General features: G+C 63.7%; 105 protein-coding genes, 1 tRNA gene and 1 riboswitch. Of the genes, 56 read left to right on the top strand and 50 right to left on the bottom strand.

Annotated features, from left to right (window positions below):
* From BLS48_RS28855 to BLS48_RS28865, 3 genes are all read left to right on the top strand, one after another.
* A partial coding sequence (locus BLS48_RS28855) for an ISAs1 family transposase (protein WP_143019536.1) occupies positions 1-333 on the top strand: 333 nt, incomplete at its 5' end.
* A 193-nt stretch (positions 334-526) separates the two neighbouring features.
* A complete protein-coding gene (locus BLS48_RS28860; protein ID WP_091585241.1) occupies positions 527-895 on the top strand; it encodes an ArsR/SmtB family transcription factor in 369 nt (122 codons plus the stop codon).
* Positions 892-1,377 carry an SRPBCC family protein gene (locus tag BLS48_RS28865; protein ID WP_091585243.1) on the top strand — a complete coding sequence of 162 codons (486 nt, stop codon included), beginning with the start codon at positions 892-894 and terminating at the stop codon, positions 1,375-1,377. Before BLS48_RS28860 ends, BLS48_RS28865 begins: the two co-directional genes overlap by 4 nt.
* Before the next feature lie 41 nt (positions 1,378-1,418).
* On the opposite strand, the gene BLS48_RS28870 is transcribed toward BLS48_RS28865, so the two are convergent.
* The 3 genes from BLS48_RS28870 to rpmB form a co-directional block, all read right to left on the bottom strand.
* Complete coding sequence (locus tag BLS48_RS28870; protein WP_091585245.1) at positions 1,419-2,099, bottom strand: polyamine aminopropyltransferase; 681 nt, start codon at positions 2,097-2,099, stop codon at positions 1,419-1,421.
* A gap of 28 nt (positions 2,100-2,127) precedes the next feature.
* Entirely contained in the window at positions 2,128-2,808 is a 681-nt protein-coding gene (locus BLS48_RS28875) for a queuosine precursor transporter (RefSeq protein ID WP_091585247.1), read from the bottom strand.
* A gap of 160 nt (positions 2,809-2,968) precedes the next feature.
* On the bottom strand, positions 2,969-3,265 hold the full coding sequence (gene rpmB / locus BLS48_RS28880; RefSeq protein ID WP_091585249.1) for a 50S ribosomal protein L28: 297 nt from the start codon (positions 3,263-3,265) through the stop codon (positions 2,969-2,971).
* A gap of 257 nt (positions 3,266-3,522) precedes the next feature.
* On the opposite strand from rpmB, the gene BLS48_RS28885 reads away from it, so the two are divergent.
* The 3 genes from BLS48_RS28885 to BLS48_RS28895 are packed head-to-tail and all read left to right on the top strand — an operon-like array spanning position 3,523 to position 5,964.
* Complete coding sequence (locus BLS48_RS28885; RefSeq protein ID WP_091585251.1) at positions 3,523-4,311, top strand: DUF3108 domain-containing protein; 789 nt, start codon at positions 3,523-3,525, stop codon at positions 4,309-4,311.
* 46 nt (positions 4,312-4,357) lie between these two features.
* Positions 4,358-5,293, top strand: a complete 936-nt coding sequence (yddG, locus tag BLS48_RS28890) for an aromatic amino acid exporter YddG (RefSeq protein ID WP_091585254.1) — start codon at positions 4,358-4,360, stop codon at positions 5,291-5,293.
* On the top strand, positions 5,290-5,964 hold the full coding sequence (locus tag BLS48_RS28895; protein WP_091585256.1) for a lysoplasmalogenase family protein: 675 nt from the start codon (positions 5,290-5,292) through the stop codon (positions 5,962-5,964). Before yddG ends, BLS48_RS28895 begins: the two co-directional genes overlap by 4 nt.
* Here the strand turns inward: BLS48_RS28895 and BLS48_RS28900 are convergent.
* Positions 5,939-6,379 (bottom strand): cupin domain-containing protein, encoded by a 441-nt coding sequence (locus tag BLS48_RS28900; protein ID WP_091585258.1) that lies wholly within the window; start codon positions 6,377-6,379, stop codon positions 5,939-5,941. The genes BLS48_RS28895 and BLS48_RS28900 overlap by 26 nt on opposite strands.
* Positions 6,380-6,401: 22 nt before the next feature.
* Positions 6,402-7,169 carry a hydroxyacylglutathione hydrolase gene (gene gloB / locus BLS48_RS28905; protein ID WP_091585260.1) on the bottom strand — a complete coding sequence of 256 codons (768 nt, stop codon included), beginning with the start codon at positions 7,167-7,169 and terminating at the stop codon, positions 6,402-6,404.
* Positions 7,170-7,349: 180 nt separating this feature from the next.
* Here gloB and BLS48_RS28910 point away from each other — a divergent pair, with 180 nt between their 5' ends.
* The 3 genes from BLS48_RS28910 to BLS48_RS28920 all read left to right on the top strand — a co-directional run bounded on the left by BLS48_RS28910 (position 7,350) and on the right by BLS48_RS28920 (position 10,979).
* Positions 7,350-8,147, top strand: a complete 798-nt coding sequence (locus BLS48_RS28910; protein WP_091585262.1) for a class I SAM-dependent methyltransferase — start codon at positions 7,350-7,352, stop codon at positions 8,145-8,147.
* 119 nt (positions 8,148-8,266) lie between these two features.
* Positions 8,267-10,090: an ABC transporter ATP-binding protein/permease gene (locus tag BLS48_RS28915; RefSeq protein ID WP_091585264.1), complete on the top strand. Its 1,824-nt coding sequence runs from the start codon at positions 8,267-8,269 to the stop codon at positions 10,088-10,090.
* Between the two features lie 85 nt (positions 10,091-10,175).
* The gene (locus BLS48_RS28920; RefSeq protein ID WP_091585266.1) at positions 10,176-10,979 is read left to right on the top strand and encodes a DUF1194 domain-containing protein; all 804 of its coding nucleotides are present in this window, start codon (positions 10,176-10,178) and stop codon (positions 10,977-10,979) included.
* Between the two features lie 89 nt (positions 10,980-11,068).
* On the opposite strand, the gene BLS48_RS28925 is transcribed toward BLS48_RS28920, so the two are convergent.
* Positions 11,069-11,983, bottom strand: a complete 915-nt coding sequence (locus BLS48_RS28925) for a glycosyltransferase family 2 protein (RefSeq protein ID WP_091585268.1) — start codon at positions 11,981-11,983, stop codon at positions 11,069-11,071.
* 375 nt (positions 11,984-12,358) lie between these two features.
* On the opposite strand from BLS48_RS28925, the gene BLS48_RS28930 reads away from it, so the two are divergent.
* A complete protein-coding gene (locus tag BLS48_RS28930; RefSeq protein ID WP_091585270.1) occupies positions 12,359-12,679 on the top strand; it encodes a DUF1330 domain-containing protein in 321 nt (106 codons plus the stop codon).
* A gap of 29 nt (positions 12,680-12,708) precedes the next feature.
* Here the strand turns inward: BLS48_RS28930 and BLS48_RS28935 are convergent, their stop codons facing one another.
* The 3 genes from BLS48_RS28935 to metX all read right to left on the bottom strand — a co-directional run bounded on the left by BLS48_RS28935 (position 12,709) and on the right by metX (position 15,560).
* Positions 12,709-13,698 carry a glycosyltransferase family 2 protein gene (locus BLS48_RS28935; protein ID WP_091585272.1) on the bottom strand — a complete coding sequence of 330 codons (990 nt, stop codon included), beginning with the start codon at positions 13,696-13,698 and terminating at the stop codon, positions 12,709-12,711.
* An 81-nt stretch (positions 13,699-13,779) separates the two neighbouring features.
* Positions 13,780-14,394, bottom strand: a complete 615-nt coding sequence (gene metW, locus BLS48_RS28940) for a methionine biosynthesis protein MetW (RefSeq protein ID WP_091585274.1) — start codon at positions 14,392-14,394, stop codon at positions 13,780-13,782.
* Positions 14,391-15,560 (bottom strand): homoserine O-acetyltransferase MetX, encoded by a 1,170-nt coding sequence (gene metX / locus BLS48_RS28945; protein ID WP_091585276.1) that lies wholly within the window; start codon positions 15,558-15,560, stop codon positions 14,391-14,393. The genes metW and metX overlap by 4 nt, the downstream gene beginning before the upstream one ends.
* 120 nt (positions 15,561-15,680) lie before the next feature.
* A riboswitch (SAM riboswitch) is annotated at positions 15,681-15,758 on the bottom strand.
* 135 nt (positions 15,759-15,893) lie between these two features.
* On the opposite strand from metX, the gene hisC reads away from it, so the two are divergent.
* The gene (gene hisC / locus BLS48_RS28950) at positions 15,894-17,003 is read left to right on the top strand and encodes a histidinol-phosphate transaminase (RefSeq protein ID WP_091585278.1); all 1,110 of its coding nucleotides are present in this window, start codon (positions 15,894-15,896) and stop codon (positions 17,001-17,003) included.
* A gap of 6 nt (positions 17,004-17,009) precedes the next feature.
* Positions 17,010-17,945, top strand: coding sequence for a prephenate/arogenate dehydrogenase family protein (locus BLS48_RS28955; RefSeq protein WP_208604688.1), 936 nt, complete (start codon positions 17,010-17,012; stop codon positions 17,943-17,945).
* 175 nt (positions 17,946-18,120) lie between these two features.
* On the opposite strand, the gene BLS48_RS28960 is transcribed toward BLS48_RS28955, so the two are convergent.
* Entirely contained in the window at positions 18,121-19,050 is a 930-nt protein-coding gene (locus tag BLS48_RS28960) for a sugar kinase (protein WP_091585282.1), read from the bottom strand.
* 7 nt (positions 19,051-19,057) lie between these two features.
* Positions 19,058-20,056, bottom strand: a complete 999-nt coding sequence (locus tag BLS48_RS28965) for a DUF2125 domain-containing protein (RefSeq protein ID WP_091585284.1) — start codon at positions 20,054-20,056, stop codon at positions 19,058-19,060.
* 152 nt (positions 20,057-20,208) lie between these two features.
* Between BLS48_RS28965 and BLS48_RS28970 the strand changes: the two genes are divergently transcribed.
* The 3 genes from BLS48_RS28970 to BLS48_RS28980 all read left to right on the top strand — a co-directional run bounded on the left by BLS48_RS28970 (position 20,209) and on the right by BLS48_RS28980 (position 22,510).
* Complete coding sequence (locus tag BLS48_RS28970) at positions 20,209-20,730, top strand: gamma-glutamylcyclotransferase (RefSeq protein WP_091585286.1); 522 nt, start codon at positions 20,209-20,211, stop codon at positions 20,728-20,730.
* 115 nt (positions 20,731-20,845) lie between these two features.
* Complete coding sequence (locus tag BLS48_RS28975) at positions 20,846-21,793, top strand: aldo/keto reductase (RefSeq protein WP_091585288.1); 948 nt, start codon at positions 20,846-20,848, stop codon at positions 21,791-21,793.
* Between the two features lie 90 nt (positions 21,794-21,883).
* A complete protein-coding gene (locus tag BLS48_RS28980; RefSeq protein ID WP_091585290.1) occupies positions 21,884-22,510 on the top strand; it encodes a LysE family translocator in 627 nt (208 codons plus the stop codon).
* 9 nt (positions 22,511-22,519) lie between these two features.
* Here the strand turns inward: BLS48_RS28980 and BLS48_RS28985 are convergent, their stop codons facing one another.
* A complete protein-coding gene (locus tag BLS48_RS28985) occupies positions 22,520-23,308 on the bottom strand; it encodes a lysophospholipid acyltransferase family protein (protein WP_091585292.1) in 789 nt (262 codons plus the stop codon).
* A 560-nt stretch (positions 23,309-23,868) separates the two neighbouring features.
* Here BLS48_RS28985 and BLS48_RS28990 point away from each other — a divergent pair.
* Both BLS48_RS28990 and BLS48_RS28995 read left to right on the top strand, forming a co-directional pair.
* The gene (locus tag BLS48_RS28990) at positions 23,869-24,339 is read left to right on the top strand and encodes a nuclear transport factor 2 family protein (RefSeq protein WP_091585300.1); all 471 of its coding nucleotides are present in this window, start codon (positions 23,869-23,871) and stop codon (positions 24,337-24,339) included.
* A 24-nt stretch (positions 24,340-24,363) separates the two neighbouring features.
* Positions 24,364-24,996, top strand: coding sequence for a pyridoxamine 5'-phosphate oxidase family protein (locus tag BLS48_RS28995; protein WP_091585302.1), 633 nt, complete (start codon positions 24,364-24,366; stop codon positions 24,994-24,996).
* A gap of 7 nt (positions 24,997-25,003) precedes the next feature.
* On the opposite strand, the gene BLS48_RS29000 is transcribed toward BLS48_RS28995, so the two are convergent.
* From BLS48_RS29000 to ftsE, 3 genes are all read right to left on the bottom strand, one after another.
* A complete protein-coding gene (locus BLS48_RS29000; protein WP_091585304.1) occupies positions 25,004-25,729 on the bottom strand; it encodes a YdcF family protein in 726 nt (241 codons plus the stop codon).
* 87 nt (positions 25,730-25,816) lie between these two features.
* Complete coding sequence (locus tag BLS48_RS29005; protein WP_091585306.1) at positions 25,817-26,806, bottom strand: cell division protein FtsX; 990 nt, start codon at positions 26,804-26,806, stop codon at positions 25,817-25,819.
* Positions 26,799-27,458, bottom strand: a complete 660-nt coding sequence (gene ftsE, locus BLS48_RS29010; RefSeq protein WP_023757234.1) for a cell division ATP-binding protein FtsE — start codon at positions 27,456-27,458, stop codon at positions 26,799-26,801. The genes BLS48_RS29005 and ftsE overlap by 8 nt, the downstream gene beginning before the upstream one ends.
* Positions 27,459-27,766: 308 nt before the next feature.
* Between ftsE and BLS48_RS29015 the strand changes: the two genes are divergently transcribed.
* The 3 genes from BLS48_RS29015 (at position 27,767) to BLS48_RS29025 (ending at position 29,424) form a co-directional block, all read left to right on the top strand.
* On the top strand, positions 27,767-28,411 hold the full coding sequence (locus tag BLS48_RS29015; protein ID WP_091585308.1) for a hypothetical protein: 645 nt from the start codon (positions 27,767-27,769) through the stop codon (positions 28,409-28,411).
* A gap of 24 nt (positions 28,412-28,435) precedes the next feature.
* Positions 28,436-28,978: a hypoxanthine phosphoribosyltransferase gene (gene hpt / locus BLS48_RS29020; RefSeq protein WP_091585310.1), complete on the top strand. Its 543-nt coding sequence runs from the start codon at positions 28,436-28,438 to the stop codon at positions 28,976-28,978.
* Between the two features lie 74 nt (positions 28,979-29,052).
* Positions 29,053-29,424 carry a response regulator gene (locus BLS48_RS29025; protein WP_164548794.1) on the top strand — a complete coding sequence of 124 codons (372 nt, stop codon included), beginning with the start codon at positions 29,053-29,055 and terminating at the stop codon, positions 29,422-29,424.
* On the opposite strand, the gene BLS48_RS29030 is transcribed toward BLS48_RS29025, so the two are convergent.
* Positions 29,425-30,372, bottom strand: coding sequence for a DMT family transporter (locus tag BLS48_RS29030; protein WP_167365281.1), 948 nt, complete (start codon positions 30,370-30,372; stop codon positions 29,425-29,427).
* 224 nt (positions 30,373-30,596) lie between these two features.
* Here BLS48_RS29030 and BLS48_RS29035 point away from each other — a divergent pair, with 224 nt between their 5' ends.
* A complete protein-coding gene (locus BLS48_RS29035) occupies positions 30,597-31,460 on the top strand; it encodes a LysR family transcriptional regulator (protein WP_091585315.1) in 864 nt (287 codons plus the stop codon).
* Here the strand turns inward: BLS48_RS29035 and BLS48_RS29040 are convergent.
* From BLS48_RS29040 to BLS48_RS29050, 3 genes are all read right to left on the bottom strand, one after another.
* Complete coding sequence (locus tag BLS48_RS29040; protein ID WP_091585317.1) at positions 31,457-31,828, bottom strand: glyoxalase superfamily protein; 372 nt, start codon at positions 31,826-31,828, stop codon at positions 31,457-31,459. The genes BLS48_RS29035 and BLS48_RS29040 overlap by 4 nt on opposite strands.
* Before the next feature lie 55 nt (positions 31,829-31,883).
* The gene (locus BLS48_RS29045) at positions 31,884-34,475 is read right to left on the bottom strand and encodes a TIGR02302 family protein (protein ID WP_091585412.1); all 2,592 of its coding nucleotides are present in this window, start codon (positions 34,473-34,475) and stop codon (positions 31,884-31,886) included.
* Positions 34,476-34,591: 116 nt separating this feature from the next.
* On the bottom strand, positions 34,592-35,533 hold the full coding sequence (locus BLS48_RS29050; protein WP_091585318.1) for a threonine/serine dehydratase: 942 nt from the start codon (positions 35,531-35,533) through the stop codon (positions 34,592-34,594).
* A 50-nt stretch (positions 35,534-35,583) separates the two neighbouring features.
* Between BLS48_RS29050 and BLS48_RS29055 the strand changes: the two genes are divergently transcribed.
* Complete coding sequence (locus BLS48_RS29055; protein ID WP_091585319.1) at positions 35,584-35,886, top strand: ArsR/SmtB family transcription factor; 303 nt, start codon at positions 35,584-35,586, stop codon at positions 35,884-35,886.
* 21 nt (positions 35,887-35,907) lie between these two features.
* On the opposite strand, the gene lysA is transcribed toward BLS48_RS29055, so the two are convergent.
* The 3 genes from lysA to argH form a co-directional block, all read right to left on the bottom strand.
* The gene (gene lysA / locus BLS48_RS29060) at positions 35,908-37,176 is read right to left on the bottom strand and encodes a diaminopimelate decarboxylase (RefSeq protein ID WP_091585320.1); all 1,269 of its coding nucleotides are present in this window, start codon (positions 37,174-37,176) and stop codon (positions 35,908-35,910) included.
* A 66-nt stretch (positions 37,177-37,242) separates the two neighbouring features.
* Positions 37,243-37,449: a lipoprotein gene (locus tag BLS48_RS29065; RefSeq protein WP_091585321.1), complete on the bottom strand. Its 207-nt coding sequence runs from the start codon at positions 37,447-37,449 to the stop codon at positions 37,243-37,245.
* Positions 37,450-37,518: 69 nt separating this feature from the next.
* The gene (gene argH, locus BLS48_RS29070; protein WP_091585322.1) at positions 37,519-38,919 is read right to left on the bottom strand and encodes an argininosuccinate lyase; all 1,401 of its coding nucleotides are present in this window, start codon (positions 38,917-38,919) and stop codon (positions 37,519-37,521) included.
* Between the two features lie 35 nt (positions 38,920-38,954).
* Here argH and tlpA point away from each other — a divergent pair, with 35 nt between their 5' ends.
* Positions 38,955-39,635 carry a thiol:disulfide interchange protein TlpA gene (gene tlpA / locus BLS48_RS29075; RefSeq protein WP_091585323.1) on the top strand — a complete coding sequence of 227 codons (681 nt, stop codon included), beginning with the start codon at positions 38,955-38,957 and terminating at the stop codon, positions 39,633-39,635.
* Between the two features lie 34 nt (positions 39,636-39,669).
* On the opposite strand, the gene BLS48_RS29080 is transcribed toward tlpA, so the two are convergent.
* The 3 genes from BLS48_RS29080 to BLS48_RS29090 all read right to left on the bottom strand — a co-directional run bounded on the left by BLS48_RS29080 (position 39,670) and on the right by BLS48_RS29090 (position 42,044).
* Positions 39,670-40,257, bottom strand: a complete 588-nt coding sequence (locus tag BLS48_RS29080) for a hypothetical protein (RefSeq protein WP_143019537.1) — start codon at positions 40,255-40,257, stop codon at positions 39,670-39,672.
* On the bottom strand, positions 40,221-40,877 hold the full coding sequence (locus BLS48_RS29085) for a hypothetical protein (RefSeq protein WP_091585327.1): 657 nt from the start codon (positions 40,875-40,877) through the stop codon (positions 40,221-40,223). Before BLS48_RS29085 ends, BLS48_RS29080 begins: the two co-directional genes overlap by 37 nt.
* A gap of 120 nt (positions 40,878-40,997) precedes the next feature.
* Positions 40,998-42,044 carry an endonuclease/exonuclease/phosphatase family protein gene (locus tag BLS48_RS29090; protein WP_244529952.1) on the bottom strand — a complete coding sequence of 349 codons (1,047 nt, stop codon included), beginning with the start codon at positions 42,042-42,044 and terminating at the stop codon, positions 40,998-41,000.
* Positions 42,045-42,283: 239 nt separating this feature from the next.
* On the opposite strand from BLS48_RS29090, the gene BLS48_RS29095 reads away from it, so the two are divergent.
* The 5 genes from BLS48_RS29095 to BLS48_RS29115 all read left to right on the top strand — a co-directional run bounded on the left by BLS48_RS29095 (position 42,284) and on the right by BLS48_RS29115 (position 47,594).
* Positions 42,284-43,636 (top strand): extracellular solute-binding protein, encoded by a 1,353-nt coding sequence (locus tag BLS48_RS29095; protein ID WP_091585329.1) that lies wholly within the window; start codon positions 42,284-42,286, stop codon positions 43,634-43,636.
* A 142-nt stretch (positions 43,637-43,778) separates the two neighbouring features.
* The gene (locus BLS48_RS29100; protein WP_091585331.1) at positions 43,779-44,663 is read left to right on the top strand and encodes a carbohydrate ABC transporter permease; all 885 of its coding nucleotides are present in this window, start codon (positions 43,779-43,781) and stop codon (positions 44,661-44,663) included.
* 7 nt (positions 44,664-44,670) lie between these two features.
* Entirely contained in the window at positions 44,671-45,585 is a 915-nt protein-coding gene (locus tag BLS48_RS29105) for an ABC transporter permease subunit (protein WP_091585333.1), read from the top strand.
* Between the two features lie 14 nt (positions 45,586-45,599).
* Entirely contained in the window at positions 45,600-46,700 is a 1,101-nt protein-coding gene (locus BLS48_RS29110; protein WP_091585334.1) for a sn-glycerol-3-phosphate import ATP-binding protein UgpC, read from the top strand.
* Positions 46,701-46,763: 63 nt separating this feature from the next.
* Positions 46,764-47,594 carry a phosphodiesterase gene (locus tag BLS48_RS29115; protein ID WP_091585335.1) on the top strand — a complete coding sequence of 277 codons (831 nt, stop codon included), beginning with the start codon at positions 46,764-46,766 and terminating at the stop codon, positions 47,592-47,594.
* A gap of 29 nt (positions 47,595-47,623) precedes the next feature.
* Here the strand turns inward: BLS48_RS29115 and BLS48_RS29120 are convergent, their stop codons facing one another.
* From BLS48_RS29120 to BLS48_RS29130, 3 genes are all read right to left on the bottom strand, one after another.
* On the bottom strand, positions 47,624-48,706 hold the full coding sequence (locus tag BLS48_RS29120; protein WP_091585336.1) for an ABC transporter ATP-binding protein: 1,083 nt from the start codon (positions 48,704-48,706) through the stop codon (positions 47,624-47,626).
* On the bottom strand, positions 48,703-50,322 hold the full coding sequence (locus BLS48_RS29125; RefSeq protein WP_425284751.1) for an ABC transporter permease: 1,620 nt from the start codon (positions 50,320-50,322) through the stop codon (positions 48,703-48,705). Before BLS48_RS29125 ends, BLS48_RS29120 begins: the two co-directional genes overlap by 4 nt.
* Positions 50,323-50,457: 135 nt before the next feature.
* Entirely contained in the window at positions 50,458-51,465 is a 1,008-nt protein-coding gene (locus tag BLS48_RS29130; protein WP_091585418.1) for an iron ABC transporter substrate-binding protein, read from the bottom strand.
* A 327-nt stretch (positions 51,466-51,792) separates the two neighbouring features.
* Here BLS48_RS29130 and BLS48_RS29135 point away from each other — a divergent pair, with 327 nt between their 5' ends.
* The 3 genes from BLS48_RS29135 to BLS48_RS29145 all read left to right on the top strand — a co-directional run bounded on the left by BLS48_RS29135 (position 51,793) and on the right by BLS48_RS29145 (position 55,128).
* The gene (locus BLS48_RS29135) at positions 51,793-52,344 is read left to right on the top strand and encodes a sigma-70 family RNA polymerase sigma factor (protein ID WP_057143847.1); all 552 of its coding nucleotides are present in this window, start codon (positions 51,793-51,795) and stop codon (positions 52,342-52,344) included.
* 1 nt (position 52,345) lies between these two features.
* Complete coding sequence (locus BLS48_RS29140; RefSeq protein ID WP_091585338.1) at positions 52,346-52,984, top strand: NrsF family protein; 639 nt, start codon at positions 52,346-52,348, stop codon at positions 52,982-52,984.
* A 221-nt stretch (positions 52,985-53,205) separates the two neighbouring features.
* Complete coding sequence (locus BLS48_RS29145; RefSeq protein ID WP_244529954.1) at positions 53,206-55,128, top strand: PAS domain S-box protein; 1,923 nt, start codon at positions 53,206-53,208, stop codon at positions 55,126-55,128.
* 49 nt (positions 55,129-55,177) lie between these two features.
* Here the strand turns inward: BLS48_RS29145 and BLS48_RS29150 are convergent, their stop codons facing one another.
* The 7 genes from BLS48_RS29150 to BLS48_RS29180 form a co-directional block, all read right to left on the bottom strand.
* Complete coding sequence (locus tag BLS48_RS29150; protein WP_091585341.1) at positions 55,178-56,056, bottom strand: 3-hydroxybutyryl-CoA dehydrogenase; 879 nt, start codon at positions 56,054-56,056, stop codon at positions 55,178-55,180.
* A 117-nt stretch (positions 56,057-56,173) separates the two neighbouring features.
* Positions 56,174-57,103, bottom strand: a complete 930-nt coding sequence (locus BLS48_RS29155) for an electron transfer flavoprotein subunit alpha/FixB family protein (RefSeq protein ID WP_091585343.1) — start codon at positions 57,101-57,103, stop codon at positions 56,174-56,176.
* Positions 57,104-57,126: 23 nt separating this feature from the next.
* On the bottom strand, positions 57,127-57,876 hold the full coding sequence (locus tag BLS48_RS29160) for an electron transfer flavoprotein subunit beta/FixA family protein (protein ID WP_091585345.1): 750 nt from the start codon (positions 57,874-57,876) through the stop codon (positions 57,127-57,129).
* 181 nt (positions 57,877-58,057) lie between these two features.
* The gene (locus BLS48_RS29165; RefSeq protein WP_091585347.1) at positions 58,058-58,855 is read right to left on the bottom strand and encodes a rhomboid family intramembrane serine protease; all 798 of its coding nucleotides are present in this window, start codon (positions 58,853-58,855) and stop codon (positions 58,058-58,060) included.
* Positions 58,856-58,887: 32 nt separating this feature from the next.
* Complete coding sequence (locus BLS48_RS29170) at positions 58,888-59,469, bottom strand: cob(I)yrinic acid a,c-diamide adenosyltransferase (RefSeq protein WP_091585348.1); 582 nt, start codon at positions 59,467-59,469, stop codon at positions 58,888-58,890.
* 25 nt (positions 59,470-59,494) lie between these two features.
* Positions 59,495-59,686, bottom strand: a complete 192-nt coding sequence (locus BLS48_RS29175; protein ID WP_091585350.1) for a twin transmembrane helix small protein — start codon at positions 59,684-59,686, stop codon at positions 59,495-59,497.
* 24 nt (positions 59,687-59,710) lie between these two features.
* The gene (locus BLS48_RS29180; protein ID WP_091585352.1) at positions 59,711-60,577 is read right to left on the bottom strand and encodes an SDR family oxidoreductase; all 867 of its coding nucleotides are present in this window, start codon (positions 60,575-60,577) and stop codon (positions 59,711-59,713) included.
* 59 nt (positions 60,578-60,636) lie between these two features.
* Here BLS48_RS29180 and BLS48_RS29185 point away from each other — a divergent pair, with 59 nt between their 5' ends.
* Positions 60,637-61,485 (top strand): YihY/virulence factor BrkB family protein, encoded by an 849-nt coding sequence (locus tag BLS48_RS29185; RefSeq protein ID WP_091585354.1) that lies wholly within the window; start codon positions 60,637-60,639, stop codon positions 61,483-61,485.
* Here the strand turns inward: BLS48_RS29185 and BLS48_RS29190 are convergent.
* Positions 61,455-62,363, bottom strand: coding sequence for a DMT family transporter (locus tag BLS48_RS29190; protein WP_091585356.1), 909 nt, complete (start codon positions 62,361-62,363; stop codon positions 61,455-61,457). The two genes, BLS48_RS29185 and BLS48_RS29190, sit on opposite strands and share 31 nt — an antisense overlap.
* Positions 62,364-62,514: 151 nt before the next feature.
* A complete protein-coding gene (gene gluQRS, locus BLS48_RS29195; protein ID WP_091585420.1) occupies positions 62,515-63,390 on the bottom strand; it encodes a tRNA glutamyl-Q(34) synthetase GluQRS in 876 nt (291 codons plus the stop codon).
* Positions 63,391-63,463: 73 nt separating this feature from the next.
* Here gluQRS and BLS48_RS29200 point away from each other — a divergent pair, with 73 nt between their 5' ends.
* On the top strand, positions 63,464-64,105 hold the full coding sequence (locus BLS48_RS29200; protein WP_091585357.1) for a DNA-3-methyladenine glycosylase family protein: 642 nt from the start codon (positions 63,464-63,466) through the stop codon (positions 64,103-64,105).
* Between the two features lie 128 nt (positions 64,106-64,233).
* Positions 64,234-64,791 (top strand): HNH endonuclease, encoded by a 558-nt coding sequence (locus BLS48_RS29205; RefSeq protein ID WP_008874122.1) that lies wholly within the window; start codon positions 64,234-64,236, stop codon positions 64,789-64,791.
* A 165-nt stretch (positions 64,792-64,956) separates the two neighbouring features.
* Here the strand turns inward: BLS48_RS29205 and BLS48_RS29210 are convergent, their stop codons facing one another.
* Both BLS48_RS29210 and BLS48_RS29215 read right to left on the bottom strand, forming a co-directional pair.
* Positions 64,957-65,475: a disulfide bond formation protein B gene (locus tag BLS48_RS29210; protein ID WP_091585358.1), complete on the bottom strand. Its 519-nt coding sequence runs from the start codon at positions 65,473-65,475 to the stop codon at positions 64,957-64,959.
* A gap of 88 nt (positions 65,476-65,563) precedes the next feature.
* The gene (locus BLS48_RS29215; protein ID WP_091585360.1) at positions 65,564-66,151 is read right to left on the bottom strand and encodes a YqaA family protein; all 588 of its coding nucleotides are present in this window, start codon (positions 66,149-66,151) and stop codon (positions 65,564-65,566) included.
* A gap of 263 nt (positions 66,152-66,414) precedes the next feature.
* On the opposite strand from BLS48_RS29215, the gene BLS48_RS29220 reads away from it, so the two are divergent.
* Positions 66,415-66,499 (top strand) — tRNA-Leu (locus BLS48_RS29220).
* A 287-nt stretch (positions 66,500-66,786) separates the two neighbouring features.
* On the opposite strand, the gene BLS48_RS29230 is transcribed toward BLS48_RS29220, so the two are convergent.
* Positions 66,787-68,067: a GNAT family N-acetyltransferase gene (locus tag BLS48_RS29230; RefSeq protein WP_091585362.1), complete on the bottom strand. Its 1,281-nt coding sequence runs from the start codon at positions 68,065-68,067 to the stop codon at positions 66,787-66,789.
* On the bottom strand, positions 68,067-69,467 hold the full coding sequence (locus BLS48_RS29235; protein WP_091585365.1) for a lipopolysaccharide biosynthesis protein: 1,401 nt from the start codon (positions 69,465-69,467) through the stop codon (positions 68,067-68,069). The genes BLS48_RS29230 and BLS48_RS29235 overlap by 1 nt, the downstream gene beginning before the upstream one ends.
* A gap of 196 nt (positions 69,468-69,663) precedes the next feature.
* On the opposite strand from BLS48_RS29235, the gene BLS48_RS29240 reads away from it, so the two are divergent.
* On the top strand, positions 69,664-69,810 hold the full coding sequence (locus tag BLS48_RS29240; RefSeq protein ID WP_244529956.1) for a restriction endonuclease: 147 nt from the start codon (positions 69,664-69,666) through the stop codon (positions 69,808-69,810).
* Positions 69,811-70,005: 195 nt separating this feature from the next.
* On the opposite strand, the gene secA is transcribed toward BLS48_RS29240, so the two are convergent.
* Complete coding sequence (gene secA / locus BLS48_RS29245; protein WP_091585366.1) at positions 70,006-72,738, bottom strand: preprotein translocase subunit SecA; 2,733 nt, start codon at positions 72,736-72,738, stop codon at positions 70,006-70,008.
* 265 nt (positions 72,739-73,003) lie between these two features.
* Between secA and BLS48_RS29250 the strand changes: the two genes are divergently transcribed.
* The gene (locus tag BLS48_RS29250) at positions 73,004-73,939 is read left to right on the top strand and encodes a peptidylprolyl isomerase (protein ID WP_091585367.1); all 936 of its coding nucleotides are present in this window, start codon (positions 73,004-73,006) and stop codon (positions 73,937-73,939) included.
* Positions 73,940-74,019: 80 nt separating this feature from the next.
* Here BLS48_RS29250 and BLS48_RS29255 read toward each other — a convergent pair whose 3' ends face one another.
* Both BLS48_RS29255 and BLS48_RS29260 read right to left on the bottom strand, forming a co-directional pair.
* Positions 74,020-74,619, bottom strand: a complete 600-nt coding sequence (locus BLS48_RS29255) for a TetR/AcrR family transcriptional regulator (protein WP_091585369.1) — start codon at positions 74,617-74,619, stop codon at positions 74,020-74,022.
* A 170-nt stretch (positions 74,620-74,789) separates the two neighbouring features.
* Positions 74,790-76,019 carry a caspase family protein gene (locus tag BLS48_RS29260; protein ID WP_091585371.1) on the bottom strand — a complete coding sequence of 410 codons (1,230 nt, stop codon included), beginning with the start codon at positions 76,017-76,019 and terminating at the stop codon, positions 74,790-74,792.
* Positions 76,020-76,185: 166 nt separating this feature from the next.
* Here BLS48_RS29260 and argJ point away from each other — a divergent pair, with 166 nt between their 5' ends.
* The 5 genes from argJ (at position 76,186) to BLS48_RS29285 (ending at position 79,350) form a co-directional block, all read left to right on the top strand.
* Positions 76,186-77,427, top strand: a complete 1,242-nt coding sequence (gene argJ / locus BLS48_RS29265; protein WP_091585373.1) for a bifunctional glutamate N-acetyltransferase/amino-acid acetyltransferase ArgJ — start codon at positions 76,186-76,188, stop codon at positions 77,425-77,427.
* Positions 77,428-77,456: 29 nt separating this feature from the next.
* Positions 77,457-78,206, top strand: a complete 750-nt coding sequence (locus tag BLS48_RS29270) for a GNAT family N-acetyltransferase (protein ID WP_091585422.1) — start codon at positions 77,457-77,459, stop codon at positions 78,204-78,206.
* Positions 78,203-78,625, top strand: coding sequence for a (deoxy)nucleoside triphosphate pyrophosphohydrolase (locus tag BLS48_RS29275; protein ID WP_091585374.1), 423 nt, complete (start codon positions 78,203-78,205; stop codon positions 78,623-78,625). Before BLS48_RS29270 ends, BLS48_RS29275 begins: the two co-directional genes overlap by 4 nt.
* A 117-nt stretch (positions 78,626-78,742) precedes the next feature.
* Complete coding sequence (locus BLS48_RS29280; protein ID WP_091585375.1) at positions 78,743-79,060, top strand: hypothetical protein; 318 nt, start codon at positions 78,743-78,745, stop codon at positions 79,058-79,060.
* A 110-nt stretch (positions 79,061-79,170) separates the two neighbouring features.
* Positions 79,171-79,350 (top strand): Flp family type IVb pilin, encoded by a 180-nt coding sequence (locus BLS48_RS29285; RefSeq protein ID WP_091585376.1) that lies wholly within the window; start codon positions 79,171-79,173, stop codon positions 79,348-79,350.
* Positions 79,351-79,387: 37 nt separating this feature from the next.
* Here BLS48_RS29285 and BLS48_RS29290 read toward each other — a convergent pair whose 3' ends face one another.
* On the bottom strand, positions 79,388-80,251 hold the full coding sequence (locus tag BLS48_RS29290; protein WP_091585381.1) for a methyltransferase domain-containing protein: 864 nt from the start codon (positions 80,249-80,251) through the stop codon (positions 79,388-79,390).
* A gap of 64 nt (positions 80,252-80,315) precedes the next feature.
* Here BLS48_RS29290 and BLS48_RS29295 point away from each other — a divergent pair, with 64 nt between their 5' ends.
* The 4 genes from BLS48_RS29295 to BLS48_RS29310 are packed head-to-tail and all read left to right on the top strand — an operon-like array spanning position 80,316 to position 82,713.
* Positions 80,316-81,116 (top strand): ComF family protein, encoded by an 801-nt coding sequence (locus BLS48_RS29295; RefSeq protein ID WP_091585424.1) that lies wholly within the window; start codon positions 80,316-80,318, stop codon positions 81,114-81,116.
* A gap of 27 nt (positions 81,117-81,143) precedes the next feature.
* On the top strand, positions 81,144-81,413 hold the full coding sequence (gene grxC, locus BLS48_RS29300; RefSeq protein ID WP_091585383.1) for a glutaredoxin 3: 270 nt from the start codon (positions 81,144-81,146) through the stop codon (positions 81,411-81,413).
* A gap of 11 nt (positions 81,414-81,424) precedes the next feature.
* Positions 81,425-82,291, top strand: coding sequence for a carbon-nitrogen hydrolase family protein (locus BLS48_RS29305; RefSeq protein ID WP_091585385.1), 867 nt, complete (start codon positions 81,425-81,427; stop codon positions 82,289-82,291).
* Entirely contained in the window at positions 82,288-82,713 is a 426-nt protein-coding gene (locus tag BLS48_RS29310; RefSeq protein ID WP_091585387.1) for a DUF1178 family protein, read from the top strand. The genes BLS48_RS29305 and BLS48_RS29310 overlap by 4 nt, the downstream gene beginning before the upstream one ends.
* 4 nt (positions 82,714-82,717) lie before the next feature.
* On the opposite strand, the gene BLS48_RS29315 is transcribed toward BLS48_RS29310, so the two are convergent.
* A complete protein-coding gene (locus BLS48_RS29315; protein WP_091585389.1) occupies positions 82,718-83,203 on the bottom strand; it encodes a MarR family winged helix-turn-helix transcriptional regulator in 486 nt (161 codons plus the stop codon).
* 97 nt (positions 83,204-83,300) lie between these two features.
* Here BLS48_RS29315 and BLS48_RS29320 point away from each other — a divergent pair, with 97 nt between their 5' ends.
* Positions 83,301-84,215, top strand: a complete 915-nt coding sequence (locus BLS48_RS29320; RefSeq protein ID WP_091585432.1) for a DMT family transporter — start codon at positions 83,301-83,303, stop codon at positions 84,213-84,215.
* Positions 84,216-84,227: 12 nt separating this feature from the next.
* Here BLS48_RS29320 and ubiG read toward each other — a convergent pair whose 3' ends face one another.
* The gene (gene ubiG, locus BLS48_RS29325; RefSeq protein WP_091585391.1) at positions 84,228-84,977 is read right to left on the bottom strand and encodes a bifunctional 2-polyprenyl-6-hydroxyphenol methylase/3-demethylubiquinol 3-O-methyltransferase UbiG; all 750 of its coding nucleotides are present in this window, start codon (positions 84,975-84,977) and stop codon (positions 84,228-84,230) included.
* 86 nt (positions 84,978-85,063) lie between these two features.
* Positions 85,064-86,905 (bottom strand): CHASE3 domain-containing protein, encoded by a 1,842-nt coding sequence (locus BLS48_RS29330; protein WP_091585434.1) that lies wholly within the window; start codon positions 86,903-86,905, stop codon positions 85,064-85,066.
* Between the two features lie 247 nt (positions 86,906-87,152).
* Between BLS48_RS29330 and BLS48_RS29335 the strand changes: the two genes are divergently transcribed.
* The 8 genes from BLS48_RS29335 to BLS48_RS29370 all read left to right on the top strand — a co-directional run bounded on the left by BLS48_RS29335 (position 87,153) and on the right by BLS48_RS29370 (position 98,864).
* A complete protein-coding gene (locus BLS48_RS29335) occupies positions 87,153-88,406 on the top strand; it encodes an aspartate kinase (RefSeq protein WP_091585392.1) in 1,254 nt (417 codons plus the stop codon).
* Positions 88,407-88,489: 83 nt separating this feature from the next.
* Entirely contained in the window at positions 88,490-90,760 is a 2,271-nt protein-coding gene (gene ptsP / locus BLS48_RS29340) for a phosphoenolpyruvate--protein phosphotransferase (protein WP_091585393.1), read from the top strand.
* A gap of 10 nt (positions 90,761-90,770) precedes the next feature.
* Positions 90,771-91,850, top strand: a complete 1,080-nt coding sequence (gene prfA / locus BLS48_RS29345) for a peptide chain release factor 1 (protein ID WP_091585395.1) — start codon at positions 90,771-90,773, stop codon at positions 91,848-91,850.
* Entirely contained in the window at positions 91,843-92,721 is an 879-nt protein-coding gene (gene prmC, locus BLS48_RS29350; RefSeq protein WP_091585397.1) for a peptide chain release factor N(5)-glutamine methyltransferase, read from the top strand. Before prfA ends, prmC begins: the two co-directional genes overlap by 8 nt.
* A 303-nt stretch (positions 92,722-93,024) precedes the next feature.
* Positions 93,025-93,963: a DUF4167 domain-containing protein gene (locus BLS48_RS29355; protein ID WP_091585399.1), complete on the top strand. Its 939-nt coding sequence runs from the start codon at positions 93,025-93,027 to the stop codon at positions 93,961-93,963.
* A gap of 221 nt (positions 93,964-94,184) precedes the next feature.
* Complete coding sequence (gene clpB / locus BLS48_RS29360) at positions 94,185-96,791, top strand: ATP-dependent chaperone ClpB (RefSeq protein ID WP_091585400.1); 2,607 nt, start codon at positions 94,185-94,187, stop codon at positions 96,789-96,791.
* A gap of 60 nt (positions 96,792-96,851) precedes the next feature.
* On the top strand, positions 96,852-97,217 hold the full coding sequence (locus BLS48_RS29365) for an MmcQ/YjbR family DNA-binding protein (protein ID WP_091585403.1): 366 nt from the start codon (positions 96,852-96,854) through the stop codon (positions 97,215-97,217).
* A gap of 150 nt (positions 97,218-97,367) precedes the next feature.
* Positions 97,368-98,864 carry a L,D-transpeptidase family protein gene (locus tag BLS48_RS29370; protein ID WP_091585405.1) on the top strand — a complete coding sequence of 499 codons (1,497 nt, stop codon included), beginning with the start codon at positions 97,368-97,370 and terminating at the stop codon, positions 98,862-98,864.
* Positions 98,865-98,888: 24 nt separating this feature from the next.
* Here the strand turns inward: BLS48_RS29370 and BLS48_RS29375 are convergent, their stop codons facing one another.
* Positions 98,889-99,521 carry a TMEM175 family protein gene (locus tag BLS48_RS29375; RefSeq protein WP_091585407.1) on the bottom strand — a complete coding sequence of 211 codons (633 nt, stop codon included), beginning with the start codon at positions 99,519-99,521 and terminating at the stop codon, positions 98,889-98,891.
* A gap of 168 nt (positions 99,522-99,689) precedes the next feature.
* Here BLS48_RS29375 and BLS48_RS29380 point away from each other — a divergent pair, with 168 nt between their 5' ends.
* The gene (locus tag BLS48_RS29380) at positions 99,690-101,249 is read left to right on the top strand and encodes an MFS transporter (RefSeq protein ID WP_091585409.1); all 1,560 of its coding nucleotides are present in this window, start codon (positions 99,690-99,692) and stop codon (positions 101,247-101,249) included.
* 11 nt (positions 101,250-101,260) lie between these two features.
* On the opposite strand, the gene BLS48_RS29385 is transcribed toward BLS48_RS29380, so the two are convergent.
* Positions 101,261-103,231 (bottom strand): M23 family metallopeptidase, encoded by a 1,971-nt coding sequence (locus BLS48_RS29385; RefSeq protein ID WP_167365283.1) that lies wholly within the window; start codon positions 103,229-103,231, stop codon positions 101,261-101,263.
* Positions 103,232-103,715: the final 484 nt, after the last annotated feature.

Here is a 103,715-nt window from a genome sequence, read left to right on the forward strand (position 1 = left end):
TTCATTCGCATCACCAGCCAGCGCGATCAGGCCAAGCCGCTGACGCGCCTGTTCATGGCCTCAACGCTGCTGTCGCCGCAGCAGGCGATCGACTTCACCAGGGCCCATTGGCAGATCGAGAACGGACTGCACTGGATGCTCGACGTTCATCTGCGCGAGGACCTCAGCCGTGCCCGCAAGGACAACGCCCCCGCAAACACCGCGCTCCTAAACCGCCTCGCCAGAAATATCCTTCAGGCCGCCGACACCGACAAAGTCCCCATTAGCCACCGCATCAAGAAATGCGCTTGGAATGATGACTATCTCATCCAGGCTATCGCTCATATGCGATAGCCCTGCCCTCCGGAGGGAGAGGAAGGGTGCCTCCCGGCATAAGCTCGCGCCCTTCCTCTACCCCGTCGATCGGGGGAGAGGTGTCGAGCGCAGCTCGACGGAGTGGGGGTCGACCGTTCATCACTCGGTTACGCAGCCAAAACACTTTAGTCTGGACTTGACAATTGCCGCTGCCGACGCAATACTCAAGTCTATGCTTAACTATTCCGAGATCGACAGTATCCTTCGCGCTCTTGTCGAGCCGACACGCCGGCAGATCCTGGAAAGGTTGAGTCGCGGACCGGCCACCGTCAGCCAGCTGGCGGAGCCGTTCGGCATGACGTTCGCCGCCGTGCTGCAGCATTTGCAGACGCTGGAGGCCTGCGGGCTAATCCGCAGCGAAAAGACCGGGCGGGTGCGCACCTGCCGGATCGAGCCAGGCGGGCTCGCTCCGCTCGCCGACTGGATCACGGAACGCCGCATACCGGCGGAGCGGCACCTCGACCGCCTCGGCCAGATTCTGGCCGAGGCAGATCAATCGCCCCCGAAAGTTCAAGATCAGGAAAAGGACGAACAGACATGAACCAGATCGCCCCCGTGAAAGACGAGCCTTCCGTCATCCACTCCACATTCACCATCGAGCGGACCTATCCGCAATCCCCCGAACGCGTCTTCCATGCCTTCGCCGACAAGACGACGGTGCGGCGCTGGCGGGTCGAAGGCGATGGCTTTGCCATCGCCGAATTCAGCTTCGATTTCCGTGTCGGTGGTGGCGAGGTGTCGCGCTTCAGCTATGCCGGCGGCCCGGAGATCAGGCTCGACGCGCAGTTCCAGGACATCGTTCCCGACCGGCGCATCGTGTTTTCCTACCGGATGGCAGTTGGGCCGCAGCCGATGTCGGCATCGCTCACCACCGTCGAGCTGACGCCTTCGGGCAATGGCACGCGGCTGACCTACACCGAACAGGGTGCCTTTTTCGATGGTGCCGATTCGGCGAAGGGGCGGGAAGAGGGGACGCGCGGGCTGTTGGAAGCCCTCGCCGCCGAACTTCAGAAGTCGAAGTAAACACAAACACCGCCCGCGGCCGGTTCGCGCCCGGCTTCCGGTCAGGGTCGTGAGCCGTTGGTGGCTATCCAGATGACATGACGCGCGCCGCGCTTGCCGTTGGCGCGCGTGTTGACTTCCTCGACCGTGAAGCCCGCCTGCTTCAGCCGCCGGGTGAAGCCACTGTCCGACCCTTGAGACCACACGGCCAGCACGCCGCCTGGCTTGAGGGCGGAGCGTGCGGCTGCTAGGCCCTGCAGGCTGTAAAGCGCATCGTTGGATTTGTGGACGATGCCTTCCGGGCCGTTGTCGACATCGAGCAGGATGGCGTCATAGCCTGATGCCTGCGACCGTATCAGCTGCCCAACATCGGCTTCCTCGATGGTGACGCGCGGATCGTCGAGGCAACCGCCAAACACCTCGGCCATCGGGCCGCGTGCCCAGGCGACGACGGCTGGCACCAACGCGGCGACTACAATCTGGGCATCGCCGCCCAACTCGGCGAGTGCGGCGCGCAGCGTGAACCCCATGCCAAGCCCGCCGATGAGGATTCTCGGTTGCCGATGGCTGGCAATCTTCTGGCAGGAGAGTTTTGCCAGCGCTTCCTCGGAGCCGCTGAGGCGGCTGTTCATCAGTTCGTTGGTGCCCAGCATGATCGAGAATTCGGAACCGCGCCGCTTGAGGCGAAGTTCCTGCGCGCCGTCGGGCGTCTTCGCAGAGTCCAGCTGGACCCAGGGGATCACTGCCTGATTCCCCTTTTCGGAATCATGACTATGCGGCCAACGCCGGCTGGCTCCAACGGGTGGCCAGCAGCCGGTAGGGGATAAGCGCCACCACGGCGATGATCAGCTTCACACTGAGGTCGCCAAGCGCCCACGAAACCCAACGCATGGCGTCGACATGGAAGACGCCCATCAGCGGTGCGGTTTCGAGCGCGAAACTGTCGTTCGGGCCAGCGAAGGCGAAAGCGGCCGAGAACGCGACGGTGAAGAACACGGCGGTGTCGAACACCGAACCGACCAGCGTGCCGACGATCGGCGCCCGCCACCAGCTCTGCCGGCGCAGCCGGTTGAACACGGTCACGTCGAGCAATTGCGCGCTGAGGAACGCCGCGCCGGACGCCGCCGCGATGCGCACCAGCCGGTCGGCGGCGGTTTCGAATTCGATCAGGCCGTGGCGGAACAGGAAGGGCGGGACAAGGATCGAGCAGACCACCGCCGTCATGAAACCAACAAACACGATGCGGCGCGCCACGGCAGGCCCATAGCGGCGGTTGGCTAGGTCGGTGACCAGGAAGGAGAAGGGATAGGTGAAGGCGCCCCAGGTCAACAGGTCGGCCAGCGAAAGGCCGCCGATCTGTCCCTGCATCGGGAACTGCACGAGAATGTTCGACGCCACGACGACAAGCGCCATGGCGGCCACGAATGGCAGGTATCGCGAGAAGGAATTCATTTTTTTATCCTGGGTAATGGAACCAGCGGAGCATCATGCCCATCCGGGCGATGCTCGCTTCGTATTTGAGCACCGGATTGCCGAAACCCTTGGGCTTCGATCCGATGCCTAAGGCCAACAAGAGGTTGGCCAGGGCGGTCGTCCCCCGCCTTAAACGATATTAGGCAGCTGGCTGATCAGCCAGCTTCTTGGCGATCTGCTTCTTCAGCAGGCGCGCGCGCTGCGACAATTCCTTGACATCGGCCTTGGCCAGGAAAGCATCGAGACCGCCGCGATGTTCGACCGAACGCAGCGCGTTGGCCGAAATGCGCAGGCGCACATTCTGGTTCAGCGCTTCCGAAATCAGCGTCACATTGACGAGGTTCGGCAGGAAGCGACGCTTGGTCTTGTTGTTGGCGTGGCTCACATTGTTGCCGGACATGACTGCCTTGGCAGTGAGTTCGCAGGTGCGGGACATTGTTCTAACCTTCAGTTCTCGGGGCTTGCCAAACCTTTGTGCCCACGCCGGGTGGCGCGCGGTTCTGGTCAGGCGGCCTTATGGAAAAAGTTGGCGTTCCATAGTTGCATTTCGCCGGTGCGTCAAGCTCCGGCTTGGCCACGGAAGCGCCCGGCATTTCATATTAAGGCCGGATTTCACCCTATAAGCGGTCTCATAGGGACATGCCAGACCGGAGTTGCCCGCCTCCGGTCGAAAAATCGAGGATCGATCCCGCCATGCTTCGTTCGTCACACGCCCTCGCCATCGCGATCGCTGTCGCGCTGCCTTCGCCAGTCTTCGCCGCCTCACCCCAGTCCTTCAAGGGCGAGTACACGGTGTCGTTCCTTGGTCTCTCGATCGCGAGATCGACGTTCTCAAGCCACTATGAGAACGGCGCCTACGCTATCGAAGGCAGCGTCAGCGCCGCGGGTCTGGCCAAGCTGTTCGACGATACGCGTGGCACGGTCTCGTCAAAAGGCACGATTTCGGGCAAGAAGATGGTGCCGCAGGCGTTCCGCGCCGACTACACCTCCGGGAAGAAGGCATCGGTGGTCGATATCCGCTTTGCCAATGGCGCGGTCGCCTCGACGCAGGTCATCCCGGCGCCGGGCAAGCGCGATCCCAAGAACTGGGTGCCGCTCGGCGCCAGCGACCTGGCGTCGGTGCTCGATCCGATGGCGGCTACCGTCATCCATGCCGACAGTCTCGACCAGGTCTGCGGCCGCAAGGTGAAGTTCTATGATGGCGAGATGCGCGCCGATCTGACGCTGACCTACGATTCAAAGGGGGCGATCTCGGTGCCGGGTTACAAGGGCGACACCGTCACCTGCCGGATGGGCTTCGAGCCGGTGGCGGGCTATCGCAAGGGCCGCAAGGCGCTGAACTATCTGAAGAACCGCAGCCGCATGATGGTGACGTTTGCGCCGCTCGGCCAAACCGGAGTATATGCGCCGATCCACGCCACGGTCGGAACGCAGATCGGTACCTTGACCATCAGCGCCGGGCGTTTCGAAGCAATACAATAGCCACGCGCGCCACTGGACCAGAATGGGGCGCGCCACTGGAGACAGAATGGGGCGCGCAACACTGATCGGCTTTTCGGCGGTCGCCATGTGGGCGCTGCTGGCGCTGCTTACGGACGCATCCGGCAGGGTGCCGCCGTTCCTGCTGTCGGCGATCACCTTCTCGATCGGCACCGGGGTCGGGCTTGTCGCGCGGCTGTTCATGCCGGCCTCCGACAAGAGCCAGAAGATACCGCCGCAAGTCTGGCTGATCGGCATTGCCGGCCTGTTCGGCTATCACTTCTTCTACTTCACCGCGCTGCGCAATGCGCCGGCGGTGGAGGCGAGCCTGATTGCCTATCTGTGGCCGCTGCTGATCGTGCTTGGTTCGGCGCTGATGCCGGGCGAACGGCTGGCCTGGAACCATGTCGTCGGCGCGCTTCTCGGCCTTGGCGGCACCGTGCTGATCGTCACCAAGGGCGGCGGTCTCGCATTCGACGCCCGCTATGCCTTCGGCTATGCAATGGCCGCCATCTGCGCATTGCTGTGGTCGTCCTATTCGCTTTTGTCGCGGCGCTTCCCATCTGTGCCGACCAGCATCGTCACCTGGTTCTGCGCGGCCACCGCGGTGCTCTCGCTCGTCTGCCACCTAGTGCTGGAACAAACCGTGCTGCCTGACGGTGTCGGCCAGTGGCTGGCCGTGCTCGGGCTTGGCCTGATGCCAGTGGGAGCGGCTTTCTATGCCTGGGACATCGGCGTCAAGCGCGGCAACATCCAGGTGCTCGGGGCGGCAAGCTACGCGGCGCCGCTACTGTCCACGCTGGTGCTGATCGCGGCCGGCGTCGCCGAGCCGTCGCTGCGCATCCTGGCCGCCTGCGTGCTCATCACCGGTGGGGCGGCCCTTGCGGCAAAATCACTGTTCCTGCGCAAGCCGGCAGCAGCCGAAAGCGGAGCCGAGGCATCCGAAAGCGGAGCCGAGGCATCCGAAAGCGGAGCCGAGGCATGACGCTGCCATTTGCCGGCGGCATCGACGCCAACGCCAATGCGACGCTGATCTTCTCGCTGGTGGCGGCGGTGATCTACGCCTTCACGCTTGGCATGGCGCCGACGCTTGCCCGCTCGGCGGCAAAGACGCTCGCCGTGGCGATGCTTGCCGTGCTGGCGGCGTTGCAGGGCGGCCCGCTTCTGCTGGTCGCCGCTCTTGCGCTCAGCGCCGTTGGCGACGCCTTCCTGTCGCGCGATGGCGAAAAGGCCTTTCTCGGCGGGCTGGCCAGTTTTCTCGTTGCGCACATCGTCTATGTTGCGCTGTTCCTTCGCAGCGACGGTGGGTTGGGATTGCTTGGCGCCGAATCGTGGCGCGGGGCGATCGCGCTGGCGATGGCCGTGTTTGCGATCGTCATGCTGGCGGCGCTCTGGCGCCGCGTCGGTCCTAGCCTGCGTGTCCCGATCGCCGTCTATGTCGCGGCGATCCTGGCGATGGGCATTTCTGCCCTGACGACAAGCAATGTGTGGCTGATCGGCGGCGCCGTGCTGTTCATGGCATCCGATGGGCTGCTCGCCACCGAGAAATTCCTGGTGGCCGCCATCTCGCCGCATCGCGTCTGGATGCGCTTTGCCGTCTGGGCGCTATACTACGCCGCTCAGTTGGGGATCACCCTGGGTTTTCTGCTGAGGTAGGACTCCAGCCTGGCTCGGCCAGTTCGAAGGCGGCAAAATCAAAGCCCGGCGCGACGGTGCAGCCGACCAGCGTCCACTCGCCGAGGCTGCGCGCCGATTGCCACCAGCCCGCCGGCACGACGATCTGCGGCCGCTCGCCCGCTGCCAGCCCGACGCCAAGCACCTGCTCGATCATGGCGCTGCCTGCCTCCCACATCGACAGCGCCAGCGGGGCACCGGCATGGAAATGCCAGACTTCGGCGGCATCCTTGACCCGGTGCCAGGCTGACAACTGGTCTTGTTCCAGCAGGAAGTAGATCGCCGTCGAATGGCCGCGCGCGCCGCCGGCGTGATCGCGAAAGGTCTCCGCGTACCAGCCACCTTCCGGATGTGGCTTCAAACCGAGGATGGCGATGATTTCCGCGGAGCTCGTCATGGTTTCGACGATACCATCGGTCTCAGAAATTGTCCTTGCGCTTGCGGATCTCGGCGAACACCTCGGCATCGCTCGCCTTTTCCATGCCCAGATGCTTGCGGATCGCAGGGTCATGCCAGCGCAGGAAGGGATTGGTCGACAGCTCCTCGCCGATCGTCGTCGGCAGGGTCGGCTTGCCGTCGGCGCGCAGCGCCTCGATCCTGGCAACCCGCTCCTTCAGCGCCGAATTGGTCGGGTCGACGGTCACTGCGAAACGGGCGTTGGCGAGCGTATACTCATGACCGCAATAGATGACGGTCGCGGCGGGAAGCGCGGCAAGCTTCTTCAACGATTCATACATCACCGGCGGCTTGCCTTCGAACAGCCGCCCGCAACCCAGCGCAAACAAGGTGTCGGCGGTGAACGCGACATTCGATGCCGGCAAGTAATAAGAGACATGGCCGGCGGTGTGGCCGGGCGTGGCGATCACCTCGATCCGCTCATCGCCGAGATGAACGACGGAACCCTCTTCAACGGTTTCGTCGATGCCGGGAATCTTGGCCTTTTCCGCTTCCGGTCCGACGATGCGCAGCTTGAAGCGTTCTTTCAGCGCCAGATTGGCCTCGACGTGATCGACATGGTGATGCGTGGTCAGGATCATCGTCGGCGTCCAGCCGGTGCGCTTGATCGCGGCCAGGATCGGCGCCTCCTCGGGCGCGTCGATGATCGCGGTCTGGCCGCTTTTGGGGTCATGCACCAGCACGCCGAAATTGTCGCTGCGGCACATGAATTGTTCGATTTCGACCGGCATTTCTCGTCTCTCCGTTGTCGCCGCACACATAGGGCCCCGGCACGCACATGTCATCCCAGGGTGACGAACGTCATCCCAGGGTGACGAACGTCATCCCGGCATGTCGAATGACATCCCGGAAAGTCGGGCTCATCAAGGCCTTTTGTTGAAACCCGGTGATATCACGGCTACATCCCTCGCATGCATTCCGACATCGTCGATCTCCGCTCCTTCTATTCGACAACGCTCGGCCGCTTCGCCGAGCGCTCGATCACCATGGCGCTGTCATCGATATGGGCTGTCGTGCCCAATGAGCGGCTGGTTGGCCTCGGCTACACCTTGCCCTGGCTGGAGCGCTTCGGCACTGACGCCGAGCGGGTCTTTGCCTTCATGCCGGCGACGCAGGGCGCCGTGGTCTGGCCGGCGACGGGGCCGACCGCGACGGCCCTGGTCTTCGACGAGGAACTGCCGCTGGTCGATTCGAGCATCGATCGCATGCTGCTCGTCCACTCACTCGAGCATGTCGAAAACCCGCGCGAAACGCTGAACGAGATCTGGCGCGTGCTGTCACCGGCGGGGCGCGTCGTCATCGTCGTGCCCAACCGGCGCGGTGTCTGGGCGCGCTTCGAGCACACGCCGTTCGGCAATGGCCGGCCTTTTTCGCGCGGACAGCTCACCGAATTGCTGCGCGAGGCGAATTTCACGCCCGCGGCCTGGTCCGATGCCTTGTTCTTCCCGCCATCGCGGCGGCGCTTCATGATGCGCTTTCACAATGTGCTGGAACGCGCCGGCCGGCGGCTGTGGCCGATCTTTTCCGGCGTCATCGTCGTCGAGGCGCAGAAACGGCTCTATCAGGGCGTGCCGGTCGCTCAGCGGACGTCTCGACGCGTCTTCGTGCCGGTGCTGTCGCCGCACGGCGCCACGCGGCTCGGCCGCCGGGCCGAGGCCGGCGGGGCAATCTCGTCGGTTCGCCAGGTGACACCTTCGCGATCATGGTGAAAACTTGCGACGCGCGGCTTTTCCCGACCTATCTGTCATGCGCGGCCCGTTAAAAGACCAATGCCGTTAAGTCGCTCCATCCGGTTTCAGCACCGCTTCTGAACGCAAGGACCTTGGCTATGGCTGATCAACCGGACTACGACGCTTTCGCCCGGCCGGTTGCGACGGTCGAAGCCAGCAGCCTGCGTGATCAGGTGTCGACGATCAAGCAGGCGCTGATAGGATCGCCGGTTCGCAAGTGGTTGCTCTGGACGTCGGTTGGCATCGTGGCCGTCATCATCGCGACGTCGATCGGCCAGGTTCTGCTCAACCGCTGGAACCAGCCTTTCTACGATGCGCTTGCACGCCGCGACATGGCGGCCTTCCTGCACCAGCTTCTCGTCTTCGCGGCCATAGCCGGTGGACTTCTGGTGCTCAATATCGGCCAGACCTGGCTCAACCAGATGATCAGGCTGAAGCTACGCGAGGCGCTGACGCTCGACCTGATCGACCAGTGGACGCGGCCGGCGCGCGCCTTCCGGCTGGCCAATGCCGGCGCCATCGGCGTCAATCCCGACCAGCGCATGCAGCAGGATGCCGCGCATCTGTCCGACCTGTCGACGGATCTCGGCGTCGGTCTGCTGCAGTCCTTCATCCTGCTGGTTTCCTTCGTCGGCGTGTTGTGGGAACTGTCTTCGGGCTTCGTGTTCCACATTGGCGGGACCTCCCTGGCGATCCCCGGCTACATGGTCTGGGCCGCCATCCTCTATGCCGGCACCGCCTCGTGGCTGAGCTGGCTGGTCGGCCGGACACTGATCCGCCTCAACAGCGACCGCTACACCTGGGAAGCGGAGCTGCGCTCCTCGATGGTGCGCGTCAACGAGAATGTCGATGCCATTGCGCTTTACCATGGCGAGGCCGACGCCAGGCGACGGCTCGAACTCGACCTGGGCACGGTGCTCGGCGCCATGCGGCGCATCTACACCGCCCAGATCAACCTGTCCTGGGTCACCGATACCTATGGCTGGATCACCGTCGTGGCACCGATCCTGGTCGCCTCGCCGGTCTATTTTTCAGGTGACATCAGTTTTGGCGGGTTGATGATGGCGGTCGGCGCCTTCAATCAGGTCCACTCCTCGTTGCGCTGGTTCATCAACAATATCGGCAGCATCGCCGATTGGCGCGCCACACTGATGCGCGTTGCCGATTTCCGCATCGCGCTCGGTGAAACCGATGTGCTGCACGACACGGAAAAACGTATCGAGTTCGTTGAGAACCCTGGCGGCAGTCTGACCTTCGAGAGACTCCAAGTGGCCTCGCCGGAGGGGTGCACCAGGCTCGCCGACCAGCATGTCGAAATCCGCGCCGGCGAGCGCGTCATGATCACCGGCGACCCGGGCGCCGGCAAGACGCTGTTCTTCCGCGCCATCGCCGGACTGTGGCCATGGGGACGCGGACAGATCGGCCTGCCGGCGGGAGAAACCCTCATATTCGTGCCGCGCGTCCCATATTTCCCGGCCGGTACGCTGCGCGAGATCCTCGATCACTCGACCGGACCCGCGCCCGCGAGTGACGCCCTGATTTCGGAGGTGCTTGCCGAGGTCGGGCTCGAGCGCCTGGCATCCTCGCTCGACCGCTCCGCGCGCTGGGAGCATGAACTGGGCGATGACGAACAGCGCTCGCTGGCCTTCGCCAGGCTCGCCTTGCTACAGCCGAAATGGGTGATCATCGACGAAGCCATGGACGCGTTCGACGGACCCTCGCTGCGGCGGGTGCTGTCGATGCTGGAGAAGCGCTTGCCCGGAGCCGCGATCCTCAACATAGGACGCGGCCAGCACAACATTCGGTTCTTTCCACGCGCATTGACCATCATGAAGGATTCCGCTGCGCCGGCCCTGAAACCTGCCCGTATCAGGGCGGGCGCGATCGAACCGCCGCCGGTCGTAGCGCGTCGCAAGAAGTAGGCCAACGTCCGGGCCACGGGGCAGAGCTTTATTTCGCCGTGATCGCGAGGGAAGCTTCCCCGCAGAAACAACCTCGGCGCTGGCCATGCTTGATGCTCTCCGCCTGCTTGCCTGTCTTGCCTGCGCCCAGGTCGCCCCTGTTGCCTCGCCGCCCGATGCGCTGGCCGTGGACGTCGAGCTGGTGCTGGCTGTTGATATCTCGCTGTCGATGGACGAAAGGGAATTCGCCCTGCAGCGGGCCGGCTATGTCGAGGCGCTGCGGCATCCCGATTTCATCAAGGCGGTCCGCGCCGGCAACACGGGCCGTATCGCTCTCGCCTATTTCGAATGGGCCGGCACGGTGCGCGATGACGCGGTCATCGGCTGGCAAATCATCGACAGCGCCGAAAGCGCCAACAGCTTTGCCGACAAGGTCGCGGCTCGCCCGTTCCGCAGCTTTCGCGGCACCTCGATTTCCGGTGCGCTTGCCTTCGGCGCCGAGCTTTTCGATCGCACCGCCTTCCAGGGCGAACGCAGCGTCATCGATATTTCCGGCGATGGCCCGAACAATATCGGGCCGCCGGTCACCACGACACGCGATGCCGCCATCGCCAAAGGCATCGTCGTCAACGGCCTGCCGATCCTGATCAGCCCGTCGCCCACCTTCAGCCATCTCGATCAATATTATGCCCAGTGCGTGACCGGAGGGCCAGGTTCCTTTGTGCTGCCGATCCATGCGGCCGCCGAGTTTTCGACGGCCATCCGGCGCAAATTGATCCTCGAGGTCAGCGGCGTTCAGGAGAGGGGCAGTGTCGTTCCCGTCGATGCCGCCGGTCCCATCGACTGCCTGCAAGGCGAACGGGACAGACGGTTCTATTCCGATCCGTTTTTCCCCGAACTCGACCGATGAGTTTGCACACGACCTGCTTGGGCATGCTGCTGTCCCAAAGCCGCTGCCCACCCCGGATCAGGCCCGAGGCATGCTCTCGGGGACATCTGTCAGGCCGGACGGGCACCAAGCTTTTTAAGATCACGGCGCCAGCGCCGGCCACGGACATAGCCGTGCATCAGTTCCGGCAGCGAGTAGCCGAGTGCTGTCGACGAGCGGTTGGCCATGTAACCAGCAAGTGCCTCCGGTATCCGGCCTCTGAGGATATCGGCAATGATCTGCCGCGAGATCATGTAGGGTGGAATGTGCGGGTAGGAGCGGGCAATGTGCGGGTGTTTGCCCATCAGGTTCGCATAGGCTTCGACATAGCCGTCGCGGCGGCCAGAAATCGAATTCTCCGAATTGTATTTCGTCCAGTCCATGTCCTCGGACAATTGCGCGCCGAAGCGCCGGGCAAGACGCAGCAGCAATTCCCGGTCCTGCATCCGGGTGATGTCGCTGTCGTAACCGCCAATGCCCAGCAAGGCCTCGCGGCGGGCCGTTATCGCTGAACCGGCAATGAAGATCGTCTGCGCGACCAGCGCCCGTTCCAGCATCGTCGGGCTCAGGAACACATCGCGGTTGACGCAGTTGGTGGCGCGATTGCTCTTCAGGGAGACAAACGAGCTGATCAGCACCTGAAGCACCGGATTGTCGTCAAACCAGGTCAGGGTTCGTTCGAGCCGGTGCGGCAGGTAGACATCGTCGGAATCGAGGAATGTCACTACAGGCGCCCGCGCCCGCTCGATGCCGGCATTCCTGGCAGCGTTGGCGCCTCGCCATTTCGCGCCAACATAGATCAGCCGCGGGTCGCGAATGCGGGCGAGCGCGGCCTCGGTTCCATCGGTCGAGCCATCGTCGACGACAATATGCTCAAGTCTCGGCATGCTCTGGGAAAGCACGCTTTCCATCGCGCGCAGCACTGTTTCGCGCCGGTTGTGCGTTGGCGTTATGACCGTGATGAGGGGTTCGGTGATCCCGACCATGTCGCGTCAGCTGTTTCCCGCGCAAGGATGCGCGTCAATCCAGGGCTTTTCGATTTTCACAATGGTCGAATGGATCGGACTTCCCCCTCCGCCACACCTGAATCGTTCGACGCGACGCTATATAAAACGGCCGCCCGTGTCACTCGCCGCGCCGGTGCCCAACCCCGCGTGAAATGACGAATTCCTGCCCCTAGCGTTCCAATTGCAACAGCCCTCCGGAAAAAAGGGGCGAATCACCGGCGGGGAGGTCGGTCCACCACTGCCAGACCGTATGCATTCCATTACCTCGGGCGTAATCGCCTTGGGGTCGGTGTTTCGGCACATTGCCCCTTGCGAGGTTGGGCTGATCGGCCTCGATGCAGAGGGAGTACAGTCATGACCGCCTACGCCGTTGCCCATATGCGCCACGTCACGCCAGGACCGTGGATCGTCGAATATCTCGAGAAGATCGATGCCACGCTGGAGCCCTTCGGCGGTCGCTTCGTCGTCCATGGCGGCGAGTTCGAGGTCGTCGAAAACAGTTGGCCGGGACATCTGATCGTCATCGAATTCCCGGACAGACACCATGTGCGCGCATGGTACAAGTCGCCCGCCTACCAGGCGATCCTGGGGCTGCGAACCGAGAATTCGGAATCCGACGTGATCTTCGTTACCGGCGTTGCACATCCGCACAAGGCCACGGATGTCCTGGAGTAGAGAGAGCGACAACTGGTTGCTGTGTGCGCTCATCCGCCCGCAAAGTCGGGCAGGACTTCAACTTCGTCGCCGATGAACCCCAAGGCCAAGCCGAACTGGCCCCAAAATGCCAGACTGTAGAATGCCAGGCCGACAAGCAGAGACAATGGGATTTGCCAGACCGGCATCCCTGTCTGGCGGGCATGCCCTATCACACGTCGTGTTGTACGCCATGTCATGGTGAGCCAATGGGAGAGCGACTTTGCGATCCGCCGGCCGCGATGGGAGGATTTCAACACTCTAAATTTCCGGTCGGCGTCGCGGCCAGTTACCAATGCGCGCCAGCGGAAGAATTGCCAGCCGCGCGGCGGGTAGTGATAGACGCGTGCATTGGCGCTGACGAGTTTGTGGCCGTCGCGATCAAGCTCACGCATAAGCAAGGTGCAGGAAACCTTGAAACCATTGTTTTCGGGAAAGGGATGATTGGTGATCCAGCTGCGGCGAAAGGCTACGTTGTTGGCGTTTATCGCCCGTTTTGAAGCAAAACGAGTATCCATTTGCGCCATTGGGAAAAACCAGATCAGCGCGAATGTTCTCGACATGAAATCGTCGTAATAAAGGTAGGTGTACCCATTTACGGCCACCGTAGCCGGATCTTGAAATGGATCGAGCATGGCTGAGAGCCAACCAGGTTCCACGACGGTATCCGAGTCTGTGAAAATGACGATATCGCCGTCGGTTGCTGGGATGCCGTTGTTCTTGAGGTCGTAATACCGTCCACCTGGGGAAGCGGAGAAGATCAGGTCGGTGACTTGTTCCAACTGCGATGCTTCGGCTGCGATATTGCTTCTCAGCAAGAGAGTATCCGCATCGTCTCCGCCGTGAGAAATAACGACCCGTGGCTTGGCAAAACCGAGCGAAGACACAGCGCTGATTTCGCGCAACAAGGCAGTCAGCCCAATGCTGACTTCGTCCAGGTCGACCGACCTAGCGTTCTCCATTTCCAGAACAAGTGAATAGCTCGGCAAACTTTTAGCCATGTTCAATTGAATCCGTTTGTCGCGCCCGGAATTGTACGGCCCTTCAAACGCAAGAGAGCAAAGAAGTCCATACGATGAACACTACCGTCTCAGCAAAAACACCGCCTGCTGGCCGAAGAAATTCCAGAACCACCACGGCATCGACAGCCCGATCTTCTGGCCGTTGGCGTCGAGCGCGGTTGCCTTTTCCACCGTCGCGCCAAGCTCGTCGCACAGATTGACGAAGTCGCGGATGGTGCAGAAATGGATGTTCGGCGTATCGTACCAGGAGTAGGGCAGGTCCTTGGTCACCGGCATGCGGCCGTTGAGGAGCAGCGACAGACGCACCCGCCAGTGGCCGAAATTGGGGAAGGACACGATCGCCCGGTTGCCGATCCTGAGCAGTTCGTCGAGCACCAGCTTTGGGTTGCGGGTGGCCTGCAGCGTCTGCGACAGGACGACGAAGTCAAAGCCCTTGTCGGGATAGAATTCGAGATCCTTGTCCGCATCGCCCTGGATGACCGAGAGGCCGCGCGCCACGCATTCGTTGACGCCACGCTGCGACAGTTCGAGCCCACGGCCATCGACCTGCTTGGTGTCCTGCAACAGTTCGAGCAGCGAGCCGTCGCCCGAACCGACGTCGAGCACGCGAGACTGTGGCGGGATGAGGTTGGCGACAACCTCGAGGTCGACACGCTGGTCGCGGTTGACGCTCATGATGCGAGCCCTCTCGCCCGTGCCGCAGACCCGATGAAGCCGTTGATGGCGGCAAACAACTCCGGCTCGTCGAGCAGGAAGGCGTCGTGGCCACGGTCGGTCTCGATCTCGACGAAGGACACCGATGCGCCGGCGGCGTTGAGCGCGTGCACGATCGAGCGGCTCTCCTCCGTCGGAAACAGCCAGTCCGAGGTGAAGGACACCAGGCAGAAGCGGGTTTTCGTGCCGGCAAAAGCATCGGCCAATCGGCCGCCATGGTCGGCGGCGAGGTCGAAATAGTCCATCGATCGCGTCATGTAGAGATAGGAATTGGCGTCGAAGCGGTCGACGAAAGTCATGCCCTGGTGGCGCAGATAGCTTTCGATCTGGAAGTCGGCATCGAAGCCGAAGGTGAGCGCTTCGCGATCCTGCAGATTGCGGCCGAATTTCCGGTGCAGGGCGGCTTCCGACAGATAGGTGATATGGGCGGCCATGCGCGCCACCGCCAGCCCCTTTTCCGGGCGCTTGTCGTAGTCGAAATATTTGCCGCCATGCCAGTCCGGGTCGGCCATCACGGCTTGCCGGCCAACCTCATGGAAGGCGATGTTCTGCGAGGAATGGCGGGCGCCGGTGGCGATCGGCAGTGCCGAGAAGACGCGCTCCGGATAGCTCGACGCCCATTGCAGCACCTGCATGCCGCCCATTGAGCCGCCGAGCACGCAAAACAGCTTTTCGATGCCGAAATGGTCAATCAGCATCTGCTGCGCGCGCACCATGTCGCGGATGGTGATGATCGGCAGGTCGAGCCCATAGGGCTTGCCGGTGGCGGGATTGGTCGAGGCCGGGCCGGTGGAGCCCAGGCAACCGCCGATAACGTTCGAGCAGATGACGAAGAAGCGGTTGGTGTCGATGATCTTGCCCGGGCCGACCAGCACTTCCCACCAGCCCGGCTTGCCGGTTACCGGATTGGTGTTGGCGACGTGCTGGTCGCCGGTCAGCGCGTGGCAGACGAGGATGGCATTGGAACGGGCGTCATTGAGCGTGCCATAGGTCTGGTAGGCGATCTGGAACGGCGACAGCAGCGTGCCGGCGTCGAGCTTGAGCGGCTTGTCAGGTCCAAAACGCAACACCGGGCTCGACGGTTGGTCGGCCTCGTTGTTGGTCTTTCCAGCGCGCAGAGCGGCCATCACATCTCTCTACCATTCCGCACCGTGCTTTTCGAAAAATCGCTGCCGATTTTCGGGCCGATGCGCTCATCCGCCCGGTCGCGGACAATAAAAAACCGGCAATGCCTTCGCAAAGCCGGTTACGTCACGCAAACGGCCCTTTAGCGAATTGTTTAACGTGGCTGCAAGCCGACCGGCCAAATCACCACGGAACTGTCGCTGCCCTTCTAGAACTCGCCCGCCTTGCCGTCAATGCCGGCCACTGGCACCACCGCCACCTCTCGACATTGCCGGCCATGGCTTGTATTTCCGCTGCGGCTCCCGCCGGGAGCTTTTCTCGATGGATATCTCGAAATGAAGCAGACACCGGATCAGGCACGTCCAACCCCGCGCGCGGGCATCATGGACATCGACGCCTATGTGCCGGGCAAGAGCACGGCGCCGGCCGGCGTCGCCAAGGTCTACAAGCTGTCGTCGAACGAGAATCCGCTTGGGCCCTCGCCGAAGGCGATCGAAGCCGCGCGGGAGATTGCGGGAAAGCTCGACATCTATCCCGACGGCACCGCCAGGCGGCTGCGCGAAACGATCGCCGAGGTGCATGGCCTCAACCCACAGAACATCATCTGTTCCAACGGTTCCGACGAGATCCTGGGCCTGCTGGCGCAGACCTATCTGGCGCCCGGTGACGAGGCGATCTTCACCGAACACGCCTTCATGGTCTACAAGATCTATATCCAGTCGGCAGGTGCCGTCCCGGTAGCGGTCAAGGAGACCAACGAGCGCGCCGACATCGATGCGATCCTGGCCGCCGTCACGCCGCGCACGAAAATCGTGTTCCTCGCCAATCCCAACAATCCGACCGGCACCTATGTGCCGTTCCAGGAGGTGCGCCGCCTGCATGCCGGCCTGCCCAGGCATGTGCTGCTGGTGCTCGACGCGGCTTACGCCGAATATGTCCGCCGCAACGATTACGAGGCCGGCATCGAACTGGTCGGCAGCGCCGAGAACGTCGTGATGACCCGCACCTTCTCCAAGATAGGTCTTGGCGGGGCGCGGATCGGCTGGATGTACGCGCCGATGCACATCGTCGACGCCATCAACCGTGTGCGTGGTCCCTTCAACGTCAATGCAACGGCGATCGAGGCCGGCATCGCGGCGATCCGCGACCGAGCCCATGTCGAGCGCAGCGTCGCGCACAACGAGACTTGGCTGGCCTGGGTCAGCGAACAGATGACGGGGCTTGGGTTGCGGGTGACGCCCAGCGTCGGCAATTTCGTCCTCATCCATTTTCCCGATGACCAGAAACACTCCGCCGCGGCGGCGGACGACTATCTGACCGCGCGCGGCTATATCTTGCGGCGCGTTTCCGGCTATGGCTTTCCCAACGCGCTGCGCATGACCATCGGCACCGAAGAGGCCAATCGCGGCGTTGTCGCCGCACTCACGACATTCCTGAAAAGCTAGAGCATCATGGCATCACCGATGTTTGAGAAGATCGCGCTGGTCGGCATCGGCCTGATCGGCTCGTCGCTGGCCCGCGTCATCCGCCGCGAGGGGCTGGCCGGTCACGTCGCCATCTCGACCCGCAGTGCCGCTACGCTGGCGCGGGCGCAAGAGCTTGGGCTAGGCGATTCCTACACCACCGACGCGAAAGTAGCGGTCCGCGACGCCGATCTGATCATCGTCTCGGTGCCGGTCGGCTCATCCGGCGCGGTGGCCGAGGAAATCGCGCCGGCGCTGAAGCCGGGTGCGATCCTCACCGATGTCGGCTCGACCAAGGCATCGGTCATCGCGCAGATGCAGCCGCATGTGCCGGCCGGCGTGCATTTCATTCCCGGCCATCCGCTGGCGGGCACCGAGAAGTCCGGGCCGGATGCCGGTTTCGCCGACCTGTTCGACAATCGCTGGTGCATCTTCACGCCGCTGCCGGACACCGATCCGGATGCGCTGGAGAGGCTTTCAGAATTCTGGCGCCACTGCGGCGCCAACATCGACACGATGGACCCCCAGCATCACGACATGACGTTGGCCATCGTCTCGCACCTGCCGCACATCATCGCCTACAACATCGTCGGCACCGCCGATGATTTGCAGTCGGTGACCAAGTCCGAGGTCATCAAATATTCGGCTTCCGGTTTCCGCGACTTCACCCGTCTCGCTGCCTCCGACCCGACCATGTGGCGCGACGTCTGCCTGCACAACAAGGACGCCATCCTCGAAATGCTGGCGCGGTTCTCGGAGGATCTGGCGTCGCTGCAGCGGGCGATCCGCTGGGGCGACGGCGAAAAACTCTTCGATCTGTTCACCCGCACCCGGGCCGTGCGCCGCTCGATCATCGAGGCCGGCCAGGACATCGACGTACCCGACTTCGGGCGCCAAGCGATCGAGCACCCGGCCAAGAGCTAGGGTCTATTGAGATTCAGGTGAGGCCGGCCTGCAAACGGCGCCTTCCTGCGCTTCCGGTGCTCACATACGGAAAGTACGCTCCGCTCCGGTTCTCGGAAACCACCTTGTTTGGTCGCTTCGCGCCCGTCTTCGACTCCGACTCGGCCTGACCTGAATCTCAACAGACCTTATGACGCTATGGTAGCGCAGGCCAAGTCGCTGCAACCATGGCCAGCGTCTCGGCCCTGTCCGGGGCGCCGAGCCTGCCGCCGAAGCGCAGGCATTTGAGCGCGGCAGCGGCACTGGCAAAACGCAAGGCCTGCTCGACCGGCATGGCTTCCGCCAGCCCGACGGCAAAGGCACCGTGGAAGACATCGCCGGCGGCCAGCGTGTCGACCGCCTTGACTTTCGGCGCCGCTACATGACGGGATGATCCCGCCGCGCGATCGAACCACCAGGTTCCCGCCGCGCCGCCGGTGACCGCGACAAAGGCGTCGGTGCGCCGGGCAAGTGCCTCGCAGGCCTGGCACGGGTCGAGATCCTGATGGCACAGGATGCGTGCCGCCGGCTCCGAAGCCACGATGTGGGACGCCAGCGGCAAGAGCTGCTCCAGCACCTCCAGCGGCGCGGTATCGGCATCGAGGATCGCCGGCCGGCCGATAGCGCGCGCCGCCTTCAGCGCAAGCGCTGCCGCACCCCGCCAGCGCACGTCGACCAGCACGGCATCGAATGCGGAGAGGTCGGCCGCCGGCAAGGCCTCGGGATCGGCCTGGGCCTGGCTGTCATAGAACGGCACGATGATGCGCTCGCCCTGCGCGTCGACAAGGATCGAGGCCAGCGCGGAGCGGGCGCCGCCGACACGGCGGACAAAACCGCAATCGACGCCCTCGGCCTCGATCGCTGCAATCAGATGGTTGCCGACCGGATCATCGCCGGCGCTCGCCCACAGCGACACGTCGGCGCCAAGGCGATGCGCGGCGCAGGCAGCGCTCGTCGCCATGCCCGAGGCGATCTGGACGCCGTCGGAGGCGATGAACTTTCCCTGATGCGCCGGCAGTGTCTCGACACGCAGGATGGTGTCCAGCGTCAGCGCGCCAACACTCAGCAGCTTCACTTTTCTTGCCATGGAAGGGTTATTCAACCGGCTTGATCTTGCCCAGCGGGATGAAGCCGAGCGAGGCCTTGCCCTTGACCACCTTCAGCGGCATGGACGGTTCGTTGCCGAGCAGCGCCAAGGCGCCAAAGCCCTGTTCGATCTGGCTTTTCTGCTCGGGGATGGCGGTGCCGAGGATTGCCGCCACGGCCTTCGGATCCTTCAGCCTGATCATCAGATCGGCATCGATCAGGCCGTCGGCATCGACCGACAGTGGCCCGGAAACCGTGACGCGCGCCGTCCCCGATGACAGGTCGAGGTTGCGGACCTCGATCTTCTGGCCGCGCAGGCTCCGCACGTGCGTGCCGATCAGCGCAACGCCATTCTTCAGCGTGGCGTCGCCGCTGGCATCGAGGGGCGGCAAGACGCGCCCGCCGATTGCGTCGGGGTTGATCTCGAGATCGCCAAAGCTGCCGAGATAGTCGATATCCCCGCCGTTCGGCTGCAACTGGCCGGCCGCCTTGCCGGCGCTGAACAATTGCACCGGGTCGGTGTCGTCGGCAGGGTCGGTCTGGCCTGACAGGCCCTCGGCCTGCAGCGAGACCCGTCGCGGCAGCGGCCATGACAGTTTGACGTTGGCTTGCAGATTGTCCCAATCGATCCACAGCGGCACCATGCCCGGGACCGAGGTTCTGAGCGGACCACGCAGATCGGCAACCGGCGACAAGGGTTGGGTGATCTGGGCGACGGCATTGAAACTGCCGGCCGAGGCGGCGATGTTCCTGGCATCGTCCTCATAAGCGAGGTTGTCGCAGGAGATGGCAAAGCTCAGGGGATAGCCGCTGACCTGGAGATTGGCGCAGCCGGCCGCTACGCCACTCTTGTTGAGCGTGGCAACTGCCTTGTCGGCCTCGCTTCTGACCCGGTCCGCCAGATAGAACCAGCCGCCGCTGTAGATGGCGAACAGTATGACGATGAACGCCGCAAGCCACCACAGGCGGCGACGGTTACTCGGCTGGCGCTCGTCACTTGACGTCATGCTTTGGCTCTCGTTATCGCATGGGTGTTGTGGACGGACTGTCGATTCCGACAACAATGGGTGGACGGAGACGAATAGGTAGACAGAGACGGGCGGAAAAAACACCGGTCTCGGTGCGGTGTTGCCATTCTTTTGCAATCAGGCGCGGCGATATGGGCGATTTTTGGGTGTTTGGCTACGGTTCGCTGATCTGGCGGCCGGGTTTTGCGCATGTCGAGACACAGCGCGCCCGCCTGCACGGCTACCGGCGCTCGCTTTGCGTCTACTCCTTCGTGCATCGCGGCACGCCTGAACGGCCGGGGCTGGTGCTCGGTCTCGATCATGGCGGCTCCTGCGTCGGCCTGGCGTTCCGTGTTCCCGGCGAATTGCGCGACGAGGTGATCGCCTATTTGCGCGAGCGCGAGCTGGTCACCAACGTCTATCTCGAACGCATGCTCAAGATTCGCCTCAACGGTGGCGGCATGGTCGAGGCGGTGGCCTACATCGTCGACCGCGGGCACGAGCAGTATGCCGGTGCGCTGGATGCGGCGCATGCGGCGGCCGTGGTGCGCGGCGCGGTCGGCCAATCCGGCAACAACGAGGACTATGTGCTCAGCACGCTCGAGCACCTCGAGGCACTGGGCATTCGCGACCACTGGCTCGAGGATGTCGCCAGGCGGGTCGCGCCTTTGTGAAGCGCTGGCTCTGCGGAAAAGGCGGCTAGGCCTTTGACCTCGATCAGGCAAGACCTAGGTTAGGTCCCGAACCCGGGGGCGCATCCGCCCAATCCAATCATCACGGAGATCCGTCTTGCAGAAACGCCGTCTCGGTCGTACCGACCTTTCCATCGCGCCGCTGGTTCTGGGCGGCAACGTCTTCGGCTGGACCGCCGACGAGAAAACGTCTTTCGACCTGCTCGACCGCTTTGTCGGCGCCGGCCTCAACGCCGTCGATACGGCCGACGCCTATTCGCGCTGGGTTCCCGGCAACAAGGGCGGCGAATCGGAAACGATCATCGGCAAGTGGATGAAGGATCGCGGCAACCGCGACAAGGTCGTCGTGGTCACCAAGGTCGGTTCGGACATGGGGCAAGGCCACAAGGACCTGTCCGCCGCCTATATCGAAAAGGCGGTCGACGCGTCGCTGAAGCGGCTGCAGACCGACGTCATCGACCTCTATTTGTCGCACTGGCCGGATCCGGCTACCCCCTATGAGGAAACCCTTGGCGCCTACGAGAAGCTGCTCGCCAAGGGCAAGATCCGCTATGCCGGCTGTTCGAACCTCGATGCCGGGCAGTTGCGCGCGGCGCTCGACGTGGCGAGCCTGCGCGGCCTGCCGCGCTACGAGGTGCTGCAGCCGGAATACAATCTCTACGATCGCTCTTCCTTCGATGGGCCGTTGCGTGATCTGTGCGTGGCCGAGGATATCGGCGTCATCACCTATTTCAGCCTGGCCAAGGGTTTCCTCAGCGGCAAATACCGCAGCGAGGCCGACCTCGGCCAAAGCGAGCGGGGCGACGACGTCGGCAGCTATCTGAATGCACGCGGCATGCGCATCCTCGCCGCACTGGACGCGGTATCGGCCAGGCATTCGGCCAAGCCGGCGGAAGTGGCGCTTGCCTGGGTGATCGCGCGGCCAGGCGTCACCGCGCCGATCGCCAGCGCCACGAAGCCGAGCCAGATGGACAGCCTGATCAAGGCGGTGTCGCTGAAGTTGACCGCCAACGACATGGCCGAGCTCGACAAAGCCAGCGGCTGAGGCTTTCGGCGAGCGACACGCACGAACGTCCAAGACGACCCTCCTGTCTTTGCCATACCGTCCTTCGCACGGGGCAAGGCAGAGGGTGAGATGGCCGAACCGCTTCTTTCGCAACCCGATCTTTGGCGCCAGCTGTTCGCGCTGGTGCTTGCCGCCACCGTCGTCATGGGCAGCCCCGGGCCGGCAACGATAAGCGTCACCGCCGTCGGTGCCGCCTTTGGCCTGCGCCGCTCGCTGCGCTATGCCTGCGGGATCATCCTGGGCACGATCGCCGTGCTGTTGGTGGTGGCGACCGGGGTGGCGGCGATGCTTGCCTCGATGCCGCTGCTCGCGCCGCTGCTGGCTGTCGCGTCTGCCGCCTACATCCTCTACCTGGCGTTCAGGATCGCCACCGCTCCGCCCTTGACGACGCATGCCGGCCAGGCCGTGCGCCCGACGTTCCCGGGCGGCTTCCTGCTGGCGGTCGCCAACCCGAAGGCCTATGTGGCGATCGCCGCCGTGTTCGCCGGCGCTTCTTCGAAACAGGGTGCCGTTGAGCTTGGTCCATGGCTGAAGCTGGCCGTTCTGGCGCTGATGATCGTCGCTATCCATGTCTTGTGGCTTGTCGCGGGAGCAGTGTTCGCGCGCTTCCTGCGCCAGCCTGTGGCCGCGCGGATCATCAATTTGATCTTTGCGGCAACGCTGGTGTTGACCACCGCGCTGGCCATGTTCGGCTGAGCGTTGTCTTCAGGCCTTGGCGCCGAGCTCCTGCAGCCGTTTCACCGCCGTCGGCGGCAGGGCAGGCGGGTTTGGGGCGCGGGATGCCTCGATGAGGAACTGGTCGCAGGCAGCCTCGGTCTCACCGATCAGCCGCGCCATGAATTCATCCTTGCTCAGGCCAGGCGGGATCGCCGGCAGGAAACGCGCCTTGATGGTGCCGGGATAGCGCAGGAATTTGCGGCGCGGCCAGTAGAGGCCGGCGACATGGGCGACCGGCACCACCGGAACGCCAAGCTGCGCATAGATTTCGACGATGCCGTATTTGTAGGCCGGCTCGTCGCCTGGCGCGCGGCGCGTTCCCTCGGGATAGATGATCAGCTGGCGCGGATTGCGCGCCATCTCTTCCTTGGTCGCGGCAACGACCGCCTTCAGCGCCTTGGAGCGGCTGCCGCGGTCGACCGGGATCATGCGCATTTTCATGATGTACCAGCCGAAGAACGGGATCCAGGTCAGTTCCCGCTTGAGGATGTAGAGCGGATCCTGGAGGAAGGGGAAGAAGGCAATCGCGTCCCAGAATGACTGGTGCTTGGGCGCCAGGATGAAGGAGCCTTCAGGCAGGTTTTCCTGGCCGGTGATGTCGTTCTTCGTTCCGGCGATCTTCTCATAAAGCCACATCGAGGTGCGCGACCAGAATTTCGGCACGAACCAGGCGCGGTGACGGGGCGACAGGAAATAGTAGGGGGTCCAGAGGATCATCTGGACGATCAGATTGACGTAGAAGACGAAATTGAACGCCAGCGATCTGACATAGAGCATGGGGGAGGTCCGGTGAGGAGGTGTGCGTTGGTTACACCAAGCGCGGGCAAAAAGGAAACAGGGCGATACGGCTCATTCTACAGGCTTGCTTGCGCCAGACGTTCCCTGAGGCGTGGCGCCGCGAAATCGAGGAAGCGCGCAGTTTCACCGGCAGCCGCCCCTGGCCGGCGTGCACCCTGACTGTAGAACGGCGACGATCCATTCGCCGCAAGCCGTTCGGCATTCCGCTTGCGTGCGTCAGCCGATCGATACTGGGGTTGCCAACGTGGGTATGACGCGAGTGCTTTCCGGAAAGGCTGCCAGCCTCCACCGTCGAGGCGGTCAATCACTTCTTCCGGAAAATGGAAGGGTTGATTGCAAATATGCCGTCTACATCCGTCGAATGGAAAGGTACATATTGAGGTAGCAAGTCGCTCTGAACACCTGGACCAACTCTATGAACGGGGTTGCCCGCACCGAAATCGATTTTCCGGTTGTTTCTGTCCGCGATGCTGCCTGAATCCGGAGCGGGTCAGCGGTGTCCGCCAGACCTCACCCATTCATATCGCAGAGGAGTTGCCATGCCTGAAAACCGCCCCCCGCTTCCGCCGTTTACGACAGAGACCGCCGCGCAAAAGGCACGCATGGCCGAGGATGCCTGGAATTCTCGTGACCCCGCACGGGTCGCGCTCGCCTATACGACAGACAGCCGCTGGCGCAATCGGGCCGAATTCCTGCAAGGGCGCGATGCCATCCAGGCCTTCCTGACACGGAAATGGAGCCGCGAGCTCGATTACCGGCTGATCAAGGAGGTCTGGGCGTTCCATGGCAACCGCATCGCCGTGCGCTTCGCCTATGAATGGCGCGACGACAGCGGTTCATGGTTCCGCAGCTATGGCAACGAGAACTGGGAATTCGACGAACACGGCCTGATGCGCCTGCGCATCGCCAGCATCAACGACCTGCCGATCGGCGCGGCCGACCGCAAATATCACTGGCCGCTCGGCCGGCGGCCGGATGACCACCCGTCGCTGTCGGACCTCGGGCTTTAGCACCTTCCCGCAAGGAGGCTTTCGATGGACACACATGCCTTCACCAGCGACGTCGCCTTCACGCCGACCGTCAAGGCGATCCAGACCCGCAAGGGCTCACGTCAGTCCTATGCCCGCGTCGAGGAGCGTGGCGGCTGGCAAGCTGATATCACGCCAGACCTTGCCGCCTTCATCGAGATGCAGACCAGCATCTTCCTGTCGACTGCCAATGGCGATGGCCAGCCCTACATCCAGCATCGTGGCGGCCCCGCCGGCTTCCTCAAGGTGCTGGATGAACGGACGATCGGCTTCGCCGATTTTTCCGGCAACAGGCAGTTCATCACCCAGGGCAATCTGGCCGACAATCCGCGGGCCTTCCTGTTCCTGATCGACTACGCCCACCGCCAGCGCATCAAGATCTGGGGCTCCGCGCGGGTCGTGGAAGGCGACGCTGAAATGATGGCGAGGCTGATGCCGCGGGATTACAAGGCGCGCCCTGAGCAGGTCATTCTGTTCACGGTTTCGGCTTGGGACGCCAATTGCCCGCAGCACATTCCGCAACGGTTCGAGGCCGCCGATGTGGCGGCGGCACTTGCTGAGCGGGATCGGCGCATCGAGTGGCTAGAGCAGGAAATCGTGCGCCTGCGAGAGGCCTCTATAGTCGGTGCCGGGGAATGAAGCGGGTTTAGCCGCCGGCCGCTGTTTCAGCCAGCGCGATGCCGTCGGGTGTTGGCTTGACGGGCACGATACCCCGCGCCAGCGCCAGCAGATACTTGTTGTACTCGGTGAACAGCACGCGCAGCGCCCGCGGCTTGGTCAGCCAGCCGCCATTGTCGAGATTGGAATTGACCACCGGATAGGGCTCGAGCTTGGCGCCATGCAGCAGCCGGCGCATTTCCAGCAGGCTGCGCGGCATATGATAATTGTTGGTGACGAGGATCACCGTGCCATAGGCATGGCTTTCGATCCATTTGGCGCTTTCCTCGGCATTGCCGATCGTGTCGAGCGCGGCGCGGTCGATATCGACGCAACAGGAAAACAGCCTCTTGTCGCCGCCGGTCGCGGCCTGAAGCTGGCGGCGGCTGGCCGAAGGATGCACGCCGCTGATCAGGAGCCGCTCGCCTTTTCCGGACGCCAGCAGATCCATCGCCGCATCGAGGCGTGACTGGCCGCCGGTCAACACGATGATCGCATCGGCCTTGGCCGGGTTGGCAGGCGTCGTCAGATGGCTGACCTTGTTGGCGAACCAGCCGAATCCGCCGGCAAACAATGTCGCGAGCACAAGCAGGGACAGGGCGGAATTGCGTAGGACAGTCTTCAAACGGCGGGCCTTGCCGTGGTCGTGCAAACGAGCAACCACCACTGGCATCTGTCCAGCCGTCCCGGTCGTATCCCGCGCGTCCATCGCCATATGGTTAACCCTGAAATGCGGCCTTTGGTAGGTACTTTGCGTTACGCCAATTCTCCAACCGTGATCACCCGACCTTTTTCCATGTCGTCAGCCTGCATCCGGTTGGCGGACATCGATGTCGCTGAGATAGGCGACGACGGTGGCGTGCGAGGTTGCCGCCGTCAGCGCGCCGATCACCAGCACCATCAGCACGACACCGAGATAACCTGCCGACCCTATGGCGAAATTGCCGAACAGGGCGGTTGCCTGGTCGGCCTGCGGTGTCGCGATGTTGCGCGACGACCACCAGGAAAAGACGATGAAGACAAGCACGGCCGCCGCCCCGCCGGCGGCGGCGCCCTTCATGCCGGTGACCAGGAAATGGCGGCGGAACTCGCGCGCGATGAAGCGGGCCTCGGCGCCGACGAAATGCAGCACCTCGATGATGTGGCCATTGCCGGCCATGGCGCCGCGCGTCGCGAACACCACGGTCAGCACCGTCGCCGACAGCATCAGCGCCAGCACGGCGATGCCTATGGTCACCGTGGTGCGGGCCATGGCCACCAGCCGGTCGACCCAGGTGCGGTGATCGTCGAGAGACGCGCTCGGCAGTTTCGGCGTGATCGCGGCGCGCATGGCGGCGAAATCGGGCGGGCTGTTCTCGTCGATGGTGACGATGATCAGGCGCGGCACCGGCAGCTCGTCGATGTTGAGGCCGGAACCCAGCCAGGGCTCCAGCAGCCTTGCTGTTGCCTCGCGATCGATGATCCGGGTCGCCTTCACGCCGGGAAACTCGCCAGCGATCTGCGAGGCCTGGGCAAGGGCCGCCTCCATGTCGAGGCCATCGGCCGGCTTGATCTGGATCGTCGCCTCGCGCGAGATCTGGTTCTCCCAGACCGAGGCGGTGTCGCGCACCAGCGTCACCGCGCCGAAAGTCAGGCAGGACAGGAAGGTCATGATGGCGATGACCAGCACCAGCGCCCGCCCGGCGATGTTCTGCGCCGGCACGATAGGCGCCATCTTGCGCTGGGCACGCGGTCTTGCCACGGTCGCTTCGGCGTCGTGGTCGTCAAGATGTTCGGCGGACAGCTCAGTCATAGATGTCCAGCCTTCCGCCAGCCAGGATCATGCGGCGTGCGTCGACCTGTTCCATCAGGCCGAGGTCGTGCGTCGCGATAACCACCGCTGTGCCCAGACGGTTCAGCTCGATGAACAGCCGCAGCAGGCGTCGCGCCAGCGGCGGATCGACATTGCCGGTCGGCTCGTCGGCCAGCAGGATCTCCGGCTGTTCGATCAGCGCACGGGCGATCGCGGCGCGCTGTTTCTCACCGCCGGACAGGACCGGCGGCAGCACATGCATGCGCTCGCCAAGGCCAACCCATTTCAACAGCTCGGTGACATCGGTGCGATAGCTTGCCTCCTCGCGCCCGCGCACGCGCAGCGGCAGCGCGACATTCTCGTAAGTGGTCATGTGGTCGAGCAAGCGAAAGTCCTGGAACACAACGCCGATGCGACGCCGCAGATGCGGCAGTTCGCTGCGCGAAATGCGCGAGCGGTCCTTGCCGAAGATGGTGATCAGCCCGCGCGTCGGCTTCAGCGACATGAACAGCAGGCGCAGCAAGGTCGTCTTGCCGGCGCCCGAAGGCCCGCTCAGGAACTGGAAGGAGCGCTCCGGGATGTGCAGGGAGATGTCGCGGAGGATTTCCGGACCCATGCCATAGCGGAGGCCGACATTTTCGAAGCGAATCACTTTCGACGACCTGAAATCTCTAGAGCATGATGCCGAAAAGTGTGAGGCGGTTTTCGGACGACATCATGCTCTATCTCTTAGTTTAGAGGCGGATTCAGATTTCAGGTCGATTTGACCTGAAATCTGAATCCGGCTCTGGCGGCGGCAAGCCGGCCTGTTCTGGTAAAAGACCATCGGCCGGCATGGTTAACCGGCGGTTAATTCCTGGGCTCTTTCGGCTCGTCACGAGGGCTCCGGTGGGGAAGCGTTAACCATTTGCGTTTACGCAAAAGAAACGAAAAGCGAACACTTGCTGCAATGCTGGGGCCATGATGGCTGAGGATCGAACCGCGCGCCCGGTTTCCGGCGAAATCATGACCGATCCGCCGGCAAATGCCGTGGCGGACCGGATCATGCGCGGATTGGCGGCCGATATCATCGACGCCGACTATGAGGTGATGCCACGCCTTGTCCCTGCAGCTGAAAGCGCGTCGCCGCCGCCGCGGGTGATCACCCCGCCGTCCATCGAGGGCATGGACATGCTGCGCAAGCCCGAGGCCCCGGCTGAGCGGCCGCCGGCCGCGCGCGGCGGGCCGATCTTCTGGATCGCCGGCATCGGCGCCGCCCTTGCCGCTTTCTGGGTCTCCGGCGGGCATGCGCTGGTGCGCCAGGCACCATTCCTGTCCGGCGGGCAAGCATCGGCACTGACCATTTCAGGGGTCACGTCACGCGTCGACGCCTCCGGGCCAAACCCGGTGCTGTTCGTCGATGGCGAGGCCGCCAATGACGGAACGAAACCGGCGCAGCTGCCGGCGCTCGAAATCCGGGTGACCGGCAATGACGGACGCTTGACCCGCTATACGTTGGGGACATCCGGCCGTTCGCTGGCGTCGGGCGAAAGATTCGGCTTTGCCAGCCGCCTCGACGTGCCTAAGAACGGCGTAAGGACCGTTCTTGTCACTTTCGCTCAATAGGCGATCACCGAGGAAAGACCACCAATGCCCATCGTACGCGGCAAGGACATCGAGGTCCTGTTTTCGGCATCGGCGATCGCACGGCGCAATCTCGAACTCGCCAAGGAGATCGCCGAGCATGACTATCACGACCTGCTGGTGATTTCGGTGCTGAAGGGCTCGTTCATCTTCGCCGCCGATCTCATCCGCGCCATGCATGATGTCGGCCTGTCGCCAGAGGTCGAGTTCATCTTCATCTCCAGCTACGGCGCCGGCACCACCAGTGGCGAGGTGAGGGTGCTGCGCGATATCGACAATGAGGTCGCCGGCCGTGACGTGCTGCTCATCGACGACATTCTCGAATCGGGCAAGACGCTGACCTTCACCCGCGACCTGATGCTGTCGCGCGGCGCGAAAAGCTGTTCCATCGCCGTGCTGCTCGACAAGCGCATGCGCCGCCAGACCGCGCTCACCGCCGACTATGTCGGCTTCGATTGTCCCGATTATTTCGTCGTCGGCTACGGTATGGACGTTGCCCATGCCTTTCGCGAACTGCCGTTTGTCGGTGTCGTCAAAGGTGATGCCTGAGTGACTTCCAAAAAGGCTCGTCGACCCTCCGTGCCTTCAGGAAAAGTCAACTTTTCGCCGCCAAATTGCCGGCCATGGCAAAGCTTCTGATCGTCGAGGACGATGAGTCCGTCCGCACTCTCGCAGCCCGTGCGCTTGAACGCGCCGGGCACACAATCGATATCGCCGCAGACGGCGCGCAGGGGCTTTCGCTGATCCAGGCCGCACGCGGCGGTTACGATCTCGTCGTCTCCGACATCCGCATGCCGGAGATGGACGGCATAGAGATGGCGATTGCGGCGGCAGCGCTGTTCCCTTCGATGAAGATCATGCTGATGACCGGTTATGCCGACCAGCGCGAGCGTGCCGAGGAGTTGAACGGCATCATCCTCGATGTCGTGCAAAAGCCCTTCACGCTGGCCGAAATCCGCTCACGCGTCGAACGCGCACTGATCTGCTTCGCCTGATCAGGCGGGATCGGTGGCGGCCAACACCGGCGCGGCGCTCTTGCGCCGTTCCGTGCTGAGCGCCAGCAGTCCGGCGCCGATGATGAGGGCGGCACCGATCACGGTCGTCGATCGCGGTACCTCGGCGAAGAACAGGAAACCCCACAGCGGCGACCACAGGATGCCAGTGTATTCGAAGGTGGCAACGCGATTGGCCGGCGCCATCCGGTAGGCCTGCGACAACAGGATCATGCCGGCGGAGGCGACGAAGCCGCAGGCCGCCATCTTGAGAAAATCCGGCAGCGTCGGCCACAGCCACGGCCGGACCAGGAATTCCAGGCTCGGGTGGACGGCGTGGGTTATGCCGGCAAGGTGAAACGTGCTGGCAACCACGGCAGCGCCAACCAGATAGGCGCCGTTCTGATAGAAGGCCATGACGGTGGACGATTCGGTATCGCCGATCTTGCGGGCCATCAGCTGCGAGAAACCGTAGAGCGCCGCCGAGCCCAGTGACAGCAGGGCCGCCCAATCGAACAGTCCGGCGCCGGGGCGCAACATCACGATCACGCCGAGCAGTCCGATCAGCACGGTCGCCAGCGTCCGCCAGGAGACGCGCTCGCCAAGATACGGTCCGGCCAATGCCATGATGAACAGCGGCGCCATGAAATAGAGCGCCACCGCGTCGGCCAGCGGCAAGGCGGCGATGGCCAGATAGTAGACGGTGTAAGAAGTGAACTGGATGAAGGCGCGCATCGTCAGCAGGCCGAACCGCCGCGACAGGATTGCATGCAGCCCGACATCGGCGTGGACGAGAAGGATCAGGATCGGCAAGGCGACGATCGAGCGGATCGCCATCACTTCGGTCACCGGATAGCCGCTCGACACGGCCTTGACGAGCGGGTCTTGCAGCGAGAAGACCAGCACGCCCAGGCACAGGCTCAGGATGCCGAGCACCATCCGATTCCGCATGAGGATTCCAGGCTCCAGTACCAGGGCCGCAAGCACGCTTGCCGCAAGCTAAAAAGAACCCGCCACCGTTTCGGGCAGCGGGCACGAGTGAGGACTCTTAGGTTGGTCCGCGCCTGATTTCGCAGCCGCATATCCAATGGGTGAAGCGACTATCATCTGGTGTTTGACATGTTGCAAACGAATTGGAATGATACCAGTGATCAAATTTCCTTATGGCGGATAGAATGCGGCCAATCCTCGACAGCGATCTCTTGCGCACCTTCGTGGCCATTGCCGAGGCCGGCAATTTCACCAAGGCGGCGGAGCTCGCCGGCCGCACCCAGTCGGCTGTGTCGATGCAGATGAAGAAGCTCGAAGGCCTGGTCGGCGACAGCCTGTTCGAGCGCGGTTCACGCGGCGTCGCGCTGACGCGGCGTGGCGGCGAACTCATCGTCAATGCCCGCCGCATTGTTTCACTGCTGGATGAGACGGCTGCGTCGATGGCGGCAGCGCCGCTTGGCGGGCCGGTGCGCATCGGCATCCCGGAGGAATATGGCCAGGCCATCCTGTCGCGCGCGCTTGGTGCATTTTCGAAATGTCACACAAAGGTCGAGGTCACCGTACGCTATGCGCATTCGGGGGCGCAATTGGCGGCGCTCGGCGCCGGTGAACTCGATCTCTGCGTGGTGTTCGAATGGCAGGATCCTGCCGGCGGCGAAGTCCTGATGCACGATCCAACCGTATGGGTGACATCGAACCTGCACCACATGCATGAGGAGCGGCCGGTGCCGATCGCACTCTACAACCGGGCCGGCTGGTGCAAGGACTTTGCCATCAAATCGCTGGAGCAACTGGGTCTTGCCTATCGTGTCGCCTATACGAGCGACACCACTGGCGGCCTCAAGCTCGCCGTCACCTCCGGCCTGGCGATCGCGCCGATCTCGCGCAGCAACATTCCGGCCGACTGTCGGGAACTGACTTCGGCGGACGGGTTCGGTCACGTCGATTCCTCGAATGTGGTGATGCATCGCAACCCGAATGCCTTCGGCGAGGCGATCGACGGTATGGAAGAGGCGATCCGTGAGGCATTCGTGAACAGGCAGGACTAGCCCGCCGCTTCCTCATGGAAATGCAGCCGGTTGCCGAACGGGTCGCTCACCGATATTTCGCGGGTCTTCCACGGCGTCTCCTCCAGGCCCGGCCTGGCGAAACGGTACTTCTTGGCCGTCAGTTCGCGATGGAGGGCCGCGATGTCCTCGACCTTGATGCGCACGGCAATGCCAGGTGCGCCGTCGCCGTGATGTTCACTGAGATGCAGGACGCAGTCATCGCGGCCAACCGCCATGTAAAGCGGCGCATTGTCGTCGAAGCGATGTTCCCACCGCACGTCGAAGCCGAGGAAGCCGACATAGAATTCACGTGCCTTGGCAATGTCGAAGATGCGCAGGATGGGCGTGACAGTGCCAAGTTTCGGCATGGAGTTGCAACCGTTCAGCAAGTCTTCGGGTGAGGTCGGAAGCGGGCGGCGATCCCTATTTCAGCTCGAGCAGCCGTTCCAGGTAGCTGCGTTCGATGTCGGGGCTGAGCGCGTTGCCGAGCCGCTTGCGGATCGCTTCCAGAATCTGGCGGGCGCGCTGGACGTCGATCTCATCCGGCACCTTCACCGAATCGCCGAAATCGGGGCCCTGGCTGGCGCGTGGCCGGCCGAGCGGGTCACGATCGGCGTTCTGCTGGCGGCCCCCCTCCTGGCTGCCGCCCTCGTCGCCCTGCATCGCCTGCATCTGCTTCATCATGTCCTTGGCGCCCTTGCGCAGCGCCTCCAGAGCCCGGCCCTGGTGGCCCACGGCCTCATCGCCCTGGCCTTCGCCGAGCGCCTGTTCGGCGTTGCCCATGGACTTGCCGGCCTCGCCAAAGCCTTCGTTGGGCTCCATGCCCATGCCCTCGAGCCCCTTCTTCAGCTGCTCGAGGTCGCTTTTCAGCTGGCCCTGACCCTGCTGCAGCTGTTTCAGCGCATCGGCGAATTCCTGTGGCGTCATCGACTTCGGCCGCGCGAGCGGATCGCGGTCCTGGCCCACACCCGGCAGGTTCTCATCCTGGCCGCCACCAAGCTGCTCATCACGGTTCTGTCCGCGCTGACGCTCGCCGCGCTGCATCTGGTCCATGCGGAAGGTGTCGTTCATCATCTCCTGCTGGCGCCGCAGGATCTCGCCCAGCTTGTCCATCTGCTGGCGCATCTGGCTGTCCTGCTCGCCGCCTTGCTGCTGACGGCCGGCCTGCAGATTGTTCATCATGTCCTGCAACTGCGACAGCAATTGCTGCGCCTTGTCACGATCGCCCGACTTCGCCAGGTTCTCGATCTGGTCCATCATGCGGTCGATGTCGCTCTGGCGCAGTTCCTGGCCGTTCTGCTGCATCTGCGGTGCGTTCGGGTTCTGCTTGGCGCGTTCCGCGAATTCCTGCAGGAACTGGTTCATCGCCTCGCGCAGTTCCTTCATCGCCTTTTCGATTTCCGCGTCGCTGGCGCCATTCTTGATGGCGTCCTGCAGCGCCTGCTGCGCCTGGCGCAGCCGCTTTTCCGCGGCCGAGAGATTGCCTTCCTCGATGCCGAGCGCGATTTCCCAGAGATAGGAGACCTCGTTGCGCAACTGATCGTCGCTGGCGGCCATCTTCAGCCGGCTGCGGGCACTCATGATGGCGAGGTAGTGCGCCATGTTGTCGAAGGTATCTTCAGGCCGCAGCGTGATCGCGTCCATCAGGTCGAGTACACGCGGCTTGGCGTTGGCGTCGAGCGCCAGCAGGCGGCGTTGTTCGATGACCGCCCGCGCCAGCGGGTTGGCGAACGGCCGCTCCGGCATCGTCAGCGTCTTGGTCTCGCTCGAAGCGGTGTGTCCGGCATCGTCGGTGGCGACCAGCGTCAGCTTGATGCTGCCGCCGGCCCAGACATGCTCGGTCAGGTCCTTTGACGTCTTGGCAACATTCGACTTGCCGCCGCGGCGCGGCAGCGTCAGCGGCATTTCAGGCGGACCATAGAGCGGATGCGCATTCGGCGCCTGCGGATCGGCGAGCGCGAAAATCGCCTTGGCGGTGGCGGCGCCATAGTCGTCGTTGATCTGGTAGTTGAGTTCGAAGGCACCGTTGGCGGCGCGCTTCGGCTCGCCGACGAAGCGGATCTGCGGCGGCTTGTCGGGCACGATCGCGAAGGCCCAGCGGCCAAGCTCGTCATCGCCCGACTTCAGCGTCAGCGTCCCGTCGCCGGTCAGCTTGCCGGTGAATTGGCGCACTTTGGATGGCGTCGCCGGGCTTGACGCGGGCTTGGCCGTGGCGGCGGCCTGCGGGCCGGCCGGGTCGATGGGGCGGGAACTGCCATCCTTGCCGGCATAGGCCAGCGTTTCCTCGCCCGAGCCCCCGGTAACGCGCAGCGAGACGTCACTGCCATCGGGAACGGTGAAGGTCGGGGTCATCTGGTTGGCATCGGCGGTCAGGAAGATCGGCGGCTTGCCGGTGTAGGCCGGCGGCGTCACCCATGCGTCGATGCGCGGCGGCACGGCATCATGCGCGCCGTGGGCATTGAACCCGTCGCTCAGTCTGCCGCCGGCCGGTCCGAAGGAGAAGGCAAAGGCGGTAACCAGCAAAAGCGCCGCTACCGCGCGCAACCCCCAGGGGTCGCGCTCCGGCACGCGCGTGCGCGGCAGGTCGGCGCCAAGACTGTCGAGCTGTCCGGCCATGCGCTTCTGGTGTTCGCGCCAGAGCGCCTGCGAGAAGCTGCTTTCCCTGCCGCTTGGTCGGTCAGTCTGCACCAGCACCGGGCTGTGCAACAAGTGATTGGCCGCCTCGATGCGGCGGTCGACCTCGGCGGCGCCGGGCATGCGGAAGAAGCGCAGCGGATAGAGCGCGGCCAGTGCCGCAATGCTGAATGCGGCGACCGCGCCGATGCGCGCGAGGTCCGGCAAGCGCGAGAAGAGGCCGAGCCAGGAGACGCTGAGGAACAGGCTGGCGACGATGACAAGCGGCAGCAGCAACGGCCAGCCACGCTCGACCATCATCGAGACCCGCGTCGCCAGCCGGCTCAAGGCAAGGCGCCCGGCCAAGCCGCGATCGCTGCTGAAGGTGGGTCGTTCCGTCATCGGCCCTTCCATGGGGCAGGCAGGATAGCCCATGCCTCACGACTCGAAGAATACCAGCAAACACGGCAAAGGCGAGGCGGTTCCAAAAAACGTGAAGACCGGCGCGGTGGTTGCGGTCAGAAGGTAGCGGGATTCGCGTTCGCGCCGCAGACCAGCACAGCGACCCGTTCGCCGGGCTCCGGTGCGTAGCGTCCGGACAGCACGGCCGCGAAAGCGGCGGCGCCACCCGGCTCGGAGATGATGCGCACCCGGTTCCACAGTGCCTTCTGCGCGGCGATGATGTCGTCATCGCTGACCAGGATGGAGCGCTCGACAAAGGCCTCGGCGATCGGGAACATCATCTCGCCGACGCGCTTGGGCGCCAGCGAATCGGCGGCGATGCCCTCGGCCGGGGCGTCGACGGGTCGTCCGGCCTCGAAGGCACGATGAAGCGTCGGCGCTCCTTCCGGCTCGACGGCGATGATGCGGATGCGGCCGGCAAACCAGGCGGCGATGCCGCCGATCAGGCCGCCGCCGCCGACGGCGACCAGCAGCGTGTCGATATCGGGCAGATCGCTCTCGATTTCCAGCCCAAGCGTGCCCTGGCCGACAAGCGTTTCCTCCTGGTTGAAGGCATGGATCTGCAAGGCACCGGTTTCCTCGGCGAAACGTTCGCTGGCGGCCAGCGCCTCGGCATAGCGAGCGCCGCCGACGATCAGTTCAGCGCCGTAGCTGCGAATCCGTTCCAGCTTGGCCGGCGGGCTCACCTCGGGAACGAAGATGGTTGCCTTGTGGCCAAGCCGCATGGCGGCATAGGCGACGGCGGCGCCATGATTGCCGCCCGATGCGGCGACGACGCCAGCTTCGGGAACCGGCCGTTCCAGGAGGTTGGTGAAGGCGCCGCGCGCCTTGAACGAGCCGGAATGCTGCAGGCATTCGAGCTTCAGGTCGACCGCCAGCGGCGCGCGGTCGAAGTCGGCCATGTCGACGCGCAGCACCGGCGTATGGCGCACATAGGGGCGGATGCGCGGTTCCATCGCGGCAATGCGTTCGCGTGTGATCGTGTTGCCCTGCGACATGGGTATCTCCCTGGGGTTGACAGTAATTAGTAACTTGGCAAAATGACTAAATGCAAGAGGTCGATGTCTTCAAGGCGATCGCCAACGAACGCAGGCTGCAGATCCTCGATTGGCTGAAGGATCCGCGCGCGCATTTCCCGCGCCAAGTCGACGGCGATCTCCTCGAGGACGGCGTTTGTGCGCTGTTGATTGCCGAGAAGCTCGGCATCACCCAAGCGACGCTCAGCGAGCATATGCGCGTACTCACCCAGGCCGGCCTGTTGCGAACCAGGCGCATCAAGCAATGGACGTTCTACCGCCGCGACGAGGACAGGATCGCCGACACCAGGGCGCTCATCCAGAACCGGCTGTAGCACCGAGGCGCGGGGCGCCCCCTATGCAAGCCAGTCGGGCACGGAATCCAGCCCGATCAGATCGTCATAGGTCAGGCGCGGACGCACGACGTGGAAGCGGTCGCCGTCGACCAGCACCTCGGGCACCAGCAGGCGGGTGTTGTAGGTGCCGGCCTGCACCGCGCCATAGGCGCCGGCGGTGGAGACGGCAATCAGGTCGCCGGCCTTCAACCTCGGCAGATCGCGATCGAGGCCGAGATAATCCCCGGTTTCGCAGACCGGGCCGACCACATCGACCATCATGCGCGGCGTGTCGGCTGGCGGCTGCACCACCGGCCGGATGTCGTGGAAGGCGTCGTAGAGCGTCGGCCGGATCAGGTCGTTCATCGCTGCGTCGACGACGAGGAAATTCTTTGCGTCGCCTTCCTTCACGAAGATCACTTCCGAGACGAGGATGCCGGCATTGCCGACGATCAGCCGGCCTGGCTCGAACATGACCTTGAGCCCCAGCTTGGTGACATGCTTCCTGACGATCTGGGCATAGGCGTCGGGAAGCGGAGGCGGGTTGTTGTCGACGCGATAGGGAATGCCGAGGCCGCCGCCGAGATCGACATGCTCGATGGCATGGCCGTCGGCGCGCAGCGTACCGACCAGATCGACAAGCAGCGCGAAGGCGTCGTCGAAGGGCTGCAGTTCGGTGATCTGGCTGCCGATATGGGTGTCGATGCCGGTGACCCTGATGCCCGGAAGCTCAGCCGCGCGGGCATAGACCTGGCGCGCCCTCTGCCACGGGATGCCGAATTTGTTCTCGGCCTTGCCGGTGGAGATCTTCTTGTGGGTCCTGGCGTCGACGTCGGGATTGATGCGCAGCGAGATCGACGCCACCTTGCCGAGTGCCGCGGCACGCGTCGACAAGAGTTCGAGTTCGGGCTCGGATTCGACGTTGAAGCAGAGGATGCCGGCGGTCAGCGCAAAGTCCATTTCGCGCGCGGTCTTGCCGACGCCCGAGAACAGGATCTTGCTGGCCGGAATGCCGGCGGCCAGCGCCCGGCGCAATTCGCCCTCCGACACCACGTCGGCGCCGGCGCCGAGCCTGGCCAGCGTTCTCAGAACCGCCTGGTTGGAATTGGCCTTCATGGCGTAACAGACCAGCGCGTCGAGCCCGGCAAAGGCCTGGGCAAAAACCCGGTAGTGCCTGGTCAAGGTGGCCGTCGAATAGCAGTAGAACGGCGTGCCGACCTGTGCGGCGATATCAGGGATCGCCACGTCCTCGGCATGCAATACGCCGTCGCGGTAGTCGAAATGGTTCACGAGGGTGGTTCCGGAAAGTTGGAGCACGATGAGATCGGGTTCAGAAAGAAACCCGGCCTCATAGCTCTAGATCAGCGGGTCGAGGATGAACTTCTTGTCCTCGATCGGTTTTTCCGGCTCTGGTGGCACGGGCTGGTGAGCCTTCGAGGCATCCTTGCGCGCTTGCACGGCTGCCTCATAGGGCGTGTCCAGAGCTCCCCTCCGGCCGCAGGCCGAGACGGCCGCAATCGCCATCAGCAGCGTCAGCGTCACCAAAATCCTGCTTCCGGTCATCGATCCATCCGTCCGAAACTTTTGCCAGCCGCCGCTTTTAGCCGAGTTCTCTGCGTATTGCACCCTAGCTCACGCTTTCGTCAGCCGCTTTTTCCAGGCGCGGATCTGCTTCCGCACTTCCGATGGCGCCGTGCCGCCGAAACTGGTACGGCTCTTGACCGAATTCTGCACCGCCAGCACCGAGAATATGTCCGCGGTGATGCCAGGATTGATCGACTGCAGATCCTCCAGCGAGAGCTTTTCCAGTCCCACCTTCTTTTCCTCTGCCAGCGCCACTGCCCGGCCGGTGACATGATGCGCCTCGCGGAACGGCAGGCCGAGCGTCCGCACCAGCCAGTCGGCCAGGTCTGTCGCGGTCGCGTGGCCGGAGCCGGCGGCCTTTTTCATCGCCGCAGCGTTCACCGTCATATCCGAGACCATGCCGGTCATCGCCGCCAGCATCAGATCGAGCGTCTCGGCGGCGTCGAACACCGATTCCTTGTCTTCCTGCATGTCCTTGCCATAGGTCAGCGGCATGCCCTTCATCACCGTCAGCAGGCCGACAAGATGGCCGGTGACGCGGCCGGTCTTGCCGCGCACCAGTTCGGCGGCGTCGGGGTTCTTCTTCTGCGGCATGATCGAGGAGCCGGTGGAGAAGCTGTCGGAGAGCCTGACGAAACCAAATTGCGGCGTCGACCAGATAATGATCTCCTCGGCCAGCCGCGACAAATGCGTGGCGCAGATCGCCGCCATGCCGAGGAACTCCAGCGCGAAATCGCGATCCGAAACGCTGTCCAGCGAATTGCGCATCGGTTCGCGGAAGCCGAGCGCCTTGGCGGTTCTGTGACGGTCGATCGGGAAGCTGGTGCCGGCAAGCGCGGCGGCACCGAGCGGGCTCTCGTCCATGCGTTCGATCGCGTCGCGGACGCGCGACAGGTCACGCGAAAACATCTCGACATAGGCCATGCAGTGATGGCCGAAGGTAACCGGCTGCGCCGCCTGCATATGGGTAAAGCCCGGCATCACGGTCGCCGCATGCTCCTCGGCCCGCTCCAGCAGCGCCTTTATCAGCCCTTTCAGCGCCTCGGCGACGCGAAAGCACTCGTCCTTGACCCACAGCCTCAAGTCGACAGCCACCTGGTCGTTGCGCGAGCGGGCGGTGTGCAGGCGGCCGGCCGCCGGACCGATCAGGTCGGCAAGGCGCGCCTCGATGTTCATGTGAATGTCTTCCAGCCGGGTCGAGAACTCGAACGTGCCGGCTTCGATCTCTTTCAGAATCGTGTTCAGCCCGTGAGCGATTTTTTCTTGATCGGCCGCCGAAATAATGCCCGTTTGCGCCAGCATCTCGCTGTGAGCGATCGAGCCTCTGATGTCCTGCGCATAGAGTTTGCGGTCGAACGAGATCGACGCGTTGATCGCTTCCATGATCGCGGCCGGACCCGAGGCAAAACGTCCGCCCCACATCTGGTTGCTGGTCTTCGTGTCGCTCATCGCTATAACCCGTGCTTCGGAGCAGTTTTGAGAAAATGGCAGACGGTAATAGATTCTTCCCGGCCCCACGCCTGATCCTCGCCGCCTTGGTGGCGGGCGTGCTGGCCGGCGCGGTCGCGGTATATGTCAGCGAGACCCGGTCTGGCAACAATGCCGCGAACCAAGTCGCGGTCGGCGAGAGCAAGGACGATGTCGCCTGCGCCGCCAAGAGCGACCGCGCCAAGAAGATCGCGGCCGCGGCGACAGGCGAGGTCGCGGCACTTTTGCCGGCCGATCCACCGCAATCCCTGAAGAACCTCGCCTTCAATGGCCCGGACGGCAAGCCGATGACGATCGCCGACCATGCCGGAAAGACGATGCTGCTCAATCTGTGGGCGACGTGGTGCGCGCCGTGCCGCGCCGAAATGCCGGCGCTCGATGCGCTGCAGAAGGAAAAGGGCAGCAACGCCTTTCAGGTGGTCGCCGTCAACGTCGATGCCGGCGACGATGTGAAGCCGAAGAAGTTCCTCAAGGACACCGGCGTCGAGACGCTCGGCTACTACAGGGACTCGACGATGGCGCTGTTCAACGACCTCAAGACGCGCGGCCTGGCGCTTGGCCTTCCCGTCACCATGCTGATCGACGGCGAAGGTTGCCTGATTGCCCACATGAACGGCCCGGCCGAGTGGTCGGGGCCGGACGCCAAACGGCTGGTCGAGACGGCGCTGGGCAGCTGAGGCGGACCGGCCGTCGTCGGTATAGCCGCCGCGCCTACTTGTCCCAGAGGCCAGCCAAACTGGACAAGGCCTGAATCGTGTCGCCATCCGGCGATCGTTCGGCGATCTGGTCAACGATTTGCTGGAAGGCCTTTGTGTCGACTTTCCTCAGATAGGCGATCTCGTTCAGCGAAAAGACCAACCGGCTGGCGACCGCTTGGTTGAAAGCGACGGCGTCGCCCTCGCTCATTTTGATCGGCCAAAGCCTGGCTGGTGTTGGTAAGACCTCCCCCTGCCTGTCGTTCGGCAAATCGCGGTCGTCGCGAGGCACGAAGCCGGACGCACAATAAGTCACGGTGTAGGTGTGGCTCTCGCTCGAGATCTCGAGCTGGAAATGGCCGTCGCCATCTGATCTCCGGGAATCGAGCGGTGTATCGCCATAGAGGGAGCAGTCCCCGTCGCGGCCCGTGCGAACCGACTGTGGCCATGCTTTGATCGCGGCTTCAACGGGTCGGCCGGTCTGATATTCAATAACCTGCCCGAGGTGACTGAAGTTGGTCGACTCGCCAAAAGCGCCGAAGGACATACCAAGTCCAGCGCCAAGCGCTACGAGACCCAAAGACGGCAACAAGCGGCCAGCCATGTCAATCCTCCCAAGCTCAAGATCCAGTCCACCCAGCGGTCGACTTGTCGCCGCAGGAACATTTCGGTTAGTGGAGGGTCCACTGTGATGCCGCGCAGCGGCGAGGGAGGGCTGCATTCGACCGCGACGCGCTGGGGATGGACGAAATTGTCGATGTGGAGTTTGGGAACCGGAGAATCCCAGTCCACCATCTGGGCATCCAGCCGTGGAAAGGCTCCGGGCTCGGCGTCGGACCACATGCAATTGGTTGTCACGTGTGGCGGAAGCTGGATGGTGACGGCGTTGGCCGATGAATAGGCGGCGGCAAGCGTGGTCACCGACTTGCCCTTGGTGATCTCCTCCCGCAGCATGATTGGCGATCTCGTCGCCAGCAGCAGCGCCACCACAACAAAGGCGCCGCAAACGAGCAGTAATTTGGCGGCGCCGGAAAGGATGTTCCGTGGTCGGGGTCTACTCATCAGCCGTGAGGTTAGCAAGGCTATCGAAATGATACCGGCGATTCCGAGCACGAAGAGCTTCAAGGTCAGTCCCGCGGCGAGGAAGCCATGAAACGAATCGACCAACCCCAAAACGGCGACAACAACGCCGACCAAGCCTCCGATTAGTTCGATCCGGCTCATGCGAAGTGGTCGCCCCGAATTGCCGCCCGCCAACCGGCGCAACAGCTGCGGCAGGGACTGCGACAAACATCGTCGGTCGAGGCCTGTTTCTTGTCAATGAGCTTTGTAGCCAGCACGGGATCATGCCGCGCGAACCGTCACGACGAGTGCCTCGTGATCGGAGCTCCGGCTGCCATCCGGCAGCACCGCCGGAAGAATGGCAGGATCACTTGCGACAAGGCCGCGTGTGAAAAACCAGTCGATGCGGTCGACCGGCATGGAATCGCCGGCCTCGCGTCGCTGGGTGGGCAGGTCGAGATTGTTGGCGGCCTTCCAGTCGTAGCCACGCCCGGCGAGAATCGCGAACAGCGGTTCGTGCGGCTCGACATCGATCAACCGGTCGGGCTCGGCCGCCATTCGCTGAGCCCAGGCTCCGGCCTCGTCATGGCGTTCCTCATGGCTGGCGGTCAGCGTGTTGAAGTCGCCGCCCAGCAGCACCGGCGCCTCCGGGTCGTATTTGTCGATGGCATCCAGGAGATGGCTGGTCTGGATGGCTCGGCCGGCGGGATCAGTGCGGTTTTCAAGATGGACCGAAACAACCGTCACCCTGCGGTTGCCGATATGCACCTGGCCGCCGATCGCCATGCGTCCGCCAATGCGTGGTTGGCCGCGCCCCGCCTGGAACCAGCCGCCGGCCGCGTCGAGGCGTACCAGGAAAGGACGCAGCAGCGGGATGGCGCTGGTCACCGCATTGCCGTGAAAGCCTTCGGCATTCTCGACCGCGCCGGTCGCCGACCGTTCCGCGTCGTTGCCGCCGCCGAGTTCGACGAACTCGACGCCATAGGCAAAGGCATGGCCAAGCCGGTTGGCGAGCACGCTGAGCGGATGACCATTGCCGGAGCGGGCCATGCCCTTGTCGACTTCGGACAGCAGAACGACGTCGGGAGCCTGCCCGCCAAGTGTTGCCGCGACCGCATCGCCATGGCGGAGCCGCTCGACGTTCCAGGCCACCACCTTCAAGGCGTCGCCGGCGTTCTCGCGTGACGCCTTGCCGCCGATCTCGATCTCGCCAAGTGCCGGAATGGCGGCGGCATGCCGCAGATGCGTGGTGCTGTCACGCGGGCCTTCGCGCATCTCCTGCCGGTCAGCGACAGGCACATGGGTCAACCGCTGCACCAGCATCTTCATTCATCCCCTTAGCCGGATAACCATGGCTGCCATTTGGGTCTTTACGTCATCGGCAGCTGCCCTAGCTACCTAAAGCGCCGGTATGACGTTTTCATGCCGGTGCACCGCCGAAGGGGAGGAGCGACGGCTGTCCACAGGCCTGAAAAGGCCACAACAGAACTGTCACATACCTTCTCTAAGAGAGCGGGCAAGGACTTGCGCAAGACCCTTGTCAACAGCCACTCAAGAGGGAAGAAATCATGACGATCATCAAGCGGGGCTTTGCTGCCCTTGCCGCTGGCGCGCTCAGCACCGCGCTGGCGATGCCTGCCTTTGCAGAGCCGGTAAAATTCGACTTCTGGTTCGGCCTTTCGGGCGACCTCGCACGTGTCGTCGACACGCTGTGCAAGAACTTCAACGCCTCGCAGTCCGACTATGAAGTCGTCTGCACCAGCCAGGGCAATTACGACGCCACGCTGCAGAACACCATCGCCGCCTTCCGCGCCGGCAAGCAGCCCGCGATCGTCCAGGTCTACGACGTCGGCACCGCCACCATGATGCTGTCGGGCGCCTACAAGCCGGCCGACAAGCTGATGGAGGAAAACGGCTACAAGATCGACTACGCAGACTATTTCCCCGGCATCGCGCGCTACTACGCGACGTCGAAAGGCGAGATGCTGTCGTTCCCGTTCAATTCCTCGACGGCGCTGATGTACTGGAACAAGGACGCCTTTGCCAAGATCGGCAAGACCGAGGCGCCGAAGACCTGGGAAGATGTCGGCGCCGACCTTCAGGCGATGAAGGACGCCGGATACGATTGCCCGATGGCGATCAACATCTCGGCCAACGAAAGCTGGCAGCTGATGGAGCAGTTCTCGGCCCTCCACAACCAGCCGATCGCGACCAAGAACAATGGCTATGACGGCCTCGACGCCCGTCTCGAAGTCAACAAGACCAAGTTCGTCCAGTACGTCACCGATCTGAAGAAGTGGTATGACGCCGGCCTTATCAAGATCAAGTCCAAGGACCTTGGCCAGGACATGGTCCAGGCTTTCGCTTCCGGCACCTGCCAGGTGATCATGACATCGGTGGGCGACCACGGCACCGTCGGCAAGACGCAGAAGGAAGGCATGAACTGGGATGTCGCCGAGCTGCCAGTCTATGCCGGAACCGAGCGCAAGAACTCGCTCGTCGGCGGCGCTTCGCTGTGGGTTCTCTCTGGCAAGTCGGATGCGGAATACAAGGGCGCGGCCGCGTTCCTCAACTTCATCCACGACCCCAAGACCGCTTTGTTCTGGTCGACCAACACCGGCTACATCCCGGTGACCAAGTCGGGCTTCGAATACATGAAGTCCAATGGCTTCTACGACAAGGCGCCCTACAAGGGCCGCGAAACCGCGATCGCCAGCCTGACCGCGTCGGAGCCGACCGATATCACCCGTGGCATCCGGCTGGGCAACTTCACCCAGATCCGCGCCGAGTTCGGCACACAGATGCAGGCGATCTTCGCCAACAAGGTCAGCGTCCAGGAAGGCCTCGATACGCTGGTCAAGAACGGCGACGCCATCCTCGACCGCTTCCAGCAGACCTATCCGGGCAAGACCCTGCCCTGATCGCTGAAAACTCCAGGGCCGCCCGTACTCTTGCGAGCATGATCACTTCCGAAAACCGGTTTCCACTTTCGGGATCATGCTTGGATCGACGGGCGGCCATTTCATAATCTAGACTGCCGTTTGAGCGGTGTCGGCGGGACCGATGGAAAAACGCGTTACCTTCAGCAGGTGGACAATCGGCATCCTTTTCGCGGTGCCTCAGCTCCTCCTGATCTTCACGTTCTTCTACTGGCCGGCGGGTCAGGCGGTCTATTGGTCGCTGACGCTGCAGCAGCCTTGGGGTGGCGGCAACATCTGGGTCGGGCTCGACAATTTCCGCTCGATCCTGTCCAGCGCCGACTACTGGAACTCGATCACCGCCAGCCTTGTCTTTGCCGCCATCAGCACCGGGCTTGCGATGTTCATCGCGCTGGTGCTCGCGGCGCTGACCGATCGGCAGCTTGCGGGCTCGCGTTTCTATCGCGTGGTGCTGATCTGGCCCTATGGCATCGCCGCGCCGGCGCTGGCGCTCGCCTTCCGCTTCATCCTGGCACCTGAAGCCGGGTTCCTCGCCGTCGTCAATCGGATGTGGCCGGGAATCTGGGATCCGGGCCTCGACGGTGCCGACGCCATGGCGTCGATCATCGCCGCCTTTTCGTGGAAGTATGTCGGCTACAACTTCATCTTCTTCCTCGCCGCGTTCCAGGCCATCCCGCGTTCGCTGATCGAGGCGGCGGCCATGGACGGCTCCGGCGTCCTCAGGCGTTTCTGGGACATCCAGTTCCCGCTGATCACGCCGACGATCTTCTTCCTGCTGGTCATCAACATCACCGAGAGCTTCCAGGATTCCTTCGGCATCGTCGACATCATGACCTCCGGCGGACCGGCGAACGCAACCAATTTGATGGTCTACAAGATCTATTCCGATGGCTTCAAAGGGCTCGATTATTCAGGTGCCGCCGCACAGAGCATCATCCTGATGCTGCTCATCGTCGTGCTGACCATCTTCCAGTTCCGCTTCATCGAGCGGCGCGTGCACTACCGGTGAGGCTGGCATGGTAGAGCGAACTCCGATCCTCAATTTCGTCACCCACGTCATCCTGTTCCTCGGCTTCCTGATGGCCGTTGCGCCGTTCGTGATCGTTGCCATTGCCTCGTCGCACAATCTGAAGGACGTCAACGACGTGCCGATGTCGCTGCTGCCGGGCAGCGACTTCTGGGTCAACATCAAGACGGCATGGACGACGGCCGACCTCGGCCCCAAGCTTTTGAACAGCTTCATCATGGCGACCGGCGTCGCCGCCGGCAAAGTGATCATCTCGGCGCTCACCGCCTTCTCGATCGTCTATTTCCGCTATCCCGGCCGCACCTTCATATTCTGGCTGATCTTCGTCACGCTGATGCTGCCGCTGGAGGTGCGCATCGTGCCGACCTACGCCGTCGTCGCCAATGTGCTGTCGCCCTATCAGGCCATCCTCGACGTCACCGGTCTGAGCTGGCTCATCGAAAAGGTCTCGGGCGTCCAGGTTTCGCTCAACCTCGGGCTGCTCAACTCCTATTCCGGGCTTATCCTGCCATTGATCGCCACGGCCACCGGCACCTTCCTCTACCGGCAGTTCTTCCTGACCGTGCCGGATGAACTGACCGAGGCCGCGCGCATGGACGGCGCCGGGCCGATCCGGTTCTTCATCGACATTCTGCTGCCGCTGTCGCGCAACAACATGGCGGCGCTTGGGACGATCATGTTCCTGTGGGCATGGAACCAGTATCTGTGGCCGCTGCTCATCACCACCGACCAGTCGCATGCAACGGCGGTGACCGAGCTCAAGCAACTCATCCCAAATGTCGGCGGCATCCCGGAATGGAACATCGCCATGGCCGGTACGCTGATCGTCATGCTGCCGCCGTTGATCGTCGTGGTGGCGATGCAGCGCTGGTTCGTGCGCGGCCTGATCGCCACCGAGAAATAACAAGGAGACAGAAGATGGCCTCCATCACCATTCGCGACGCCAAGAAGAGCTACGCCAAATTGCAGGTCGTGCACGGCGTCGACCTGGACATTGCATCGGGCGAATTCGTCGTCATCCTTGGGCCGTCCGGCTGCGGCAAGTCCACGCTACTTCGGATGATTGCCGGGCTGGAGGAGATCTCCGGCGGCGAGATCGCGATCGACGGCACCGTCGTCAACCGGCTGGAACCGCGCGAGCGTGGCTGTGCGATGGTGTTCCAGAACTACGCGCTTTATCCGCATATGAGCGTGGCGCAGAACATCGGCTATTCGCTCAAGGTCGCCGGTGTTCCCTCGGCAGAGCGCACGCAGCGGATCCAGGCGGTTGCCCGCACGCTGGAACTGGAACATCTGCTCGACCGCAAGCCGATGGCCCTTTCCGGCGGGCAGAGGCAGCGCGTCGCCATGGGGCGCGCGATGATCCGCGAGCCGAAGGTATTCCTGTTCGACGAACCGCTGTCCAATCTCGACGCCAAGCTGCGCGTCCAGATGCGCTCGGAAATCCGCAAGCTGCATCGCCGGCTGAACGCCACCTCGGTCTTCGTCACGCATGACCAGGTCGAGGCAATGACGCTCGCCGACCGGCTGGTGGTCATGAACGGCGGGCGCGTCGAGCAGGTCGGCACTCCCGCCGAGATCTACAGCCGTCCGGCCAGCCGCTTCGTCGCCACTTTCGTCGGCGCGCCGGCGATGAACATTCTGGAAGGCACGGTCGAACTCGACGGGTTGTCATTGCTCGGTGGCAGCCGGCGTCTGGCCATGGCACGCGCCGGCCTGCCGGTCGGTACGAAGGTCGCGATGGGCATCCGGCCCGAAGCCGTCCGGCTGGTGGCACCTGGCACGGCCGGCGCGCTCAACGCCACCGTCGACCTGGTCGAGGAACTGGGCGCGGGGCGGGTCATCTATGTCGATCTCGACGGCGCGCCGTTTTCGGTGATGACGTCGGAGGCGGTCCACCCCGAGCCCGGCAGTGCTGTCGGCCTGAAGATTTTGCCCGAGGACATGCATTTCTTCTCGTCGGAGACGGGCAGCCGCCTCGATGTCTTCAAGGCATCCGTACCCGAGCCGGCGCTCTGATCCCGAAGTCCCCATCATCGCGGTGATAAATCCGCTGACCCTCGGCAAGTCCAGGAAAGCATCATGAAAATCATCCAGGTCACCGATGTTCATCTCGACCGGCGCGGCGAGCGCCGCTTTGGGACCGACCTGCATCAAAGGCTGGCGTCATGCATCGCGCACATCAACGCGCATCACGCCGATGCCGCGCTTTGCGTCTTCACCGGCGACCTGACCGAGATCGGCGCGCCGGAGAGCTATGCCGATCTTCGCGTTGCCCTGAGCTCGCTGTCGGTGCCGTACAGGCTGCTGCCGGGCAACCATGACCGGAGGGCCAATCTTGTCGCGGCGTTCCCGGAAAATCCGGTCGACGAGAATGGCTTTGTACAGTCTGTCCATGACACCGGCAACGAAGTGCTGCTGTTTCTCGACTGCCTGGCGGAAGGACGCATCGAAGGCGAATTGTGCCAAAGTCGGCTTGCCTGGCTCGATGCCCGGCTCGAGGAAGCAGCCGGCAGGCCCGCCTACGTCTTCATGCACCATCCACCGGTCGAGCTCGGCCTGCCGCAGCTCGACCCGCTGGGTCTCGAGGATGCTGAGCGGTTGCTCGGCCGGCTTCGGCGGCATGGAGGCGTCCGTCACATCTTCTTCGGTCACGTCCATCGCGACATCGCCGGCACGGTCGCCGGCATCCCGTTCTCGGCACAGCGCGGCCTGCATGCAAGGTTCGCGCTTGCCCTCGACAGATCGAGCGAGATCGTCGAGCAGGCACCGCCATCCTACGCTGTCATCCTCATCGACAGCGTAGGCGGGCGCGTGGTGGTGCATGGCTGCGATTTTCTGGAGCAGTGGCCGGCCTATTCCGCCGAAACCGGTGAACGGATCACCGCGGACATGGCACCCGACCGAGCCTGAATCCACACGTGTGTTAACGCGCGCGGCGTTCAGGCGAACACGTGAGCCTTTCCCAACACGGTCAGCCGGACAATCTCGCCGACCGCCGGAGCGTCCATGCCCGGCTTGCGCAGGACCAGCGGCGTGTTGCCGATCGCGGCCGCATCGGGCGGATCGGCACTGTTCAAGAGCCGCACCGCGATCATGCACATCGAGCCGCCGAATTCCGATTCCGTGACTTCGCCGAACAGCATATCCGGCGTGCCCGACATGCCCTCGCGCGACGTTCTTTTCAAGGCGATCTGCTCCGGCCGCAGCATGATACGGGCCACGTCGCGATTGTCGGCGGTGTCAACCGGGATGCGGCCGAGCGGCGAGTTGGCGAAACCACCCGATATCTTTGCCGGCAGGATGATGGCGTCGCCGAGGAACTCGGCGATCATTCTGTCCCTGGGTCTGAGATAGAGCTCGCGCGGCGTGTCGACCTGCGAGAACTTGCCTTCGCGCATCACCGCCACCTGGCTGGCGAAGGACAGCGCCTCGGCCTGGTCGTGCGTCACCAGGATGGTGGTGATGCCGGCCGCTTCCAGAAGCTCGGCCACCGCCTTGCGCATCGAGGCGCGCAGGCCGGTGTCCAGCGCCGAGAACGGCTCGTCGAGAAGCATCAGCCGAGGCTTCATCGCCATGGCGCGGGCTAGCGCCACACGCTGCTGCTGGCCGCCGGAGAGCTCGTGCGGGCGGCGTTTGAGGATCGCCTTGTCCAGTCCGACGATGTAGGCGAGTTCGACGATGCGCTCGGAGCGCTTGTCGTCGCCTCGGCTGATGCCGAAACCGATGTTGTCGCCGATGGTCAGATGCGGGAACAGGGCGCCGTCCTGCGCCACCACGCCGATGCCGCGGCGGTGCGCCGGCACGGCATTGCCGCCATTGGCCAGCACTTCGCCGTCGAGCGCGATGCGGCCCTGGTCAGGCGCCTCGAAACCGGCGATCAGCCGCAGCAAGGTCGTCTTACCGCAGCCGGACGGGCCGACGATCGCCGTGCGGCTGCCGCTGACGACACTCAGATCGACACCGGCAAGTGCCGCCACCGGTCCGTAATGCTTGTGCAGGCCACTGATTTCGAGAAAGCTCATCGTCCGGCCATCCGTTTCGACTGGACATAGAGCAGCCAGGTCAGCGGCAGCGACATCGCCACCATGATGAAGGCGTAAGGCGCCGCCGAGGCATAATCAATCTCGCCGCTGTAGGACCAGAACGCCATCGCCAGCGTGCGGGTGCCGTTCGGCGCCAGCATCTGGGTCGCGGTCAGTTCGTTCATGATGCCGAGCGCCACCAGCGCCATGCCGGCCGCGGCACCCGGCGCCGAAAGACGGATCGTCGTCGACCACAGCGCATTGAGCGGCGGCCGGCCGAGGCTTGAGGCGGCGCGTTCCAGTTCGACCGGCGCCTGGGCAATCGAAGCCCGCAGGCTGACCAGGGCTCGCGGCAGGAACATCAGTGCATAGGCAACCAGGATGGTGAACAGGGTCTGGTAGAGCGGCAGCGCGATGCGCACGGTGATGGTGACCAGCGCCAGCGCAATGACGACCCCGGGCAGCGAGCCGACAATGTAGTTGCAGCTCTCCAGCAGGCGCTGCAGCGGTCCGGGTGCGCGGATCGAGATCCAGGCCATCGGCATGGCGGCAACGGTGGCCAGCAACGCGCCGGCAAGCGCCAGGAACAGCGTCTGGCCGAGTGCCAGGCCAATCTCGTCGAAGCGCCAGACTTCCATGCCGCCGGCGACAAGCCAGCGGCCGATGGTGACGAACGGCACGCCGAGCGCCAGCAGTGTGGTGGCGAGGAGCAGCAACAGGCCGGGGATGGTGGCGCGACCGAGACGTGCGCGCTGTTGAGAGCGCGCGGCGCCGGAGCCGACGCGGGCATAGCGCTCTTCGCCACGCACGAGCACTTCGATGCCGAGCAGCACGAAACAGCAGCTCACCAGCACGCCGGCCAGCATGTTGGCCGCAGGTCCGTTGAAGGTCGACTGGAACTGATCGACGATCGCCGTGGTGAAGGTATCGAAGCGGATGAAGACATAGAGGCCATACTCGGCCAGCAGATGCAGTCCGACCAGCAGCGAGCCGCCGCAGATGGCGAGACGCAGTTGCGGCAGCACGACGCGCAGGAAGACACGCCAGGGTCCAAGGCCAAGCGCCGCCCCGGCGTCCTCCAGGGCAGGATCGAGACGGCGCAGCGCCGCCGACACCGTCAGATATAGGAACGGGAAATAGGCGATGACGGAAATCAGCACGCCAGCCCAAAGACCGTGCAGCCGAGGCACCATGGTGATCCAGGCATAGCTGTGCACGAAAGCGGGGATAGCCAGCGGCGCCACGCACAGCCAGGACCAGAGTCGTGCGCCAGGCAGATCGCTGCGCTCGGTCAGCCAGGCCAGTGCAACCGACAGCACGATGGCGATCGGCACGGCCAGCAACACCAGCAGGCCGGTGTTGACCAGAAGCTCGCCAACGCGCGGCCGAAAGACCAGCGCCGAGACGGTTTCCCAGCCGGTTTGCACCGCGATCCAGATAATGAAGGCAAGCGGTAGCAGCGACAGCAGCGAAACGAAGATGGCGGCGATCACTATCCATGGCGCCGTGCGCCACAGCGTTCTTTGGCCTGTGCCCGAAGGCAGGCCCGAGCGCGCGAGATCGATCGCGGACCGCATCAGTTCAGGCGCCGCGCCGCTGCCGCCCGGTGGCAGCATTTGAAGGACCGCGATTGCGGTCGGGAACACAGCGTGTCGTCATGGACGAATGCCATCTCGAAAAACAAAGCACTCCCGCGGAAGGTGAATTCCCCGCGGGAGCGCGGTCGGTTGTCCTTTTAGGACGAACGGCAACTAAAGCAAGCCAGCTGCGGTCATCAGGTCGGTGACCTTCTTCGAGTTCAATGTCGTCGCGTCGACCTTCGGCGCCTGCAGATCGGCCAGCGGCACCAGCTTCGGATTGGACTCGGCACCCTTGCCGACCGCGTATTCGAAGGAATCGCCGGTCTTCAGGATCTCCTGGCCACCCTTGCCGGTGACCCATTTCAGGAAGGCCTGGGCTTCCTTCGGATGCTTGCTCGAGGCGAGCACGCCGCCGCCGGAAATCGAGACAAAGGCACCCGGGTCCTGGTTCTTGAAGTAGTGCATTTCGACATTCTTGCTGTTTTCGCCTGTCTTGGCCTGATCGCCGAAGTAGTAATAGTGGTAGATCACGCCGCCTTCGATCTCGCCGGCATTGACCGCCTTCATCACCGTGCTGTTGCCCTTGTAGGCGGTGAAATTCGTTTTCATCGCCTTCAGCCAGTCCGCCGTGGCGGCCTCGCCCTTGAGCTGAAGAAGCGCGCTGACGATGGCCTGGAAATCGGCACCCGATGGCGAGGCGGCCCAGCGGCCTTTCCAGCTTGGGTCGGCGAGATCGAGCAGCGACTTGGGCAACTGATCGGCGTTGAGCTTGGTCTTGTTGTAGGCGAAGACGGTGCTGCGCGCCGCGATGCCGACCCATTTGCCGCTGGCCGGCTGATAGTCCTGCGGAACCTGCGCCAGCGTGTCGGCGTCGACGGGTGCGAACAGGCCGGCACTCTCGACCAGCACCATGGCCGGCGAGTTTTCCGTCAGGAACACGTCGGCCGGGGAGGAAGAGCCTTCGGCGACGATCTGGTTGGAGAAGTCGCTGTCGCCGCCATTGCGCACGGTGACCTTGATGCCGGTTTCCTTGGTGAAGCCTTCGGCCCACGCCTTGGTCAGGTTTTCGTGCTGGGCGTTGTAGACAATAATGCCATCGTCTTCCGCCATCGCCGGGCCGGCGATCAGGTTGACTGCAAGCGCTGCCGCGCCGGCAAGGGTGGAAAGAGCGTATCTCATGGCGTCGTCCTCGGTCTCGTTGGTCTTGGTCTCGCGGGTTGCACCTATCGATACCTGACAGCGATAGTCAAGATTGATGATCTGCTTCAATCGGTCGCTGAGGTGCAAAGGCCGGTGCCAGATGGACAATTCCGCGTGATGCCCAGCTCGGCGGATTGGCCCGTTGTGTGTTCGCGAGGCTGTTACCGATGTAAGGCGAAGCGGTTTGCGGTCGCCGCTCCGGAACCTGCAAACTTTCGTGATTTGCCCGTAATTTGCCTTGGACATTATTTCGCCGGCCACGTAACAAATCAGCGCCAAGGCGCGAAAACCGGGGGAGTAACTCTTGTGAGCGGCAAGGACGAGGCCGAGCTTTCCCGGCTGATGCGAGCCGCGATCGCGGGAGACGAAAGGGCCTATGCCGACTTTCTGCACCGGATTGCCGCGCTGGTCCGCGGTTTTGTCAGGCGCAAGATCGTACAGGGCGGGGTCGATCCCGAGGATGTCGTGCAGGAAACCTTGCTGGCCATTCATGTGAAACGGCATACCTGGCGCCAGGATGCGCCGGTGTTGCCGTGGATCTATGCGATTGCCCGCTTCAAGCTCATCGATGCGTTCCGGCGGCGTGGACGGCGCATCGAGATCGATGTCGACGATATCGCCGAGACTTTCGCCGAGCCGGAAACGGAAACTGTCAGCGAGCGCGACATAAACCGGGCCCTGGACGGGCTGTCGCCGGCACAGCGTTCGGTGGTTTCGGCCGTATCGGTGGAAGGACGGTCAATCGGCGAGACCGCGGCGAAATTCGGCATCAGCGAGACGGCGGTGCGGGTGTCGCTGCATCGGGGACTTGCCGCGATAGCCAAGCGATTTGGGCAGGGGCGGTTCGGGCGGGAATGACATGAGGACGGACGATCTCATCAAGGCGCTGGACGCCGATGCCCGCAGCAAGGCGATGCCGCTGAGCTCGGCCTGGTGGCTGGCCACCGGTGCGGCCGCCATCATCGCGGCCGTCGTTTTCCTGCTGACGATCGGCCCGCGCCCGGACTTCATGGCAGCGATGCACACGATGCGTTTTGTCTCAAAGTTCGTTTTCACCATCGTGCTTGCTGTCAGCGCCTTCGCGCTGATCCGTGCGTTGTCGACGCCTGGCGCGGCCACCGGCCGGGCGATGGCCTGGATGATGGCTGCTCCACTGCTGGTCGCGGCGGCGGTGGTTCTGGAGCTTTTCGCTGTGCCGGAAGCCGACTGGGGAACGCGCCTTGTCGGCTCCAACATGATGATCTGCATGGGCTTCATTCCGCTAATCGGCATCGGCCCGCTTGCCATCTTCCTGTGGATGCTGCGCTACGGCGCGCCGACACGGCCGGTGCTTGCCGGGGCGGTCGCTGGCCTGCTCGCCGGCGGACTGGCGGCGACCTTCTACGCCGCGCACTGCTTCGATGATTCGCCGCTTTTCGTCGCCACCTGGTACACCATAGCGATCGCGATGCTGGCGCTGCTTGGCGCGCTCGGCGGGCGGTTTTTCGTCCGCTGGTAGTGCCCGCCGCGATTGCGCTCCGTGCACACGGATCCTTAATCATGCCGGCAATCTTTGTCGGCTAGCGATGGCGCCGGCATGCCGCAGGCAACCTTTCCTTAAAGCCAATCCATCAGGGTCGGCGCGACAACATCCGTTTGCGCACGGGGGTGGCACGTATCGCGATGTGGCGAGGATTGACCGGCCGACGATCTTTTGGGCACGCAGGGTCGGCGCTGCTCGTGGCCGGCCTCAGTGTCGCGGTTGTCTCGACGGTGTTGTCGCGACTGGATCTCGGCAATGATGCGCTGAAACTCTGCCTGGGGATCTCGGTAACGGTGGCGGTGGGTGCTCTCTTCCTCGCCGCCCTGTTCGCTCGCCGGATCACCAAGGACCGCCGGCAGATCGCGCAGAGCGAAGAGCGCTTCCGCCGAGCCATGAAGGATTCGGCGATCGGTATCGCCGTTGTCGGTCTCGACGGGAGCATTCTCGAGGCCAATCCGGCCTTTGCCGCCATGCTTGGCTACAGCCGCGAGGAGATCGAGGCGCTGACCTTTTTCCAGATCACGCATCCCGACGATCTGCAGATCGGGCGGGAAACGATGGACGGTCTGAAGGCGGGCACCGTCGACGCCTTCCAATTCGAGAAGCGCTACCTGCGTAAGGACGGCAAGCCCGTCTGGGCCCATCTTGCCGGTTCCGTCATTCGCGACGAGAAAAGCGGCCGTCCGCTCTATCTCGTCTCGCAGATCGAGAACATCGACGCACGCAAGCAGGCCGAGGCGCGCATCGCCGAAGCGGAAACGCGCTGGAATTTCGCTCTCGCCGGCGCCGGCCAAGGCGTCTGGGACCTCGACATGCGCAAGGGCGGCACGACCTATTCCTCGACCTGGGTCAGGATGCTTGGTTATGCGGATGGCGAGCTCGATGGCGATCCCGACCATTGGCTGACGATGATCCATCCCGACGATCGCCAGACCGTCGCCGAGGCGGATCGCGCCCATCTCGACGGCAAGACGCCATTCTTCGAAGCCGAGTTCAGGATGCGCCACAAGGACGGCCACTGGATGTGGATCCTCGACCGCGGCAAGGTCATCGAGCGTGACGCCGAGGGGAGGCTGATCAGGGCCATTGGCAGCCTGACCGACATCACCCGGCGCAAGGAGGCCGAGGAGCGCCTCGCTGTGTCGGCGACAATGCTCGCCGATGAGAAGGAGCGACTCAGAGTAACGCTTCAGTCGATCGGTGATGCCGTTATCTGTACCGACGCGGCGAGCCGCGTCACCTTCATGAATCCGGTCGCCGAAAAGCTGACCGGAGTTTCCGGCGGCGAGGCCCTCGGCAAGATGCTCGGCCATGTCTACTGGGCGGTAGACGAGGAGACGGGTCACAGGATCGGCGTAACCCGACCGACGATCGGCAGCCAACCCCCCTCCGACCAGAACAGCCGCGCCGTCCTCATCCGGCGCGACGACACGCGATGCAGCATCCGTCAGGTCGTGTCGCCGATCATCAACGAGCGGAACGAATTCTGCGGACTGGTCATCGTCTTCCAGGATTTCACCGATGCGCGCGCACTGCAGCGACAGCTTGCCCACGCCGCCGCGCATGACGCGCTGACCGGCCTTGCCAATCGCTCGAGCTTCATCCGCACGATGGAGGAATTGGTCGATCAGGCGCGCAAGGACGGCACGACAGAGTCGGCTGGAGGCGGCGGACATCAGTTCATGTTCGTTGACCTCGATCACTTCAAACTGGTCAACGACACCGGCGGCCACGCGGCTGGGGACGCCTTGCTCAAGCGGGTTGCCGAGGCTATCCGCGGCGTCCTTAGCCCCGAAGACATCGTCGCGCGTCTGGGCGGCGACGAATTCGCGGTCATCCTGAAATCGGGTTCGGCTGCACGCGCCAAGATCGTGGCGCGATCCATCATCGATGCGATAGCCGGCCTGGATTTCACCTGGGACGGTCGTCCCCACCTGATCGGCGCCAGCATCGGGTTGGCTGCGATCGGCGCCAATTGTGGCGAGGTCGACGAAATCATCGCGAGCGCCGACGCTGCTTGCTATGCCGCCAAGGCGGCCGGCCGTGGATGCGTTTCCGTGGCGCCGAATGGGGTCGACAACAAGACAGAACCGCCCGAGCCGCTGGCTGCCGCGTCCTGACCAGGGTCAATCGGCCGGCGGCCTGTTCGCTGACGCGAACCTGACTAGACTAGCGCGTCGGAACGGGATGTTCGCCGCGATAGTCGTAGAAACCACGCCCGGTCTTGCGGCCGAGCCAGCCGGCCTCGACATATTTGACCAGCAGCGGGCAGGGGCGGTATTTCGAATCCGACAGGCCGTCATGCAGCACCTGCATGATCGACAGGCAGGTGTCGAGGCCGATGAAATCGGCAAGCTGCAGCGGCCCCATCGGATGGTTGGCGCCGAGCCGCATGGCAGTGTCGATGGCGTCGACCGAGCCGACGCCCTCGTAAAGCGTGTAGATCGCCTCGTTGATCATCGGCAGCAGGATGCGGTTGACGATGAAGGCCGGAAAATCCTCCGAAACCGTGATCGTCTTGTCGAGCTGCTTCACATAGGTCTTTGCCGCCTCGAAGGTCTGGTCCTCGGTGGCAATGCCGCGCACCAGCTCGACCAGCTTCATCAGCGGAACCGGATTCATGAAATGGATGCCGATGAAACGCTCCGGCCGGTCGGTCTGCGCGGCGAGCCGCGTGATGGAGATCGACGAGGTGTTGGTCGCCAGGATGGCTTCGGGATTGAGCAGCGGACAGAGCTGCGCGTAAATCTTGCGCTTGACCGTCTCGTCTTCGGTCGCCGCTTCGATCACGAGATCGGCGCCGGCAAGATCGGCCATGGCCGGTGCTGCCGAAATGCGCGCCATCGCGTCGTTGCGGACCTTCTCGTCGAGCTTGCCGGACCCCACCTGACGGGCCATGTTGCCGCTGATGGTGGCGATGCCCTTCTCGATACGGTCGGGCGAAATATCGTAGATCAGCACCTTGTAGCCCGAAAGCGCGGAGACATGGGCGATGCCGCCGCCCATCTGGCCCGCGCCGATGATGCCGATCGTCTCGATCTTGCTCATTACACCGATCCCGTCAAAAGGCCTTTGCAGCCTGCTTTTTGTGCGGTGCAAACTAAAAGGGCGGGGCGACTTCGTCTACCCCACCCCTCACAATTTAATACGCTTTGCCAGAAAGCGTCAAAGCGCCTTTTGCAGTTCCGGCAGGATGACAAAGAGGTCGCCGACAAGGCCGTAGTCGGCAACCTGGAAGATCGGTGCCTCCTCGTCCTTGTTGATGGCGACGATGACCTTGGAATCCTTCATGCCGGCAAGGTGCTGGATGGCGCCAGAGATGCCGACGGCGATGTAGAGATCGGGGGCGACGACCTTGCCGGTCTGGCCGACCTGCCAGTCGTTCGGCGCGTAGCCGGCATCGACCGCGGCGCGCGATGCACCAACGGCTGCACCGAGCTTGTCGGCGACCGGGAGGATAACCTCCTGGAATTTCTCCGAGGAGCCGAGCGCGCGGCCGCCCGAGATGATGATCTTTGCCGAGGTCAGTTCCGGACGGTCGGTCTCCGAGAGCTTGTTCTCGACGAAGGTGGACAGGCCGGGATTGGCCGCCGCCTTGATCGTCTCGACCGCCGCCGAGCCACCCTCGGGGGCCGCCTGGAAGGAGGCGGTGCGGACAGTGATGACCTTCTTGGCGTCGGTCGACTGCACCGTCTGGATGGCATTGCCGGCATAGATCGGCCGCTTGAACGTGTCGGGCGAGACCACTTCGATGATCTCGGACACCTGCGCGACATCGAGCAAGGCTGCGACACGCGGCGCGACGTTCTTGCCCGACGAGGTCGCCGGCGCGATGATGGTGTCATAGGCGCCGGCCAGCGACACCACGAGCGCGGCCATCGGTTCGGCGAGACGCTCGGTGAGTTCGTCGGCGTCGGCGAGCAGCACCTTGCTTACGCCCTTGAGCTTGGCGGCGGCGTCCGCAGCCGGCTTGGCGCCCTTGCCGGCAACCAGCACATGCACGTCCGAACCGATCTGCAGGGCAGCCGAAAGCGCCTTGGCGGTCTGGTCGGAAAGGGTGGCGTTGTCGTGTTCAGCAATCAGAAGAATAGCCATTTTCTTGTTCCTTTCCCGATCGCTTACAGCACGCCGGCTTCGTTCTTGAGCTTGTCGACCAGTTCGGCCACGCTCTTGACCTTGACGCCCGCCTTGCGGCCGCTTGGCTCCTCGGTCTTGATCACCTTTAGCCGCGGCTTGACGTCGGCGCCGTAGTCGGCCGGGGTCTTTTCGTCGAGCTGCTTCTTCTTGGCCTTCATGATGTTGGGCAGCGAGGCATAGCGCGGCTGGTTGAGGCGAAGGTCGGCGGTGACGATCGCCGGCATCTTCAGTTCCACCGTCTGCAGGCCGCCGTCGACTTCGCGCGTCACCTTGGCCTTGTCGCCCTCGATCACCACCTTGGAAGCGAAGGTGCCCTGCGCCCAACCAAGCAGTGCGGCCAGCATCTGGCCGGTCTGGTTGGAATCGTCGTCGATCGCCTGCTTGCCGAGGATGACGAGGCCGGGCTGTTCGGCTTCGACCACACCCTTCAGCACCTTGGCGACACCGAGCGGCTCGGTCTGCTCGTCGGTCTTGACCAGGATGGCGCGGTCCGCGCCCATGGCGAGCGCGGTACGCAGGGTTTCCTGCGCCTGCTGCGGGCCAATCGAAACGACGATGATCTCCTCGGCCTTGCCGGCTTCCCTCAGCCTGATCGCTTCCTCGACCGCGATCTCGTCGAACGGGTTCATCGCCATCTTGACGTTGGCGAGTTCCACCGCCGAACCGTCAGCCTTCACGCGAACCTTCACATTCGCATCCACAACCCGCTTCACGGGCACAAGGATCTTCATTTGCCTGTCACCTCTTCACGATAGTTGGGCGCGCTATAACAGCCTGCGCCCCTTCTGAGTTGTCGAAAGCCGACATTCCGGATGGAAATTCTGGTCTTTGACCGCCTTGGGCTCAGACGGAGACGTTTCCGTAGTTGCGGCAACCCTGCACGTCAATACGCTGCAAGCCGGTCAAATCGGTTCAGTCGGGACTGGAAGTGTTTCCTCGCCCCCAGCGCGGCGTCGCGGCGGGCGGCTCGGGCGTCACCGGGCCGGAAACGGGAGACTGCTCGGGACGGGTAACGGCGCCGTCCTCGTCAGCGGGCGCAAACAGCGGCACGCCGCGGCTGCGAAGGACAAGCACCAGCACGGCTCCGGCGATGATGCCGCCGATATGGCAGGCCCAGGAAATCTGGTCCTCGCCGCCGGCGACGAACATCACCACCTGGAAAAGCACCCACAGGACGAGAGGGATGAAGGCTGGAATGCGCAGCGGGATGCGGGCAAAGGCCAGCACCCATACCTTCACGCGCGGATAGAGGATCAGATAGGCGACGACCACGCCGGCAATGGCACCCGATGCACCGATCAGCGGCACCTGCGAGTCCCATCCGACGAGCCCCTGGAAGGCTGCTCCGGCGATGGCGCACAAGAGGTAGAAGATGAGGTAGCGGACGTGGCCGAGCGCGTCCTCGACATTGTCGCCGAACACCCACAGGAACAGCATATTGCCGCCCAGGTGGAAGATGTCGGCATGCAGGAAGGAATAGGTGAAATAGCTCAGGCTTTCGGGGATGACGACAAAGCGGGGGTCGAGCTCGGCGGTGTCATGAACGACCGACGGGATGAAGCCGAGGCCGAGCACCGCGGCATTGGTGAAGTTCTCGCCGCCGAGCGATGTGATGAGATAGACCACGGCGTTGATCACGATCAGGCCGATCGTCACATATTGCAGCCTGATATGCCGCAGCCTGTTGGTGTCGTAAAGCGGGATGAACATCGATCCCCGGCCCCTTCCGCTTTTCGGACAGTTCAGCGGTTCTTGCCGGGAACCCATAGCACGTCGGCATTTCCGTTGTCATTGACCGCACGGGCGGCGACAAACAGGAAATCCGAGACACGGTTGATGTATTTCAGCGCGTCGCGATTGACGTGCTCGCGCGGGTCCTGGGCCAGGGCCACCATCAGCCGTTCGGCCCGTCGCGCCACGGTGCGGGCCAGATGCAGGGCGGCGGCCGCCGGCGTGCCGCCGTTCAGCACGAAGGATCTGAGCGGCTGAAGGTCCTTGTTGAGCAGGTCGATATCCTTTTCGATCCGGCCGGTCTGCGCGGCGATGATGCGCAGCGGTTCATAGCCGAGCGGCTTGCCGTCGTCGGGCACGGCGAGATCGGCGCCGAGATCGAAGAGATCGTTCTGGATGCGGGAAAGCATGGCGTCGATCGCCTGATGGGTCTGCGCTGTGTGGACGCGGGCCATGCCGATGCAGGCATTGGCCTCGTCGACCGTGCCATAGGCGTCCACCCGCAGATCGGATTTCAGCCGCCGTTCGCCGGTTCCGAGACCCGTGGTGCCATCGTCGCCGGTACGGGTGTAGATCTTGTTGAGCTTGACCACGTCGCCTCCCGAACGGCCGATATCCTCACTTGCGGGTGAAATACACCGCCAGCAGAATCAGCGCCAGCGCCATGGCCTGCAGGAGAACGCGCGCCTGCATGAGCTTGTTCGAGGTGACGCCGGAACCGCCACGCATCATGTTGATGAGACCGCGAACGAGCACCATCACCACGGCGACCATGACCAGAATGGCGAGGATGTTGAAGGTGGTGGCCATTGTTGCGTTCCCAGTTCCCTTGCGTCAGGCGCGTTTGGCGAGCAGGCGATAGAGCATCGATGACGGCAGGATGCGCTTGAGCACGACGCCGATTCTGGCCGGCACTGTTACCACATAGTGCGGACGTGGGCGCCGCGACAGAAGTGCATGGCGCAGGGCCTTGTGAACCACTTCCGGCCCAGGTTTCAGCCGCGATTGGCTGCCGCCGGCCCTCAACCGTTCCAGCTGCGCCTGGTAGTCGGCGCGATGCACGGAATTCTCGTGGTCGATGTTCTTCAAGAACCACGCCAGGCCGTTGCTGGCGATCTTCGATGTCACCGGCCCCGGCTCGATCAGCGCGACATGGACGCCGCTGCCGGCCAATTCCTGGCGCTGGCAAAGCATCAAGGCCTCCAGCGCGTGTTTCGACGCCGAATAGGCGCCACGGAAGCGCACCGGCGTCAGGCCGAGGATCGACGAACAATGGACGATGCGGCCATGACCCTGACGGCGCATCACCGGCACCAGACGGCGGGTCAGGTCATGCCAGCCGAAGAAATTCGCCTCGAATTGCTCCTTGAGCACCGCAACGGCCAAGTCCTCGACGGCGCCGGGCTGAGCGTAGGCGCCATTGTTGAACAGGGCATCGAGCTTGCCGCCCGTGCGCTCCAGAACCGATGCAACCAGCGCCTCAATGGATGCCGCTTCACTATAGTCGAGATAGAAGGCCTCGATGCCGTCAGCCTCGAGCGCGGCGATATCCTCAGGTTTGCGCGCCGTCGCGAACACCCGCCAGCCTTCGGTCTTCAACGCACGCGCGCAGTGGGCGCCTATTCCCGAGGATGCGCCGGTGACGATGATCGAGCGCAATTCTTGCGCCTGACTGTTCGTGGTTTCGCCAAGGGTTGCCATTTGCCGCAATCCCTTCCCATATTCCCGGCGTGGAGACAATTGGAGGGACGCGGTTCTCAATGCGGAAGATCGTAGCCCTCAAGCGCGTTCTCTATGACGCGCTCGGCCATTTCAACACCGATGACGGCTGGGCGATGGCCAGCCATCTGGCGATCACCTCACTGATGGCGCTGTTCCCGTTCCTGATCTTTGCCACGACGCTCGCCAGCTTCCTTGGCGCGCAGGCGTTCTCCGATACGGCGGTGCACCTGGTCTTCGACACCTGGCCCGAACAGATCGCCAAGCCGATCGCACGTGAAGTGCTCAATGTGCTGACCGTCAGGCGCACCGACCTTTTGACCTACGGCGTGCTGCTGGCCGCCTACTTTGCTTCCAATGGCATCGAGGCGCTGCGCACCTCGCTCAACCGCGCCTATCGCGTATCGGAAACGCGTGGCATCATCTACCGCCGGGTGCAGAGCATTGTCTTCGTGCTGATCGCGACGGCCGGGTTCCTGGCGATCAGCGTGCTTCTGGTTTTCGCGCCGCTGCTGGCGCGGCTCGCCGAAGCCCATATCGAAGGTATCAAGCCCTATATGGGCACGATCACGCTATGGCGTTACGTCATCGCCTCGGTGGTCATTGTCGGCGGGCTGTTTGCCGTGCATTTCTGGCTCCCGGCGGGCAAGCGCCGCCTCGTGTCGATCGTGCCGGGCATCATCTTCACGTTGGCGGCATGGCTTGTCGGCTCGACCGTTTTCGCCTCCTATCTCGATCACTTCTCGTCCTATGTGACGACCTATGCCGGCCTTGCCTCGATCATGATCGCGGTGGTTTTCCTCTATATGATCTCGGCGATCTTCATCCTTGGCGGCGAGCTCAATGCCGCGATCAGCCGCTACCTGGAGGCGCGCGCCCGAGTCGGCTGATTCTGTGCCTTGGTCTGTCGAGCCGTTGCCAGGCCAACGCCGAAGGTCGTAATCGCCATGCCGACAATCTGCAGCGCATTGAGCTGCTCGTCGAACAGGGCCCAGGCGATGATGGCCGTCACCGCCGGCACCAGGTAGAACAGCGAGGCGACTTTCGACATCTCGCCGTCGCGGATCATCACCATCAAGAGGAAGATGGCTCCGAGCGACAGCACCAGCACCAGCCAGGCCATGGCGAAGATCAATTCGCCGTTGATGACCACGGTGTGTGTTTCAAAAGCGAGCGAGGCCAATATCATCAGTGAGGCACCGCCGACGTATTGCCACATGGTCGCCGCGACGAGGTCGCCGCCGGAGGCGAAGCGCTTCTGCCAGATGGTGCCGGCGCTCATGCCGAGCACCGAGACCAGCGAGGCGGCCAGCGTGGCCGCCGTCACGCCGCCGCCGAGTGCCCCGAGCTTTGGCCACAGCACGATGACGATGCCGATGAGGCCGATGCCAAGGCCGGCCCAGTGGCGCGGCAAGATCGCCTCGCCAAGGAACTTGCCGGCAAGAACGGCCGTGATCAGCGGCTGCAAGCCGACGATCAGGGCCGAGAACCCGGCCGGCATGCCCCTGTGGATGGCCCAGAAGACGGCGCCGAGATAGACACCATGCATCAGGATGCCGGCGCCGGTGGCATGCAGCGCTTCCTCGCGCGTGGCTCGCTTCGAGCCCAGCACGGGCATCAGGACAGCCAGCAGGATGGCCGCTATGACGAAACGCGCGGCGAGGAAGGTGAACGGCTCCGCCCATGGCATGGCGTAGCGTGCGCCGATGAAGCCGGTTGCCCACAGGACAACGAAGGTGGCGGGGATGAACCGCTTGATGCTGTGCATTTTCCGGAGACCGCCGCGCTGGTGAGAATTGACCGAGGCGATGCTCTAATGCGGTTCAACCCGGCGCGCAAAGCGAAACGATTGATCCATGCATCACTGGAATTCAACCGGCGGTGCAGTCGACATGGGTTTTCCCAGAGATTGGCAGGCCTCAGAGACCGACCATCCCTCTAATATCATCAGGCGACGCACCGGCATCGCGCAAGGCGGCAAGGCCCGTGTCCTTCAGGCTCTTCGACAGCTTTCGCCCGTCCGGCCCGAGAATGAGTCGATGATGGAAATAGCTGGGTTGGGGCAGTTCCAGGATTTCCTGCAGCAGGCGCTGTACGCCGGTGGCGGAAAACAGATCCTGTCCGCGCACGACATGGCTGACGCCTTGCAGCGCATCGTCCATGACGACCGCGAGGTGATAGCTGGTCGGGATATCGCGGCGCGCCACGATCACGTCGCCCCAGTCCTGCGGACGGGCTTCGACGGAGCGCGTCGCGGAAAGCGTCTCATCGACGAATTCGGCCCATGCGAGGTCCTTGCCGACACGCGCTATGGCGGCGCCGACATCCAGCCGCCAGGCGAAGGGAGCGTTCTCGGCGATCCGTCGCTTGCGTTCCTTCACCGGCAGCGCCTTGTCGGCCGGGGGATAGAGCGGCACGCCGTCGGGATCGCGCGGCCAGTCGCGCCCGCGCTGTTCACTGCCGGCGATGAAGGCGCGGATTTCGCCACGGCTCATGAAGGCGGGGTAGACGAGCTCCTCGCGGATCAGCCGGTCAAGCATCGTCCCATACTCGGCGAAATGCTCGGACTGGCGGCGCACCGGCTGTTCCCAGACAAGCCCCAGCCACTTCAGATCGGCTAGCATGCCTGCCTCGAATTGCGGCGTGCAGCGCGTCGTGTCGATGTCCTCGATGCGCAGCAGCAGCCGACCGCCGGCGGCGCGCGCCATTTTTTGATTGAGCAGCGCCGAATAGGCATGGCCGAGATGCAGTTCGCCGTTGGGGCTGGGCGCGAAGCGGAATGTCAGGAGTGTCATCTGTCCGGCGGCAATCATATTTTGCGGCGCTTCGCCAATTGCTACCTTGTAGAGGATCAAGGAACAAGAAAGCATGCAACGCATCGCCACGCTCGACGACATTGCACGGGGGCTCGACGCGCTTTGCGTGATCGACCCACGGCTGGAAAAAGTGCGCGGCATGGCAGGCGAAGTGCCGCTGCGGCTCTCCGAGCCAGGGTTCAGGAGCCTCGCCTCGATCGTCGTCTCACAGCAAGTGTCCCGCGCCAGTGCCGATGCCATCTTCGGCCGGCTGACCAGGCTCGTCGATCCCTTGACGCCGCAGGCGATCCTTGCCGCCGGCGAGGACATTTTTCGCGAGGCCGGGCTGTCGCGGCCGAAGCAGCGTGGCCTGATCGCCGTTGCCCAGGCCGTGGTCGGCGGCCTCGACCTCCACCACCTCTGTTCGCTCGATGCCCAGGAGGCGATCACGACGATGACGGCGGTGCCCGGCATCGGTCCCTGGACGGCGGAAGTGTATCTTTTGTTCGCCGCCGGCCACCCCGATATCTTCCCCGCGCGCGACGTCGCCTTGCAGAGCGCGGTCGGCCACGCGCTCGGCATTGACCCGCGTCCGCCGGAGAAAACGCTGATCGCATTGGCCGAATCATGGAGCCCGTGGCGAGGTGTCGCATCGCGGCTTTTCTGGTCCTATTATCGCGAAACCAGGGGGCGGGATGCCGCGCCCCCGGCCTGAATCCGCGAAAAGGCATAAAAATCATGCGTTTTTGGCGCTTCAGCGACGCGACAATCCGCTTCACATCCCTGTCATGTCGGGCTTACAGTATCCGCGCCGTTCGGTCCTAGAACGAAGGAGGTCAACACGTGACGGTTGCCGTATCTCCGGATGGGCTTCCAGCGCTGGTGCTGAATGCGGATTACCGTCCGCTCAGCTATTACCCCTTGTCGCTCTGGTCGTGGCAGGACGCCATCAAGGCGGTGTTCCTCGACCGGGTGAATATCGTCGCCGAATACGAGCACGCCGTATCCTCGCCGACCTTCTCGATGAAGCTGCCGAGCGTCGTCAGCCTCAAGGCCTATGTGAAGCCGTCCAGGCATCCGGCCTTCACCCGCTTCAATGTCTTCCTGCGCGACCGCTTCCAGTGCCAATATTGCGGCACGCCGGAGGATCTGACCTTCGATCACGTCATCCCCCGCCATCGTGGCGGCGCGACGACGTGGGAGAATGTCGTCGCCGCCTGTTCGCCATGCAATCTCAGGAAGGGCGGCATGATGCCGGCGCACGCCAAGATGTGGCCGCTGCAGAAGCCCTACCAGCCGACGGTGCACGACCTGCACAACAACGGCCGCCTGTTCCCGCCCAACCATCTGCATGAGAGCTGGATGGATTATCTCTACTGGGATGTCGAACTCGAACCATAACGTTCGGCACAAATCCGCCATGCAGGCCGCTTGGCGCAGCTTTCTGCGCTTCCGGTGCTCACGTACTTAAGTACGCTCCGCTCCGGTTCTCGAAAGCCGTGCCACGCGACTCAGCCTGCCGAATTTTTGCTCGAACCCTGCGCCGTGGGACTCAATCGAATTCAATCAGTCGCGGGTGAGGGCGCCACGGAAGGCGACGGCGGCGAGGACAAGGCTGGCGATCGCGTTCCAGCCGGCCAGCGACAGGCCGAGGATGCGCAGCGCCGCCTTGTCGCAGGAGGGCGGCACGAATTTGTCGAGCGCGTCGAGCACGCCTTTGCCGCCGGTATCGACCGGCCCTGCGCCCGCGGTGCAATCGGTCGGGCCTGCCCACCACGCCCATTCGACGCCGGAATGGTAGACCCCGAGATAGAGGCCGTAGAGCATCAGCAGGCCGCCGATGGCCAGCAGGCCGCGTGTCACCCATGCGGGCGCTTGCAGCGTTGATGCAAGCACCGCCAGCACCATCAACGGCACGCCGACATAGTAGGGCGTGCGCTGTTGGAGGCAAAGGTGGCAGGGGATGTAGCCGCCGAGATACTGGAAGCCCAGCGCCGAGCCGACCGTGGCGGCCATGGCGACTGCGAGAAACAAGGCGGTCCGCGTCCGCTGGCGTCCGGTGTCGGCATTCGTGGTCGCTGTCATGGGTCTTTCGTCCGTTTGCGTTCGCCGCCCGCTCAGTCTCGTTTTATCCATGTCGCCCAAAACCGCCGGGCACTCTCGGGCGACATGTCTAGAGGGCGTATTTGACCAGGATATAGAGCAAAATCAGGGCAGCCGCTGCGGCACCTGCGATCAGGCCAAGGCGCTTTTCGATGAACTCGCGGATCGGCTCGCCGTAGCGGCGCAACAGCCAGGCCAGCAGCAGGAAGCGGGCGCCGCGCGCCACGATCGCCAGCACGATGAACAGCGCCAGATTGACGCCGATGACGCCGGACAGGATGGTCACCACCTTGATCGGCGGCAAATGGGCGGCGCCCGAAGTGACCAGCATCAGGATGATGAAGCCAATGCCCGACGAGGTGCGCAACTGTTCGAATTCGTCATACTTGCCGTAGAATTCGAGGATGGGCCTCGCCACCGCGTCATAGGCGTAGTGGCCGATGAACCAGCCGGCGATGCCGCCAAGCACCGAGGCGACGGTGGCGATCAGCGCATAGCGGTAGGCGCGATCCGGCCGCGACAGCGCCATCGGCAAGAACAGCACGTCGGCCGGCACCAGAAACACCGAGCTTTCGACGAAAGCGATGAAGGCCAGCCACCATTCGGCGGATTTCCTGGCCGCCAGCGACAAGGTCCAGTCGTACAGTCCGCGAAGCATCGGCACTCCTAATGCGTGTCGCCCAAAAGTGCGCAGCGGTTTCGGGACAAGACAAGGAACCCAAAGCACGCCATCCGTCCTTTCAGACAGGCCGCGCCTTGATGCGCCGCCTGTCTAGAAAGATTTTCCGCGCTGCACAATGGCAGCACCATCACGAAATCGAAAGGCGCAGTTTGGTCGCATCCGGGGCACCTGAGAATTGGCCAGTTGACGAACAGGCCTCCGACCGTATAGTCCGCGCCCATCCAGGCCGCCCGGCCTGAGCCCCTATGGCGGAATTGGTAGACGCGCTCGACTCAAAATCGAGTTCCGCAAGGAGTGCTGGTTCGATCCCGGCTAGGGGCACCATTTCATTCTATCGAGCCGTTAGCGCTCAGCGCATGTTGCCGGTGTGGCCCTGCGAATCACGCTGCCTGGCCCCTTCGAACGGCCTTGCTCCACTTGTGCGAGCCGCAGTTCGAAACGAAGAGCTTTGTCCCGTCACGGCTCACGACAAACCCGTGCGTTCCGATACCGGTGGCGATGAAGCCGATCTCGGAAAAGCTGTCTCCGTCGATCACGCCCGTCGTTCACTATGTCGGCGACATGGAAGACCTTGCCGCGTCCATCCAGCCGCGAAAGGTCGAGGTCATGGTCTACCGCCGTTTCAACAAGCTCTTCATCCGGTTGCGCAACAGGCGGGCCATGTTGCGGGTCTCGCGGTAGAGATGCAGTTGCGAGGCGGCCTGGCGGGTGAGCCGGTCGGCATCGGGCGTCAGTCCGATCACCAGCGTGCCCATTGGCTTGCGCTCGGTCCACAGCCGGCTCATCACCGGATGGTCGGGCACGGCGCAGGAATCGGTCATCATGATGTTGGGATCGTCGAGATGCTGCTTCGTCACCTCGATCATCAGCAGCGTGCCCGGCGAATAGGCTGACAGCGTCTCGTCATAGGCCGTCTTCCAGGTGTAGGCGACGCCAGCTTCGACGAAGACGATCAGGCAAGCGATGGTGCGGCCGTCGAGCGTCAGCGAATGGATGCGGCACATGTCCTGCTCGGCCAGCCGGTGCACGGCTTCGCGGGCAAAGGCGGCACGGTAGCGGTCGATCGCCATGGCGGTGCGTTCGCGACCTTTCCAGCCGGCCGCTTCCAGCGTCAGGAAGCTTTCGATGGCATGGCGGATTTCTTCAGGCCCGCGCGCCACGATATGATCCAGCCTGCCGAGGTCGCCAAGGCGCCGCTTCAGGCGGCGGAACTCGCGATAATGGTGCGAGCGCAGCGAGGCCTTCAGATAGTCCTCTCCGTCGAGCGCGCTCTCCAGCACGGGTCGCTGGGTCTCGCCGGTGGTGACCAGCATCAGGCCGCGCGTCTCGGCCACGGTGGCAAGCAGGCTCGCCACCTGGCCGTCGAGCCGGATGTCGGGCAGGACGAACACTTTCGGCAGCTTGAGGTGCGGGCGTGACAGCATCGCGAAGAAATCCTCGACGACGCCGACCGGGTCGTCGCGGTCGACCAATGGCGTGCCGAGGGGACCGAACGGGCTCGACCATGTGCGCATGACCGGAACACCGAGCGGCATCACCGGCCGCTCAACCGAGAACGGCACCAGCAGGCGCAGCCGGTTGCGGTATTCGTCGCCGTCGCGGATGACCGCCAGCCGCACCTCGCGATCCTCCAGCCGGGGCATGGCGGGCGCCAGGAAACGCGGATTGAAGAAGACGTTCGGCTCGATCGTGCGGGCGCACAGATAGTCGAGTTCCTCGACTAGGTCGAAGCCGGCCGACGCCGGGTAGATGGCCAGTTTGCGCTCGGGCCGGTTGTTGGCGAGGATTTCGATATGGGCGGGATCGGCGTCGCGGGTCAGCCCGGCAAGGCCGGACACCATCGCGCCGGCGGTACCGCCACTGGTTTCCTCGAGCAACGGGACGGCGGCCATCACGCGGCTCCTTTCGCGGGCACGAAGATGAGCATGACGATGCCGAGCTGGCGCCAGACCGTGAAGGACAGCGCGCTGGCCTCGAAGATCATGGCAAAGGCGGTGGCCATCGCCGCGCCCCACAGGCCGAAAAGCGGAATCAGCACCACGTTGAGAGCGATGTTGAAGGCCAGCGTCATGGCATAGACGGCGGCGCAGATGTTCTGGTTGCCGCTCATCGTCAGCAGGCTTTCGCAAGGGCCGACGGCGGCCCGCGCCACGACGCCGAAGACGAGCAGGAACAGCAGCGGATAGCCGCTGGTGAATTCGGGGCCGAACAGCACCAGCATCGGCTCGCCCAGCGCCAGCACCAGCGTCGCCATCAACAGCGACGGCCAGAATGTCCACGACACCGTCTCGCGGGCGAAGGCGGCAAGTTTCTCCGGCTCGCCATGGGTGAACTGCGCATAGCGCTGGGCAACGCCGGCCTTGACGGCGAAATAGACGAAATGCACCAGCGCCAGCGTCTTGACGGTTGCGAAATAGATGGCGACGTCGTTGGGATCCATATAGGCGCCGACCATCAGCACGTCGGCATTGGTGAGCAGGAAGAAGAAGCTCTCGACCAGGAAGATCGGCAGCGAGACGACGAACCATTCGGCGAAATGCACCTTCATCGGCCCAGCCGGAATCCGCTTTTCCAGGCGATGGGTGACGCCGATGAGTTGACCGAGCGTGGTGACGTAGGTGGCGGCGATCGAGGCGAATATCGCCGTCCTGGCATCGGGGGCGTAACCCGCCAGCAGCATCAGCGCCATGAACAGCAGGATCAACACCGGCCGCACCAGATAGGTCGGCGACAGGGCGAACAACGCCCAGCTGTTCGCCCTGGCCTGGCCTTGCAACAGATCCGAGAGCGCGATCATCGGCAGGCAAATGACGCCGAGGATGAACGGTATCACGTAGTAGTTTTCAATCCATGGCGAAGCCAGCCAGACGCCGAGCGCGCCGAGCCCGGCGATGATCGTCGAGGCGATCAGCACGAACAGGCGGCTGGCCAGCACGATGCCGCGCAGTTCGTCCATCAAGCCGCGCTCGCGGTATTCGGGGATGAAACGGATGACCGACGTGTGGAAGCCGAGGCAGGCGAGGTTGCCGACGATGACCATCGTCACCCAGACGAGGACGAAGATGCCGTACTCGAACGAGCCTATCCAGCGCGCCATCAGCACCTGGCTGACGAAGGCGATGACGGCACTGATGATGCGGATGGAGAAGGCGATGACCGACATGCGGCCGGCCTCGCCGCGCTCGTCGGCGGTGAACAGCACGGCGTCGATGCGGTCAAGCCATGGCCCGATGCGCAGCGCCATACGCTGCGGCAGGAACCGCCCGGCTGTCGTGGCCGCGGAAAAGCGCACCCCGATTATTCTCCGTTTTCCGCCTCTTTTTCAGGGTTTGGTGTAGCGGAGACACCTTAAGAAACGGTTGGGTGGGTTCTCTCTTCGCCCCGTTCACGGGGAGAAGGTGCCGGCAGGCGGATGAGGGGCGGAGTCGGCTTACGGAGATTTGCGCTGTTCCGGTCCAGCCGCGCCTGTGCTCGGCTTTCGTGGCATGATGGCGGGGCGAGCCGACAAGGGCCTTGTTATCACCACCGGAACATCTACCGCTGATGCTCGGCGCGAGGCTGTGCGCGACGGGGCTCCGGCCATCAACTTGGTCGACGGCGATGGAAGGTCGGCGTGCATGAAGATGTTCGAGTGACCGTCGAGGAGATGGCATTCGCGGGGTTTTAGCGACGCCGATTTCGAAACTCAGCGCTGCCCCTCATCCGGCCCTGCGGGCAAGCCCTTCGCTATCGCTCCGGGCGTTCGTTGTTCGAAAAGCCAAGCAATTGGCTTTTCGTCCGCTGCGCGGACCACGCCTCACCCCCGTGAACGGGGAGAAGGAAAAAGCGCCTTACGCGAACGCGCCGTGGCAATGCTTGTACTTCTTGCCGGAGCCGCACGGGCAGGCTTCGTTGCGGCCGATCTTGCCCCAGGTCGCCGGGTTGTTCGGGTCGCGGTCCTCGGGAGCAACGATGGCGGTCGCATCCGGGCGGACCAGTAGGGCGGTCTCGCCGCCTTCAAAATCGTTCTCGCCGGTGGTGCCGTCGATATGCGTGCCGAACATGTCGGGCGCCTCGGGTGGCGGCGCTTCGGCGGCCTGGCGGACCAGCTCGACGCGCATCAACTGCGCGGTGACGGCCTGGCGCAGATTGCCGAGCATCGCCTGAAACAGCTCGAACGCCTCGCCCTTGTATTCCTGCAGCGGATCGCGCTGGGCGTAGCCGCGGAAGCCGACGACCGAACGCAGATGGTCGAGATTGACGATGTGCTCGCGCCACAGATGATCGAGTGTCTGCAGCACCACCGAACGCTCGACATAGGTCATCACCTCGGGGCCGAAACGGTCGGCGCGCTCCTTGGCGGCGGCGTCGGCGGCCTGGGTGATGCGCTCGCGGATGTCGTCCTCGGCGATGCCCTCTTCCTTGGCCCACTCGTCGACGGGCAGGTCGAGATTGAGGAATTCGGCGACCTCGGCCTTCAGGCCCGCGACATCCCACTGCTCGGCATAGGCGTTTTCGGGAATGGCCTTGGCGACGATCTCGTCGATGACGCCCTCGCGCATCTCGGCGATGATCTCGGGCAGGCCCTCGCCGTCCATCAGCTCGATGCGCTGCTCGAACACCACCTTGCGCTGGTCATTGGAGACGTCGTCATACTTCAACAGGTTCTTGCGGATGTCGAAGTTGCGCGCCTCGACCTTCTTCTGCGCCTTTTCCAGCGCCTTGTTGATCCACGGATGGATGATCGCCTCGTCTTCCTTGAGGCCGAGCTTCTGCAGCATGCCGTCCATGCGCTCGGACCCGAAGATGCGCATCAGGTCATCCTGCAGCGACAGGAAGAATTTCGAGCGGCCGGGATCGCCCTGGCGGCCGGAGCGGCCGCGCAGCTGGTTGTCGATGCGGCGCGATTCGTGGCGTTCGGTGGCGAGCACATAAAGGCCGCCGGCCGCCAGCGCCTTTTCCTTCAGCCTGGCGACGTCGTCACGGATCGCCTTTTCCATGGCCTCGCGCTCGGGCCCTTCAGGCATATCGCCCAGCTCGTCGGCGATGCGCATGTCGGCGTTGCCGCCGAGCTGGATGTCGGTGCCGCGGCCGGCCATGTTGGTGGCGATGGTGATGGCGCCCGGCTTGCCGGCCTGAGCGACGATCGCCGCCTCGCGCTCGTGGTGGCGGGCGTTCAGCACCTCGAAATCCTTGAAGCCTTCCTTGCGCAGGCGCTCGGCCAGCTGCTCGGACTTCTCGATCGAGGTGGTGCCGACCAGCGTCGGCTGGCCCTTGGCGCTGGCTTCGCGGATCTCCTTGACGATCGCCTTGTATTTTTCCTCGACCGTCCGGTAGACCTCGTCGTCCTCGTCCTTGCGGATGACCGGCAGGTTGGTCGGGATTTCGGTGACGTCGAGATTGTAGATGTTGCCGAATTCCTCGGCCTCGGTCAGCGCCGTGCCGGTCATGCCGGCGAGCTTCTTGTAGAGGCGGAAATAGTTCTGGAAGGTGACGGAGGCCAGCGTCTGGTTCTCCGGCTGGATCGTCACGTGCTCCTTGGCCTCGAGCGCCTGGTGCAGGCCTTCCGAATAGCGGCGGCCGGGCATCATGCGGCCGGTGAACTCGTCGATGATGACGATCTCGTCGTTGCGGACGATGTAGTCCTTGTCCTTCTGGAACAGCCGGTGCGCCTTCAGCGCATTGTTGACGTGGTGGACGATGGCGACGTTCTCGACGTCGTAGAGCGACTCGCCCTTCAGCAGGCCGGCGTCGCGCAGCAGGTTCTCCAGCTTCTCGGTGCCTTCCTCGGTGAAGATCGAGGTCTTCTGCTTTTCGTCGATCTCGTAGTCCTGCGGCTGCAACTGGATGATGAAGGTGTCGATGGTGTTGTACATTTCCGAGCGGTCCTCGAGCGGACCGGAAATGATCAGCGGTGTGCGCGCCTCGTCGACCAGGATGGAATCGACCTCGTCGACGATCGCGTAATTGTGGCCGCGCTGCACCATCTGGGCGCGCTCGTACTTCATGTTGTCGCGCAGATAGTCGAAGCCGAGCTCGTTGTTGGTGGCGTAGGTAACGTCGGCGGCGTAGGCGACGCGACGTTCCTCGTCGGACAGGCCGTGGACGATGACGCCGACCGAGAGGCCGAGGAACTTGTAGACGCGGCCCATCCATTCGGAGTCGCGTGTGGCGAGATAGTCGTTGACGGTGACGACGTGGACGCCGTTGCCGGCGAGCGCGTTGAGGTAGACCGGCAGCGTCGCGACCAGGGTCTTGCCCTCGCCGGTGCGCATCTCGGCAATGCCGCCATTGTGCAGCACCATGCCGCCGATCAGCTGGACATCGAAGGGACGCATGCCGAGCACACGGCGCGCCGCCTCGCGGGCGGTGGCAAAGGCAGGCACCAGCAGGTCATCGAGCGTGGCGCCATTGGCGATGTCCTGACGGAATTTCGCGGTGCGGCCGACCAACTCCTCGTCGGAGAGCGCCCGCATCTCGTTTTCCATGGCGTTGATCGCCTCGACACGGGGCCGGGTCGATTTGACCCGACGGTCGTTGGAGGAACCGAAAACCTTACGGGCGAGACCGCCGAGACTGACCATCCAATGGTCCTTTCGATAGAATTCTCAATCTTGAGACGGGCGCCGGCCGGCCCCATCAATTCCGCGTGAACGCACCGCCTGAATACGGGCAAACACAAAAAGCGCCCGGAAAACGGTTCTGGACGCAAAGTCGTTGGACAGATAAGAGGGGGCTCAACTGATGTCAACGCCGCGCTGGCCCTGCCGGTCGCGCCAAATTCCGCCACAATCTGGCTGATCTGGAAGCCACCCCGCTCTTTTACAATCCCTCACCGGAGTCATCTTCATGTCCTTGTTGTTCCGCCGCGCGTCGCTCGCCAGCCTTGGCCTGGCATTCGGCCTGTCGGCTCTTTCGCTGTCGCCGCTGATGGCGCAGGAAACCGCTCCCGCCCCGGCCGATGCCGCGGCACCTGCCCCCGCAGCAGCACCTGCCCCGGCACCCGTCGACCCGAACGCCGTCGTCGCCACGATCAACGGCCAGCCCTTGACCGAGGCCGATCTCGTGCTCGCCGAAGGCGAGCTGTCGCAGCAGTTCGCGCAGCTGCCGGCCGAGCAGCGCCGCGCCGCCGCGCTTTCGGCGGCCATCGAAATCCGCGTCATGGCGGCCCAGGCAGTCACCACCGGCCTCGACAAGGCCCCCGACTTCCAGCGCCGCATGGCCTTCCTGCAGCAGCGCGCGCTGCATGGCGAGATGGTCGAGAAGGGCGTCGTCGACAAGGTCACCGATGCAGAGGTTCGCGCCCGCTACGACCAGGAAATCGCCAACACGCCGCCGGTCAACGAGGTGCATGCCCGTCACATCCTCGTGAAGACGAAGGAAGAGGCGGAGGCCATCATCAAGCAGCTCGACGGCGGCGCCGATTTCCAGAAGCTCGCCAACGAGCACACCAGCGATCCCTCAGGCAAGACGAGCGGCGGCGATCTCGGCTGGTTCGGACCTGGCCAGATGGTGCCGGAGTTCGACAAGGCTGCCTTCGCGCTCGAAGTGGGCAAATACACGGAGCAGCCGGTGCAGTCGCAGTTTGGCTGGCATGTCATCAAGCTCGAGGACAAGCGCACCAAGCAGCCGCCGGCCTTCGACGAGGTCAAGGACCAGGCCAAGCAGGCGGTCATCCGCGACAAGTATTTCGCGCTGGTCAAGTCGCTGCGCGGCGCCGCCAAGGTCGAGATTCCGGACGCCAACCTGAAGAAGGCGGTCGATACGCTGGAAAGCGCCAAGTAAGCTTGGAAGATTTTTTAAAAAGGGCGCGGCAGCCAAGGGTTGCCGCGCCCTTTTTTGTCGACCCGGTGCCAGTCGTGTTTTTATTTGCCGGGCGTGGCTATGCCTCGCATCACGTAGTGGACCGCCTTGCGCATCGTCGCTTCGTCCTCGTCGAGACGATTGGTCAACAGATGCGTCCAGGCGAACGACGCGATCAGGTCGGCGACCAGCGCTGAATCGACATTGTCGGCAATTTCGCCCCTGGCCTTGGCGCGCTCCACCATCTGGCCGGTATGAGCCCGGCGTCCCCTGGCATAGTCGGCAAGGGCCGCGGCCGCGATTTCGTCCGACTGCGCCTCGGCGATCAGCGACCTGAACACGCTGCCCGACGATGTCTCGCGCCAGTGCGAGAACAGGTTTTTCAGGAAGCCGACGAGATCCTCCTCGAGCCTTCCGGTATCGGGAATGTCGACGCGCTTCTGCCGCTGGTAGACTTCGAGCAACAGTGCCGCCTTGCTCGGCCACCAGCGGTAGATGGTGGGTTTGCCGGCGCGGGCCCGCCGCGCCACGGCCTCGATCGAGAAACCGGCATAGCCGGCCTCGACCAGCACCGCTTCGGCTGCATCGAGAATGGCGCCAGCGCTGTCGGGGTTGCGCCGGGCACCGATTGATTTGCGCGCCGGATCGGCGTCTTCGGCCATTCCTGTCGTCCTCGCCAACAATTTCGTCGGCAATCATAGGTGAACTGGCGACGAAACGAAACGGCCCGTTTTCAGGACTGTTTCCACAAGCAGGCGATCCAGCACCGTGGATTGCCACGGGGGGTCGCCAATGATGGCGGGACGGCCACCCCGCAGCCACCGGCCGGTGTTCAATTCATCGCTTCCGATGTCTCCGAGACGATGCGCCAGCCGTCGTCTGCCTTGACCAGCCCAAGTGTGACGCGCGCCTTGCCGGTCAGCCGTGCCGCCGACTTGTCCTTCGGCACATAGTCATAGCGCATCGCAAAGACGGCCTCGGTGCGATCCTCGCCATGCGGGGTGACCTCCAGGCTGCCGGGCTCGAGTCCGAGCGACCAGGAGGCCCATTGCGCAAACCAGTCGGTCTTGACCTTGGCGATGGCATCGGCGTCGTAGCGCGTGCCGAAAATGGTGGCCGACGGTGCATAGAGCCGCTTGACGGTCTCGGCCACCGCCCTGGCATCGGGCACCAGGTAGTCCTGGCGCAGGAATTTTTCGATCGATCCCTTGTCGTCGCCGACGGACCGTTCAAGCGCCGCCACCTGCGCGGCCGGCGCCGGTGCGGCCGCCGGCCTGGGTGGCAGCGCCGGCTCGCCGCCGGGCACAAACTCGAAGCGCTCGAGCAGCGAGCCCTGCTCCCAGGGGCGCTGGGCCTCGCGCGTTTGCGAGACCACGTCGCGGCGCACCGCGATCATCATGTCGTTGATGCTCTGGCCGGGTTCGGCGATGTGCCGCAGCAGGGCGGCGGCGAACGGCGAGTTGCGCCCGCTTCCGTCCATGGCGACGGCGCCAGGCGCGGTCGAGAAGGCAATGAACGAGCCGCGCGTCGAATCGAACTGGGCGAGCCCGGCCAGCGCGGTCGCCGAGCGGGTTGTAGCGTTGCGGCTGAGGTTGCGGGCAAACGGGTTGTTGCGGCAGGCATCGAGGAACACCAGGCTGACCTTGGTCTGCTGTTCCATGATGTCGAGGACCTCGTCGATCGGCACGGCCTCGAGCTGCAGCTTCACCGGCATGTCGAGCCTGGCGTCGACCGGCACGATGTAATTGCGCCCTTCGACCTGCAGGCCATGGCCGGCATAGTAGAAAAGCCCGACGCCCGCGCCTTCAAGCGCATCGGAAAACTCACCGATGCTGCGTTCGAGCTCGCGCTTGCCAAGATCGTTGCCTTCGATGACCTCGAAGCCGATGGAGCGCAGCTTGTCGGCGATGTCGAGCGCATCGTTGACCGGATTGGCCAGCGTACCGGCTTCGGCGTAAGTGCCGTTGCCGATGACGAGCGCCACGCGCCGCTGCGGCTCAGCGTCGGCGCTCAGCAGCAAAAGTCCAAGAAATGCCCAAGCGAGGATCGCAAGCCTGCCCATGGGGCAGGATCATAATGCCATGGCCCCCGGCAACGCCAACAGATTTGAAACGCAAGCTTAATCCCGGGCGAGCTCTGCCTTGCCGCAGCGACGAAAACGCCCTTGCGCCCGCGCGGCGTATCGGGCAAACCGGCCTTCCCTTGCGATTTTTGCCGCCCGAGGTCCCATGTCCACGACGATTTCGCCGCTCGCGCCGAAGAAATACCCCAAGATGCCGGCCATCGAGGGGGTGCGCATCGCCACCGCCGAGGCGGGGATAAAGTACAAGAATCGCACCGACCTTTTGACCATGGTCTTCGACGCGGGCACCGCGGTCGCCGGTGTTTTCACGAAATCGAAATGCCCTTCGGCCCCGGTCGATTTCTGCCGGCAGAATCTCGGGGCTGGCACAGCGCGGGTGCTGGTCGTCAATTCTGGCAACGCCAATGCCTTCACTGGCAAGAAGGGTCGCGAGTCCACCGCAGTGACGGGCGAGGCGGCGGCGAAGGCGGCCGGCTGCAAGGCCAGCGAGGTTTTCCTGGCATCGACCGGCGTCATCGGCGAGCCGCTCGACACCACCAAGTTCAGCCATCTGCTGGCTGGCCTGGTCAGCAACGGCAAGCCTGACCTGTGGACCGAAGCGGCAAAGGCCATCATGACCACGGATACCTATCCGAAAGTGGCAACCGCGACCGTCAAGCTCGGCGACACCGATGTCACCATCAACGGCATCGCCAAGGGCGCCGGCATGATCGCGCCCGACATGGCGACGATGCTCTCCTTCATCGCCACCGACGCGCCGATCGCGGCCCCCGTGCTTCAGGATCTCTTGTCGCGCGGCACCGCCAAGACCTTCAACGCGGTCACCGTCGACAGCGACACCTCAACCAGCGACACGCTGCTGATCTTTGCCACCGGCAAGGCCGCCGGTCGCGGCGCGCCCGCGATCTCCGATCCAAAGGATGCGCGCCTCGGCGCGTTCCGCCGGGCGCTCGGCAAGGTGCTGAAATCGCTGGCGCTGCAAGTGGTGCGCGACGGCGAGGGCGCCCGCAAGCAGGTCGAAGTCACCGTCACCGGGGCGAAGTCGGCAAGATCGGCCAAGCGCATCGCGCTGTCGATCGCCAATTCGCCGCTGGTCAAGACGGCGGTCGCCGGCGAGGACGCCAATTGGGGCCGCGTCGTCATGGCCGTCGGCAAGGCCGGCGAGCCCGCCGACCGCGACCGGCTGTCGATCTGGTTCGGCGACAACAGGCTGGCGCACGAGGGCGAGCGCGACCCCGGCTATTCCGAGCAAGCGACGTCGGCTTACATGAAGCTCGACGATATCCGCATCCGCGCCGATATCGGTATTGGTCGCGGCAAGGCGACGGTGTGGACCTGCGATCTCACCAAGGAATACGTCGCCATCAATGGCGATTATCGGAGCTGATGATTTTGGCTTCCAAGCATCCGGCAAGCATGCTCGCGATCGTACGCCGCTATGAGGCGGCCGGCTTTCGCGCCTGGCCGGCAGCCGCTGTCCACTATGACGGCACCTGGGTGGTGCGGCTGACCGCCGGCCATCCGGCCAAGCGACTGAACTCGGTCAACCCGCTCGATCCGGGCGACATCCAGCACATTGCCGATCGCATCGGCCGCGCCAGCCGCCGTTTCGATGCCTATGGCAGGCCGCTGACCTTCCGCATGTCGCCGCTGTCCGGTCCCGATCTTGCCAGCCATCTCGACAAGGAGGGCTGGAGCCGATTCGACGAATCGCTGGTCATGCGGTTGCCGCTGGCAGATGCCCAGCTCGATGCCGCCATGGACCAGATCCCGCTGAAGGACATCAGCCGCTTCATCGGTGCCTCGCTCAAGGTCAGTGGTTCGGATGTTTCGCTGCGGCCTGGCCTGTCGGAGATCATCGGCGCCATCCAGCCCGAGGCCGGGCTGTTCGCGCTCGAAGATGGGGCCGAACCGCTGGCGACGCTGATCTGCGTGCACGACGGCGATCTCGCCGGCCTGTTCGAGGTCGCCACCGACAAGTCGGCGCGCAACAAGGGCCATGGCCGCAATCTGATCCTGTCGGCGCTGAAATGGGCGCGGCTGCGCGGCGCGCGCGAGGCCTGGCTGCAGGTCGAGGCCGGCAATGCGCCGGCGCTGGCGCTCTACCGTTCGCTCGGCTTCGACGAAGTCTACCGCTATCACTATCGCCGGCCGTCTGGCGCATGAGTGGCGTGACGATCGCCGGCAAGCGCCTGCTCCTGGTCGCCGCCTGCGCGCTGGTCGATGCCGATGGCCGCGTGCTGTTGGCGCAGCGGCCCGAGGGCAAGCAACTCGCCGGCCTGTGGGAATTTCCCGGCGGCAAGGTCGAGCCCGGCGAGACGCCCGAACAATGCATCATTCGCGAACTGCATGAGGAAATCGGCATCGAAACCGACATCCCTTGCCTGGCGCCGCTCACCTTCGCCAGTCATTCCTATGACGAGTTCCATCTGCTGATGCCGCTGTTCATCTGCCGCCGCTTCCGCGGCATCGCTCAGCCCAGGGAAGGGCAGGCGTTGAAATGGGTGCGGCCAAAGCAGATGCGTGACTATCCGATGCCACCGGCCGACGCACCGCTGATCCCGTTCCTCATCGATCTTCTTTGAGGGCGACCGGCTACCGGTAGAGGTGTCGTATCAGCCAGCGTTAATGGAAGATTTATCTCGTCATGAAAAATTGAGGCAAGTCGCGGCCGCGCCGCAGATTCGCTGGGGAGCGATAGCATGAGCCTAGACAGGGATTGGGACTCGATCCGGCCCGAGCGCGGCTTTCGTGCCGCCGACGCCGGCATGGGCATATTGCGCATCACGCTGTTATTCGGTTCGGCCGCGGTGGCGCTGGCGCTGATCGCGACCCCGTTCCTCGAGAGCCAGACGCGCTCGCTGGCTGCCCGCAATGATTTTCCTGGCGGGCTCGACATGACGGCCACCGGTTCGGTCAGCCATCGCGACATCTACACGGTGCGCCGCAGCGTGCTGCAGCCGCAGCCCGATTCGGTCTGCATTATCCGGTCCGATGGCAAGAGCAGCGGCGACTGCTGACATGGTTAAGGCATTTTCGAAACGGCGGCGGTTTCACCGCCTGTTAAGCCTTTGCCGTTAACCTTTCTTAACAGATCGGGGGTAGAGTCCTGGCAAGAGGGATCGAGGTCATGAAAACAGTGCTGCAGCGTTTTCTGAAGGACGAGAACGGCGCCACGGTCGTCGAATATGCCCTGATCGTGGCGGTGCTGTCGTTGACCATCATCGGCGGCATCGGCCAGGTCTTCAACTCGATCACATGGCTGTTCAGCGACAACACCAGCAGGCTTTCGAACGCCTTCGCCCCCTGACCTTGGCGCGTCCGTACCTGCGGACGGTTTGTTGCCCTTAGCGGCCTTCCAGTATCTGCTTCAGCGAGACCTTGGCCGAACCCGGTTTCAGCGGTTTCTGCTGCGAGGCGTCAGGCGCCCAGCCGGACATCCAGACGATCGAGAAACTTGCCCTCACGCGACCGTCGGGGTCGGAAAACCGCTCGGCGTAGATTTCCGCCGCTCTGGCAAACAGCCTGCGAGCGCCGGGCCGTCGGCTGCGATCGGTGAGCGCGCTGGTTTCGCCCATGGCGCGCAGGTCCGCCATCAGGCCGAACAGGCTGGCATAGCGGACCGTCACCGTCTCGACGTCGGCGACCGGCAGTGCGAGACCGGCGCGCTGCAGCAGCGCACCGGCATCGCGCACGTCGGTGAACGGGGTGACGCGCGGGCTGGCGCCTCCATAGAGCTCGGTCTCGGCCGCTAGCAGGCTTTCGCGCAATTCACCGAGCGTGCCAGCACCCGCGAAGGCGCCGAGAAAAAGTCCGTCCGGCCGCAGCGCGCGGCGGATCTGGATCAGCATGCCGGGGATGTCGTTCACTGCTTGCAGCGACAGAAGGGAGACCGCCAGATCGAGGCTTTCCGGTTCGAACGGCACGGTTTCCAGCGGTGCGATCAAGCCGACGGCGCCATTCAGGAAGGCAGCGTCCGTCTCGACGCGGACAATGGCCGCTACCTTGCCGCTCTCGCCAAGCACGTTGGCCGCCGCCGGCGTCTGGCAAAACAGCACCGCTGCCTTGCCGAACTTGCGCTCGACGGCACCCAGCCGATCGGCAAGATCCTCGGCGGCGCGGTTCATCAGGAAGTCCGCACCGTCGACCGGATCGGTGAGCGCGCGCCGCTTGCGCGCCAGCCAGAGAGAGGTGTCCATTATAGGCTGCAACGGGCGGATCCTTGTTTGTCCACGCTCTGATATAGTTGATATAGTGGCGCCGAGGACCAACCACGTGGCCGATCCGATGCCCAAGATCAAGCCCATCGCGATCAGCAACTTCGCCCGATCCGCGCTCGCCTGGCCGGCGCGCGTCCTGTTTCCACCGGTCTGTGCCGGTTGCCGCCGGCATGTCTCGCAGCCTGGCGTGCTGTGTGGCTCCTGCTGGCCGAAGCTGCGGCTCCTGGAACGGCCATGGTGCCCGGTGATGGGCACGCCGTTCACCCACCATATGGGCGAGGGCTTTCTGTCGGCCGAGGCGATTGCCGATCCACCGCCCTTCGAGCGGGCGCGGGCCGCGGTGGCGTATTCCGGCGTCGCCCGCCAGATGGTGCAAGGGCTGAAATACCAGGACCGCACGGATCTCGCGCCATGGATGGCGCGCTGGATGGTGCGTGCAGGCGCGGATCTCATCGCTGAGGCGGATGTGGTGGTGCCGGTGCCGCTGCACTGGCGGCGCTTCTTCAGGCGGCGGTTCAACCAGTCGGCGGAACTGGCAAGGGCGGTCTCGGTGCTCAGCGATCTGCCCTTCGCCCCCTCCGCAGTGCGGCGCGTGAAACTCACCCGCCAGCAGGTCGGCTTGGAGCGAAAGGAACGCGAGGAGAATGTGCGGGCCGCCTTTCGGGTGCCGGCCGAGGCCGAAATCGAGATTGCCGGCCGCAGGGTGCTTCTGATCGACGATGTCTACACCACGGGCGCCACTGTCCGCGCCGCCACCAAGGCGCTGAAAAAGGGTGGCGCCGGCGCGGTCGACGTGCTGACCTTCGCGCGTGTGTTGCCAGGGGACTTCCGGGCGGACGAGTCCGCGACTATATAAGTCGGCAACGAACAGCGGAAATTCGTCATGGTCGACGTCACGATCTACACCCGCATGATGTGCGGCTATTGCACGGCAGCTAAGCGGCTGCTCGAGCGCAAGGGCGTCGCTTATACCGAGCGCGACGCTTCCTTCTCGCCGGAGCTGCGCCAGGAGATGATTTCCCGCGCTCATGGCCGCTCGACCTTTCCGCAGATTTTCATCGGCGACACGCATGTCGGCGGCTGCGACGACCTCCACGAGCTGGAGGCCGAGGGCCGGCTGGACAGACTGCTCGCCAACGGCGCGACGATTTGAGGAATATGACGATGGGTGTTTTCAAGGCCGCTGCGATCCAGATGCGTTCAGGCGAGAGCCCCGAGCGCAACGCGGTCGATCTCGAACGGCTGGTGCGCGAAGCGGCGGCTCAAGGTGCGACCTACATCCAGACGCCGGAAATGACCGGGGCACTGATCCGTGACAGGCAAGCGCGCGCCGCTTCCTTCACCTCCGAGGACAAGGACATCATTGTCTCGACCGCGCGCGGACTGGCGAGCGAACTCGGCGTCTTCCTGCATATTGGCTCGACCGCCATCCTGCGCGCCGACGGCAAGCTCGCCAACCGGGCGCTGCTGTTCGGCCCGGACGGCGCCACGCTCGCCACCTACGACAAGATCCATATGTTCGACGTCGATCTCGACAATGGCGAGTCGTGGCGCGAATCCGCTGCCTATGAACCAGGCACCGAGGCCGTGGTGACCGGGATCGCAGGCGCGAAACTGGGTTTCGCGGTGTGCTACGACCTGCGCTTCCCGCAATTGTTCCGCGCCGAGGCGCTGGCCGGCGCCGATTTGCTCTCCGTACCCGCCGCCTTCACCCGTCAGACGGGCGAGGCGCACTGGCACGTGCTGCTCAGGGCGCGCGCCATCGAAAACGGCGCCTATATCGTCGCCGCAGCGCAAGGTGGCCTGCATGAGGACGGCCGCGAAACCTATGGCCATTCGCTGATCGTCGATCCGTGGGGCCGCGTCATCGCCGAAGCCGCCCATGACGAGCCCGCGGTGATCGTCGCCGAGATCGACCCGGCGCAGTCGGCCGCGGCGCGCAAGAAGATCCCCAACTTGAAAAATGCGCGGGATTTCGCCGTCAATGCCGGTTCGCCGGAGGCGCCGCGGCTCAGGGGTGCGGCGTCTTGATACGCTTTGCCCTGATCTGCGAGCATGAGCACGAATTCGAGGGCTGGTTCCGCAGCAACGACGATTTCGACACCCAGAAGAAACGTGGCTTCGTCGATTGCCCGACCTGCGGCTCGCACAAGGTGCAGAAAGCGCTGATGGCGCCGGCCGTCTCCACGGCGCGCAAGCAGGAAACCATCGCGCTCGCCATGGGCGAAGCGCAGAAGCAGGCCCTGGCGCAGCTCAAGGCGATGGCCGAGAAGGTGCGCGAGAATGCCGACTATGTCGGCGACAAGTTTGCCGAGGAAGCGCGCAAGATCCATTTCGGCGAAAGCGATGCGCGCGGCATTTATGGCGAGGCGACGTTGGAGGAGGCCAAGAGCCTGGCCGAGGACGGCGTCGAGTTCATGCCGATCCCGGTGTTTCCGGACGACCGCAACTGACCGGTCAGGTCACGGTCCCGATCAATTTCTCCAGCAGGCGAGAGAGCGTTTCCCGTTCGGCCTGCGTCAGGCCGGACAGGATCTGATGCTCATTGGCCACATGGGCGGCAACAGCCTCGTCGATCAGGGCGAGACCTTTTTCGGTCAGCCGCACGACAATGCCGCGCCGGTCGTTGGGGTGCGGGCCGCGCAGGATCAATCCGGACGATTCGAGCCGGTCGAGCCGGTTGGTCATGGCGCCCGACGTCACCATCGTCGCTTCGTAGAGAGCGGTTGGCGTCAGCGCGTAGGGTGATCCGGAGCGACGCAGCGTTGCCAGCACATCGAATTCCCCGGGCTGCAATCCATAACGGGCAAACAGCGGCGCGAGGCGTTCGCGGGCGATCAGGGATGCGGCCTCGTTCAGCCGTCCAAGCACGGCCATCGGCGAGACATCCAGATCGGGCCGCTCCCGTTTCCATTGCTCGATCGCTCTTGATGCCCTGTCCAACTGTCTCACCATCGAGTATCTTGACGTTAAGAATCTTTCCATTATCTTACCGCAAGATGCAATGCTGGCCAAGGGCCGCGCACGACAGGGCTCGATCATGAAATTTCTCTGGGATTCGGCGCTCGGCCTGCTGGTCGTCACCGGCGGCCTGCTCGGCCTGACGCTGCCGTTCGGCAAGCTTGCCACGGCTGCCGGCGTTCCGGCCATGGTCTGGGCTTTCGTCATCTCGCTCGGCGCCGGCGGCGTGCTGTTGTGCTCATTGCTGCTGCACGGTCACCGCATCCGGCTCACCGCGCACAAATCGCGCTACTTCTTCGTGACTGCGGCTGTGTCCTATGCCTTCCCCAATCTCCTGATGTTCTCGGCCATACCGCATCTTGGCGCCGGCTACACCGGCATCATGTTCACGCTGTCGCCGGTGATCACGCTGGTGTTCTCGATCCTGCTGCGTGTCCGGCGCCCTAACATGCTGGGCATCGTCGGCATCGCCGTCGGCTTCGTCGGTGCCGTCATGGTGGCGGTGACACGCGGCGAGGCCGGTCAGCCGGCCGAGCTGTTGTGGGTGGTGATGGGCCTGCTCATTCCGGTCAGCCTTGCCGCCGGCAACATCTACCGCACGGTCGACTGGCCGGAAGGCACCGGCCCGATCGAGCTTGCCGTTGGCAGCCATCTGGCATCGGCGGCGCTGCTGCTCGCCGGTATTCTCGCCTTGCTGGGCGTGGGGGCCTTCACTCCGCTTGGCGGGGTGCCGTTGGTGGTCGTCGCGCAGGTCGCCTCGGCGTCGGCGATGTTCGCCTTCTTCTTTCGGCTGCAGGCGGTCGGCGGCCCGGTCTATCTCAGCCAGATCGGCTATGTGGCCGCAGCCGTCGGCTTGTTTGCCGGCACCATCTTCCTCGGCGAGCATTATCAGTTTCTGACCTGGGCAGGCGCGATCATCGTCACCGCCGGCGTGTTCATCACCACCATGGCGCAAAGTCAGAAAGTCAGAAGGCATAGGACATCCAATGCCTGAATGGATGCAGCGTCAGACCGATCCCTTTTCCGCCAGCACCATGTAGTTGACGTCCATGTCCTTCGACCGCGTCCACCGGTCGGCAAGCGGGTTGTAGGTGACGCCGGTGCGGTCAATGATGGTCAGGCCGGCCCCGCCAAGCGCCTTTTCGAGCTCTTCCGGGCGCACCAGCTTGCCGAATTGATGCGTGCCGCGCGGCAGCCAGCGCAGCACATATTCGGCGCCAATGATTGCGAGGCCCAGCGCCTTCAGCGTGCGGTTGATGGTGGCCACGAACATGATGCCGCCGGGCCGAACCATCTCGCCGCACTTGGCGACGAACAGATCGATGTCGGCGACATGCTCGACCACTTCCATGTTGAGGATGACATCGAATTTCTCGCCGGCGTCGGCCAGGTCCTCGGCCGTCGTGGCGCGATAGTCGATGCTCACATTGCCCTCGGCCGCGTGCAGCTTCGCCACTTCGATGTTTGTTTCGGAGGCATCCGCTCCCACCACCTCGGCGCCAAGCCGCGCCATCGGCTCGCACAAAAGGCCACCGCCGCAGCCGATGTCGAGGATGCGCAGGCCCTCGAAAGGCCGTGCCGCGCGTGGATCACGGCCGAAGCGCGTCGCAATCTGGTCGCGGATATAGGAGAGCCGGATCGGGTTGAACTTGTGCAGCGGACGGAACTTGCCGTTCGGGTTCCACCATTCGGCGGCAAGGGCGGAAAAGCGTCCCACTTCTCCGGCATCGATCGTCGATCGTCGGGGCTCTGGCATCGGTTGGTCTCCTCAAGCGCTAGGAAGTCGGGCGTGAGGGCGCGAATGTCAAGGCGGCAATTTTTAATGCTGACAAGTGCCAGACCTCAAGTGCTGGCGTCGAGCACGTCGCGCAGTTTGGCCTCGAGTTGCTCGATGGTGAAGGGCTTGGCCAGGAAGTGCACGTCATGGTCGAGTACGCCATTGTGGACCACGGCGTTCTTGGTGAAGCCGGTGGTGAAGATCACCTTCAACTGCGGCATGCGCGCGATTGCCGCTTCCGCGAGCTTGCGGCCGTTCATCCCCGGCATGACGATGTCGGTGAACAGGAGCGCGACAGTGGGGTTTTCCGTCAGCACCTGCAACGCTTCCTGGCCGCTCGCCGTATGGATGACGGTGTAGCCGAGTTCACGCATGGCATCCGTGGTGGAAGTACGCACCCGGGCGTCGTCTTCGACAACGAGGATCGTTTCGGTGGCTGGAGCAGGACGCTCGCCTCGCCCTGGCGGCACGGCGGCTTCTTCGGTTCCAAAAAAGCGCGGCAGGTAGATCTTGATCGTCGTGCCTTCGCCGGGCTCGGAATAGATCTTGACGTGGCCACCCGACTGTTTGACGAAGCCGAACACCTGGCTCAATCCCAAGCCGGTGCCCTTGTTGACCGGCTTGGTGGTGAAAAACGGCTCGAAGGCTTTGGCCATGACCTCCTGCGACATGCCTGTGCCGGTGTCGCTGACCGCGATCATCACATACTGGCCGGCTGTGACCTCCGCATTGGTGGCGGCGTAGTCGTCGTCGAGGTGGCTGTTGGCGGTCTCGATGGTCAGCTTGCCGTCGTCGCCCATGGCGTCGCGCGCGTTGACCGCGAGGTTGAGAATGGCGTTCTCGATCTGGCTCGGGTCGGCGTGGGTCTTCCACAAGCCTCCCGCCAGCACGGTCTCGATGCGGATGGTTTCGCCGAGCGCCCGCCGAAGCAGATCGGACATTCCGGTCACCAGACGGTTGGTGTCGACTATCTGCGGCGCCAGAGGCTGCTGGCGCGAGAAGGCGAGCAGCCGGGCTGTCAGGTTGGCGGCCCGGGTTGCCGCGTCGGTCGCGGCTTCGATGAATTTCGCGATGTCGTTCTCACCACGCGCCAGCTTGCGCTGGGCAAGGTTCATGGCGCTGATGATCACCGCCAGCATGTTGTTGAAGTCGTGGGCGATGCCACCAGTCAGCTGACCGACGGCCTCCATCTTCTGCATCTGGCGAATCTGGGATTCAGCCTTTTCGCGCGTTTGGATTTCATTGCCGAGCGCGATGTTCTTGCGCATCAGCTCCTCCTGGGCAACGGCCACCTCGCGGAAGCGGCGCCGGGATTCGCGGATGGTGTAGGTGCCAAGCAGGAAGATCGCCAGCAGGGCCGCCAGCGAGCCGATGCGCAGCCAGGCCTCGACCTGGTCGGTATGCTCGTCGCGGGCGGCGATACTGGCGGCGCCGATACGCCGGATCGCGTCCATGCTGGTCCGGATCTCGTCCATGGCGGCCTTGCCCTGGTCGCTGCGCACCAGTTCCAGCGCCTTCGTTGCATTGCCTTGGTCGTACAGGGCGATTGTCTCGGCCAGTTCGGCCTGCTTTTGCGAAAGCGCCTCTTTGATATGGCTGATCTGCAGGGTGAGTTCGTCGTCGGGAGCAGTCATGCCGTCGATGCGGGCAAGTTGCCCAGGGATAGCCTCGACGGCCTGCCGATATGGCTCGAGATAGGATTTCTCACCAGTCAGCAGGTAACCGCGCTGACCGATTTCCGCATCCTGCGCCAACGAAAGCAGTCCGGAAAGCGCGTCCTGATACTCGATTGCCTGGCGGGCGGCAGCGCGATTGGCCCTCTGGCTCTCGACGAGCATGGCTCGGGTGCCGACGATCAGCGCGAGCACCGCGAAGCCGATGACGAGCGGCAGCGATTGCCGTCGCATGGCACGCCGAAGACGAACAATCATCTGCTATGCCGAACCAAAAGGAACTCCCCACAGGCGGCATTTGGTAAGGGCCGCCGCGACGGAACGCAATATGCCGCCGTCTTGAAGTCGGCAATCCGCCGCCAGCCTTGCGAAACCTTCATCATTTGGCTAAGGAGGCCGCGCATTCAGCGGCCGGCGTCAGCCGGGCGTTCTCTTCCGCTTTCGGCTTCGAGCCGGCTTCAGTCAAAGGCATTTCGCTTCCATGGCGCGCATCGTGATGAAATTCGGCGGAACCTCCGTCGCCGACATCGCCCGCATCCGCAATGTGGCGCGTCACGTCAAACGCGAGGTCGATGCCGGCCATGAGGTGGCGGTCGTCGTTTCGGCGATGGCCGGCAAGACCAATGAACTGGTTGGCTGGACGCGCGAGGCCTCGCCGATGCACGACGCACGCGAATATGACGCGGTCGTCGCCTCCGGCGAGCAGGTCACGGCCGGCCTCCTGGCGATCACCTTGCAGAATATGGGCGTGCATGCGCGCTCCTGGCAGGGTTGGCAGATCCCGATCAAGACCGACAACGCCCACGGCGCGGCGCGCATCCTCGACATTGACGGCGCGTTCCTGATCAAGCGTTTCGGCGAGGGCCAGGTGGCGGTGATCGCCGGATTCCAGGGCATCGGCCCGGACAATCGCATCTCCACGCTTGGCCGCGGCGGCTCCGACACCAGTGCCGTGGCCATCGCCGCGGCGGTGAAGGCCGATCGTTGCGACATCTACACCGACGTCGACGGGGTCTACACCACCGATCCTCGCATCGAGCCCAAGGCGCGGCGGCTGGCCAAGATTTCCTTCGAGGAAATGCTTGAAATGGCATCGCTCGGCGCCAAGGTTCTGCAGGTGCGTTCGGTCGAGCTTGCCATGGTGCACAGGGTGCGTACCTTCGTGCGGTCGTCCTTCGACGATCCCGATGCGCCCGGAATGGGGGATTTGCTCAATCCGCCCGGAACGCTCATTTGCGACGAGGAAGAGATCGTGGAACAGCAGGTCGTCACCGGAATTGCCTATGCCAAGGACGAAGCGCAGATTTCGCTGCGCCGTGTCGGCGACCGGCCGGGCGTCGCCGCCGGCATCTTCGGGCCGCTGGCCGAGGCAAACATCAATGTCGACATGATCGTCCAGAACATTTCTGAGGACGGCAAGTACACCGACATGACGTTTACCGTTCCTTCGGGGGATGTCGACAAGGCGCTTGCCGTGCTCGAACGCCTGAAGGCCTCCATCGGTTATGACGTCGTGCAATCGGAAGCCGGCATGTCCAAGGTCTCGGTCATCGGCATCGGCATGCGCAGCCATGCCGGCGTCGCCGCCACCGCTTTCAAGGCGTTGGCCGACAGGTCGATCAACATTCGCGCCATCACGACGTCCGAGATCAAGATTTCGATCCTGATCGACGGTCCGTACACTGAACTCGCGGTTCGCACTTTGCATTCGGTCTACGGTCTGGATAAGCAGTAGCAAGACTGGAATCAGTTGTTGCGTGAGCGCCGGCCGCAGCCGAAACTGCGGTGGGCAAAATGCCCATTGGAGAAGAAGCCGCGATGCGTGATCAGGCCAGTGGCCCGCGCGTTTTGCTGAAACGGCTCCGCGAGCTCATGCAAGAGCCGCTGGAGCCGCAGGAGCGGCTTGACCGCATTGTGCGCGACATTGCCTCCAACATGGTCGCCGAAGTGTGCTCGCTCTACGTGCTGCGCGCCGACTCTGTGCTCGAACTCTACGCCACCGAGGGTCTGAACCCGAACGCCGTTCACCTGGCGCAGCTGCGGCTGGGGCAAGGTCTCGTCGGCACGATCGCGGCAAGCGCGCGGCCGCTCAACCTCTCCAACGCGCAGGAACACCCGGCCTTCGCCTACCTGCCGGAGACCGGGGAAGAGATCTACAATTCCTTCCTTGGCGTGCCGGTGCTGAGGGCAGGGCGCACTCTCGGTGTTCTGGTCGTGCAGAACAAGACCATGCGCCATTACCGCGACGACGAAGTCGAGGCGCTGGAAACCACGGCGATGGTCATTGCCGAGATGATCGCCACCGGCGATCTGGCGCGGTTGACCCGGCCTGGGCTCGAACTCGATCTGCGCCGCCCTGTCAGCTTCACGGGCCTATCGTTCAATGAAGGCGTCGGGCTTGGTCACGTCGTGCTGCACGAACCGCGCATCGTCGTCACCAATCTGTTCAACGAGGACAGCGAGGAAGAAGTTCGGCGGCTCGAAAGCTCGCTCGGCTCGCTCCGGCTCTCCATCGACGACATGCTGGAGCGCCGCGACGTCGCCTTCGAGGGCGAGCATCGCCAGGTGCTTGAAGCCTATCGCATGTTCGCCAACGATCGCGGCTGGGTGCGCCGACTGGAAGAGGCGATCCGCAACGGCCTGACGGCCGAGGCCGCCGTGGAAAAAGTGCAGAGCGACATGCGCGCCCGCATGCTGCACATGACCGATCCCTATCTGCGTGAGCGGATGAGCGATTTCGACGACCTCGCCAACCGGCTGCTGCGCCAGCTGATGGGGCGCGGACCGGAGGATGTCGCGGCATCGCTGCCTAAGGACGCCATCATCGTCGCCCGCTCGATGGGAGCCGCCGAACTGCTCGACTATCCCAGGGAGAAAATGCGCGGGCTGGTGCTCGAGGACGGAGCGGCTACCAGCCACGTCGTCATCGTCGCGCGCGCCATGGGTATCCCCGTCGCCGGCCAGATGAAGGGCGCCGTTTCCATGGCGGAAAATGGCGACGCCATCATCGTCGACGGCGAAGAGGGCGTGATCCATTTGCGACCGCAGCCCGATCTCGAGGCCGCCTATGCCGAAAAGGTGCGTTTCCGGGCTCGCCGGCAGGAGGTTTACCGCGAGCTGCGCAAAAAGCCGTCGATGACCAAGGACGGGGTGCAGGTCGACCTTCTGATGAATGCAGGGCTTGCCGTCGACCTGCCGCAGCTTGCCGAGGCCGGAGCGGCCGGCATTGGCCTGTTCCGCACGGAACTGCAGTTCATGGTCGCTTCGACGTTTCCCCGCGCTGAGGCCCAGGAGCGGCTCTATCGCGACGTGCTGGATGCGGCGCGCGGCAAGCCGGTCACCTTCCGCACCATCGATATCGGCGGTGACAAGGTGCTGCCCTATTTCAAGGGCTCCATCCAGGAAGAGAATCCGGCGCTCGGCTGGCGGGCGATTCGTCTCACTCTGGACCGGCCGGGGCTGTTGCGCACCCAGATCCGCGCCTTGCTCAAGGCCAGTGGCGGGCGTGAGCTCAAGCTGATGCTGCCGATGGTGACCGAGCTTGGCGAGATTGCCCAGGCGCGCGAGATCATCGACCGCGAGGTGCGGCATCTGTCGCGTTTCGCGCATCATCTGCCGACCAGCCTCAAGCTGGGCGCCATGCTGGAAGTGCCGTCGCTCCTGTTCCAGCTCGACGAATTGATGAAGGCGGTGGACTTCGTTTCGGTCGGTTCGAACGACCTCTTCCAGTTCGTCATGGCTGTCGACCGCGGCAACACACAATTGGCCAACCGCTTCGATACGCTGTCGGCGCCGTTCCTGCGCGTTCTGAAGCAGATCGCCGATGCCGGCGTCCGTAATCACACGCCGGTGACGCTGTGCGGCGAACTCGCCGGCAAGCCGATCTCGGCGATGGCGCTGGTCGGTCTCGGTTTTCGCTCGATCTCGATGTCGCCGGCCTCGATCGGCCCCGTCAAGGCGATGCTGACGGAACTGCCGCTGGAGGAGTTGGAGGCGTTCTTCGACGACAATCTGATGGCGCCGGCGCAAGGGCTGCCGATGCGGGCGCTGCTGCAGGCCTTTGCCGACGACCGCTCGATCCCATTGTAGCGCCCTGATCATGGTCAACCTGCCCCGCGATCGTATGGATCAAGTCGTCAAGCGTTTCGAGATGCTCGAAGCGCAGATGTCGGCCGGGCCGGCGCCGGATGCCTATGTGCGGATGGCGTCGGAATATGCCGAAATCCAGGACATGGTGGCAAAGGTCAGGGCGCTGCGCGCGGCCGAGCATGAGCAGGCCGACCTCGAAGCGATGCTTGCCGACAAGGGTACCGATGCCGAGATGCGAGCCCTGGCGGAGGCCGACCTGGCGGAGGTCGTGGAACGCATCGAGGCGCTGCAGAAAGACATCCAGATCCTGCTGCTGCCCAAGGATGCCGCCGACGACAAGAATGCCATTCTCGAAATCCGCGCCGGCACCGGCGGCGACGAGGCGGCACTCTTCGCCGGCGACCTGTTTCGCATGTATGAGCGCTACGCAGCCGCGCGCGGCTGGCGGTTCGAGACGGTGTCGGCCAGCGATGGCGATGCCGGCGGCTTCAAGGAAATCATCGCCACGGTGTCCGGCAGGGGCGTCTTTGCCCACCTGAAGTTCGAATCCGGCGTGCATCGCGTGCAGCGGGTGCCGGCGACCGAGGCGAGCGGCCGCATCCACACGTCGGCGGCGACCGTGGCCGTGCTGCCGGAAGCGGAAGAAGTCGACATCGACATAAAGGCTGAAGACATCCGCATCGACACGATGCGTGCCTCTGGCTCCGGCGGCCAGCACGTCAACACCACCGATTCGGCCGTCCGCATCACCCATTTGCCGACCGGCATCATGGTGGTGCAGGCGGAAAAGTCGCAGCACCAGAACCGCGCGAAAGCCATGCAGATCCTGCGGGCACGACTCTATGACCTGGAGCGTAGCAAGGTTGACGAGGAGCGCTCGGAGTCGCGCAAATCGCAGGTCGGCTCGGGCGATCGCTCGGAGCGCATCCGCACCTATAATTTCCCGCAAGGGCGGGTCACCGACCACCGTATCAACCTGACGCTTTATAAGCTCGACCGGGTGATGATGGGTGAACTCGACGAGATCATCGACGCGCTGATCGCCGATCACCAGTCGAAGCTGCTTGCCGACATCGGCATCGATGGCTGACCAACTGCCCGAGACGCTGGGGCCGCTGCTTCGGGAAGCGCGGGCTCGGCTTGCCGCGGCCGCTGTCGATGATCCGGCGCTCGATGCGCGGCTGATCGTTGAACATTTTTCCGGCACGAGCCGCACGCAGGCGGTGGCCGATCCGGAACGCAAGGTCGAGGGGACCGCTCTCGCGGCAATCGATGCCGCCTTGCGACGGCGCGCCGGCGGCGAGCCGGTGCACCGCATCCTGGGCTATCGTGAATTCTACGGTTTGCGCCTGTCGCTGTCGCCGGAAACGCTGGAACCGCGGCCAGATACCGAAACGCTGGTCGATGCGGTGCTGCCCTTCGTCGAGGCGATTGCGGCGCGGGAGGGCGAATGCCGCATCCTTGATCTCGGCACCGGCACCGGCGCCATTGCGTTGGCGCTGCTCAGTGTCGCGCCTGCCGCGATCGCCACAGGCGTTGACATTGCCGCTGGCGCGCTGGCGACGGCGACCCGTAACGCCAGGCAACTCGGGCTTGGCGGCCGGTTCACGGCGCTCCAGTCCGACTGGTTCGAAAAAGTTTCCGGCCGGTACCATGTAATTGCCGCAAACCCTCCCTATATACTGTCACAAGAGATTGGAAATCTGCAGGACGAAGTCCGCGATTTCGACCCGCGCCTGGCCCTTGATGGTGGCGTGGATGGGTTGGCCCCGTACAGAATCATCGCCGCCGAGGCGGCAAGGTTTCTGGAAGCCAAAGGCAGAATCGCGGTCGAGATCGGCCACACGCAGCGCAACGAGGTCAGCGAGATATTCCACGCAGCCGGCTATGCGACCGATGGGGTGTTTGGCGATCTCGGCGGAAACGACAGGGTTCTTGTCTTTCAACAGGGAAAGCCTTGACGCAGTGCGAAAAAAGCGCTTGGCAATACAGGGGAATGCGGCTAGGGTCGCCTCAACCGGATGAGACGAAGCAGGCAGTGCTCTTAGCGATTCGGTTTCCTTGGAAATAGCTGCCTTCTTGCGCAAACGACGCCCAAGCTTCGTGCGGGAATCGTCCGGCAAGTGATGTAACCGGAACAGGATGGCACGTGGCGCCAACGCAATCGATGCGGGCGAACGCCGGTGAAGAAACGAAACGGCTGGCTGCATGAGCGCCTCCGTTCGTAAAGAGTTTTTCGAAAATTTCAAAATGAAGAGAGTCGAATGAGGCCACAACAGCAGAACAGGCGCATGCGCGGTCGCAACAATAGTGGCGGCGGCGGTGGCAACAACAATAACAACAACCGCAAGGGGCCAAATCCCCTGACGCGCAACTACGAGAGCAACGGCCCGGACGTGAAGATTCGCGGATCGGCTCAGCAGATCGCCGAAAAATATGCCACCCTTGCCCGTGACGCGCACAGCTCTGGCGACCGGGTCATGGCGGAAAATTATCTCCAGCACGCCGAACACTACAATCGCATCATCGCGGCCGCGCAGGCGCAAATGCCGATCCAGAACGTCCAGCAGAATCGCGATGACTTCGACGATGACGGCGATGACGATCGTGACGAGTTCGATAATGCCGGCAATAGCGGGAACGCCAGTTCCGAGACACAGGTGCCCGCAGTCAGCCATGGCGCCGGTCCGCAGCCGGTCATCGAAGGTATGCCGGCCGAGGTCGCGCTGAACCGGGAAAACGGTCGCGACACGCGTGACAACAATGGCGGACGCAACAATAGCGGCCGCGACAACAATGGTGGGCGCCATCGCGATCGTCGCCCCAATGGGGGTTATGGCCAGGTTGGCCAGCGCGACTATGGTTCGTCCGCCGAGCAAGGCGGTCAGCAGCAGCGCAACGAGACGCCGATCCAGGCAGAGACCGGCTCGCCAACTCAATCCATTGCGGCCGAATCCATTGCGGCCGAACCGGCTCCACTTTTCGAGCACCTGTCGCCGGCAGATCTTGCCGCCCGGGCCGAACTCAATGAGGCGGCCGCCGCCGAAAGCGGTGCTGCCCGTCGCCCGAGGCGTCCGCGCCGTCCGCGCATCAATGCCGACCAGGTTGACGGTGGTAGAGACAATGCCGACGCCGGCGAGGTGGCTGTGGCCCCGGTCGACAGCGGTAACGCTGAACCGGTGATCGTCGACATCGACAACTGATCGAACGGCTCTTCAAGACATCGAACGGCGGGGAGAAATCTCCGCCGTTTTTATTTTGTGCCGCGGCGGAATATTATGCGTTGACCGATATCAAAGCGTCTTGAGACAGCATGGCCTATGCACCATATCTCGGCTGAACAGGATCCGGCTCGAATGGGCGGGTCCGTCACCGCAATCTGATCCGGTGCCGCAAAGCGGGCCGGTGATGGAAGGAGACAGATATGAACCTTGAGAAATATTCCGAGCGCGTGCGCGGCTTCATCCAGTCCGCGCAGACCATGGCGCTCTCGCGCAACCACCAGCAATTCACTCCCGAACACATGCTGAAAGTTCTCGTCGATGATGACGAGGGCTTGGCCGCGTCGCTGATCGAGCGCGGCGGCGGCAGCGTCCGCGACGTCAAACTCGGCGTCGAGGCGGCACTCGAGGCGATGCCCAAGGTCGAAGGCGGCAATGGCCAGCTGTATCTGGCACAGCCGCTGGCCAAGGTGTTTTCGACGGCCGAGGAACTGGCCAAGAAGGCTGGCGACAGCTTTGTCACGGTCGAGCGGCTGCTGCAGGCGCTTGCCATGGAGAAATCGGCCAAGACCGCCGAGATCCTGGCCAAGGCCGGCGTCACCGCGCAGGCGTTGAACCAGGTCATCAATGACCTCCGCAAGGGCCGCACCGCCGATTCGGCGAGCGCCGAGCAGGGCTATGACGCGCTGAAGAAATACGCGCGCGACCTGACCGCCGATGCCCGTGCCGGCAAGCTCGATCCGGTCATTGGCCGTGACGACGAGATCCGCCGCACCATCCAGGTGCTGTCGCGCCGCACCAAGAACAATCCGGTGCTGATCGGCGAGCCGGGCGTTGGCAAGACGGCGATCGCCGAAGGTCTGGCGCTGCGCATCGTCAACGGCGACGTGCCGGAATCGCTGAAGGACAAGCAGTTGATGGCGCTCGACATGGGCTCATTGATCGCGGGCGCCAAATATCGCGGTGAGTTCGAGGAGCGGCTGAAGGCCGTGCTTTCGGAAGTCACCTCTGCCGCTGGCGGGATCATCCTGTTCATCGACGAGATGCACACGCTGGTCGGTGCCGGCAAGGCGGATGGCGCCATGGATGCGTCGAACCTCTTGAAGCCGGCGCTGGCGCGCGGTGAATTGCATTGCGTCGGCGCGACCACGCTGGATGAGTATCGCAAGCATGTCGAGAAGGATCCGGCTCTTGCCCGCCGTTTCCAGCCCGTGTTCGTCGACGAGCCGTCGGTGGAAGACACCGTCTCGATCCTGCGCGGCCTAAAGGAGAAATATGAGCAGCACCACAAGGTGCGTATCTCCGATTCGGCGCTGGTGGCGGCGGCGACGCTGTCCAACCGCTACATTGCCGACCGCTTCCTGCCGGACAAGGCGATCGACCTTGTCGACGAAGCCGCCTCGCGGCTGCGCATGCAGGTCGATTCCAAGCCCGAGGCGCTGGACGAAATCGATCGCCGTATCATGCAGCTCAAGATCGAGCGCGAGGCGCTCAAGGTCGAGACGGATGACGCGTCGAAGGACCGGCTCGCCCGCCTGGAAAAGGAACTCGTCGGCCTCGAGGAGGAATCGACCGAGATCACCGCGAAGTGGCAGGCGGAGAAGCAGAAGCTCGGGCTGGCGGCTGACCTCAAGAAGCAGCTCGACGAGGCGCGCAACGACCTCGCCATTGCCCAGCGCAAGGGTGAATTCCAGCGCGCCGGCGAGCTTGCCTATGGCAAGATCCCGGAGCTGGAAAAGAAGCTCAAGGACGCCGAAGCCCAGGACGGCAAGGCCGGCATGGTCGAAGAGGTGGTCACCCCCGACCACGTCGCCCATATCGTCTCGCGCTGGACCGGTATTCCGGTCGACAAGATGTTGCAGGGCGAGCGCGACAAGCTATTGCGCATGGAAGACGAGATCGGCAAGCGCGTCGTCGGCCAGGGCGAGGCGGTGCAAGCCGTCTCGAAGGCCGTGCGCCGGGCGCGTGCCGGCCTGCAGGATCCGAACCGGCCGATCGGCTCGTTCATGTTCCTCGGACCGACGGGTGTCGGCAAGACCGAGCTGACCAAGGCCTTGGCCAGCTTCCTGTTCGACGACGAGAGCGCCATGGTGCGCATCGACATGTCGGAGTTCATGGAGAAGCACTCGGTCTCGCGGCTGATCGGCGCGCCTCCCGGCTATGTCGGTTACGAGGAAGGCGGCGCGCTGACCGAAGCCGTGCGGCGCCGGCCCTATCAGGTCGTGCTGTTCGACGAGATCGAGAAGGCGCATCCGGACGTGTTCAACGTGCTGCTGCAAGTGCTCGATGACGGTCGCCTGACCGACGGGCAGGGCCGTACTGTCGATTTCCGCAACACGCTGATCATCATGACGTCGAATCTCGGCGCCGAATATCTGGTCAATCTTGGCGAGGACCAGGATGTCGACCAGGTTCGCGACGAGGTGATGAACGTCGTCAAGGCTTCGTTCCGGCCGGAGTTCCTCAACCGCATCGACGAGGTGATCCTGTTCCACAGGCTGCGCCGGCAGGATATGGGCCGCATCGTCGAGATCCAGCTCAAGCGGCTGGAAAACCTGCTTGTCGACCGCAAGATCACGCTCGGCCTCGACCAGGAGGCGGTCGACTGGCTGGCGGCCAAGGGTTACGACCCGGCTTATGGCGCGCGGCCATTGAAGCGGGTGATGCAGAAGGAACTGCAGGATCCGCTGGCGGAGAAGATCCTGCTTGGCGACATCCTCGACGGCTCGACCGTCAAGGTGACGGCCGGTTCCGACCGGCTGAACTTCCGCTCGAAGCCGACGATTGTCGCGGCCGAGGCGGCAGCCTGACACAACGCCGCGCATCCAATCTGGATGCGCGGCGTTTTCATATGAATGGCGAGGGCAGGAATGACGCTGGACGACTACAACAGCTTCTGCGCCTCGCTGCCTGCGACGACCCATGTCGTCCAATGGGGCGGCGCCCATGTGTGGAAGGTCGGGGCCAAGGTCTTTGCGATCGGCGGCTGGGATCAAGGACAGCAGCTCTTCGTCACCTTCAAATGCTCCGACATTGCCTATGATGTCCTCAAGGAACTGCCGGGACTGCGGCCGGCGCCCTATCTTGCATCGCGCGGCATGACATGGATCCAGCGTCGGACAAGCCAGAGCGTGGATGATGCTGCGCTGAAGGACTATCTGCGCGAGAGCCATCGCCTGGTTGTCCTCAAGCTGACGAAGCAGGCGCGCAAGGAACTGGGGCTTGCCGCACGCTAGCTGACATTCATCGAGGCGCCGGAAAACCGCCATCTTCATGCCCGGTTCATATTGGAACCATATGTTGGATAACTGGTTTGTTGGCGAAGGGTTCGCCTCACAGGGACACTGCCGGGCGGCGGCAATTACGGACCGGAGAGTTTGGCCACCATGTTGCGGACGATCTTCACCCTCTCGGCGCTCGCCGCCGGGATACTTTCTTCAAGTGCAATGGCCGCGCCGACCGACGATACCTCGCCACGGGCTGTTCGCACTGCTGCTGCCGCCGGCGGCATCCTTGTCGCCCAGGACGGCAATCTGGACATCTATTACGACGCCAGGGGCAACCGCGTCATTGTCGATGCCGATACCGGCAAGGTGATCGCCATCCAGCCGCCGCAGACCCGGCTCGACCGTCGCGCGCTGCGCCGTGAGACAAGGCTGCGCGAGCTTGGTCGCGTCCCGGCCGAAGACGACCGCTACTATCTCGACAATCCGGAAGATATGGCGCGGTTCCGCCGCAAGCAGTTGGAAGAGGAAGGCCGGGTCATTCCGCCGCCGGCCGACGAATACGATCCAAATAGTGACAATTCCGTGGAAGCCTATCCGCCGGCGCCTCAGGACGACGGCAGCTACGACAACAATTATCCCGAGGCACCACAGCCAGCAGAGCCGCGAACCATCAAGCGCCAGCCGCTCAACGAGGCATCGATAGAACCTGTCCAGCCGGCAGCGCCCGCCGAACAGGCCACGCCTGCCGATCAGGCGGCACTGCCACCAAAGGCCGGCGACAAGACCACTGTCGAGCCGTCGCTTTCGCTCGGAGCGCGCCAGGATGTCGCCGCACTTCAGGTGCTGCTCGACCGGGGCGGCGCTTCGCCTGGCGTCATCGATGGGCGATTCGGTTCGAATGTCGACAAGGCGCTCGCCGCCTACAACGAAATCACTGGCAGCAATCTGCGATCGACCGATGCGGTCGGAATCCAGACGGCACTTGCACAATCCGGCGGCGATGCCTTCGCCAACTACACCATCACACCGGAAGATGCGGCCGGCCCCTATGTCGCCTCGATCCCGGAAGACTACAGCCAGAAGGCGCAGCTCGACCGCATGGGTTACACTTCGGTGACCGAAGCACTCGCCGAGCGCTTCCACATGGACGAGAATTATCTGAAGGCGCTCAACCCGGACGCCAACTTCAATCGTCCTGGCACGATCATCAAGGTCGCCAATTTCGGCAGGCTGGTCTCGACGCCGGTCGCCCGCATCGTCGCCGACAAGGGCAAGAAAGAGGTTTTCGCCTATGACGCGGGGGGCAAGCTGGTCGCGGCCTATCCCGCGACTATCGGCTCGTCGGATACGCCGTCACCGTCCGGTACGCACACGGTGTCGCGCGTCGCGCTCGATCCGAACTACACCTACAACCCCAACATCAATTTCAAGCAGGGCCAGAACGACAAGATCCTGACCATTCCGCCGGGTCCCAACGGCCCGGTCGGATCGGTGTGGATCGCACTCGACAAGCCGACCTATGGCATCCACGGCACCCCGGACCCGTCGAAGATCGGCAAGACCGAAAGCCATGGCTGCGTGCGCCTGACCAACTGGGATGCGCGAGAACTCGCCAAGCTCGTCTCGCCCGGTGTCACCGTTGAGTTTGTCGACTGAAGAGCCAACGGCCTCCGTTGCGCCTCAGCCGATGATCCTGCGCACCCACTTCGCGCTTGGCGTGGCCGCGTAGATCAGTTGCACAACCAGAATGAAGCCGACGCTGAGCAACGGGGTGATCAGGCACAGCGCGGCGCCGATCGCCCACAGGATCTGCGCCTTGACGATACGCAGGTAGACCGTGCGTCGCGTCTCCGCATCGACACCTTCCGCCAGAAAGCCGCTTTGCTCCGCATAGCGCCAGCTGGCGAACAGCGTGACGCCGAGCATCAGCAGATTGAGCCAATAGACGAGCACCGCCGTCCTGAATTCGAGGAAGTCGGCCAAAAGGTCGGTCGAGAACGGCAGCAGGGCGATAAAGGCGAGAAAGCAGAGGTTCAGCGTGGCAAGCCGTCTGTCGGATTTGGCGATCAGCCCATGCTGCGCCTGCTGGCCGAACCAGAAGATGGTCAGCGTCAGGAAGCTCAAGGCATAGGTCAGGAAGCGTGGTGCCAGCGCCGCGATCGCGGCAAGCAGATCGCGTTCCGAATGGATCGCCTCGTGCGCCGGGACCCGGATCTCGAGCACGATCAGGGTGAGCGCGATGGCGAACACCCCGTCGGTGATGCCGACGACGCGGCCGCGTCCCTCCGCCGATGGTTCGAGTGGACGCTTCATCGGATTCTCCCCACCTGCAGTTCGCCGGAAAACTTAGCATGACTGCCGCCGTTTGCACCCCGAAGGTGCCACCCTGGCAAGACGGCTGGTCTCAGGTGAGACTGGTTTCAATGACTGCAAGCCACTGGCCGGTTGTTGCCGGTGCGCTGGGGGTCTAAGCAGGGTCCCATGCATTCACCAAGCGAAGTCGCCGCGGTCCCGCTGACCGGCCCGGTCACGAACGGTACGTTCTGTCCGCAATCGCAGCGGCGGTTCGTGTTGATCGCGGCGATCCTGGCCTCGGCGCTTGGCTTCATCGACGGTTCGATCCTGGCCATCGCCATGCCGGCGATCCGCGTCAACCTCGGCGCCAGCCTTGCCGAGGCGCAATGGATTTCCAATGCCTATGCGTTGACGCTCTCGGCGCTGATCCTTGCCGGCGGCGCCGCCGGCGATCGATTCGGGTTGCGCCGCGCCTTTGTGGCAGGCATTGCGCTGTTCATTGTTGCCTCGCTTGCCTGTGCCTTGGCGCCGAATGCGGCTGTGCTGATCGCGTTTCGCGCCATCCAGGGTATTGGCGCCGCGATCATGGTGCCGGGAAGCCTCGCCATCATCGCCAAGGCCTATCCGAAGAAAGAACGCGGCCGCGCGATAGGCATCTGGGCGGCGGCTTCGGCGCTGACCACGGCGCTTGGCCCGGTGCTCGGCGGCCTTGTGCTCTCGGCTTTTGGTGACGGCATCTGGCGGGCGATCTTCGCCATCAACTTGCCGCTCGGCCTCATCTCGATCTATCTTCTGCTGGCCAAGATCCCGGCCGACGCGCCGACGGCCAAACGCAGTCTGGATCTCGGCGGTGCGGCGCTTGCGACATTGGCCTTCGGCGCGCTCGCCTACGGGCTGACCTCGATGAGCGCCAGCGGCGAGGGTCATATGTCGGGCCCAAGTATTGCCGCCGGCGCCGTATTGCTGGCTGTCTTCATCTTCTTCGAGCTTCGGCAGCGCGAGCCGATGATCGATCTGTCGCTGTTTCGTGTCGGCGCTTTCGCCGGCGCCAATGTCGCAACGTTCTTCCTCTATTTCGCGCTGTCGGCCAATCTTTTCTATCTGCCGATGCTGCTGATCGCCGGCTGGGGATTGAGCACGGCTGAGGTCGGCTTCATCTTCCTGCCCTTGTCGGCATCGATCGCGCTCCTGTCGGGACCGGTCGGCCTGCTGTCGGATCGGATCGGGCCGCGTTTTCCGATTGCCTGCGGCAGCCTGGTCGTGGCTCTCGCCTTCGCCGGACTTGCATTGCTCACTCATGCTGGCATCCACAATTTCTGGGCGGGAATATTTCCGCTGATGGCGCTGATGGGGCTCGGCATGGCGCTGGTGGTGTCGCCGCTGTCGACCGCGATCATGACGGCAGTGGAAGACAAGGATACGGGTGCTGCCTCCGGTATAAACAATGCCGTTTCGCGCATCGGCGGCCTGATCGCCGTGGCGGCGATGGGGTCGCTTGCAGCCTGGGTCTACGCGAATGCACTGGATGGGAATGCGATGCCCGGCGTCCCTGGCTTCGGCGAACCGGCACCGGCCGGACTTGCGCCGGCACTCGATGCGGCAAGGCTCGCCGCCAGCGATGCTGCGTTTTCCGCGATCTCCTCGGTGACAGCGCTGCTTTGCCTGCTTTCGGCTGTCATCGCGTGGACGACCATTTCCGGCGAGCGGCTGCCATGGCCGCGGCGTGCCAGAGATCCGCAAGGCTGAACTTCAACGAATCAGCCGTCGATCTTGGCGCTCGCGACTTTCAGCGAATCGCTGTCTTCCTGCTTCAGCAGGTCGTCGATGCGCTCGCGCTCGCGCTTGAAGGCGACGAGGTCATCGCCTTTCAGCACCTTGCCGACCGGCAGCCGGACGCGCATTGAATCGACCTTGGTGCCGTTGACGATCAGCTCGTAGTGGAGGTGCGGACCGGTGGAGAGACCGGTCTGGCCGAGATAACCAATGACCTGGCCCTGGCGGACATGAACGCCGGGTTCGATGCCTTTGGCAAAAGCGCTCTGGTGATTGTAGGATGTCTCGTAGCCGTTGGCATGGCGCAGGATGATCTGCTTGCCATAGCCGCCGGCCCAACCCGCCTTCTCAACGACGCCGTTGCCGGCGGCGATGATCGGCGATCCGATGGGAGCGGCCCAATCGGTGCCTGTGTGCATGCGGACATAGCCGAGGATTGGATGCTTGCGGGCGCCAAACCCGGAGGTAAATCTGCCGTTGGGCAGCGGGTTGCGCAGCAGGAACTGCTCGGCGCTCGAGCCGTCCTCGTCGAAATAGTCGGTGCTGCCATCCTGCATCTGGAAGCGATAAAAGTTGCGCGTCGTGCCGCCGAATGTCGCCGAGACGTAAAGAAGTTCGGAACTGTCCGAGGTCTGGTCGTCGCCATCGGGCTGCGAGAACAGCACTTCGAGGCGGTCGGAGGGGTTGAGGCGGGACTGAAAGTCGACGTCTGATGCCAGCAGCTTGATCAGCCGCTGTGTCATCTTCTTCGACATGCCGTAGGAATAGGCGGTGCGGTAGATGCCGTCATAGATGTTGGGCAGGTTGCCGCGCACCACCACCGGTGCCGACGAATCATCGAACGCCGTCAGCAATTCGGGATTCGGATCCGGCTCCTGCGCCGGCACATACTGACCGCGATCGTCGAGCGCGATGGTGACGATGTGCTGGGTCCTGTCGTAGACGCTGGTGCGGACGACCTTGGCGGCATCGCCACGCACCTCGAGACCGACACGAAGTACGGTTCCGGCCTTGAGCGCCGTCGCGTTGAGCAGCTTGGTGATCGCCTCGGCCATGCCGGTGGCGTCGTCTCCCGTATAGCCCGAATCAGCAAAGGCCTCGGTGATGTCGAGATCCTTGGTGAAGGGTATGATTTCCTCGGCGAAAGCCGGCGCCTGGTCGTCGGCGGCGGCTCGCGGCGCCACAGAGACGTTTTCCGGCACGATCTTGACGTCGTAGGACCCGGCCATGCTCTCGGCAAAGGCTTCGCCAAAGCGCTGCGGATCGACATAATGGAGCGAAGCGACCTGGACGGCGCCGTCGCTGAGGTCGGTGCCGGCTTCACGCACCACCTTTTCCACCTCATCGGCGGACAGGTCGCTCTTTTCGTCGAAGGAAGCCGTCTCGATCGGAAAGTCGACGGTCTTCAGGCTCATCTCGCTTTCGACCTTGGCGCCGTAGATCTGGCCGGAAGCGGCGGAGGCTGCGGCCGGCTGCGCCGCACCGTCGTCGCTGTCGTCGCCGAATACCTGCATGGGGTCGAAAGGCGGGTAGGCGCGGTTGGTGGTGTGGCCGGCGGCGAGCGCCATCTTGATCTGCACGAAAGGCATGGTGTGGATGACGTCACGGTCGCCGACCTTGGTGACCATCGACACTTCCATGCGGCGGCGGTCCTTGGCCTTGGCGATCTGACGCGGCGCCACCAGCCTTGTCGTCTTGGCCACCTCGCCGGAATCGCCATTGCTGGCCAGGCCGATCAATTCGGCAATTTCGGGCGGGGTTGCCAGCTGCTGGCGCCCGTCGAGGGCGGCGAACAGCGCCACTCCCATCAGCACGCTCGAGGTCACGCCGGTGAGAAAGGTTCCCGACAGCCAGCGTGCGGAAACCTCACGCCGATCGGGCGGGCCACTGCGGCCGTCCGCGATAAGCGGCGGCTCGTTGCCGAGTTCGGCTATGACATCTTCCGTGTCTGGCATCCAGAAAGGCTGCTTCTTCCCCGGGCGGAACGGCTTGTCGCTTTTGTTGTGGCCATGACATTTGCCTGTCACGGCAGGTGAAGTCAACGAAGCCCCAGGCCCCGGTCGATTCCCCCTCGCGCACTTCTCTTATAGAGCGCTCTACAAAGAGAGGCGATGCACCCTGTCTGCAGAGCTTATCGCGCACTTCCATATAAGGCTCTTAAAAGGGCACTGCGCGGTTGGCGCCGCGCCCTCTTTCGTTGGCCTTGGTGTCGAACGGCAATGCGGCGGCAATAGGGCTCCTTCGTGGCCGCTCACCCGTGTTGTCCGCGTTCCGTTGGGGCAGTCGGCTACCAACAAAGTGAGCCCGAAATTTCTGTCGCAAAAAGTTCAAAAACTTCGAATGAGCTGTTGACAGTTCTTGTTGGTGGCGACTATATACGCCTCACCAACGAGGGCGGCTCGCCGCTGGCGACGAAGAAGTTTGCTTCTAAGCCTGCCC

Source organism: Mesorhizobium qingshengii (assembly GCF_900103325.1).
GTDB classification, from domain to species: domain Bacteria; phylum Pseudomonadota; class Alphaproteobacteria; order Rhizobiales; family Rhizobiaceae; genus Mesorhizobium; species Mesorhizobium qingshengii.

Coding starts and splice junctions, on each gene's coding strand:
- BLS48_RS28860 (WP_091585241.1), top strand. CDS start 527: ATGCTTAACTATTCCGAGATCGACAGTATCCTTCGCGCTCTTGTCGAG.
- BLS48_RS28865 (WP_091585243.1), top strand. CDS start 892: ATGAACCAGATCGCCCCCGTGAAAGACGAGCCTTCCGTCATCCACTCC.
- BLS48_RS28875 (WP_091585247.1), bottom strand. CDS start 2,808: ATGAATTCCTTCTCGCGATACCTGCCATTCGTGGCCGCCATGGCGCTT.
- rpmB (WP_091585249.1), bottom strand. CDS start 3,265: ATGTCCCGCACCTGCGAACTCACTGCCAAGGCAGTCATGTCCGGCAAC.
- BLS48_RS28885 (WP_091585251.1), top strand. CDS start 3,523: ATGCTTCGTTCGTCACACGCCCTCGCCATCGCGATCGCTGTCGCGCTG.
- yddG (WP_091585254.1), top strand. CDS start 4,358: ATGGGGCGCGCAACACTGATCGGCTTTTCGGCGGTCGCCATGTGGGCG.
- BLS48_RS28895 (WP_091585256.1), top strand. CDS start 5,290: ATGACGCTGCCATTTGCCGGCGGCATCGACGCCAACGCCAATGCGACG.
- BLS48_RS28900 (WP_091585258.1), bottom strand. CDS start 6,379: ATGACGAGCTCCGCGGAAATCATCGCCATCCTCGGTTTGAAGCCACAT.
- gloB (WP_091585260.1), bottom strand. CDS start 7,169: ATGCCGGTCGAAATCGAACAATTCATGTGCCGCAGCGACAATTTCGGC.
- BLS48_RS28910 (WP_091585262.1), top strand. CDS start 7,350: ATGCATTCCGACATCGTCGATCTCCGCTCCTTCTATTCGACAACGCTC.
- BLS48_RS28915 (WP_091585264.1), top strand. CDS start 8,267: ATGGCTGATCAACCGGACTACGACGCTTTCGCCCGGCCGGTTGCGACG.
- BLS48_RS28920 (WP_091585266.1), top strand. CDS start 10,176: ATGCTTGATGCTCTCCGCCTGCTTGCCTGTCTTGCCTGCGCCCAGGTC.
- BLS48_RS28925 (WP_091585268.1), bottom strand. CDS start 11,983: ATGGTCGGGATCACCGAACCCCTCATCACGGTCATAACGCCAACGCAC.
- BLS48_RS28930 (WP_091585270.1), top strand. CDS start 12,359: ATGACCGCCTACGCCGTTGCCCATATGCGCCACGTCACGCCAGGACCG.
- BLS48_RS28935 (WP_091585272.1), bottom strand. CDS start 13,698: ATGGCTAAAAGTTTGCCGAGCTATTCACTTGTTCTGGAAATGGAGAAC.
- metW (WP_091585274.1), bottom strand. CDS start 14,394: ATGAGCGTCAACCGCGACCAGCGTGTCGACCTCGAGGTTGTCGCCAAC.
- metX (WP_091585276.1), bottom strand. CDS start 15,560: ATGGCCGCTCTGCGCGCTGGAAAGACCAACAACGAGGCCGACCAACCG.
- hisC (WP_091585278.1), top strand. CDS start 15,894: ATGAAGCAGACACCGGATCAGGCACGTCCAACCCCGCGCGCGGGCATC.
- BLS48_RS28955 (WP_208604688.1), top strand. CDS start 17,010: ATGGCATCACCGATGTTTGAGAAGATCGCGCTGGTCGGCATCGGCCTG.
- BLS48_RS28960 (WP_091585282.1), bottom strand. CDS start 19,050: ATGGCAAGAAAAGTGAAGCTGCTGAGTGTTGGCGCGCTGACGCTGGAC.
- BLS48_RS28965 (WP_091585284.1), bottom strand. CDS start 20,056: ATGACGTCAAGTGACGAGCGCCAGCCGAGTAACCGTCGCCGCCTGTGG.
- BLS48_RS28970 (WP_091585286.1), top strand. CDS start 20,209: ATGGGCGATTTTTGGGTGTTTGGCTACGGTTCGCTGATCTGGCGGCCG.
- BLS48_RS28980 (WP_091585290.1), top strand. CDS start 21,884: ATGGCCGAACCGCTTCTTTCGCAACCCGATCTTTGGCGCCAGCTGTTC.
- BLS48_RS28985 (WP_091585292.1), bottom strand. CDS start 23,308: ATGCTCTATGTCAGATCGCTGGCGTTCAATTTCGTCTTCTACGTCAAT.
- BLS48_RS28990 (WP_091585300.1), top strand. CDS start 23,869: ATGCCTGAAAACCGCCCCCCGCTTCCGCCGTTTACGACAGAGACCGCC.
- BLS48_RS28995 (WP_091585302.1), top strand. CDS start 24,364: ATGGACACACATGCCTTCACCAGCGACGTCGCCTTCACGCCGACCGTC.
- BLS48_RS29000 (WP_091585304.1), bottom strand. CDS start 25,729: ATGGCGATGGACGCGCGGGATACGACCGGGACGGCTGGACAGATGCCA.
- BLS48_RS29005 (WP_091585306.1), bottom strand. CDS start 26,806: ATGACTGAGCTGTCCGCCGAACATCTTGACGACCACGACGCCGAAGCG.
- BLS48_RS29015 (WP_091585308.1), top strand. CDS start 27,767: ATGATGGCTGAGGATCGAACCGCGCGCCCGGTTTCCGGCGAAATCATG.
- hpt (WP_091585310.1), top strand. CDS start 28,436: ATGCCCATCGTACGCGGCAAGGACATCGAGGTCCTGTTTTCGGCATCG.
- BLS48_RS29025 (WP_164548794.1), top strand. CDS start 29,053: ATGGCAAAGCTTCTGATCGTCGAGGACGATGAGTCCGTCCGCACTCTC.
- BLS48_RS29030 (WP_167365281.1), bottom strand. CDS start 30,372: ATGCGGAATCGGATGGTGCTCGGCATCCTGAGCCTGTGCCTGGGCGTG.
- BLS48_RS29035 (WP_091585315.1), top strand. CDS start 30,597: ATGCGGCCAATCCTCGACAGCGATCTCTTGCGCACCTTCGTGGCCATT.
- BLS48_RS29040 (WP_091585317.1), bottom strand. CDS start 31,828: ATGCCGAAACTTGGCACTGTCACGCCCATCCTGCGCATCTTCGACATT.
- BLS48_RS29045 (WP_091585412.1), bottom strand. CDS start 34,475: ATGACGGAACGACCCACCTTCAGCAGCGATCGCGGCTTGGCCGGGCGC.
- BLS48_RS29050 (WP_091585318.1), bottom strand. CDS start 35,533: ATGTCGCAGGGCAACACGATCACACGCGAACGCATTGCCGCGATGGAA.
- BLS48_RS29055 (WP_091585319.1), top strand. CDS start 35,584: ATGCAAGAGGTCGATGTCTTCAAGGCGATCGCCAACGAACGCAGGCTG.
- BLS48_RS29065 (WP_091585321.1), bottom strand. CDS start 37,449: ATGACCGGAAGCAGGATTTTGGTGACGCTGACGCTGCTGATGGCGATT.
- argH (WP_091585322.1), bottom strand. CDS start 38,919: ATGAGCGACACGAAGACCAGCAACCAGATGTGGGGCGGACGTTTTGCC.
- tlpA (WP_091585323.1), top strand. CDS start 38,955: ATGGCAGACGGTAATAGATTCTTCCCGGCCCCACGCCTGATCCTCGCC.
- BLS48_RS29080 (WP_143019537.1), bottom strand. CDS start 40,257: ATGGCTGGCCGCTTGTTGCCGTCTTTGGGTCTCGTAGCGCTTGGCGCT.
- BLS48_RS29085 (WP_091585327.1), bottom strand. CDS start 40,877: ATGAGCCGGATCGAACTAATCGGAGGCTTGGTCGGCGTTGTTGTCGCC.
- BLS48_RS29090 (WP_244529952.1), bottom strand. CDS start 42,044: ATGAAGATGCTGGTGCAGCGGTTGACCCATGTGCCTGTCGCTGACCGG.
- BLS48_RS29095 (WP_091585329.1), top strand. CDS start 42,284: ATGACGATCATCAAGCGGGGCTTTGCTGCCCTTGCCGCTGGCGCGCTC.
- BLS48_RS29100 (WP_091585331.1), top strand. CDS start 43,779: ATGGAAAAACGCGTTACCTTCAGCAGGTGGACAATCGGCATCCTTTTC.
- BLS48_RS29105 (WP_091585333.1), top strand. CDS start 44,671: ATGGTAGAGCGAACTCCGATCCTCAATTTCGTCACCCACGTCATCCTG.
- BLS48_RS29110 (WP_091585334.1), top strand. CDS start 45,600: ATGGCCTCCATCACCATTCGCGACGCCAAGAAGAGCTACGCCAAATTG.
- BLS48_RS29115 (WP_091585335.1), top strand. CDS start 46,764: ATGAAAATCATCCAGGTCACCGATGTTCATCTCGACCGGCGCGGCGAG.
- BLS48_RS29120 (WP_091585336.1), bottom strand. CDS start 48,706: ATGAGCTTTCTCGAAATCAGTGGCCTGCACAAGCATTACGGACCGGTG.
- BLS48_RS29125 (WP_425284751.1), bottom strand. CDS start 50,322: ATGCTGCCACCGGGCGGCAGCGGCGCGGCGCCTGAACTGATGCGGTCC.
- BLS48_RS29130 (WP_091585418.1), bottom strand. CDS start 51,465: ATGAGATACGCTCTTTCCACCCTTGCCGGCGCGGCAGCGCTTGCAGTC.
- BLS48_RS29140 (WP_091585338.1), top strand. CDS start 52,346: ATGAGGACGGACGATCTCATCAAGGCGCTGGACGCCGATGCCCGCAGC.
- BLS48_RS29150 (WP_091585341.1), bottom strand. CDS start 56,056: ATGAGCAAGATCGAGACGATCGGCATCATCGGCGCGGGCCAGATGGGC.
- BLS48_RS29155 (WP_091585343.1), bottom strand. CDS start 57,103: ATGGCTATTCTTCTGATTGCTGAACACGACAACGCCACCCTTTCCGAC.
- BLS48_RS29160 (WP_091585345.1), bottom strand. CDS start 57,876: ATGAAGATCCTTGTGCCCGTGAAGCGGGTTGTGGATGCGAATGTGAAG.
- BLS48_RS29165 (WP_091585347.1), bottom strand. CDS start 58,855: ATGTTCATCCCGCTTTACGACACCAACAGGCTGCGGCATATCAGGCTG.
- BLS48_RS29175 (WP_091585350.1), bottom strand. CDS start 59,686: ATGGCCACCACCTTCAACATCCTCGCCATTCTGGTCATGGTCGCCGTG.
- BLS48_RS29180 (WP_091585352.1), bottom strand. CDS start 60,577: ATGGCAACCCTTGGCGAAACCACGAACAGTCAGGCGCAAGAATTGCGC.
- BLS48_RS29185 (WP_091585354.1), top strand. CDS start 60,637: ATGCGGAAGATCGTAGCCCTCAAGCGCGTTCTCTATGACGCGCTCGGC.
- BLS48_RS29190 (WP_091585356.1), bottom strand. CDS start 62,363: ATGCACAGCATCAAGCGGTTCATCCCCGCCACCTTCGTTGTCCTGTGG.
- gluQRS (WP_091585420.1), bottom strand. CDS start 63,390: ATGACACTCCTGACATTCCGCTTCGCGCCCAGCCCCAACGGCGAACTG.
- BLS48_RS29200 (WP_091585357.1), top strand. CDS start 63,464: ATGCAACGCATCGCCACGCTCGACGACATTGCACGGGGGCTCGACGCG.
- BLS48_RS29210 (WP_091585358.1), bottom strand. CDS start 65,475: ATGACAGCGACCACGAATGCCGACACCGGACGCCAGCGGACGCGGACC.
- BLS48_RS29215 (WP_091585360.1), bottom strand. CDS start 66,151: ATGCTTCGCGGACTGTACGACTGGACCTTGTCGCTGGCGGCCAGGAAA.
- BLS48_RS29230 (WP_091585362.1), bottom strand. CDS start 68,067: ATGGCCGCCGTCCCGTTGCTCGAGGAAACCAGTGGCGGTACCGCCGGC.
- BLS48_RS29240 (WP_244529956.1), top strand. CDS start 69,664: ATGGCGGGGCGAGCCGACAAGGGCCTTGTTATCACCACCGGAACATCT.
- secA (WP_091585366.1), bottom strand. CDS start 72,738: ATGGTCAGTCTCGGCGGTCTCGCCCGTAAGGTTTTCGGTTCCTCCAAC.
- BLS48_RS29250 (WP_091585367.1), top strand. CDS start 73,004: ATGTCCTTGTTGTTCCGCCGCGCGTCGCTCGCCAGCCTTGGCCTGGCA.
- BLS48_RS29255 (WP_091585369.1), bottom strand. CDS start 74,619: ATGGCCGAAGACGCCGATCCGGCGCGCAAATCAATCGGTGCCCGGCGC.
- BLS48_RS29260 (WP_091585371.1), bottom strand. CDS start 76,019: ATGGGCAGGCTTGCGATCCTCGCTTGGGCATTTCTTGGACTTTTGCTG.
- argJ (WP_091585373.1), top strand. CDS start 76,186: ATGTCCACGACGATTTCGCCGCTCGCGCCGAAGAAATACCCCAAGATG.
- BLS48_RS29270 (WP_091585422.1), top strand. CDS start 77,457: ATGCTCGCGATCGTACGCCGCTATGAGGCGGCCGGCTTTCGCGCCTGG.
- BLS48_RS29275 (WP_091585374.1), top strand. CDS start 78,203: ATGAGTGGCGTGACGATCGCCGGCAAGCGCCTGCTCCTGGTCGCCGCC.
- BLS48_RS29280 (WP_091585375.1), top strand. CDS start 78,743: ATGAGCCTAGACAGGGATTGGGACTCGATCCGGCCCGAGCGCGGCTTT.
- BLS48_RS29285 (WP_091585376.1), top strand. CDS start 79,171: ATGAAAACAGTGCTGCAGCGTTTTCTGAAGGACGAGAACGGCGCCACG.
- grxC (WP_091585383.1), top strand. CDS start 81,144: ATGGTCGACGTCACGATCTACACCCGCATGATGTGCGGCTATTGCACG.
- BLS48_RS29305 (WP_091585385.1), top strand. CDS start 81,425: ATGGGTGTTTTCAAGGCCGCTGCGATCCAGATGCGTTCAGGCGAGAGC.
- BLS48_RS29320 (WP_091585432.1), top strand. CDS start 83,301: ATGAAATTTCTCTGGGATTCGGCGCTCGGCCTGCTGGTCGTCACCGGC.
- ubiG (WP_091585391.1), bottom strand. CDS start 84,977: ATGCCAGAGCCCCGACGATCGACGATCGATGCCGGAGAAGTGGGACGC.
- BLS48_RS29330 (WP_091585434.1), bottom strand. CDS start 86,905: ATGCGACGGCAATCGCTGCCGCTCGTCATCGGCTTCGCGGTGCTCGCG.
- BLS48_RS29335 (WP_091585392.1), top strand. CDS start 87,153: ATGGCGCGCATCGTGATGAAATTCGGCGGAACCTCCGTCGCCGACATC.
- ptsP (WP_091585393.1), top strand. CDS start 88,490: ATGCGTGATCAGGCCAGTGGCCCGCGCGTTTTGCTGAAACGGCTCCGC.
- prfA (WP_091585395.1), top strand. CDS start 90,771: ATGGTCAACCTGCCCCGCGATCGTATGGATCAAGTCGTCAAGCGTTTC.
- prmC (WP_091585397.1), top strand. CDS start 91,843: ATGGCTGACCAACTGCCCGAGACGCTGGGGCCGCTGCTTCGGGAAGCG.
- BLS48_RS29355 (WP_091585399.1), top strand. CDS start 93,025: ATGAGGCCACAACAGCAGAACAGGCGCATGCGCGGTCGCAACAATAGT.
- clpB (WP_091585400.1), top strand. CDS start 94,185: ATGAACCTTGAGAAATATTCCGAGCGCGTGCGCGGCTTCATCCAGTCC.
- BLS48_RS29365 (WP_091585403.1), top strand. CDS start 96,852: ATGACGCTGGACGACTACAACAGCTTCTGCGCCTCGCTGCCTGCGACG.
- BLS48_RS29370 (WP_091585405.1), top strand. CDS start 97,368: ATGTTGCGGACGATCTTCACCCTCTCGGCGCTCGCCGCCGGGATACTT.
- BLS48_RS29375 (WP_091585407.1), bottom strand. CDS start 99,521: ATGAAGCGTCCACTCGAACCATCGGCGGAGGGACGCGGCCGCGTCGTC.
- BLS48_RS29380 (WP_091585409.1), top strand. CDS start 99,690: ATGCATTCACCAAGCGAAGTCGCCGCGGTCCCGCTGACCGGCCCGGTC.
- BLS48_RS29385 (WP_167365283.1), bottom strand. CDS start 103,231: ATGCCAGACACGGAAGATGTCATAGCCGAACTCGGCAACGAGCCGCCG.